The sequence below is a fragment of the Saccharothrix sp. DSM 118769 genome, assembly GCF_052936295.1.
Map to the genome: position 1 here is coordinate 3,651,801 of NZ_CP193627.1, position 111,158 is coordinate 3,762,958.

113 protein-coding genes and 1 pseudogene (1 of these 114 only partly in view) are annotated in these 111,158 nt (G+C 75.2%); 64 read left to right on the forward strand and 50 right to left on the reverse strand.

The genetic code is table 11. The annotated features are described in order from the left end of the window. Nucleotide 1 precedes the first annotated feature (1 nt). The 5 genes from ACRAKJ_RS15915 (at nt 2) to ACRAKJ_RS15935 (ending at nt 4,185) form a co-directional block, all read left to right on the forward strand. Nucleotides 2-703 (forward strand): hypothetical protein, encoded by a 702-nt coding sequence (locus ACRAKJ_RS15915; RefSeq protein ID WP_438923340.1) that lies wholly within the window; start codon nt 2-4, stop codon nt 701-703. A 32-nt stretch (nt 704-735) separates the two neighbouring features. Further along, the gene (locus ACRAKJ_RS15920; protein WP_438923339.1) at nt 736-1,644 is read left to right on the forward strand and encodes an Rv0361 family membrane protein; all 909 of its coding nucleotides are present in this window, start codon (nt 736-738) and stop codon (nt 1,642-1,644) included. A gap of 207 nt (nt 1,645-1,851) precedes the next feature. Next, nucleotides 1,852-2,940 carry an alpha-lytic protease prodomain-containing protein gene (locus ACRAKJ_RS15925; RefSeq protein ID WP_438923338.1) on the forward strand — a complete coding sequence of 363 codons (1,089 nt, stop codon included), beginning with the start codon at nt 1,852-1,854 and terminating at the stop codon, nt 2,938-2,940. Nucleotides 2,941-3,055: 115 nt separating this feature from the next. Continuing rightward, nucleotides 3,056-3,700, forward strand: coding sequence for an FCD domain-containing protein (locus ACRAKJ_RS15930; protein WP_438923337.1), 645 nt, complete (start codon nt 3,056-3,058; stop codon nt 3,698-3,700). Beyond that, on the forward strand, nt 3,697-4,185 hold the full coding sequence (locus ACRAKJ_RS15935; RefSeq protein WP_438923336.1) for an OsmC family protein: 489 nt from the start codon (nt 3,697-3,699) through the stop codon (nt 4,183-4,185). The genes ACRAKJ_RS15930 and ACRAKJ_RS15935 overlap by 4 nt, the downstream gene beginning before the upstream one ends. Nucleotides 4,186-4,266: 81 nt before the next feature. Here ACRAKJ_RS15935 and ACRAKJ_RS15940 read toward each other — a convergent pair whose 3' ends face one another. Continuing rightward, a complete protein-coding gene (locus ACRAKJ_RS15940) occupies nt 4,267-4,512 on the reverse strand; it encodes a three-helix bundle dimerization domain-containing protein (protein ID WP_438923335.1) in 246 nt (81 codons plus the stop codon). Between the two features lie 206 nt (nt 4,513-4,718). Here ACRAKJ_RS15940 and ACRAKJ_RS15945 point away from each other — a divergent pair, with 206 nt between their 5' ends. Beyond that, nucleotides 4,719-6,179, forward strand: a complete 1,461-nt coding sequence (locus ACRAKJ_RS15945; protein ID WP_438923334.1) for a protein kinase domain-containing protein — start codon at nt 4,719-4,721, stop codon at nt 6,177-6,179. A gap of 31 nt (nt 6,180-6,210) precedes the next feature. Here ACRAKJ_RS15945 and ACRAKJ_RS15950 read toward each other — a convergent pair whose 3' ends face one another. The 3 genes from ACRAKJ_RS15950 to ACRAKJ_RS15960 form a co-directional block, all read right to left on the reverse strand. Then, on the reverse strand, nt 6,211-9,057 hold the full coding sequence (locus ACRAKJ_RS15950) for a BTAD domain-containing putative transcriptional regulator (protein ID WP_438923333.1): 2,847 nt from the start codon (nt 9,055-9,057) through the stop codon (nt 6,211-6,213). A 208-nt stretch (nt 9,058-9,265) separates the two neighbouring features. Beyond that, on the reverse strand, nt 9,266-11,185 hold the full coding sequence (locus ACRAKJ_RS15955) for a tachylectin-related carbohydrate-binding protein (protein ID WP_438923332.1): 1,920 nt from the start codon (nt 11,183-11,185) through the stop codon (nt 9,266-9,268). Between the two features lie 177 nt (nt 11,186-11,362). Then, the gene (locus tag ACRAKJ_RS15960) at nt 11,363-12,172 is read right to left on the reverse strand and encodes a YhjD/YihY/BrkB family envelope integrity protein (protein WP_438923331.1); all 810 of its coding nucleotides are present in this window, start codon (nt 12,170-12,172) and stop codon (nt 11,363-11,365) included. A 55-nt stretch (nt 12,173-12,227) separates the two neighbouring features. Between ACRAKJ_RS15960 and ACRAKJ_RS15965 the strand changes: the two genes are divergently transcribed. Beyond that, nucleotides 12,228-12,905 (forward strand): CDP-alcohol phosphatidyltransferase family protein, encoded by a 678-nt coding sequence (locus ACRAKJ_RS15965; protein WP_438923330.1) that lies wholly within the window; start codon nt 12,228-12,230, stop codon nt 12,903-12,905. Here the strand turns inward: ACRAKJ_RS15965 and ACRAKJ_RS15970 are convergent. The 3 genes from ACRAKJ_RS15970 to ACRAKJ_RS15980 are packed head-to-tail and all read right to left on the reverse strand — an operon-like array spanning nt 12,877 to nt 16,234. After that, a complete protein-coding gene (locus ACRAKJ_RS15970) occupies nt 12,877-14,337 on the reverse strand; it encodes a phytoene desaturase family protein (protein ID WP_438923329.1) in 1,461 nt (486 codons plus the stop codon). The two genes, ACRAKJ_RS15965 and ACRAKJ_RS15970, sit on opposite strands and share 29 nt — an antisense overlap. Next, entirely contained in the window at nt 14,337-15,455 is a 1,119-nt protein-coding gene (locus ACRAKJ_RS15975; protein WP_438923328.1) for a glycosyltransferase, read from the reverse strand. Before ACRAKJ_RS15975 ends, ACRAKJ_RS15970 begins: the two co-directional genes overlap by 1 nt. Further along, nucleotides 15,452-16,234 (reverse strand): carotenoid biosynthesis protein, encoded by a 783-nt coding sequence (locus tag ACRAKJ_RS15980; protein WP_438923327.1) that lies wholly within the window; start codon nt 16,232-16,234, stop codon nt 15,452-15,454. Before ACRAKJ_RS15980 ends, ACRAKJ_RS15975 begins: the two co-directional genes overlap by 4 nt. 254 nt (nt 16,235-16,488) lie before the next feature. On the opposite strand from ACRAKJ_RS15980, the gene ACRAKJ_RS15985 reads away from it, so the two are divergent. Further along, nucleotides 16,489-18,066: an FAD-dependent oxidoreductase gene (locus tag ACRAKJ_RS15985; RefSeq protein WP_438923326.1), complete on the forward strand. Its 1,578-nt coding sequence runs from the start codon at nt 16,489-16,491 to the stop codon at nt 18,064-18,066. Nucleotides 18,067-18,105: 39 nt separating this feature from the next. Here the strand turns inward: ACRAKJ_RS15985 and ACRAKJ_RS15990 are convergent, their stop codons facing one another. After that, entirely contained in the window at nt 18,106-19,254 is a 1,149-nt protein-coding gene (locus tag ACRAKJ_RS15990) for a family 43 glycosylhydrolase (RefSeq protein ID WP_438923325.1), read from the reverse strand. Nucleotides 19,255-19,503: 249 nt separating this feature from the next. On the opposite strand from ACRAKJ_RS15990, the gene ACRAKJ_RS15995 reads away from it, so the two are divergent. The 3 genes from ACRAKJ_RS15995 to ACRAKJ_RS16005 all read left to right on the forward strand — a co-directional run bounded on the left by ACRAKJ_RS15995 (nt 19,504) and on the right by ACRAKJ_RS16005 (nt 21,990). Beyond that, the gene (locus ACRAKJ_RS15995; RefSeq protein ID WP_438923324.1) at nt 19,504-19,755 is read left to right on the forward strand and encodes a type B 50S ribosomal protein L31; all 252 of its coding nucleotides are present in this window, start codon (nt 19,504-19,506) and stop codon (nt 19,753-19,755) included. A gap of 1 nt (nt 19,756) precedes the next feature. Further along, nucleotides 19,757-19,918: a 50S ribosomal protein L32 gene (rpmF, locus tag ACRAKJ_RS16000; protein WP_438923323.1), complete on the forward strand. Its 162-nt coding sequence runs from the start codon at nt 19,757-19,759 to the stop codon at nt 19,916-19,918. A 209-nt stretch (nt 19,919-20,127) separates the two neighbouring features. Then, the gene (locus ACRAKJ_RS16005) at nt 20,128-21,990 is read left to right on the forward strand and encodes a hypothetical protein (RefSeq protein ID WP_438923322.1); all 1,863 of its coding nucleotides are present in this window, start codon (nt 20,128-20,130) and stop codon (nt 21,988-21,990) included. 96 nt (nt 21,991-22,086) lie between these two features. Here ACRAKJ_RS16005 and ACRAKJ_RS16010 read toward each other — a convergent pair whose 3' ends face one another. Then, on the reverse strand, nt 22,087-22,650 hold the full coding sequence (locus ACRAKJ_RS16010) for a TetR family transcriptional regulator (RefSeq protein WP_438923321.1): 564 nt from the start codon (nt 22,648-22,650) through the stop codon (nt 22,087-22,089). An 86-nt stretch (nt 22,651-22,736) separates the two neighbouring features. Here ACRAKJ_RS16010 and ACRAKJ_RS16015 point away from each other — a divergent pair, with 86 nt between their 5' ends. Further along, nucleotides 22,737-23,648, forward strand: a complete 912-nt coding sequence (locus ACRAKJ_RS16015) for an SDR family oxidoreductase (protein ID WP_438923320.1) — start codon at nt 22,737-22,739, stop codon at nt 23,646-23,648. A 103-nt stretch (nt 23,649-23,751) separates the two neighbouring features. Here ACRAKJ_RS16015 and ACRAKJ_RS16020 read toward each other — a convergent pair whose 3' ends face one another. Both ACRAKJ_RS16020 and ACRAKJ_RS16025 read right to left on the reverse strand, forming a co-directional pair. Beyond that, nucleotides 23,752-24,624 (reverse strand): hypothetical protein, encoded by an 873-nt coding sequence (locus ACRAKJ_RS16020; RefSeq protein WP_438923319.1) that lies wholly within the window; start codon nt 24,622-24,624, stop codon nt 23,752-23,754. After that, complete coding sequence (locus ACRAKJ_RS16025) at nt 24,621-24,953, reverse strand: MerR family transcriptional regulator (protein WP_438923318.1); 333 nt, start codon at nt 24,951-24,953, stop codon at nt 24,621-24,623. Before ACRAKJ_RS16025 ends, ACRAKJ_RS16020 begins: the two co-directional genes overlap by 4 nt. Before the next feature lie 479 nt (nt 24,954-25,432). On the opposite strand from ACRAKJ_RS16025, the gene ACRAKJ_RS16030 reads away from it, so the two are divergent. Next, a complete protein-coding gene (locus tag ACRAKJ_RS16030) occupies nt 25,433-25,861 on the forward strand; it encodes a DUF1232 domain-containing protein (RefSeq protein WP_438923317.1) in 429 nt (142 codons plus the stop codon). 8 nt (nt 25,862-25,869) lie between these two features. Here the strand turns inward: ACRAKJ_RS16030 and ACRAKJ_RS16035 are convergent, their stop codons facing one another. Next, the gene (locus ACRAKJ_RS16035) at nt 25,870-27,039 is read right to left on the reverse strand and encodes an MFS transporter (RefSeq protein ID WP_438923316.1); all 1,170 of its coding nucleotides are present in this window, start codon (nt 27,037-27,039) and stop codon (nt 25,870-25,872) included. A 55-nt stretch (nt 27,040-27,094) separates the two neighbouring features. Here ACRAKJ_RS16035 and ACRAKJ_RS16040 point away from each other — a divergent pair, with 55 nt between their 5' ends. From ACRAKJ_RS16040 to ACRAKJ_RS16055, 4 genes are all read left to right on the forward strand, one after another. Further along, nucleotides 27,095-28,072, forward strand: a complete 978-nt coding sequence (locus ACRAKJ_RS16040; protein ID WP_438923315.1) for a substrate-binding domain-containing protein — start codon at nt 27,095-27,097, stop codon at nt 28,070-28,072. 232 nt (nt 28,073-28,304) lie between these two features. Beyond that, nucleotides 28,305-28,796 (forward strand): hypothetical protein, encoded by a 492-nt coding sequence (locus ACRAKJ_RS16045; protein WP_438923314.1) that lies wholly within the window; start codon nt 28,305-28,307, stop codon nt 28,794-28,796. A 45-nt stretch (nt 28,797-28,841) separates the two neighbouring features. Continuing rightward, complete coding sequence (locus ACRAKJ_RS16050) at nt 28,842-29,327, forward strand: SigE family RNA polymerase sigma factor (protein WP_438923313.1); 486 nt, start codon at nt 28,842-28,844, stop codon at nt 29,325-29,327. Nucleotides 29,328-29,460: 133 nt separating this feature from the next. Beyond that, nucleotides 29,461-31,449 carry an endo-1,4-beta-xylanase gene (locus ACRAKJ_RS16055; RefSeq protein WP_447009017.1) on the forward strand — a complete coding sequence of 663 codons (1,989 nt, stop codon included), beginning with the start codon at nt 29,461-29,463 and terminating at the stop codon, nt 31,447-31,449. A 41-nt stretch (nt 31,450-31,490) separates the two neighbouring features. Here the strand turns inward: ACRAKJ_RS16055 and ACRAKJ_RS16060 are convergent, their stop codons facing one another. Then, complete coding sequence (locus tag ACRAKJ_RS16060; protein ID WP_447009018.1) at nt 31,491-31,796, reverse strand: GNAT family N-acetyltransferase; 306 nt, start codon at nt 31,794-31,796, stop codon at nt 31,491-31,493. A 327-nt stretch (nt 31,797-32,123) separates the two neighbouring features. Here ACRAKJ_RS16060 and ACRAKJ_RS16065 point away from each other — a divergent pair, with 327 nt between their 5' ends. Both ACRAKJ_RS16065 and ACRAKJ_RS16070 read left to right on the forward strand, forming a co-directional pair. Beyond that, nucleotides 32,124-32,399, forward strand: a complete 276-nt coding sequence (locus ACRAKJ_RS16065; RefSeq protein ID WP_447009019.1) for a GlsB/YeaQ/YmgE family stress response membrane protein — start codon at nt 32,124-32,126, stop codon at nt 32,397-32,399. Between the two features lie 85 nt (nt 32,400-32,484). Continuing rightward, a complete protein-coding gene (locus tag ACRAKJ_RS16070) occupies nt 32,485-33,678 on the forward strand; it encodes a hypothetical protein (protein ID WP_447009020.1) in 1,194 nt (397 codons plus the stop codon). A gap of 7 nt (nt 33,679-33,685) precedes the next feature. On the opposite strand, the gene ACRAKJ_RS16075 is transcribed toward ACRAKJ_RS16070, so the two are convergent. After that, nucleotides 33,686-34,765 carry a Gfo/Idh/MocA family oxidoreductase gene (locus tag ACRAKJ_RS16075; protein ID WP_438926377.1) on the reverse strand — a complete coding sequence of 360 codons (1,080 nt, stop codon included), beginning with the start codon at nt 34,763-34,765 and terminating at the stop codon, nt 33,686-33,688. A 64-nt stretch (nt 34,766-34,829) separates the two neighbouring features. On the opposite strand from ACRAKJ_RS16075, the gene ACRAKJ_RS16080 reads away from it, so the two are divergent. The 3 genes from ACRAKJ_RS16080 (at nt 34,830) to ACRAKJ_RS16090 (ending at nt 36,860) form a co-directional block, all read left to right on the forward strand. Beyond that, nucleotides 34,830-35,441 (forward strand): TetR family transcriptional regulator, encoded by a 612-nt coding sequence (locus ACRAKJ_RS16080; RefSeq protein WP_438926376.1) that lies wholly within the window; start codon nt 34,830-34,832, stop codon nt 35,439-35,441. Next, entirely contained in the window at nt 35,438-36,550 is a 1,113-nt protein-coding gene (locus ACRAKJ_RS16085; protein WP_438926375.1) for a magnesium and cobalt transport protein CorA, read from the forward strand. Before ACRAKJ_RS16080 ends, ACRAKJ_RS16085 begins: the two co-directional genes overlap by 4 nt. Before the next feature lie 148 nt (nt 36,551-36,698). Beyond that, the gene (locus ACRAKJ_RS16090; protein ID WP_438926374.1) at nt 36,699-36,860 is read left to right on the forward strand and encodes a hypothetical protein; all 162 of its coding nucleotides are present in this window, start codon (nt 36,699-36,701) and stop codon (nt 36,858-36,860) included. Between the two features lie 82 nt (nt 36,861-36,942). Here ACRAKJ_RS16090 and ACRAKJ_RS16095 read toward each other — a convergent pair whose 3' ends face one another. Together ACRAKJ_RS16095 and ACRAKJ_RS16100 are read right to left on the reverse strand one after the other, a co-directional pair. Further along, nucleotides 36,943-37,449, reverse strand: coding sequence for a DUF1360 domain-containing protein (locus tag ACRAKJ_RS16095; protein WP_438926373.1), 507 nt, complete (start codon nt 37,447-37,449; stop codon nt 36,943-36,945). A gap of 38 nt (nt 37,450-37,487) precedes the next feature. Continuing rightward, entirely contained in the window at nt 37,488-37,817 is a 330-nt protein-coding gene (locus tag ACRAKJ_RS16100) for a hypothetical protein (RefSeq protein ID WP_438926372.1), read from the reverse strand. Between the two features lie 190 nt (nt 37,818-38,007). On the opposite strand from ACRAKJ_RS16100, the gene ACRAKJ_RS16105 reads away from it, so the two are divergent. From ACRAKJ_RS16105 to ACRAKJ_RS16120, 4 genes are all read left to right on the forward strand, one after another. Continuing rightward, a complete protein-coding gene (locus tag ACRAKJ_RS16105; RefSeq protein WP_438926371.1) occupies nt 38,008-38,217 on the forward strand; it encodes a hypothetical protein in 210 nt (69 codons plus the stop codon). A gap of 70 nt (nt 38,218-38,287) precedes the next feature. After that, complete coding sequence (mmuM, locus tag ACRAKJ_RS16110) at nt 38,288-39,166, forward strand: homocysteine S-methyltransferase (protein ID WP_438926380.1); 879 nt, start codon at nt 38,288-38,290, stop codon at nt 39,164-39,166. A gap of 117 nt (nt 39,167-39,283) precedes the next feature. Beyond that, nucleotides 39,284-39,571 carry a WhiB family transcriptional regulator gene (locus ACRAKJ_RS16115; protein ID WP_438926370.1) on the forward strand — a complete coding sequence of 96 codons (288 nt, stop codon included), beginning with the start codon at nt 39,284-39,286 and terminating at the stop codon, nt 39,569-39,571. A gap of 118 nt (nt 39,572-39,689) precedes the next feature. Continuing rightward, a complete protein-coding gene (locus ACRAKJ_RS16120; protein WP_438926369.1) occupies nt 39,690-40,592 on the forward strand; it encodes a MerR family transcriptional regulator in 903 nt (300 codons plus the stop codon). A gap of 73 nt (nt 40,593-40,665) precedes the next feature. Here ACRAKJ_RS16120 and ACRAKJ_RS16125 read toward each other — a convergent pair whose 3' ends face one another. Then, nucleotides 40,666-41,958, reverse strand: a complete 1,293-nt coding sequence (locus tag ACRAKJ_RS16125) for a cation:proton antiporter domain-containing protein (RefSeq protein WP_438926368.1) — start codon at nt 41,956-41,958, stop codon at nt 40,666-40,668. A 101-nt stretch (nt 41,959-42,059) separates the two neighbouring features. Between ACRAKJ_RS16125 and ACRAKJ_RS16130 the strand changes: the two genes are divergently transcribed. Next, the gene (locus ACRAKJ_RS16130) at nt 42,060-42,938 is read left to right on the forward strand and encodes a methyltransferase domain-containing protein (RefSeq protein WP_438926367.1); all 879 of its coding nucleotides are present in this window, start codon (nt 42,060-42,062) and stop codon (nt 42,936-42,938) included. Here the strand turns inward: ACRAKJ_RS16130 and ACRAKJ_RS16135 are convergent. Next, nucleotides 42,905-44,062, reverse strand: coding sequence for a glutamate--cysteine ligase (locus ACRAKJ_RS16135; protein ID WP_438926366.1), 1,158 nt, complete (start codon nt 44,060-44,062; stop codon nt 42,905-42,907). The genes ACRAKJ_RS16130 and ACRAKJ_RS16135 overlap by 34 nt on opposite strands. A gap of 237 nt (nt 44,063-44,299) precedes the next feature. Between ACRAKJ_RS16135 and ACRAKJ_RS16140 the strand changes: the two genes are divergently transcribed. Beyond that, nucleotides 44,300-44,764 (forward strand): hypothetical protein, encoded by a 465-nt coding sequence (locus ACRAKJ_RS16140; protein WP_438926379.1) that lies wholly within the window; start codon nt 44,300-44,302, stop codon nt 44,762-44,764. An 89-nt stretch (nt 44,765-44,853) separates the two neighbouring features. Then, nucleotides 44,854-45,120, forward strand: a complete 267-nt coding sequence (locus ACRAKJ_RS16145; protein WP_447009021.1) for a hypothetical protein — start codon at nt 44,854-44,856, stop codon at nt 45,118-45,120. Between the two features lie 57 nt (nt 45,121-45,177). Here ACRAKJ_RS16145 and ACRAKJ_RS16150 read toward each other — a convergent pair whose 3' ends face one another. After that, nucleotides 45,178-46,350, reverse strand: a complete 1,173-nt coding sequence (locus tag ACRAKJ_RS16150; protein ID WP_447009022.1) for an amidohydrolase — start codon at nt 46,348-46,350, stop codon at nt 45,178-45,180. 232 nt (nt 46,351-46,582) lie between these two features. Between ACRAKJ_RS16150 and ACRAKJ_RS16155 the strand changes: the two genes are divergently transcribed. The 3 genes from ACRAKJ_RS16155 to ACRAKJ_RS16165 all read left to right on the forward strand — a co-directional run bounded on the left by ACRAKJ_RS16155 (nt 46,583) and on the right by ACRAKJ_RS16165 (nt 49,879). Then, on the forward strand, nt 46,583-47,410 hold the full coding sequence (locus ACRAKJ_RS16155; protein ID WP_438926005.1) for a DUF2267 domain-containing protein: 828 nt from the start codon (nt 46,583-46,585) through the stop codon (nt 47,408-47,410). Between the two features lie 113 nt (nt 47,411-47,523). Next, nucleotides 47,524-48,831 carry an alpha-amylase family glycosyl hydrolase gene (locus ACRAKJ_RS16160; RefSeq protein ID WP_438926006.1) on the forward strand — a complete coding sequence of 436 codons (1,308 nt, stop codon included), beginning with the start codon at nt 47,524-47,526 and terminating at the stop codon, nt 48,829-48,831. A 157-nt stretch (nt 48,832-48,988) separates the two neighbouring features. Then, nucleotides 48,989-49,879, forward strand: coding sequence for a DUF6801 domain-containing protein (locus ACRAKJ_RS16165; protein ID WP_438926007.1), 891 nt, complete (start codon nt 48,989-48,991; stop codon nt 49,877-49,879). A 49-nt stretch (nt 49,880-49,928) separates the two neighbouring features. On the opposite strand, the gene ACRAKJ_RS16170 is transcribed toward ACRAKJ_RS16165, so the two are convergent. Next, nucleotides 49,929-50,210, reverse strand: coding sequence for a metal-sensitive transcriptional regulator (locus ACRAKJ_RS16170; protein WP_438926008.1), 282 nt, complete (start codon nt 50,208-50,210; stop codon nt 49,929-49,931). Nucleotides 50,211-50,454: 244 nt separating this feature from the next. Here ACRAKJ_RS16170 and ACRAKJ_RS16175 point away from each other — a divergent pair, with 244 nt between their 5' ends. The 3 genes from ACRAKJ_RS16175 to ACRAKJ_RS16185 all read left to right on the forward strand — a co-directional run bounded on the left by ACRAKJ_RS16175 (nt 50,455) and on the right by ACRAKJ_RS16185 (nt 54,643). Continuing rightward, nucleotides 50,455-51,399, forward strand: a complete 945-nt coding sequence (locus ACRAKJ_RS16175; RefSeq protein ID WP_438926009.1) for a hypothetical protein — start codon at nt 50,455-50,457, stop codon at nt 51,397-51,399. After that, nucleotides 51,392-53,674 carry a heavy metal translocating P-type ATPase gene (locus ACRAKJ_RS16180; RefSeq protein WP_438926010.1) on the forward strand — a complete coding sequence of 761 codons (2,283 nt, stop codon included), beginning with the start codon at nt 51,392-51,394 and terminating at the stop codon, nt 53,672-53,674. The genes ACRAKJ_RS16175 and ACRAKJ_RS16180 overlap by 8 nt, the downstream gene beginning before the upstream one ends. Before the next feature lie 345 nt (nt 53,675-54,019). Continuing rightward, the gene (locus ACRAKJ_RS16185) at nt 54,020-54,643 is read left to right on the forward strand and encodes a DUF4132 domain-containing protein (protein ID WP_438926011.1); all 624 of its coding nucleotides are present in this window, start codon (nt 54,020-54,022) and stop codon (nt 54,641-54,643) included. Between the two features lie 40 nt (nt 54,644-54,683). Here the strand turns inward: ACRAKJ_RS16185 and ACRAKJ_RS16190 are convergent, their stop codons facing one another. Next, nucleotides 54,684-54,920, reverse strand: coding sequence for a zinc-ribbon domain-containing protein (locus ACRAKJ_RS16190; protein ID WP_438926012.1), 237 nt, complete (start codon nt 54,918-54,920; stop codon nt 54,684-54,686). An 89-nt stretch (nt 54,921-55,009) separates the two neighbouring features. Here ACRAKJ_RS16190 and ACRAKJ_RS16195 point away from each other — a divergent pair, with 89 nt between their 5' ends. Next, on the forward strand, nt 55,010-56,011 hold the full coding sequence (locus tag ACRAKJ_RS16195; RefSeq protein WP_438926013.1) for a methyltransferase: 1,002 nt from the start codon (nt 55,010-55,012) through the stop codon (nt 56,009-56,011). Nucleotides 56,012-56,061: 50 nt separating this feature from the next. Here the strand turns inward: ACRAKJ_RS16195 and ACRAKJ_RS16200 are convergent, their stop codons facing one another. Then, nucleotides 56,062-56,472, reverse strand: a complete 411-nt coding sequence (locus tag ACRAKJ_RS16200) for a substrate-binding domain-containing protein (RefSeq protein ID WP_438926019.1) — start codon at nt 56,470-56,472, stop codon at nt 56,062-56,064. A gap of 86 nt (nt 56,473-56,558) precedes the next feature. On the opposite strand from ACRAKJ_RS16200, the gene ACRAKJ_RS16205 reads away from it, so the two are divergent. The 5 genes from ACRAKJ_RS16205 (at nt 56,559) to ACRAKJ_RS16225 (ending at nt 61,400) form a co-directional block, all read left to right on the forward strand. Further along, a complete protein-coding gene (locus ACRAKJ_RS16205; protein ID WP_438926014.1) occupies nt 56,559-58,337 on the forward strand; it encodes a galactose-binding domain-containing protein in 1,779 nt (592 codons plus the stop codon). Nucleotides 58,338-58,398: 61 nt separating this feature from the next. Beyond that, a complete protein-coding gene (locus ACRAKJ_RS16210) occupies nt 58,399-58,749 on the forward strand; it encodes a PRC-barrel domain-containing protein (RefSeq protein ID WP_438926015.1) in 351 nt (116 codons plus the stop codon). Beyond that, entirely contained in the window at nt 58,746-59,300 is a 555-nt protein-coding gene (locus ACRAKJ_RS16215) for an HD domain-containing protein (protein ID WP_438926016.1), read from the forward strand. Before ACRAKJ_RS16210 ends, ACRAKJ_RS16215 begins: the two co-directional genes overlap by 4 nt. Further along, nucleotides 59,297-59,815, forward strand: a complete 519-nt coding sequence (locus ACRAKJ_RS16220; RefSeq protein ID WP_438926017.1) for a hypothetical protein — start codon at nt 59,297-59,299, stop codon at nt 59,813-59,815. The genes ACRAKJ_RS16215 and ACRAKJ_RS16220 overlap by 4 nt, the downstream gene beginning before the upstream one ends. Nucleotides 59,816-60,182: 367 nt before the next feature. Then, entirely contained in the window at nt 60,183-61,400 is a 1,218-nt protein-coding gene (locus ACRAKJ_RS16225) for a cytochrome P450 (RefSeq protein ID WP_447009023.1), read from the forward strand. Between the two features lie 136 nt (nt 61,401-61,536). Here ACRAKJ_RS16225 and ACRAKJ_RS16230 read toward each other — a convergent pair whose 3' ends face one another. The 5 genes from ACRAKJ_RS16230 to ACRAKJ_RS16250 all read right to left on the reverse strand — a co-directional run bounded on the left by ACRAKJ_RS16230 (nt 61,537) and on the right by ACRAKJ_RS16250 (nt 66,079). Continuing rightward, nucleotides 61,537-62,730 (reverse strand): cytochrome P450, encoded by a 1,194-nt coding sequence (locus tag ACRAKJ_RS16230; RefSeq protein ID WP_438926862.1) that lies wholly within the window; start codon nt 62,728-62,730, stop codon nt 61,537-61,539. Nucleotides 62,731-62,810: 80 nt separating this feature from the next. Continuing rightward, nucleotides 62,811-63,419: an ATP/GTP-binding protein gene (locus tag ACRAKJ_RS16235; protein ID WP_438926861.1), complete on the reverse strand. Its 609-nt coding sequence runs from the start codon at nt 63,417-63,419 to the stop codon at nt 62,811-62,813. Continuing rightward, nucleotides 63,400-63,756 carry a DUF742 domain-containing protein gene (locus ACRAKJ_RS16240; protein ID WP_438926860.1) on the reverse strand — a complete coding sequence of 119 codons (357 nt, stop codon included), beginning with the start codon at nt 63,754-63,756 and terminating at the stop codon, nt 63,400-63,402. Before ACRAKJ_RS16240 ends, ACRAKJ_RS16235 begins: the two co-directional genes overlap by 20 nt. After that, entirely contained in the window at nt 63,753-64,172 is a 420-nt protein-coding gene (locus ACRAKJ_RS16245; RefSeq protein WP_438926859.1) for a roadblock/LC7 domain-containing protein, read from the reverse strand. The genes ACRAKJ_RS16240 and ACRAKJ_RS16245 overlap by 4 nt, the downstream gene beginning before the upstream one ends. A gap of 116 nt (nt 64,173-64,288) precedes the next feature. Further along, a complete protein-coding gene (locus ACRAKJ_RS16250; RefSeq protein ID WP_438926858.1) occupies nt 64,289-66,079 on the reverse strand; it encodes an ATP-binding protein in 1,791 nt (596 codons plus the stop codon). Between the two features lie 583 nt (nt 66,080-66,662). Here ACRAKJ_RS16250 and argG point away from each other — a divergent pair. Then, nucleotides 66,663-68,108 carry an argininosuccinate synthase gene (argG, locus tag ACRAKJ_RS16255; RefSeq protein ID WP_447009024.1) on the forward strand — a complete coding sequence of 482 codons (1,446 nt, stop codon included), beginning with the start codon at nt 66,663-66,665 and terminating at the stop codon, nt 68,106-68,108. Nucleotides 68,109-68,208: 100 nt separating this feature from the next. Here argG and ACRAKJ_RS16260 read toward each other — a convergent pair whose 3' ends face one another. From ACRAKJ_RS16260 to ACRAKJ_RS16270, 3 genes are read right to left on the reverse strand one after another with little or no spacing between them, the layout of a single operon-like run. Continuing rightward, entirely contained in the window at nt 68,209-68,541 is a 333-nt protein-coding gene (locus ACRAKJ_RS16260) for an STAS domain-containing protein (RefSeq protein WP_447009025.1), read from the reverse strand. Next, the gene (locus tag ACRAKJ_RS16265) at nt 68,529-69,776 is read right to left on the reverse strand and encodes a PP2C family protein-serine/threonine phosphatase (RefSeq protein WP_447009026.1); all 1,248 of its coding nucleotides are present in this window, start codon (nt 69,774-69,776) and stop codon (nt 68,529-68,531) included. Before ACRAKJ_RS16265 ends, ACRAKJ_RS16260 begins: the two co-directional genes overlap by 13 nt. 20 nt (nt 69,777-69,796) lie before the next feature. Continuing rightward, nucleotides 69,797-70,588 (reverse strand): alpha/beta fold hydrolase, encoded by a 792-nt coding sequence (locus ACRAKJ_RS16270; protein ID WP_447009027.1) that lies wholly within the window; start codon nt 70,586-70,588, stop codon nt 69,797-69,799. A gap of 162 nt (nt 70,589-70,750) precedes the next feature. On the opposite strand from ACRAKJ_RS16270, the gene ACRAKJ_RS16275 reads away from it, so the two are divergent. Beyond that, nucleotides 70,751-71,359, forward strand: coding sequence for a GDSL-type esterase/lipase family protein (locus tag ACRAKJ_RS16275; protein WP_438926941.1), 609 nt, complete (start codon nt 70,751-70,753; stop codon nt 71,357-71,359). Nucleotides 71,360-71,406: 47 nt separating this feature from the next. Beyond that, on the forward strand, nt 71,407-72,366 hold the full coding sequence (locus ACRAKJ_RS16280) for an LLM class flavin-dependent oxidoreductase (RefSeq protein ID WP_438926940.1): 960 nt from the start codon (nt 71,407-71,409) through the stop codon (nt 72,364-72,366). 31 nt (nt 72,367-72,397) lie between these two features. Here the strand turns inward: ACRAKJ_RS16280 and ACRAKJ_RS16285 are convergent, their stop codons facing one another. From ACRAKJ_RS16285 to ACRAKJ_RS16295, 3 genes are all read right to left on the reverse strand, one after another. Further along, the gene (locus ACRAKJ_RS16285; RefSeq protein WP_438926939.1) at nt 72,398-72,754 is read right to left on the reverse strand and encodes an anti-sigma factor antagonist; all 357 of its coding nucleotides are present in this window, start codon (nt 72,752-72,754) and stop codon (nt 72,398-72,400) included. Further along, entirely contained in the window at nt 72,751-73,935 is a 1,185-nt protein-coding gene (locus ACRAKJ_RS16290) for a SpoIIE family protein phosphatase (protein ID WP_438926938.1), read from the reverse strand. Before ACRAKJ_RS16290 ends, ACRAKJ_RS16285 begins: the two co-directional genes overlap by 4 nt. 169 nt (nt 73,936-74,104) lie before the next feature. After that, nucleotides 74,105-74,728 (reverse strand): TetR family transcriptional regulator, encoded by a 624-nt coding sequence (locus ACRAKJ_RS16295; protein WP_438926937.1) that lies wholly within the window; start codon nt 74,726-74,728, stop codon nt 74,105-74,107. Between the two features lie 97 nt (nt 74,729-74,825). Here ACRAKJ_RS16295 and ACRAKJ_RS16300 point away from each other — a divergent pair, with 97 nt between their 5' ends. Beyond that, a complete protein-coding gene (locus ACRAKJ_RS16300) occupies nt 74,826-75,386 on the forward strand; it encodes an NAD(P)H-dependent oxidoreductase (RefSeq protein WP_447009028.1) in 561 nt (186 codons plus the stop codon). A gap of 394 nt (nt 75,387-75,780) precedes the next feature. Here ACRAKJ_RS16300 and ACRAKJ_RS16305 read toward each other — a convergent pair whose 3' ends face one another. Then, nucleotides 75,781-76,722: a hypothetical protein gene (locus tag ACRAKJ_RS16305; RefSeq protein WP_438923018.1), complete on the reverse strand. Its 942-nt coding sequence runs from the start codon at nt 76,720-76,722 to the stop codon at nt 75,781-75,783. Between the two features lie 137 nt (nt 76,723-76,859). Between ACRAKJ_RS16305 and ACRAKJ_RS16310 the strand changes: the two genes are divergently transcribed. The 6 genes from ACRAKJ_RS16310 (at nt 76,860) to ACRAKJ_RS16335 (ending at nt 81,646) form a co-directional block, all read left to right on the forward strand. Continuing rightward, nucleotides 76,860-77,519, forward strand: a complete 660-nt coding sequence (locus tag ACRAKJ_RS16310) for a TetR family transcriptional regulator (protein ID WP_438923019.1) — start codon at nt 76,860-76,862, stop codon at nt 77,517-77,519. Nucleotides 77,520-77,621: 102 nt separating this feature from the next. Beyond that, nucleotides 77,622-78,263: a TetR family transcriptional regulator gene (locus tag ACRAKJ_RS16315; protein ID WP_438923020.1), complete on the forward strand. Its 642-nt coding sequence runs from the start codon at nt 77,622-77,624 to the stop codon at nt 78,261-78,263. A gap of 28 nt (nt 78,264-78,291) precedes the next feature. After that, nucleotides 78,292-78,492 (forward strand): ferredoxin, encoded by a 201-nt coding sequence (locus ACRAKJ_RS16320; protein ID WP_316037595.1) that lies wholly within the window; start codon nt 78,292-78,294, stop codon nt 78,490-78,492. Continuing rightward, entirely contained in the window at nt 78,489-79,709 is a 1,221-nt protein-coding gene (locus ACRAKJ_RS16325) for an FAD-dependent oxidoreductase (protein ID WP_438923021.1), read from the forward strand. The genes ACRAKJ_RS16320 and ACRAKJ_RS16325 overlap by 4 nt, the downstream gene beginning before the upstream one ends. 58 nt (nt 79,710-79,767) lie before the next feature. Continuing rightward, on the forward strand, nt 79,768-80,976 hold the full coding sequence (locus ACRAKJ_RS16330) for a cytochrome P450 (protein ID WP_438923022.1): 1,209 nt from the start codon (nt 79,768-79,770) through the stop codon (nt 80,974-80,976). Nucleotides 80,977-81,034: 58 nt separating this feature from the next. Then, nucleotides 81,035-81,646 (forward strand): TetR family transcriptional regulator, encoded by a 612-nt coding sequence (locus ACRAKJ_RS16335; protein WP_438923023.1) that lies wholly within the window; start codon nt 81,035-81,037, stop codon nt 81,644-81,646. Nucleotides 81,647-81,692: 46 nt separating this feature from the next. Here ACRAKJ_RS16335 and ACRAKJ_RS16340 read toward each other — a convergent pair whose 3' ends face one another. The 3 genes from ACRAKJ_RS16340 to wrbA all read right to left on the reverse strand — a co-directional run bounded on the left by ACRAKJ_RS16340 (nt 81,693) and on the right by wrbA (nt 85,310). Further along, entirely contained in the window at nt 81,693-82,457 is a 765-nt protein-coding gene (locus ACRAKJ_RS16340; RefSeq protein WP_438923024.1) for a glucose 1-dehydrogenase, read from the reverse strand. 113 nt (nt 82,458-82,570) lie between these two features. Further along, complete coding sequence (locus ACRAKJ_RS16345; protein WP_438923025.1) at nt 82,571-84,595, reverse strand: cellulose binding domain-containing protein; 2,025 nt, start codon at nt 84,593-84,595, stop codon at nt 82,571-82,573. 97 nt (nt 84,596-84,692) lie between these two features. Next, on the reverse strand, nt 84,693-85,310 hold the full coding sequence (wrbA, locus tag ACRAKJ_RS16350) for an NAD(P)H:quinone oxidoreductase (protein ID WP_438923026.1): 618 nt from the start codon (nt 85,308-85,310) through the stop codon (nt 84,693-84,695). 314 nt (nt 85,311-85,624) lie between these two features. Between wrbA and ACRAKJ_RS16355 the strand changes: the two genes are divergently transcribed. The 5 genes from ACRAKJ_RS16355 (at nt 85,625) to ACRAKJ_RS16375 (ending at nt 88,845) form a co-directional block, all read left to right on the forward strand. After that, nucleotides 85,625-85,780, forward strand: coding sequence for a hypothetical protein (locus ACRAKJ_RS16355; RefSeq protein WP_438923027.1), 156 nt, complete (start codon nt 85,625-85,627; stop codon nt 85,778-85,780). 43 nt (nt 85,781-85,823) lie between these two features. Further along, a complete protein-coding gene (locus ACRAKJ_RS16360) occupies nt 85,824-86,117 on the forward strand; it encodes a hypothetical protein (RefSeq protein WP_438923028.1) in 294 nt (97 codons plus the stop codon). Between the two features lie 124 nt (nt 86,118-86,241). Continuing rightward, nucleotides 86,242-86,655 (forward strand): PASTA domain-containing protein, encoded by a 414-nt coding sequence (locus ACRAKJ_RS16365; RefSeq protein WP_438923029.1) that lies wholly within the window; start codon nt 86,242-86,244, stop codon nt 86,653-86,655. Between the two features lie 99 nt (nt 86,656-86,754). After that, nucleotides 86,755-87,738 carry a nucleotide disphospho-sugar-binding domain-containing protein gene (locus tag ACRAKJ_RS16370; protein ID WP_438923030.1) on the forward strand — a complete coding sequence of 328 codons (984 nt, stop codon included), beginning with the start codon at nt 86,755-86,757 and terminating at the stop codon, nt 87,736-87,738. Nucleotides 87,739-87,828: 90 nt separating this feature from the next. After that, on the forward strand, nt 87,829-88,845 hold the full coding sequence (locus tag ACRAKJ_RS16375; RefSeq protein WP_438923031.1) for an FAD-dependent oxidoreductase: 1,017 nt from the start codon (nt 87,829-87,831) through the stop codon (nt 88,843-88,845). Nucleotides 88,846-88,872: 27 nt separating this feature from the next. Here ACRAKJ_RS16375 and ACRAKJ_RS16380 read toward each other — a convergent pair whose 3' ends face one another. From ACRAKJ_RS16380 to lexA, 3 genes are read right to left on the reverse strand one after another with little or no spacing between them, the layout of a single operon-like run. Then, complete coding sequence (locus ACRAKJ_RS16380) at nt 88,873-90,999, reverse strand: tetratricopeptide repeat protein (protein WP_438923060.1); 2,127 nt, start codon at nt 90,997-90,999, stop codon at nt 88,873-88,875. A gap of 51 nt (nt 91,000-91,050) precedes the next feature. Next, complete coding sequence (locus ACRAKJ_RS16385; protein ID WP_438923032.1) at nt 91,051-91,485, reverse strand: VOC family protein; 435 nt, start codon at nt 91,483-91,485, stop codon at nt 91,051-91,053. A 42-nt stretch (nt 91,486-91,527) separates the two neighbouring features. Further along, a complete protein-coding gene (gene lexA, locus ACRAKJ_RS16390; RefSeq protein ID WP_438923033.1) occupies nt 91,528-92,187 on the reverse strand; it encodes a transcriptional repressor LexA in 660 nt (219 codons plus the stop codon). 278 nt (nt 92,188-92,465) lie between these two features. On the opposite strand from lexA, the gene ACRAKJ_RS16395 reads away from it, so the two are divergent. Continuing rightward, entirely contained in the window at nt 92,466-94,481 is a 2,016-nt protein-coding gene (locus ACRAKJ_RS16395) for a family 43 glycosylhydrolase (protein ID WP_438923034.1), read from the forward strand. A gap of 78 nt (nt 94,482-94,559) precedes the next feature. After that, entirely contained in the window at nt 94,560-95,915 is a 1,356-nt protein-coding gene (locus ACRAKJ_RS16400) for a serine hydrolase (RefSeq protein ID WP_438923035.1), read from the forward strand. 13 nt (nt 95,916-95,928) lie between these two features. On the opposite strand, the gene ACRAKJ_RS16405 is transcribed toward ACRAKJ_RS16400, so the two are convergent. The 9 genes from ACRAKJ_RS16405 to ACRAKJ_RS16445 all read right to left on the reverse strand — a co-directional run bounded on the left by ACRAKJ_RS16405 (nt 95,929) and on the right by ACRAKJ_RS16445 (nt 104,103). Continuing rightward, complete coding sequence (locus tag ACRAKJ_RS16405) at nt 95,929-96,330, reverse strand: ATP-binding protein (protein WP_438923036.1); 402 nt, start codon at nt 96,328-96,330, stop codon at nt 95,929-95,931. Between the two features lie 39 nt (nt 96,331-96,369). Next, nucleotides 96,370-96,753, reverse strand: a complete 384-nt coding sequence (locus tag ACRAKJ_RS16410) for an anti-sigma factor antagonist (protein WP_438923061.1) — start codon at nt 96,751-96,753, stop codon at nt 96,370-96,372. Next, nucleotides 96,753-97,595, reverse strand: a complete 843-nt coding sequence (locus ACRAKJ_RS16415; RefSeq protein WP_438923037.1) for a DUF4184 family protein — start codon at nt 97,593-97,595, stop codon at nt 96,753-96,755. The genes ACRAKJ_RS16410 and ACRAKJ_RS16415 overlap by 1 nt, the downstream gene beginning before the upstream one ends. A 100-nt stretch (nt 97,596-97,695) precedes the next feature. Further along, nucleotides 97,696-99,291: a DHA2 family efflux MFS transporter permease subunit gene (locus tag ACRAKJ_RS16420; RefSeq protein ID WP_438923038.1), complete on the reverse strand. Its 1,596-nt coding sequence runs from the start codon at nt 99,289-99,291 to the stop codon at nt 97,696-97,698. A 165-nt stretch (nt 99,292-99,456) separates the two neighbouring features. Continuing rightward, nucleotides 99,457-99,885 (reverse strand): MarR family transcriptional regulator, encoded by a 429-nt coding sequence (locus ACRAKJ_RS16425; protein ID WP_438923039.1) that lies wholly within the window; start codon nt 99,883-99,885, stop codon nt 99,457-99,459. Between the two features lie 87 nt (nt 99,886-99,972). Next, nucleotides 99,973-100,893 carry an AEC family transporter gene (locus ACRAKJ_RS16430; RefSeq protein WP_438923040.1) on the reverse strand — a complete coding sequence of 307 codons (921 nt, stop codon included), beginning with the start codon at nt 100,891-100,893 and terminating at the stop codon, nt 99,973-99,975. A 19-nt stretch (nt 100,894-100,912) separates the two neighbouring features. Then, complete coding sequence (locus ACRAKJ_RS16435; protein WP_438923041.1) at nt 100,913-102,049, reverse strand: L-talarate/galactarate dehydratase; 1,137 nt, start codon at nt 102,047-102,049, stop codon at nt 100,913-100,915. 60 nt (nt 102,050-102,109) lie between these two features. Beyond that, on the reverse strand, nt 102,110-103,024 hold the full coding sequence (gene kdgD / locus ACRAKJ_RS16440; RefSeq protein WP_438923042.1) for a 5-dehydro-4-deoxyglucarate dehydratase: 915 nt from the start codon (nt 103,022-103,024) through the stop codon (nt 102,110-102,112). A 170-nt stretch (nt 103,025-103,194) separates the two neighbouring features. Further along, nucleotides 103,195-104,103 (reverse strand): LysR substrate-binding domain-containing protein, encoded by a 909-nt coding sequence (locus ACRAKJ_RS16445; RefSeq protein WP_438923043.1) that lies wholly within the window; start codon nt 104,101-104,103, stop codon nt 103,195-103,197. Nucleotides 104,104-104,239: 136 nt separating this feature from the next. Here ACRAKJ_RS16445 and ACRAKJ_RS16450 point away from each other — a divergent pair, with 136 nt between their 5' ends. The 4 genes from ACRAKJ_RS16450 to ACRAKJ_RS16465 all read left to right on the forward strand — a co-directional run bounded on the left by ACRAKJ_RS16450 (nt 104,240) and on the right by ACRAKJ_RS16465 (nt 108,459). Beyond that, nucleotides 104,240-105,277, forward strand: coding sequence for a substrate-binding domain-containing protein (locus ACRAKJ_RS16450; RefSeq protein ID WP_438923044.1), 1,038 nt, complete (start codon nt 104,240-104,242; stop codon nt 105,275-105,277). A gap of 193 nt (nt 105,278-105,470) precedes the next feature. Then, nucleotides 105,471-106,865: a glycosyl hydrolase gene (locus ACRAKJ_RS16455; protein ID WP_438923045.1), complete on the forward strand. Its 1,395-nt coding sequence runs from the start codon at nt 105,471-105,473 to the stop codon at nt 106,863-106,865. A gap of 80 nt (nt 106,866-106,945) precedes the next feature. After that, on the forward strand, nt 106,946-107,689 hold the full coding sequence (locus ACRAKJ_RS16460) for an MBL fold metallo-hydrolase (protein ID WP_438923046.1): 744 nt from the start codon (nt 106,946-106,948) through the stop codon (nt 107,687-107,689). A 50-nt stretch (nt 107,690-107,739) separates the two neighbouring features. After that, a complete protein-coding gene (locus ACRAKJ_RS16465) occupies nt 107,740-108,459 on the forward strand; it encodes a GNAT family N-acetyltransferase (protein ID WP_438923047.1) in 720 nt (239 codons plus the stop codon). Nucleotides 108,460-108,731: 272 nt separating this feature from the next. Here the strand turns inward: ACRAKJ_RS16465 and ACRAKJ_RS16470 are convergent. Further along, a pseudogene (locus tag ACRAKJ_RS16470) lies at nt 108,732-109,196 on the reverse strand (SAM-dependent methyltransferase); the annotation flags it as partial. Between the two features lie 122 nt (nt 109,197-109,318). Between ACRAKJ_RS16470 and ACRAKJ_RS16475 the strand changes: the two are divergent. Beyond that, nucleotides 109,319-110,137: a methyltransferase domain-containing protein gene (locus ACRAKJ_RS16475; RefSeq protein ID WP_438923048.1), complete on the forward strand. Its 819-nt coding sequence runs from the start codon at nt 109,319-109,321 to the stop codon at nt 110,135-110,137. Between the two features lie 150 nt (nt 110,138-110,287). Beyond that, nucleotides 110,288-111,158, forward strand: the 5' portion of a protein-coding gene (locus ACRAKJ_RS16480) for a diiron oxygenase (RefSeq protein ID WP_438923049.1). Its footprint extends 47 nt past the window's final position; only the first 871 of its 918 coding nucleotides appear in the window; it begins with the start codon at nt 110,288-110,290; the stop codon falls past the right edge of the window.

Genomic DNA, 111,158 nt, shown 5'->3' on the forward strand with positions numbered 1-111,158 from the left:
CATGACGGACTTCGACCTGGCGAGGATCGTCGCCGACGTCGCCGGGAGCAACCCCGCCGCGCTCGTCCGGCCGGGGTCCCCGGAGGCCGCGGCGGTGCCGCCGAGGTGGCGGGCCGTCGCCTCGGGTACCGACGCGGCCGCCCGGTGCTCGGCGGCGCTGGCCCTGTGGAACCAGGACTTCCTCGACCTGCTGCCGAGCTTCGCCGCGGTGTTCCGCGAACGGCTGGCGGACGTCCGCGCGTGCCGGCTGCGCGACGACTGGGTCCTGCTCTACCTCGCCCGCGACGCGGTCGACCCGCACGTCGTCGTGTGGATCGGCTGGGACCCGGCGGCCGGCGGCGACGCGCGACCGGAGTTCTGGGACAGCCTCCCGGAGCCCGCGCGGCGGTTCCTGACGGACGTGCACGCGGGCTTCACGGGGCCGGACTGGGAGTCGCACGGCCTCGTCGGACCGGCGCGGATGACGACGTTCGCGGAGTGGTTCGACCTCGACGAGGAGGCCGTCGAGGACTGGGACGAGGACGCCGAGGTCGCGGCGGGGCGGATGGCGGTCGTCACCACCAACGGCTCGACGCTGTACTACTGCGTCTCCCCGGACGTCCCGCCCGGCCGGGTCGTCCTCGTGCACGAGGACGACGTCGACGCGGAGCCGGAGTTCGGCGAGGCGCTGGACCAGTTGATGAGCCGGCGGTTCTCGGCCTGAGGCCGGGGCGTCGGGCACGTGGAAGGGGAGACGTGGCACAACCACCGTTGGAACCGGCCGGGGAGGCGGGGGACACCGGGAAGGCCGAGGAGGTCGGAGGGGCCGGGGGGTTCGTCGACCCCGACCCGACGCCGCCCGCCGGTCTGCCCATCGCGCCGCCCGACGCGGTGCCGCCCGCCGCAGTGCAGGCCGACGCAGTGCAGGCCGACGCAGTGCAGGCCGACGCAGTGCAGGCCGACGCAGTGCAGGCCGACGCGGTGCCGCCCGTCGCGGTGCCGCCCGGTGCTGTCCAGCCCGCTGTTGTCCAGCCCGCTGTTGTCCCGCCCGGGGGCTTCGCGCAACCGGGGTTCGACCAACCGGGTTTCCCACCGCACGGTTTCCCGCAGGACCCCGGCTACCCGCAGCACCCCGGGTATCCGCAGCAACCTGGCTACCCGCCACACCCCGGCTACCCCTCGCACCCCGGGTACCCGCCGCCCCCGGAGCAGGCTCGCCCGGACCCGGCCCGCCGCAAGCGCCGCCGCGTCGTCCTCGCCGTGGCCGCGGCCGTCGTGCTCCTCGTGGCCGCCGGCGTGCTGTTCTTCGTCCTGCCCGACCGCGACGAGCGCGAGGTCGAGCGGGTGGCCGACGAGTTCGTGACCGCCGTCGACGGGGCGGACCAGGCCGCGGTGGCGGCCCTGCTCTGCGAGGAGGAGGCGGCCGGGCTCGCCCCGGACGACGAGGAGCCGGCGGGGTCGCCGGAGGACGCGCCGTCCACGCCGGCCGGACCGGGGTTCGCCCGCGACATCACCGGTGTGCGGGTCGTCGAGGACGTCGCCGAGGTCCGCGTCACCCGTCCCGACCAGGAGCCGTTCTCGCTGTACCTGCGCCGCGAGCAGGGTGCCTGGAAGGTCTGCGCCCCGGCCGAGGGCCGGTTCCGCGAGGTGGCCGGACCCTCCTGAGGCGAACGCACGCGGTGCCGCCGGCCGGTGGGGCGATCGGGTGTCGCCGTCATCCGGTTGCCGCACCCGGCCCACGGCTGGTAGCCACCCGGCGTCGCGGCACGCCGCCGGAGTGCCGCAATAGCCGCTTCCGGGCCGCACGAGGGCTGCCGTAGCGTCGGTCGACAGGTGCACCGCCGTCCGTCACCCCTGCTCTTGGAGGCGTTCGTGTCCCGTCGTCCCCTGCACGCCCTCATCGCCTGTGCCGGCGCTGCCGCCACGGCCCTCGCCCTGACCACACCCGCCGCGGCTGCTCCATCCACATTGGACTTATCGGTCGAACCCGCCGCCCTCGCGGAGGTGCAGCGGACGCTCGGCGAGCGGTTGGGCGACGCGTACGCCAACTCCTGGCTGGACCCCGACGGCAAGCTGGTCGTGGGCATCACCGACGCTTCCCGCGCGGCGGAGGTGCGCGCCGCCGGCGCGGTCGCGAGGACGGTGTCCCGCAGCGCCGCCGAACTCGACTCGGTGAAGTCCACGTTGGACAAGAAGGCCGAGGGCGTACCGGACTCGGTGACCGGCTGGTACGTCGACGTGGTGGCCAACGAGGTCGTCGTGTCCGTGCTCGGCGACGACGCGGCCGGCCTCGCCTGGGCCCGCTCGACCGGCGGCTCCGCCGTGCGCGTGGACCGGGTGACCGAGGCGCCGCGCCCGATGTGGAACATCATCGGCGGGCAGGCCCTCTACTTCGGCGGCGGGCGCTGCTCGGTCGGGTTCAACGCCCGCAACTCCGCGGGCGCCCGGTTCGTGATCACCGCCGGCCACTGCACCGAGCTGGGCGGCTCGGTCTCCGGCACGGGCGGCGCGATCGGCTCGGTGGTCACCACCTCCTTCCCCGGCAACGACTACGGCACCGTCCGGGTCACCAGCTCCAGCGCCGTCTCCACCGCGCTGGTGGACCGCTGGTCCAGCGGCAGCGACGTCACCGTCGCGGGTTCCTCGGTCACCCCGGTGGGCGGCGGGATCTGCCGTTCCGGTTCCACCACCGGCTGGCGCTGCGGCAGCGTGCAGGCGACGAACCAGACCGTGAACTACGGCGGCGGCGACATCGTCTCCGGCCTGACCCGCACCAACGCGTGCGCCGAGCCCGGCGACTCGGGCGGCTCGGTCGTCAGCAACCCCGGTTCGGGCACCCGCGTGCAGGCCCAGGGGCTGACCTCGGGCGGTTCCGGCAACTGCTCGTCCGGCGGCACGACGTTCTTCCAGCCCATCAACGAGGTGCTGTCGGCCACCGGCCTGGCGCTGGTCACCGGCTGACCGGTCGCGCGCCCTCCCGGTCGTCCGCTCCCCGCGCGGGGGCGGGCGACCGGCGCGTGCAAGGGGGTCGACACCGCCCGCATCCTTTGTATACATTGCATGCAGAGGAGGTCGGGTGAAGACGGTCTACGACGAGCTGCGCGACCTGATCGTGCTCGGCGACTACCCGGCCGGGCAGCCGGTCGGCGAGCTGGAGCTGTGCGAACGGCTCGGCGTCAGCCGCACGCCGGTGCGCGAGGCGCTGCGGCGCCTGGAGGGCGACGGCCTGGTCCGCGCCGCGCGCCGGGGCGTGACCGTGGTCGAGCTGGGCGGCAAGGCGCTGCGCGACGCCTACCTCGTGCGCGCCTCGCTGGAGGCGCTGACCGCCGAGCTGGCCGCGCGCCGCCACCGGGCGGGGGAGCTGTCCCCGGCCTCGCTCGGCCGGCTCGTCGAGCACGCCGACTTGGCCGACCGGGCGACGCGGCAGGGCGACCTCGTCGCCGGCGTGCGGCACAACCGGGCGTTCCACCGGTGCGTGGCGGTGCTCGCCGACAACCCGCCGGCGCTGGAGGTCCTGGACCGGACCTGGGACCAGATCGTGGTCTCGACCCGCGCGTCGCTGACCGCGCCGGCCAGGCCCGCGCTGGTGGACGACGAGCACCGGCGGTTGATCGCGGCCATCACCGCGGGCGACCCCGACGCGGCGGCGACCCACGCCCGCGAGCACGTCCTGTCCACCGCGGACGTCCTGACCGGCAGAAGGGGAGAGGAGCCGGCGTGAACGGCGAGCACCACTACGAGGTCACCGTGCGCTGGACCGGCAACACCGGTCCCGGCACCGCCCGCTACCGCGACTACGGCCGCGACCACGACGTGCTCGCCGCCGGCAAGCCGCCGCTGAGGGCCAGCGCCGACCCGGCGTTCCGCGGCACGCCCGACCGCTGGAACCCGGAGGAGCTGCTGCTGGCCTCCCTCTCGCAGTGCCACATGCTCACCTACCTCGCGCTGTGCGCCCGCAACGGCGTGGTCGTCACCGGGTACGCGGACTCGGCGAGCGGGGTCATGCGGGAGGAACCGGGCGACAGCGGCCGGTTCACCGAGGTCGTGCTGCGGCCCGAGGTGGTCGTCGCCGACCCCGGCACGGTCGACGCGGCGCGCTCGCTGCACGAGGCGGCGCACCGCGCGTGCTTCATCGCGAACTCGGTCAACTTCCCGGTCCGGCACGAGCCGGTGGTGTCGCACGACGCGCGTGCCGTCACGGGCTGAGCGGGCTGGGCGAGCTGAGCGGGCTGGGCGAGCCGGGCCGTCGCGGGCCGGGCGGGCCCGAGCGGGGTGGGGCGTCGGCGGTCAGCGGCCCGCCCGCAACCGCTGCTGCGCGGCCCGCGCCGCCAGGATCGGCAGGAAGTTCCGCACCCGCGCGTGCCGCGCGAGCCGTTCGTAGGCGTCGGTGACGGCCCGGCGGACGACGTCGTAGCCCACCCGCCCCGACAACCGCCGCGTCAGCTCTTGGGCGGCCTGGTCCAACTGGACCTCGACCCGGGCGTGCAGCCCGCTGGGATCGCGCACCTCGTGCCCCGACAGCTTGTCCGCCATGACGACCTCCGGTTCGTGGGACCGCACCGGGATCGGCCATTGTGGTTAACCGGCGGTGCACACCGATCAAATTCCCGGTTAACGACTGTGCCGCGGCCGGCGACCCGACGCCCGACCTGGGATTCGACCACGACAACCGCCCCGTCCTGTCGAGACGGTCGGGCGGGCTCGCGTTTGCGCGGGCGTCGGCGGGGGCACACGGTGGTGTGCACATCCCAGGTCCGGAGGAAGCGACGGCGGCGCCGACCGCCGGCGGGGAACTGCTGGCCGGCCGGTACAGGTTGGGCGAGGCGGTGGGGGTCGGCGGCATGGCCGAGGTCCACCGCGGTTGGGACGTGCTGCTGCGGCGCCACGTCGCGATCAAGGTGTTCCGCCCCAACGACGACCTCGACGCGGCGCGGCGGTTCGACAACGAGGTGCGCACGCTCGCCAACCTCTCCCACCCCGGCCTGGTCCGCGTCTACGACGCCGGCACCGACGGGCGCGTGCCGTTCGTCGTGCTGCACCTGGTCGAGGGGCAGACGCTGCGCGACCTCGTCGCGCGCGGACCGCTGCCGGTCGACGCGGTGCGGCGGCTGGGCGCGCGGCTGGCCTGCGCGCTCGCCTACGTGCACGACCAGGGCGTGGTGCACCGCGACGTCAAGCCGTCGAACATCCTGCTCGACGAGGACGACGAGCCCTACCTCGCGGACTTCGGGCTGGCCCACCTGACCGGCACGACCCGGTTCACCCGCGACGACCAGATGATCGGCACCGCCGCCTACCTGGCCCCGGAGCAGGTGCTCGGCGCCGACGTGGGCCACGCCGCCGACGTCTACGCCCTCGGGCTGGTCCTGCTCGAATGCCTCACCGGGAAGCGCGAGTACCCGGGCAGCGAGGTCGAGACGGCCGTCGCGCGCCTGCACCGGTCGCCGGTGCTCCCGGCGGACCTGCCCGACGACCTGACCGCGCTGCTGGGTGCGATGACCGCCACGGCCGCCGACCAGCGCCCCACCGCCGAGGACTGCGCCCGCGCGCTGCACGCCGACGAGCTGCCCGTGCGGCCGGTCGGACCGCGCGCCGCGCCCCTCCTGCCCCCGCCCGTTGAGCACACGCTCGCCGAGCACACACCCGCCGAGCGCATCGCCGCCGAGGACGTGGCGGTCGGGCGCGCGGCGAGCGCGGCCGAGCAGACGATGCCGGCGGTCACCGTGCGGCGGGTGCCCAAGGGCAAGCTGCTCGCCACGGCCGCGTCGCTGGTGGGCGCGTTCGCCATCACGTGGGCCGTGCTGCCGGGCGCCCAGCCCGCCACCTCGACCCCGACGGACGCGGGCACCGGGAGCACCGCCACCACCCAGGCCGGCACGCCCGCGCCGGAACCCGCCGTGCACTCCCTCGTCGGCGGGGACGCCGACGCCGGTCCGGACGCGGTGATCGCCCCCACCTCCGGGGCGCAGGAGCCCTCCGCGCCGCCGAGCACGACCAGCGCCCCGCCGCAGCCGACCACCAGCGGCGCGGTCCCGTCCGGCGAGCCGGTGCCCTCCACGGAGCAGTCGCTCCCCGCGGAACCGCCGGTGACCTCCGACGTTCCCCAGCCGACCTCGGGCGCGCCGGAGCCGAGCGTCCCGCCCACCGAGGAGTCCGAGGTGGCGGACGTCCCCGAGCCGCCCACCGACACCATGCCCTGACCCGGCGCCTGGCACCCGGCACCGCCACCCGTCATCCGTCGCCTTGTCGCCGGCGGGGCCCGGCGGTGGCGCGGTCGAGGTCGTCGAGCTGCCGCCGGACGCGTTCGGCGTCGGCGTCGCGGCCCAGCCGGCGGTACAGCTCCAACGCCTCCCGCCACACCGCACGGGCCTGCTCGTGCTGACCCAGGGCGGCGTGGGGGTGGCCCAGCCGGTCGAGGATCGTGGCCGCCTGGGTGGTGCTGCCCAGGGTGCGCAGCAGCACGAGCGCCTGCCGGTAGTGGTGGGTCGCCTGGTGGTGCCGGCCGGTGTCGTGCGCGATGAACCCGAGGCTGTCCAGGGTGTTCGCCTCGCACTCGGGGCTCGGGTGGAGCCGGTGCAGGGTGAGGGCGGCCTCGCAGTGGTCGCGGGCGGCGTCGTAGTCGCCCAGGCGGGCGGAGTGCCAGCCCACCGCGTTGAGCGCGACGGCCTCCCGCACCGGCTGGTCGAGGGTGCGGTAGAGGTCCAGGGCGTGACGGGCGTGCTCCAGGGCCCGCCGGTCGTCACCCCGCCGCTCCCAGGCGGTGGAGAGGGCGTGGTGGGTGTGGGCCTGCTGGGAGGGGTCGCGGTGGTGCTCGGCCAGGGCGAGCGCCCGGTGCAGGTGCTCGACCGCCTCCTCGTGCTGCCCCAGCTCGGCGTGGGCGTGGCCGAGGAGCCGGTGGGCGAGGACGCGCGCACCGTGGTCGGGCAGGTGGGCGGCGGCGTCCACGGCGGTGCGCCACGCGGTCAGCGCGTCGTGGCGGTGCCCGCGCCGCTGCTGGAAGGTGTGCAGGGTCCACGCCAGGTGCCACGCGGCCCGGTGGCGCTGGTGCTCGGCCGCCGTGCGCTGGGCGGCCAGCAGGTGCGGGCGGTGGGTGTCCAGCCAGGCCAGCGCCGCCAGGCGGTCCGGCAGCGGGTGGGGGTGGGCGCCGGGGACGGGCGGGTCGAGCCGGATCGGCGTGCGGTTGGGGCTCAGGAGGCGGTCGGCGGCGTGGGCGGTGTGCCGGTAGAAGTCGACCACCCGCTCCAGCGCCGCCTGCCGCACGGGTTCCGGGAGGTGGTCGTGGGCGGTGGCGGCGGCGTAGGCGCGGACCAGGTCGTGCAGGGCGTACCGGCCGCCCGGCGCGTGGGTCGCGAGGGAGGCGTCGACCAGCGCGTGCAGCGCGGTGCGGGTGTCGCGCGGGGACAGGCCGATGAGGCTCGCGGCGGCGGGCAGGTCGACGTCCGGGCCGGGTGCGGTGCCGAGCAGGGCGAAGGCGGTGCGGTGCCGGTCGGCGAGGTGGCGCAGCGACCAGGACAGGACGGCGGGCAGGCTGGTGTCGGGGTCGTCGGAGTCCAGTGCGTCGAGGCCGAGTTCGCGCAGGTCGGTGACGGTGTCGTGGAGCAGGTCGGGGGTGCCGCGGACGCGGGCCGCGATCAGGCCGAGGGCGAGAGGGAACCCGCCGCACAGCGCGATCAGTTCGGTGACGGCCCGGTTGGCGGCGGTGGTGCGGGTGGTGCCGAGTGCGGAGTGGAGCAGGGTGCGGGCGTCGGTGTCGGTGAGGACGTCGAGGTGGAGGGGGTGGGCCCCGTGGCGGGCGGGGAGGGCGGGGAGCCGGTTGCGGCTGGTGATCAGGACGGTGCAGGAGTGGCCGCCGGGCAGGAGCGGGGTGACCTGGTCGGCGGTGGCGGCGTTGTCGAGGAGGATGAGCATCCGCCTGCCGGTGGTGTGGGTGCGGTAGAGGGCGGCGCGGGCGTCGAGGTCGTGGGGGTGGTGGTCGCGGTCGACGCCGAGGGCGGCGAGGAAGTCGCCGAGTACGCCGGCGGCCTGCTTGGGTGTGTCGGGGCTGAAGCCGCGCAGGTCGGCGGTGAGTTGTCCGTCGGGGAAGCGGTGGGGCTCGCGGTTGGCCCAGGCGAGCGCGAGCCAGGTCTTGCCGATGCCGCCGGTGCCGCTGATCACGGCGATCGTCGCCGCGCCGGTGCCCCCGGGCGGCGGGTCCGGGTGGACGAGGACGCGGTCGAGTTCGGCCAGCTCGGCCGCGCGGCCGGTGAACGGCCCGGGTGCGGCCGGCAGCTGGAGCGGCACCGGAGGTCCGCCCGGCGTCACCGGGGGCATGGCCGGCGCCACCGCGGCCGCGGGCAGCGCGGGGTCGGCGTTCAGGACGCTCCGGTGCAGCTCCTGGAGCGCGGGGCCCGGGTCGGTGCCCAGGTCCCCGGCCAACCGCTCCCGCAGGTGCCGGTAGTGCGCCAGCGCGTCGGCGGTGCGGCCGGCCTGGTGCAGGGCCAGCACGTACTGGCCGGCGACCCGCTCGTCCAACGGGTGCTCGGCCGTGCGCGCGGCCAGCTCGGCCACCAGGTCCGGGCCCTGGCCCAGCCGCAGCCGCGCGTCGGCCAGGTCGTGCCGAGCGGCCAGCCGCTCCCGCTCCAGCACGTCCCGCTCGGCCTCGGCCCACTCGCCGCCCAGACCGGCCAGGGCCTCGCCGCGCCACAGCTCCAGCGCCTCCGCGCACGCCCGTGCGGTCGCCGGGACGTCCCCGGCCCGCGACCGGTCGCGGGCCTCGGCGCACAGCTGCCGGAACCGGTGCAGGTCGACCGCCGCCTCGTCGGCCACCAGCACGTAACCGCCCGACCGCTGCCTGATCGCCACCCCGGCCGCGGGTTCCAGCGCCTGGCGCAGGCGGGAGATGTAGCTGCGCAGCGTGGACCGGGCCCGCGGCGCGGCGGCCGGACCCCACACCCGCTCGACGAGCCGGTCCACCGGCACCACCCGGCCGGCGTCCACCGCCAAGGCGGCCAGCACGCACCGCTGCCGCGCGGGCCCCAACCCCACGCGGTGCCCGTCGACGCGCGCGACCACCTCACCCAGCAGGCGCAACACCACCACGGCGGCCCCCCGGCCTCGACGTCACCCTGCCTCAGCTATATCGCGCTGACCAGCGCGCTTCACGGCATTCCGAGGGTGGTTCACACCAACGGCCGCCCGTTTCGGCGGTCACGCCCCACGGACGGGTGCAGCGCACCCACGGCGCGTTGAGCGGGGTGTGGCAGCGGTCGCCGGCTGACGGGTGGCCGGCGACCGCTGCCGCCACCTATCAGCCGGCGGACGTGCCGCGGAACGCGGTCGGGGCATCCCCGGTCGGGACGGCCCCGGCCGGGGCGTGGACCGTCGCGATCAGGCCCTGCGGGGTGCGCCAGGTGAAGATCGGGCTCCCGTCCGGCAGGACCGCGCCGCCGGGGTCGGTGGCCGTGTCCTCGAAGTAGCGCACCGCCCAGTCGCCGAAACCGCCCGCCGGTGCCAACTGGCCGGCCTGGTGCACGAAGCCGTCCGTGCCCCGGACCGCCAGCTCCACCAGCCCGCCGCCCCGGACGACCGCGGCGGGCGGACCGGCCGCGACGAAGTCGCCCAGCGACGCCCACGTGCCCGGGAACGCGCCCGCCACCTCGCGCTGGGTGTCGACCGTGCCGTCCGACCGCCGGACGAACACCTGGAGGTCGCCGTTGGCGTGCACCACGGCCGCGGGCGTGCCCACCGCGTCCGGGCCGACCGCCCGCCACGCCCCGAGCACCCCGCCGGTGACGGTCGCGGCGCGCACGCCGCCGTCCGGGAAGCGCGCCACGACCTCGTCCTCCGCGCCGTTCGCGACCACGGTGAACTCCGCGGTGGGGCCGGTGCCGAGGGGGAACCAGGTCGAGTGGGTCCGGCGGTGCAGGGTGCCGGCGGCGTCCACCGCGTAGGCGGTCAGCGAGCCGTCCGGCTGCCGGACCAGGACCGGGTCGCTCACCATCCAGCCGCCCTGGTCGACCAGGGGCGTCGTCGACCACGCGCCGGCCCCGGTCTTGCCCCGGTAGGACGCGTCGTCCGAGCTGTTGGCCAGCACCTCGAACCTGCCGTCGGAGCGCACGCCCGCGCCCGGCCGGCCGGTGAAGCCGTGGTGCTCCGGGAACGTGTGGTAGTCGATGATCACGAAGTCGCCCGCGTTGCGCTGCCGCGCGGCGGTCAGGCCGCCCGCCGCGTTGACGTAGAAGTACGACAGGTGCCCGTCGGGGCCGACGACCGGCGTGATCGGCGCTTCCCGGCGGACCGGCACGGACGGGCGGGTCGGCGTCGGCAGGCCGGTGAGCCGGCAGCTGTCCGCGTTGGCCGTCACGTCCAGCTCGCCGTAGAACCCGGTGCCCACCTTGGTGCCGACGTTGACGGCCCAGTGGTCGCCCTCCTCGTACCAGCGGTACCACATCAGCTCGCCGCCGTTGTTCGCGCGCGAGGCGTAGAGGACGTCACCGCCGGGGGAGAAGATCCGGTTGTAGACCCCCCAGGCCCGGCCGACCTGCTGGGCGTGCTTGACGAACCGGTTGGACGCGGCGTGCCACCGGTACCGGAAGAGCAGGCCGTCGGGCTTGCGGGCGTACAGCACGCCGTCACCGGCGGCCACCACGAGGTCGTACTGGCCCCAGCCGGTGTCGATGACCTTGCCGTTCCGGGTGTCGGGCGTCCAGTCGCCGGTGGCGTCGTCGCCCTGCCAGATCCGCACCTTCAGCGACCCGTCGGCGGCGATCTCGTACAGCCTGCCCTTCTCGTCGACGGTCACCTTGTTGCGGTGCTCGGCCTGGGAGTAGCGGCTCCAGCCGGTGCCCACCACGCGGTTGGCCGTGCCGTTGAACATCTCCCAGGCCGTGCCGGTCCAGTGGTAGCGGCGCAGGTCGCCGGTGGCGTTGTCCACCATCAGGTACACCACGCCGCCGGGGCCGGCCACGGTGCGCCCGATGTGCCAGCCGCGCCCGACCGCGTTCACCTTCGCGCCCCAGCTGGTGACGCCGGTCTCGGGTTCGTTGTGCGCGTAGTGCCACAGGTCGCCGTTCGGCTGCACGCCGACGACCAGCGCGGCCGAATGGCAGGTGAGCGTCGCCGCGGCCGACGCCGGGTGCGTGGGCACGGCCGCCAACGATGTGGCGAGCAGCGCGGACAGGGCCAGGCCGAGGCCGTTCCTGGGCAGGGTCGAACCGCTTCTCCGCATGACTGCTTCCCCCCGGTGCGAGTGATCGTCCTGTTGCGGAAAGTACCTGCCGCGCAGGGGGGTCGGAGGGCTTTTGCGACGGGCTCCGGCTCGACACCCCGGTCGTGCTGAACTTCCCGTACTCCCCGCCGCTGCCCCCGGCAACACCTGCACCTTCCAGTACTGACCCGCCCGCTCTCAGCGCGCGCGGTGGACGGCGTGCGCGCTGAGCAGCACCCGGTAGGCGAGCAGCAGGATGATGTGCAGCAGGTACAGCCACAGCCCCAGGGCGCCCACCGCGCCCACCGCGCGCAGGCCCGCGAAGGGGAACGCCCAGTCGACCGGGATGGCCAGGAACAGCAGGAAGCCGTGCAGGAAACCGGTCAGCACCGCACCCGTGCAGAAGCCGCCCACGACGGCGAACGCGCGCGGCAGCAGGTTCGGGCCGGTCGCCAGGAACACCAGGCACAGCGCCACCGACAGCACGACCCAGTCGACGTGGAACGACACCGCGACGCCCCGCACCGCCGACCACCCGCCCGCCAGGTAGTCGGGCGCGACCGACGGCGCGACCGCCAGCGGGGCGGCCAGCAGCAGCGGCGCGACGACGAGCACCGGCAGGAAGCCGATCCGGCCCAGCCAGCCGGTCTTCGCGCCGGACGGCTCGCCCGCGATCTGGAGCAGGCCGCGGCGCAGCCCCTCGCCGTAGAGGCTCGCGGGCAGCAGGGTCGACAGCAGCACGGGCCAGGACGCGCCCAGGGCGGCGTCGGTCAGCGCGCGCAGCGCGGGCCCGGGGTCCTGCGCGTCCGGCAGGGCGTCACCCAGCAGCCGCGCGCCGTCGGTGACCAGGTCGGGTCCGAACAGGACGGCCGCGCCGCGCAGCGCCAGCAGCAGCACCGGCACCACGGCCAGCGCGGCGAAGAAGGAGATCCCGGCCGCCCACAGCGCGAGGTCGCGCCCCCGCAGCGCGGTCAGCGCGTGGCGCAGCACCGCACGGGCTGTTCGCATGGCCGCGTGTACCCCGTGACCGGCGCGCGCACACCGCCCGCCATACGGTGGTGCGGTGGACGAGGTGCGTGGTTGGTCACGGTTGCACGGGCACGACGTGTCCGGCAACAGGTTGGCGGTGGGCTGGATCAGGATCGTCCACCTGCTGGCGCGGCGGGTGCACCGGGTGTCGCCGGACGCGCTGTCGGCCGCGGGCGTGGTGGCGGCGGTGGCGGCGGTGGGCGTGGCGGCGGCGGGCGGCCGGTGGGCGCTGCTCGCGTGCGCGCTGGTGGTGCTGTCGGGCCTGCTCGACGGGGTGGACGGCGCGGTGGCCCTGCGCACGGGCCGGGCGCGGCCCCTCGGCGCGGTGGTGGACGCGGTGGCCGACCGGGTCGCCGACGTGTGCCTGGTGGTGCTGCTGGTCGTGCTGGGCGGCCCGGGGTGGCTCGCGGCGGCGGTGGGCGCGTCGGTGTTCCTGCACGAGTACGCCCGCGCCCGTGCCCAGGGCGTCGGGATGACCGGCGCGGGCGCCGTCACGGTGGCCGAACGCCCGACGCGGGTGGTCGTCGCGGCGGTGGCCTGCCTGGGCGCGGGGGTGTGGCCCGGCGGCACGCCGTGGGTCGGCTGGTCCTGGGGCGCGGTGTGCCTGGCGCTGTGGGCGGCGGTGGCCGCGGTCGGCGGGGCGCACCTGGTGGTCGCGCTGCGGCGCGGCCTGCGCGGCCGGGTCATGCCGGACCTATCAGCTCCGCGGTGATCCTGGCGGACATCGCCACCAGCGGCAGCCCGCCGCCGGGGTGGGCGGAGCCGCCGACCAGGTAGAGGCCCGGCACGGGGCTGCGGTTGGCCGGGCGCAGCAGCGCGGCGCGCGCGCCGTTGGAGGACGAGCCGTACAGCGCGCCGCCGACCGAGCCGGTGTCGCGCTCCCAGTCGGCCGGGGTGCGCACCTCGCGCCACAGCAGGCGGTCGCGCACGTCGTGGCCGCGTTCGGCGAGCACGTCCAGCACGCGGTCGGCGTAGCGGTCGGCCAGACCCGGCTCGGTCCAGTCCACCTGGCCCTGGCGCGGCGCGTTGACCAGGACGAACCACGCCTCGTGGCCGGCGGGAGCGACGGCCGGGTCGTCCGGGGCGCACACGTACACCGTCGGGTCGGGCACCGGGCGCGGGTCGCGGCCGAACAGGGCGTCGAACTCGGCGTCGTAGTCGGCCGGGAACAGCACGCGGTGGTGGTACGGGCGCGGCGAGCGGCCCCGCAGGGCCAGCAGCAGGACGAAACCCGACAGGGACGGCACCGCGCGGGCCAGCGCGCGGCGCGGGGCGCGGGCGCGGCGGTCGGTGAGCAGCTCCTCGTAGAGGTGGCGGGCGTCGGCGTCGGACACGACCAGGTCGGCGGGCACGGTCGTGCCGTCCGCCAGGACCACCCCGCCGCCCGCCGGGCGGACCTGCGTGACGCGGGCGCCGAACGCGAAGTCCACGCCGAGCTTCCCGCAGTGCTCGAACAGCGCGTCGCCGAGCCGGCGCAGGCCGCCGCGCACGTACCAGCCGCCGTGCCGCTGCTCGACGTACGGGACCACGGTCATCAGGCCGGGCAGGCGGCGCGGGTCCGAGCCGCTGTAGGTGGCGTAGCGGTCGAGCAGCATCCGCGCCCGCGGGTCGGACAGCCGCCGGCCCGCGGTGCGCAGCGTCCGCCACGGCGCCAGCGCCCACAGGTCGCGCACGCTCGCCGAGCGCCGCACCAGGTCGCCCACCCCGTTCAGCGGGCGTTGCAGCACCGACTCGCCCACCAGGTCCCACAGGCGGGCGGCGTCGGCCATCAGCTCCGCCCACTCCCGCCCGGTGCCGCCGCCCAGCGCCTCCTCCAGCGCCCCGGGCACCGCCGCCGCGTCGTGCGGCACGTCCACCTCGGACCCGTCGGCGAAGCGGTAGTGGCAGGTGGGGTGCACCGGCACCACGTCCACCGCGTCGTCGAGGTCGCCCCCGGTCTCGGCGAACAGGTCGCGGTAGACCTGCGGCAGGGTCAGCAGCGACGGGCCGGTGTCGAAGGTGAACCCGTCGCGGCGCAGCTCGCCGAGCTTGCCGCCGTGCGTGCCGGACTGCTCCAGCACGGTCACGTCGTGCCCGGTGGCGGCCAGCCGCGCGGCGGCGGCCAACCCGCCCATCCCCGCGCCGACCACGACGACGCGCGCCATCAGCGGCTCCCGTGCAGCGGTCGGTTCTTCCAGGTCAGCGTGCCCGCGCGGCGCGCACGCCAGGACCGCGCCAGCAGCCGCAGCAGCGCGCCCACCGACACCGGGTGGGCCAGCGCGTCCGGCCACGCCCGGCCGCCGGTGCGCCGGGCCGCCACGACCCGGCCAGCCACGGCCGCGGCGTACCCCAGCAGGCCCACCCGCGAACCGGCCAGCGCGGCCACCGGCGGCAGCACGAACAACCAGCCCAGCAGGGCGGCGAGCAGCACCGCGGCGGCGGGGGTGCCGGTGGCCGCCCACAGCGACTTCTCGTACCCGGCGGCCACCTCCGACCAGCCCCGGTACATCCGGCACTCGGCCACCGCGCTCCCGTCGGCCACCGCGCCGCGCCCGCCCGACCGCTTCACCGCCCGCATGAGCGCGATGTCGTCCAGCACGGCGTCGGCGACGGCCTCGAACCCGCCGCAGCGCCGCAGCGCCCCGGCGTCGACCACGAAGAACTGGCCGTTCGCCGCGCACAGCGACTCGCGCGGCGACCGCTCCGCCAGCCGCAGCGGCAGGAACACCAGCCACGACCACTGGAGCAGCGGCTGCACCAGGCGGGTCGCCGCGTCGTCGGCCAACTGGCGGGGGAACGGCGACACGGCGTCCAACCCCGCCGACCGCAGCAGGCCCACGGCGGCGGCCACGGCGTGCGGGGCGAGCACCACGTCGGCGTCCACGAGCACCAGCACCCGCCCGCGCGCCTCGGCGGCGAGCCGCGCGCACGCGGCCGGCTTGCCGGGCAGGCCGTCCGGGGGAGGGGAGCCGGTGATCAGCCGCACCCCGGGGTCGCCCGCCGCGACCGCGCGCACCACGTCGGCGGTCCCGTCGGTCGAGCCGTCGTCGCAGACCAGGACCTCCAGGTCCGGCACACCCCGCTGGGCCAGCAGCGACCGCAGCGCCGGCGCGATGCGGTGGGCCTCGTCGCGGGCCGGCACCAGCACCGACACCGGCTCCGCGCACGGCGGCGGGTCGGCGGGCGGCGTGCGGACCAGGCGCGCGTTGACCAGGGCGTGCGCGGTGCCCAGCGCGGCCGCCACCGACCCGCTCGCGACCAGCGCCCCCAGCACCCGCCTCACCGGTGGGCCCGCCACAGCGCGACGGCGAACGGCACCGCGACCAGCCCCATCAGCAGCCCGCCGACCAGCGACGAGCCGGGCCGGTCGAAGAACGCCGCGTGCGCCCACACCGACGACCCGAAGGTCCACAGGTAGAGCACGGGCGCGGGACCGCGGCGCAGGTCCACGCCGGTGTCGCCGAGCAGGGCGTGCAGCGCGCCGGTGATCAGCACGGCCACCAGCAGCCACCCCGCGAAGTTCGTCAGCGGCACGCCCGCCACGCCGGGCAGCGCGGGCGTCGGGTCCGCCCACGTCCAGTGGCCCGCGTCGACCATCTGCGGGTCCAGGAACACGTCCCACGACGCCAGCGCCCACCCGGCGACCGGCACCACCGCCCACCCGCGCCCGAGCACGCGCCCGACCAGCACCGCGGGCCAGGCCATCATGATCCACGCCAGGGGCACGAGCAGCGGGACGCCCAGCACCTGCACGCCCAGCGACCCGGTGTAGGCGTACTCGCCGAACGGGAACCCGGTGCGCACCCCCACCGCCTCGGCGAGCAGCCCGCCGCCCCCGGCCACCGCGATCAGCACCCCGGCGGCGCGCGGACCGAGCCGCGAGGCCGCGTCGAGCACCGAGGCCAGGCAGAACAGCACGACCGAGAGCACCGTGGTGGTCAGGCGGTCGGCGGGGTCGGTCATCGAGTAGACGATCTGGGCGAGCACGACGCCGCCACCGAGCAACCAGGCGGCGACCGCGGGCGCGTGGACGGGAACGCGGGGGGCCGCACGCGTCGACATGCGGAAAACCCTAACGGCGCTCACCCGATCGGGCTGGATGAGCGATCGGCGACCCGGGCGCGGTGAGCGCGATCACCTCGCCGGGCGTGACGCACGGCCGACACCCGTTCGCGCTCGCCCCGCCGCTCGGCCGCCCGTCGGGACCGACACCCGTTCCTGCCCGCCGCCCGTCGGGACCGACACCCGTTCGCGCTCGCCCCGCCCGCCCGCCGCCCATCAGGCGGAGGAGCGCGGGCGGTGCCAGGATCGCCTGCATGAGCGCGTTCCCCGGCCCGCCCCTGTTCCTGCTCACCGGCCGGGAGGCCCCGCCGACCGCCCGCGACCGCCGCGCGCACCTGCTGCCCGGCCGACCCGGTCGGGCGCGGGCGGGGGGCGGGCACGTGCCGCGCGTCGCCGTCGTCGGCGGCGGCATCGCCGGGGTGGCGGCGGCGGTGGCGTTGGCCGAGCGCGGCGTGCGGGTGGTGCTGCACGAGCGGCACGACGGGCTCGGCGGCCGGGTGCGGGGGTGGACGACCCCCACCGGCGAGGCGATGACGCGCGGCTTCCACGCGTTCTTCCGGCAGTACTACAACCTGCGCGCGCTGCTGCGCCGCGTCGACCCCGACCTGTCCCGGCTGCGCCCGGTGGCCGACTACCCGCTGCTGCACGCCAACGGCACGCGCGAGAGCTTCGCCCGGCTGCCGCTGACACCGCCGTGGAACGTGGCCGGGTTCGTGCTGCGCAGCGAGACGTTCAGCCTGCGCGACCTGGCGCGGATGGACACCCGGGCCGCCACGGCGCTGTTCGACGTGTCGCTGCCGCGCACCTACGCCGAGCTGGACCACGTGGACGCCGACGCGTTCCTGCGCGGCATCCGGTTCCCCGACGCGGCCCGGCACCTGGCGTTCGAGGTGTTCTCCCGCAGCTTCTTCGCCCACCCGTCGGCGCTGTCGGCCGCCGAGCTGGTCGCCATGTTCCACATCTACTTCCTCGGCTCCAGCGAGGGCCTGCTGTTCGACGTGCCGCGCGACGACTACCCGACCGCGATCTGGGAGCCGATGCGCGACCACCTGGCCTCCCTGGGCGCGGAGGTGCGCACCGGCAGCGCCGTGGACCGGGTGGACCGCCGCGCCGACGGCTACCGGGTGTCGGCCGGCGGGCGCGCGGAGGACGTGGACGCCCTCGTGCTCGCCACCGACGTCACCGGCCTGCGCGCGCTGGTGGCCGCCTCGCCGGACCTGGGCACCGAGGCGTGGCGGGCGCGGGTGGCCGACCTGCGCACCACCCCGCCGTTCCTGGTGAGCAGGCTGTGGCTGGACCGGCCCGCGCGACCGGACCGCGCCCCGTTCCTCGGCACCAGCGGCTTCGGGCGGCTGGACAACGTCAGCGTGCTCGACCACTTCGAGGACGGCGCCCGCGCCTACCGCGACCGCACCGGCGGCTCGGTGGTGGAGCTGCACGCCTACGCCCTGGACGAGGGCTGCGACCAGGACGAGGTCGTGGCCACGCTGGTCCGCGAGATGGAGGCGGTCTACCCGGAGCTGACCGGGGCGCGCGCCCGGCAGGAGGAGCACGTCCTCGCCGCCGACTGCCCGCTGTTCGCGCCCGGCTCGTTCACCGCCCGCCCCACCGTGACGACCCCCGACCCGACGTTGGTCGTGGCCGGCGACCTGGCCCGCGTCGACCTGCCGGTCGCCCTGATGGAACGCGCCGCCACCACCGGGTTCCTCGCCGCCAACGCCCTGCTCGGGCGCTGGGACCTGCGCGGCCACGACCTGTGGACGGTGCCCAACCGGGGCCGGTCCGCCCTGCTGCGCCGCGCCGCCCACCGGGCCCGCGCCGCCGCCGGGTGAGGCCGGCGCGGACCCGGTGGGCGTGCTGAACCGGGGAGGTCACTCGAAGAACTTCAGGCCCCACCCCGTGTCCGAGGTCGCGCCGGGCACGTTGGCGCGGCGGTAGGTCGTGTTGCCCCACCACGCGAACGTGCCGGTGTACCAGTGGCGGTTGGCCCACGTGTACGGCGTGCCCTTCGGCACCGCGTGGTACACCATCGGGAACCTCGGCCCGGCCGGCGGACTGGTCGCGATGTCCCCGTCGAGCAGCACGAACGTGTGGTGGCCGGGACCGTTGGCGTAGAGCGTCGGGTCCCAGCCGGACATCATGGTGGCGCGGTTGGAGCCGAAGAGGCAGCCGTTGGACTTGTACCAGTCCCACACGTGCGTGGGGTCGCCGCCGGCGCGCAGGCGCAGGTCCGCCAGGCAGTACTGCTCGCTCCAGCTGCCGTTGGCCGAGTAGACGACGTGCAGCTGGCCGTTGGGGTCCTTGACGACCTCGGGCGCTTCGTTGATGAACGGGTTGCCGACGACCCGCTCCCACGGTTCGCGGGGCTGCGAGATGACGTACCGGGCCCCGGTCGCGGTGAACGGGTCGGACATGCGGGCGATGTAGAGGTTCTGCTCGACGTTGGTGGTGCCCGCCCACCCGGACCAGACGAACCAGCGCTGGCCGTTGAAGACGAACATCGTGCCGTCGATGGCCCACCGGTCGTCGGGCAGGGCGACCTTGCGCTCCGCCGAGTAGCCGCTGTCGGGCGAGGTCGAGCTGATCGCGTACATGCGGTGCGCCGCGTCGTCGCCCGCCGAGAAGTGGATGTAGTACCGGCCGCCGTCGCGGACGATCTCCGGCGCCCAGACCGACCCCATGCCCCGGGTGTCCGTCCACACCTGGCGGGCGGGCGCGCCGGCCAGGCCGTCCGGCGACGACGCCTGGCGGACCTGGATGCCGTTCCCGGCCGCCTGCACCGAGATGTAGGTGCCGCCGACGCGGATCACGCTCGGGTCGGCGGCGCGCAGGCCGGTCTGCCCCAGCGCTCCGGGCGCGCCCGGCGGTTCGGCCCCCGCCGGTTCCCCGCCCGCGGCCCCCGCCGCCTGGCCGAGCACGAGGAGCGCGGCGAGCGCCGCCCCCGTGACCGCCGCGAGGCGGGGGAACCTCCTCGGTGTTCCGGTCGGTGGTGTGCCGCTGCCGCGGGTGAGGTGGCGCATGGGGACTCCTTCGGACGCAGGGACCGCACTTCACGGCCGTGCGACCTCCGGCGGCTGAGGGCACGACGGTTCGTCTGGCGCGCCGAACATAACACCGCTCAACGCAATCGCTCAACAACGCTCAGCAACACAACGAGAACACCGGAAGGGCGTCCGGAGTAGACGGAAGGCCGAGCCCGCTTCGCAATGACAATCGTTTCCGTTAGTCTGGTGCGGCCGAGCCGACCGGCTCGACGGGACGGAGGAGACGTGAAGCAGGGCATCCACCCGGACTACCACCCGGTGGTCTTCCAGGACCAGTCGACGGGCAAGGCGTTCCTGACCAGGTCCACGGCCACGTCGTCCAGGACCGTCGAGTGGGAGGACGGCAACACCTACCCGCTGATCACGGTCGACGTCACGTCGGACTCCCACCCGTTCTGGACGGGCAACCAGCGGGTCGTGGACACCGCCGGCCGGGTGGAGAAGTTCAACCGCCGCTACGGGAAGAGGGACCGCTGACATGGCCGTGCCGAAGCGGAAGACGTCGCGCAGCAACACCCGCCACCGCCGCTCGCAGTGGAAGGCCGAGGTCCCCGACCTGGTCCCGGTCACCACGCTCGACGGGCGCAGGCTCACCGTGCCCCGGCGGCTGGTGGCCGCCTACCGGCGGGGCCTGCTCTGACCCCGCGCCCCGGTCGGTCCGCCACCACCGCGCGGACCGACCGGGGGCAGGCCGGGCGCGGCCGGTGAAACCCGGGTCGGACAGGCATGGATTTCGGGCGGTCGGCGGAGTAGAAATAGCCAACCCCTCCGTCGCCGCTTGATCACCACCGGGCCGGTGAGAGCGCTCTCTCGACTCGGTGGTCGGGCGGTCCTACCCTCAGCAGAGGCATGTCAATGACGATCATGCGCCACTCCAGGCGTGGTCCGGGCAGGGCGTTCGCGCTCGGCCTCGCCCTCGCCACGGCCGCTGTGACGATCGCACCCGCCGCGTCCGCCGACCCGCCCCGGCGCGGCACGCAGGACCTCGGCGCGAACGTCACGGTGTTCGACCCGAGCATGCCGGTCGCCGAGATCCAGGCGAAGCTCGACGCCACGCACGCCGCCCAGGTCGACAACGAGATGGGCACCCAGCGGTACGCCTACCTGTTCAAGCCCGGCCAGTACGGCACCGCCGAGCAGCCGCTCCAGATCAAGGTCGGCTACTACACCGAGATCGCGGGCCTCGGCGCCTCGCCCACCGACGTCGTCATCAACGGCAAGGTCGAGGTCTACAACCGCTGCCTGGCCGACAACGGCACGGGCAACTGCATCGCCCTCGTCAACTTCTGGCGCACGCTGTCCAACCTGACGGTCAACGTCAACGCGGCCGGCCAGGACGGCTGCCGCTCCACGACGAACTTCTGGGCCGTGTCGCAGGCCGTGTCGGTGCGCCGGCTCAACGTCACCAACGGCTCGCTGTCCCTGATGGACTACTGCACCGCGGGCCCGCAGTACGCCAGCGGCGGGTTCATCGCCGACTCGCGGCTGCCCGCCGTCACCAACGGCTCGCAGCAGCAGTGGTTGACCCGCGACAGCGAGGTCGCCGGCTGGTCCAACGGCGTGTGGAACCAGGTGTTCTCCGGCGTCGTGGGCGCCCCGGACGACGCCGCGTTCCCGAACCCGCCCTACACCACGCTCGACACCACCCCGGTGAGCCGCGAAAAGCCTTACCTGTTCGTGGACGCCAAGGGCAAGTACAACGTCCGCGTCCCCGCGGCGCGCAAGAACACCAGCGGCGTCTCGTGGGCCAACGGCACCACGCCCGGCCGCACGATCCCGCTGAGCGACTTCTATGTGGCCAAGCCGGGCGACTCGGTGCGCGAGATCAACACCGCGCTCCTGCTCGGCAAGCACCTGCTGCTGACCCCCGGCGTCTACGACGTCGCGCGCAGCATCGAGGTCCGGCGCCCCGACACCGTCGTCCTCGGCATCGGGCACGCCACGCTCACCGCCGTGAACGGCGCGGTCCCGCTGGACGTCGCGGGCGTGCCGGGCGTCGTCGTCGCCGGTGTCACGGTCGATGCCGGGACGGAGCTGTCCCCGGTCCTGCTGCGGGTCGGCAAGCGGCACGGCCTCAACTGGAGTTCACCGAACAACCCGACCACGCTGTCCGACGTGTACTTCCGCGTCGGCGGGCCGCACGTCGGCCGGACCGACACCGCGCTGGAGGTCAACAGCGACCACGTGCTCATCGACCACACCTGGGTGTGGCGCGCGGACCACGGCGTCGAGGGCTTCACCGACACGCAGCGCTGGAACACCAACACCGGCCGCACGGGCGTCGTGGTCAACGGCGACGACGTGACCGCGACCGGCCTGTTCGTCGAGCACTTCCAGCGGCACAACACCGTCTGGAACGGCGAGCGCGGCACCGTCGTGCTCTACCAGAACGAGCTGCCCTACGACCCGCCGACGCAGGCCGACTGGATGAAGGGCGACGTCGAGGGCTGGGCCGGCTACAAGGTCGGCGACCGCGTGCGCACGCACACCCTGCACGGCGGCGGCGTCTACGTGTTCAACCAGAACAACCCGTCCATCCACACCGAGAACGGTTTCGAGGTGCCGGAGCGGCCGGGCGTGAAGCTGCACCACATCATGACCGTCAACCTCGCCGCGGGCACGATCGACCACGTCGTCAACGGCGTGGGCGAGGCGGCCGACACCACGAAGATCGGCGTCCCGGTCTACGTCGCGGAGTACCCGCTGCCGTAGTCGCACGCCCCCGCGCGGGCGGTGCCCGACCCACCCGGTCGGGCACCGCCCGCGTTCGCGTGGACGGGGTCGTCCGGCGCGTCACCGGCCGCGCGGTCAGCGCGCGGTCAGGGCGTCGAGGCGGTCGGCGGTGTCCCGGACCAGGAGCACCAGGTCCTGCTCGTTGCCGGGGGCGACCCAGCGGTCGAAGGCGACGCGGAACACGGCGATGCCCGTTTCGGCGACCAGGTCCGCGGTGACGGGGTCGAGGCCGCGTTCGCGCAGCGCGCCGGCCAGCGCGCCGGCCAGCGAGGCCAGCTTGATCAGCTCGCGTTCGCGCAGCTCGGCGTTCGCGGTGATGACGGCGTGGCGTCGGCGGGCGTGCTCGTGGCGTTCCCGGAGCACGGCGCAGGCCGCTTCCAGCGCCTTGGTCACCGCCTCCACCGGGGGCGTCGCCCCGGGGGTGTCGGCGATGGCGGCCACCAGGGCGTCCCGCAGCGCCGTGCTGCCGGCGAACAGCACCTCGCGCTTGTCGGCGAAGTGCCGGAAGAACGTCCGCTCGGTCAGGCCGGCCCGCTTGGCGATCTCGGCCACGGTGGTCTGCTCGTACCCGTGCTCGCCGTAGAGGTCCAGGGCGGCCTGTTCGAGTCGGCCCCGCGCGTTCGGCTCCCAGCGGCCCATGCGCCGATCCTAACTGATGACAGCGACTGTCATCGCAGTGCTACGGTGATGACAGCAACTGACATCACGGTTCCCGGAGGATCACCATGCGCGTGTTCGTCACCGGTGCGAGCGGCTGGATCGGCTCCGCCGTCGTCCCCGAGCTGATCGACGCCGGTCACGAGGTCGTCGGGCTCGCCCGCTCGGACTCGTCGGCGGCGGCGCTGACCGCGGCCGGCGCGGAGGTGCGCCGCGGCTCGCTGGAGGACCTCGACAGCCTGCGCGCCGGCGCGGCCGAGTCGGACGGCGTCGTCCACCTGGCCTTCATCCACGACTTCTCGGCCTACGAGGAGTCCGGTCGCGTCGACCTGCGCGCCATCGAGGCGTTCGGCGCGGAGCTGGCGGGCAGCGACCGACCGCTGGTCATCGCCTCCGGCCTGATCGGCCTCGCGACCGGCCGCGTCGGGACCGAGCACGACCGGCCGGCCGAGGACGGACCGGGCGCGGTGCGGGCCGTCAGCGCGCGTGCGGCGCTCGCCCTCGCCGAACGCGGGGTGCGGTCGTCGGTGGTGCGCCTCGCCCCGACCGTCCACGGCGACGGCGACCCCGGCTTCCTCGCCGCGCTGATCGGCACCGCCCGCGACCGGGGCGCGTCCGGTTACGTCGGCGACGGCGCGAACCGCTGGCCCGCCGTGCACCGGTTCGACGCGGCCCGCCTGTTCCGCCTCGCGCTGGAGTCGGCCCCGGCCGGGTCCGTGCTGCACGGCGCGGCCGAGGAGGGCGTGCCGGTCCGCGAGATCGCCGAGGTGATCGGTCGGCACCTGGACCTGCCGGTCGTGCCGGTCGCCCCGGAGCGGGCCGCCGAGCACTTCGGGTGGCTGGGCGCGTTCCTCGCCGCCGACGCACCGGCGGCGAGCGAGCTGACCCGCGAGCTGGTCGGCTGGCGGCCCACGCGGCCGTCGCTCCTGGACGACCTCGACCAGGGGCACTACTTCCGGCCGCGCGGACCGGCCGCCTGACCTGCGGCTGCCCGGCCTGCGGCTGTCCGACCTGAGGTGGCCTGACCGTCGGTGCTCGTGCCGGCACGAGCACCGGCGGCGGCGGTGCCGGCACGGCCGCGCATCAGGCCGGGACCAGCGCCGGTCCGGAAGCCTGTTCGGGGATGCGCGGGGGTTGCGGCCCGGCCGGTTCCAGGAGGGCGTCGGCGTCGGCGAGGAGCCGCTGGGCCTCGCGCAGGCCGTCGGCGATGCGGGCCCGCCGGTCGCGCAGCTCGTCCACCCGCCGCCGGGCCTCGGTGACGACGCGGTCGGCGTGCTCGGTCGCCTCGCGGACGATCCGCTCGGCCCGCTCGCGGGCGGCGGCCTCCTGGGCGGCCAGCGCCGCCGCGGCCTCGGCCCGGCGGGCGCGCATCGCGGTCTCGAAGTCCTCCTGCACCCTGGCGCGCAGCGCCTCCGCCCGCTCGTCGAGCGAACGGCGGCGGCGTTCGGCCTCGCGGGTCGTCGCGGCGATCCGCTCGTGCGCCTGGCGCATCACGGCCTCGTGCTCGGCCTCCAGCTCGCGGCGGCGCGCGTCGAGGTCCGCGACCAGGCGCTCCGAGCGCTCGCGCAGCCTCGCGGCGGCCCGTTCGGCGGTCGCCCAGTGCTGCTCGGCGGTGGCCCGCGCGCGCTCGGTGATCTCGGCGGCCTCCTCGTGCGCCAGGTCGACCAGGCGCCGCAGGCGTTCGGTGAGCGCGGCCGGGTCGACCGGCGTGCGGCACAGGCGGTCCAGGCGCTCGCGCAGCGCGTGCGCCTCCGACCTGGCGCGCTCCAGCTCGCGGGCCAGGTCGTCGGCCCGGGCCGCCGCCGCGTCGCGGTCCACCGCGAGCAACCGCAGGTCGGCCTCCACCCCCTCCACGTAGTGCCGCACCTGCCCCGGGTCGTACCCCCGCCACACCACGTCGAAGTCGGTCCGCAGCGGGACCAGTTCCGGTTCCGGGCGGGTGTCCACCGCCGTCACGACAACTCCCCTCCGGTCTCGTGCGCGGTCCGCAACCGGCCGCGCAGGTCGGCGATCTCGGCACGCGCGGCGGTCAGCGCGTCCTCCAGGTCGAGGATGCGCGTGGTCGCCGCGAGCGAGTGGCCCTCGTCGAACAGCGCCCGCACCCGCACCACCAGTTCCAGCTGGCGGCGGCTGTAGCGCCGGTGCCCGCCACCGGAGCGCACCGGCCGCACCAGCTCGGCGGTGTCCAGGCTGCGCAGGAACGCCTGCCGCACGCCGAGCAGCCCCGCGGCTTGCCCGATCGTGTAAGTCGGGAAGTCCAGGTCGTCCAGTTCGCGCAGCGCCACGGCGGGCCCTTCATCGGGTGCTTGACAGAACCTCCAGTCGTGCCTATAAGAAATATACATCGGTCAACAACCCTGGTGGACGTGGCCCGGAGTGATCGACGTGAACGGAACCGCAGTGCGCGCAACGGCTTTCGCCGACCTGGTCCTCAGCGACCCGGACTGGCTCGACGCCGAGTTCGCCGCCATCGTGGACGCCGCGTTCGGCGCCACCCCGGAGCCGCCGTTCACCCGACGAGGCCCGTCCGGGAGCCCCGGCGCCCCGGACCCGCCCGCACCACCGCGCCTGCGCCCCCTCCCGGTGCCGCACCGGGTCCACCCGCACCAGCGCTCGCCCCCGGCCCCGCCGCGACACCCCTCCGGTCGATGCGCGGGGGGCGTCCGGTCCCGGTCCGGGCGACCCCTCGTCGGCCGAGGCGCGGCAACCCCCGCTCGCGCGGCCGGGTGGCACACTGCCCCCGCGTCGGGCGGAGGGAGCAGCGGTGACGGGTTCGGTCTGGTGGGACGTCGTGGTCGGCGTCGGGGTGAGTGCGGTCGTGGTGTGGTTGGCCCTGGTCGTGGTGCTCGTGGTGGTGCGCCCGAGGGGCGCGCTGCTGCGCGAGGCGCTGCGGCTGCTGCCCGACCTGCTGCGGCTGGTGCGGCGGCTCGCGGCCGACCGGACCCTGCCGCGCGGGGTGCGGGTGCGGGTGGCGCTGCTGCTGGTCTACCTGGCGTCGCCGATCGACCTCGTGCCGGACTTCATCCCCGTCCTCGGGTACGCCGACGACGCGATCGTCGTCGCCGCGGTGCTGCGCGGTGTCGTGCGCCGGGCCGGGCCGGACGTCGTGCGCGGGCACTGGCCCGGCACCGACGACGGCTTCGCCGCGCTGGCCCGCCTCACCGGTCTCGACCGGGGGACCGAGCCGTCCTGAGCGGACGGTCAACGCGGCCGGCGCAGGACCGGCACCAGGGCCAGGGCGGGCACGAGCAGGAGGGGCACCACCAGCAGCGCGCGCAGGACGCCGACGTGCTGCCCGAGCAGGCCGACCACCGGCGGGCCGGCGAGGAACGCGGTGTAGCCGATGAGCGCCACCACGCTCACCCGGGCCGCGGCCCGCTCCGGGTCGTCGGCGGCGGCGCTCAGGCCGACCGGGAAGCCCAGGGACGTGCCCAGGCCCCACAGCGCCACGCCGAGCACGGCCGGGACCGGTGAACCGCCCAGCACCGCGAGGGCGGCGCCCGCCGCGGCGCACGACATCGTGCCCAGCAGCACCGGCACGCGCCCCCAGCGGTCCAGCGCGGCGGGACCGAGGAGGCGGCCCAGGGTCATCGCCGTCACGAACACGCCGAACACCACCGCGCCCACCGCCGGGGTGACCGCGTGGCCGTCGACGAACGCCACCGCGAGCCAGTCGTTCGCGGTGCCCTCGGTGAACGCGAGCACCAGCACCAGCAGGCCGATCAGCAGGGTGCGCGGGTCCCGCCAGGCGGCCAGGACACCGCTGCCGCCGCGCCGCGCGTCGCCGCCGTAGCGGAAGGAGCGCGCGGCCACGACCGTGCCGGCCAGGGTCGCGACGGCCGCGCCCACGAGGTGCGCGGTCACCGGCAGCGCGACCGACGCGGCGAGCGCGGCGGTGCCGGCGGCGGCGATCGTGCCCAGGCTCCACGCGCCGTGGAAGCGGGGCACCACCGTGCGCCCGAGCACCCGTTCGACGGCCACCGCCTCCACGTTCATCGCCACGTTGCACACGCCCGAGCCGTAGCCCAGCGCGAACAGCCCCGCGGCCGTGGCCGCCGCCGACGGCCACGTGCCGACCGCGACCCCGATCAGCACCAGCGCCGCCGCCAGCACCGCCGTCGACCAGCGCACCGCGCGCCGCACCCCGAGGCGGTGGGCGACCGCGCCGGCGGTGAGCATCGCGGACACCGACCCGGCGGACATCGCCAGCAGCAGGAACCCCAGCCCGCGCGCGTCCAGGCCCAGCGCGTCGCGCGCGGCGGGCACCCGGGCGAACCACGTGGCCAGGGCGAACCCGTTGAGGCCGAAGACGGCGGTGACGGCGGTGGTGGCGGTGCGGGCCTGCCGCACGTCGACCGTGGAGGTGCTCACCCCGTGACCCCACGCCTGCAAGCGCTTCCACCGCAAGGGCCGGCAGACTGGGCGCGTGGTGGGGAAGGCGCGGCTGGAGGACGTGGCACGGCTCGCCGGCGTGTCCGCGGCCACCGCGTCACGGGTGCTCAGCGGACGGGGCCCGGCCTCGGAGGCGGCGCGGCGCGGGGTCGCGGAGGCCGCGCGCGAACTCGGCTACGTGCCCGACGCGGCGGCGCGCGCCCTGGCCACCGGGGGCGGCACGCGCATCGCGGTGGCCGTCGGCGGGCAGGACGCGCGCGTGCTGCACGACCCGTACGCGGCCAGGGTGCTCGCCGCCGTCGCCGGGGTCGCCGCCGCCCGCGAGGTCGGGGTGTCGCTGCACTGGGCGCCGCTGCGCGACCCGGGCGCGGTGGCGCGGCTGGCCGAGCGGCGGGGCGTCGGCGGGGTCGTCCTGGTCAACCCCACGGAGGCCGCGCTGGCGGCGCTGCCGAGGTCGGCGCGCGGGCGGGTCGCGGCCATCGGCGTCGGTTCGCGGGACGTGCCGGCGTTCGACGTCGACAACGGCGCGGGCGCCACCCGCGTGGTCGAGCACCTGGTGACCGGCGGCCGGCGGCGGGTGGCGATGGTGACGGGCCCGGCGTGGCTGCCCTGCACGCGCCGCGCCCTCGACGCCTACCGCCGCGCGGTGGGGGAGGCGGGCCTGCCGGTCCGCGCCGTGCCGGGCGACTTCACGGCCGCGCGCGGCGAGGCGGCGGCGGGGGAGGTGCTGGCCCGCTGGCCGGACACCGACGCGGTGTTCGCGCTGGGCGACCTGACCGCCCTGGGCGCGCTGGGCGCGCTGCGCCGCGCGGGCGTGGACGTGCCGGGGGACGTGGCGGTCGCCGGGTTCGACGACATCGCGTTCGCCGCCCTGAGCCGCCCCGGGCTGACCACGGCCACCAACCCGGTCGAGGAGGTCGCGGCCGGCGCGGCGACGGCGGTCCTGGACCGGCGCGCACCCCGCCCGCTCACCCTCCACCCCTCGACCCTGGTGGTCCGGGACAGCGCCTGAGCGCACGGGGCGGCCCGGGACGACGCCGCCCGGACGAGGGCACCCCTCCGTCTACTGTGGACTAAACCGGTTGCGCGGACCGGTGCTCGGCGCGGTGGGCGGCCCGTTGACCCGGTCCAGCGGTCCGTCGGCGCCCCGGGGTGATCACCCGGGCCGATCACCTCTGCCGAACTTCCGGTGCCTCCGGGACTTCCGCCGCCCCCCGGCCGCGCGGCGGCTATAGCGTTCGGTCATGGAGTCCGCCGTCCAGTTCATGACCGCCTCGTCCGCCTCCCCGCGCCCGCCCGTGCCCCCCTCGGCGGAGCGGGGTCGCCCGTCGTGCCACTGGTGCGGGTTGAGGACCGACTGGGGGTGGCCCGCCGGGCACCCGGCCGCGCCCGCGATGACCGGGGACGTCCTCGCCCACCGGTTCTGCGCCGACCCGGCCAACCGCAGGTTCGACGCGGACGCGCCCGGCGACCCGGTCGTCGTGCGGCGCGCCCGCCTGGCGTTCGCCCTGCGGGGGGCGGGGCCGCGCGGGTGGCGGTGGTTCGAGCTGGGCAGCGACGAGCAGCGCACGACGGTCGCGCACCTGCGCTCGATGCTCCGGCTGGGTGCGCCCGTCACGGCCGCCGACGTGGTGACCGCGGCCACCGGGCCGCTGACCCGCCGGCTGTACCGGGAGCGGGTGCGCCGATGGGCGCGCCTCCCGCTGCCGAGCGCCCCCGCCCGCGGAGCGCTGTGACGAGGACCACGGGGACGCGGGGGGCGCCTCCCGTCAACCAGGTGCGTGACGGACGGTGAGTTCGAGGAGTACGCCCGCGCGGACGGCCCGCTGCTGCGGCGCGGCGCGTACCGGTTGTGCGGGGACCGGCACCGCGCGGACGACCTGGCGCAGACCGCGCTGCTGAAGGTGCACCACGTGCGGTCGAGGTTGGGGCCGGACGTGCGGGTGCACGCCTACGCCCGCAGGGTGCTGCTGCACGTGGTGGTCGACGAGGCGCGCCGCGCCGGGCGGCGGCGGGAGACCGCCGTGGCCGAGGTGCCCGCGGTCGCCGACCGGTCCCCGGACACCGACGCGGTCCTGGACGTCCGCGCCGCCCTCGTCCGCCTGCCGCCCCGGCAGCGGGCCGTCGTCGTGCTGCGCTACTGCCACGACCTCAGCCTCGCCGACACGGCACGTGCCCTCGGCTGCACCGAGGGCACGGTCAAGAGCCAGGCGGCGAAGGGGCTGGCCGCGTTGCGGGCCCTGCTGTCGCCGTCGCCCGCCGCCTGAGCGGCGCCCGTCGAACGCGCCGTTCGACTGTTTGGGCTGAACGGCGGCCGGCCGAGGTGCGGGTGGGGTTCCTATAGTCCGGGCAGTCGGTCTGGGAGCGCTCCCAGACCTGGTGACGGAAGAGGGACCCTCGATGAGGAGAGTTCTCGCCGGACTGCTCGCGACCGCCTCGCTGGCGGGCGGGCTCGTGGCGGTGGCGCACGCGGGTGCCGAGACGGCGCCCCGACCCGTGGTCTCGCGGCAGGCGGACGACCCGGTGGTCGTCGTCTCCAGCACCTTCGAGGACGGCACCGCGCAGGGCTGGGCCCCGCGCGGGGGCGAGGCGCTGGCGGTGAGCACGGCCGTCGCGCACGGCGGCACGCGGAGCCTCGCCGTCACCGGGCGCACCCAGAACTGGGAGGGGCCCGTGCGCGACCTGCTCGACGTCGTGGACAAGGGCACCCGCTACGACCTGTCGGTGTGGGTGCGGCTGGCGGCCGGTGAGGCGGCCACCGGGGCGCGCCTGTCCGTCGAGCGCCGCACCGGCGGCACCCCGTCCTACGACCAGGTCGTGGGCACGACGGACGTCACCGCCGACGGCTGGGTCAACCTGAAGGGCTCCTACACGCTCGCGGCCGACGTCGAGTTCCTCGTCGCGTACGTCGAGACGACCAGCGCCGCGGCGGCGTTCCACGTCGACGACTTCGCGCTGTCCCACACGCCGCTGCCGCCGGTCCAGACCGACATCCCGGCGGTGAAGGACGTGCTGGCCGACCACTTCGCGGTGGGCGCGGCCGTCGAGCCCGCGCAGCTGCTGGGCAACCACGGTCAGCTGCTGGCCAGGCACTTCAACTCCATCACCCCCGGCAACCAGCTCAAGTGGGACGCCACCGAGCCCACCGAGGGCGCCTTCCGCTTCGCCGACGCCGACGCGCTCGTGACCTGGGCGAAGGCCAACGGCGCGGCCGTGCGCGGGCACACGCTCGTGTGGCACCAGCAGACCCCGGCGTGGGTGTTCGAGGACGCGTCCGGCGCGGAGATGACCGCCACCCCGGAGAACAAGGCACTGCTGCTCGCCCGGCTGGAGGCGCACGTCCGGGGCGTGGTGACCCACTTCGGCGACGACGTCCCGGTCTGGGACGTGGTGAACGAGGTCGTCGACGAGAACCAGGCCGACGGCCTGCGCCGCAGCCGCTGGTTCGAGATCACCGGGCTGGACTACGTCCGCACCGCGTTCCGGGTGGCCCGCGAGGTCGCGCCCACCGCGCGGCTGGTGATCAACGACTACAACACCACCGTGCCGGCCAAGCGGGACAAGCTGCACGCCCTGGTCGCGCAGCTGCGGGCGGAGGGCGTGCCGGTCGACGCGGTCGGCCACCAGATGCACGTCAACGTGCAGTGGCCCTCGGTCGCCGAGACCGAGGAGGCGATCGCGAAGTTCGCCCTGCTCGGCGTGGACCAGCAGATCACCGAGATGGACATCTCGATCTACACCGACAACGGCCAGTCCTACCCGACGCCGCCCGCCGACGTCCTGCGCGCCCAGGCGTACCGCTACCGCGACCTGTTCGAGGTCTACCAGCGGCACTCGGCGTCCATCAGCTCGGTCACCCTGTGGGGCCTGGCGGACGACAACACGTGGCTCGACGCGTTCCCGGTGACCCGCAAGGACCACCCGCTGCTGTTCGACACCCGGTTGCAGGCCAAGGACGCCTACTGGGGCGTGGTGGACCCGAGCCGCATCGGCGGAGGCACCACGACCACCACGACCACGACCACGACCACGACCACGACGACGACGACGACGACCGACGTGCCGCCCCCGCCCGTGTGCGTGATCAACTACGACCTGGTCGGCCAGTGGCAGGGCGGCTTCCAGGGCTCGGTGCGCATCGTCAACCGGGGCGCGCCCACCACGTCGTGGACGCTGGCCTGGTCGTTCCCGGACGGCCAGCGCATCACCCAGCTGTGGGGCGGCAAGCACACCCAGGACGGCGCGAACGTCACCGTGCGCAACGAGTCGTGGAACGGCGCGCTCCCGTCCGGCGGCTCGACCACCCTGGGCTTCCTCGGCTCGTGGACCGGCCGCAACGCCAGGCCCGCGACGTTCAGCCTCAACGGGGTGGTCTGCCAACCCGCGTAGGTCGGTGCGCCGCGCCCCGAGGGGCGCGGCGCACCCCCTCGTCAGTCGACGGCGGTGGTCCGCGGCGCGCTGTAGACGACGTCCGCGTACTCCCGGTGCCGCTGGATCCACCCCGAGATGAACGGGCACAGCGGGAGCACCCGCAGCTCCCACGCCCGGGCCTGGTCCAGCCCCGCCCGCGCCAGCGCGCTGCCCACGCCGCGCCCCTCGAACGCGGGGTCCACCTCCGTGTGCGTGAACACGATCAGCTCGGGCGTGCGGATGTAGACCGCCTTCCCGGCGACCACCCCGTCCACCACGGCGGCGAAGTGCTTCTCGTCGGGCACGTCGTGCACCTCGATGGTCATGCGGGTCCTCTCCTGGTCCGGTGGCCGCAACCCTACAAAGCGGCTCCCGGCCGCCACCACGACCCCTCCGCCGGTCGAACCCCGAATACCTTGCCCCAGCCGGGGAACAACCCCTCCGAACGGCGCTCCACAGAGGACCGGACGGCCGATCGCGGGCTGATCGGGCGAATCGGTCACGCCGTCCCGGCAAACGCGTCGTCGCCGAATCGTGAACCCGGAACGTTCACAGCGCGTGACAGGTGTGGCCGCGATCAAGATCGGGCATCCACCCCTCGACTGGAGCCGGCGGCGACGCGCCGGCCGGCGGAAGGGAAGGAAGAGGTTTCCATGGGCATTCTGGGCTGGATCGTGCTGGGTCTCATCGCGGGGGCCATCGCCAAGGCGGTCATGCCGGGTCGTGACCCGGGCGGCATCGTCATCACGATGGTCATCGGCGTGGTGGGGGCCATCATCGGCGGGTTCGTCGGCCAGGCGATCTTCGGTACCGGGCTCGGCAGCTTCTTCGACCTGAGCACCTGGCTGCTGGCGATCCTGGGCGCGCTGATCGTCCTGGGCATCTACCACGTGGTCACGAGCCGCGGCCACCGCCGCGCTCACCACTGACCGTCCCGATCGGACACCGAAGTGCGGCGCCCCGTCACGGGGCGCCGCACTTCTGCGTGCGCCCACCTCGGTTACCGTGGCGCGCATGAAGGTCGTGCTGCTGGGCGAGTACCGCGCGGAGAGGTTGGTGGCGCCGTTGCGCGCCGCCGGTGCGGAGGTCGTGGTCCTGGGTGGACCGGACCTCGGCCCGTGGTTCGGCGACGACGTGCCCGTCGGCCACCTACCCGTCGAGCCGACCGACGAGGCCGTGGCCGACCTGCTGCGCCACTGGGCGCCCGACCTGGCCGTGCCGAACGTCCGGTCGCCGGGCCAGGAGCAGCACCTGCCGGTCTACGCGCGGCTCGGCGGCCCGCGCCTCCCGGTGCACCCGCCCGCGTTCGCCGACCTGGCCACCGACAAGGTCGCCTTCCACCGCACCGCGGTGGAGCGCGGCTGGCCCGTGCCGCACGGCGCGGTGTGCGGCACGCCGGCCGAGCTCCTCGCCGCGCCGGTCGCGCTGCCGGCCGTGGTGAAGGAGGCGCGCAGCGAGTCGTACGCGGGCAGGTACTTCGTCACCGACCGCGACCACCTGCGGCGGTTGTCCGCCGAACTGGTCTACCCGGTGCTCGTGCAGCGAGCCGTGACCGGTGAGGAGTTCGCGGTCGAGCTGCTCACCACGCCGGGCGGCACGACGACGTGGCCGGTCGCGTCCCTGGGCACCCTGGACAGCGCCTGCGCGCCGGGCGGCCGGGTCCGGGTGGAACCGGCCACCCTGCCGCCCGCCGCGGCCGACGCGCTCGCCGGTCTCGTCGCCGACGTCGTCAAGGCGTACCGCCCGCACGGCCCCTGGCAGCTGGACCTCGCCGTGGCCGACGACGGCGGGCTGGTCGTGTTCGAGCTGAACGCCCGATTCGGCGGCCTGTCGAACATGAGCTGGCTCAGCACCGGCACGGACCCGCACGCCACCCACGTGGACGCGGTCCTGGGCCGTCCGCTGCCCGAACCGGAGGTCCGGCGGGTCGCGGTCGAGCTGCCCGTCCGCAACGACGTCGACCTGCCGCCGCCCCCGCCGGGCGTGGAGCTGCACGCCTTCGTCGCCGGCCCCACCAACCCCACGCCGACCTTCGCCGGGTTCTACCGGGCGGTCGTGGCGGTGGACCCGGCCCGCGCCGCCGAGGCCCGCGCGTGGGTCGCCGGGCTGCCCCTGGACCTGACCACGCCGGCCGCGGTGCTCGCCCAGCTCGACCGCGGCCTGCGGGCGCTGCGGCGCCGAACCGCCCGGAGGGCCGAGTCGGGGTGACCGCCCGCTACCGGTCGACCACCACGCGCGTCCCGGTGTCCGACGAGCGCTGCACGGCGTCGAGCACCCGGTGGTGGCGCAGGGCGTCGTGGAAGCTCGGCGTGGCCGGGCGGCCCTCGGCGACCGCGGCGGCCACCTCGCGGTAGAGCGCGGCGATGTGCTCGACGCGCCCCGACGCGCCCAGGTGGTCGGGCAGGGCGAGGCGGGTATCGCCGTCGGCGGTGCGCAGCGTGACGTCCCACGCCGTCCAGTGGGCGTACGCGCCCTGGTCGACGCCGACGACCGCCAGGGTGCCCGCGGTGCCGACGACCCTGGCGGAGAACCGGTCGGGGCCCGGCAGGAAGCCGCCCGGCAGGCTGATCGACAGGACCGCGCCGCCGCCGAGGCGGCCGATCAGCGCGACCTGGCCGGGGGAGGAGTTGGCGACCCGCTCGCCGGTGCCGCGCACCTCGACCTCGGGGTGCCGGTTCACCACGAGAGCGGACACCTCGGTGGGGGAGCCGACCAGGCGGTCGAGCGTGCCCAGGGTGTGACCGCCCATGATGGTGAGCAGGGTGCCGCCGGCCGCCGGGTCGGTGCTCCACACCAGGTCCGGCCAGGTCTCGGGCCCGCCGAACGGATCGCCGGGCGCGACGACGTGCACCGACTCGACGCGCCCGACGCGGCCCTCGGCGAGCAGGTCGGCCAGGTGGACCGCCCACGGCGCGTGGTAGCCCTGGAGGGTCACCGCGTGCACGACCCCCGCGTCCTCGGCGGCCCGGGTCAGGTCGGCGGCCTCGTCGACGTCCACCCCCAGCGGCCACTCCGACAGCACGTGCTTGCCCGCCGCCAGCGCGGTCCGCACCACCTCGGCGTGCCGGTCCACCCGCACCGAGACGACGACCAGGTCGACCTCCGGGTGCTCGGCCAGCGCCCGCGCGTCGGAGAACGCGTGCTCCACGCCGAACGCCGCACCGGCCCGCGCCGCGCTCTCCGGCCTCGACGTCGCCACGGCGGTCAGCCGCAGCCCGGCCGCGCCCACGGCGGGCACGTGCGACCCGGCCGCCCACCCGCCGTCCGGGCTCGCGCCCACGATCCCGACCCTCATGGTTCCCCCCTGGTTGTGTACCGACTGGTATAGAATCTAGCCGACGACGAGGAGGTGGTCGACGGTGCCCGGTGGACGCCCGCGCGGGTTCGACCTCGACACCGCCCTGGACCGGGCGCTGGAGCTGTTCTGGCGCAACGGCTACGACGGCACGTCGGTCGCCGACCTGACCGCCGCCCTGGGCATCGCCAAGCCCAGCCTGTACGCCGCGTTCGGCTCGAAGGAGCTGCTCCTGGCCCGGGTGCTCCAGCGGTACGTCGACGGACCGGGCGCCGCGACCGGGCGCGCGGTCGCCGAACCGACCGCGCACGCCGTGGCCACGAGCCTGGTGGAGGCGGCGATCGCGCTGACGGCGGGGGAGGGGACGCCGCGCGGCTGCCTGTCCGTGAAGTGCGCGCAGGCCCACGACGACGCCGCCCGGGCGCTCGCCGAACGCCACCGCTCGGCCGCCGAACTCGCCCTGCGCGTCCGGTTGGAGGCCGCGCGCCGGGAGGGGGACCTGCCCGCCGACGAGGACCCCGCCGACCTCGCCCGGTTCCTCGTCACGCTCACCGACGGCATCGCCGTGCGGGCCGCCGGCGGTGAGGCCGCCGACGAGCTTCGCCGCACCGCCGCCGTGGCGCTGCGGGCCTGGCCCGCGGCCCGTCCGCCCGGTGCGGCAAGATCGGGCGCATGACCGCACCGCCGCGCAACCCCGTGGTGGCCTGCGGGGTCTACGTCGACGGTGCCCGGCAGCCCGGGCACCCGACCCCCGCCGCCGCCGTCGCCGAGGTCCGCGCCCGGGCCGGCGGGTTCGCCTGGATCGGGCTGTTCGAACCCGGTGACGACGACATCCGCGACGTGGCCGACGCCCTCGGCCTGCACGAGCTGGCCGTCGAGGACGCCGTGCACGCCCACCAGCGCCCCAAGCTGGAGCGCTACCCCGAGCACCTGTTCGTGGTCCTCAAGACGGTCCGGTACGTCGAGCACGAGTCGCCGAGCACGGCCAACGAGATCGTCGAGTCCGGCGAGATCATGGTCTTCCTCGGCCGGGACTACGTCGTCACCGTCCGCCACGGCCGCCACTCCGGCCTGCACGACGTGCGCGAGCAGCTGGAGCGGGAACCGGAGCGCCTGGTCGGCCCGGCGGCCGTCCTGCACGCCGTCGCGGACCGGGTCGTGGACGGCTACCTGGAGGTCGTCGAGGCGTTCCAGGGCGACCTGGACCTGCTGGAGACCCTCGTGTTCGCGCCCCGCGACGCGCTCGGCGTCGAGCAGGTCTACCTGGTCAAGCGGGAGCTGCTGGAGCTGCGGCGCGCCGTCATGCCGCTGGTCGGACCCCTGCGGGCGCTCAGCGACGGGACGTGCGCGCCGTTCGTGCCCGAGTCGGAGCGCTCCTACTTCCGCGACGTCGAGGACCACCACGCGCGCGTCGCCGAGCGGGTCACCGGGTTCGAGGAGCTGCTGACCACGCTGGTCGACGCGACCCTGGCGAAGGTGTCGCTGCGGCAGAACAACGACATGCGCAAGATCTCCGCGTGGGCCGCGATCATCGCCGTGCCGACGATGGTGTTCGGGGCGTACGGCATGAACTTCGACCGGATGCCCGAGCTGCGCTGGACCTACGGCTACCCGCTGGTGCTGGCCGGGGTGCTGGGCGCGTGCGCGGTGCTCTACCGCCTGTTCAAGCGCTTCCGCTGGCTCTACGACGCCCCGAGCCGCCCCGCGCCCCTCGCGCGCCCGACGTTCTGGGTGATGCTGTTCCTGCTGACCTGGCTGGCGGCCGTGGTGTTCTCGATCGAGTAGCCGTGCCGGGGGAGCGCCCGGCGGGGCACGGCTGTCCACAGAGGACTATGTCGCGTTTTCACCCGGATGTGTGACGGTAGCCCCGATTGGGTATGTCCCCGGCAACAGCGCACGCAGCGCGCACGGACAGCAGAGAACGGGAGCTGACATGCCCTGGGTCGAACGGCACCGCCGACGTGCCCCGAACAGCTGGTTCCGCACCACGACCGTCCGCCGCCACTACCGCAAGCCCGCCGGGCTTCCCGTCGTGGTCATCGCCGTCGCCGCGGTCGTGGTCCTGCTGGTCGTCGTGCTCATCGTGCTCTTCTAGCGCGCGCAGGCGTTCGGCGGGCCGCGGTGGGCAGTGCGCCACCGCGGCCCTGTCGCGTCACGGGGGTGTTCAGCGGTCCTGCTCAGTGCTCCTGGGCGTCCAGGCGGTGCACGGCCAGGTGCAGCACGTCCGCCCCCGCGATCGCGGTCAGCGCGGTGGCCGCCAACCGGGTCGCCCTGGGCGCGAACACCAGGCCGCCGACCAGCACGCCGGCGATCCAGACGCCCGAGCAGAACGGGCACGTCACCAGTTCGCCCACCGCGTGGCGGACGCCGTCCCCGCGCACGGACTCGGTCACCTCGGCGTTGCCCGCGGGTTCCTCGAAACGGGTGAACGGGGCGCGCAGCGCGCTGGTCACCGCGGCCTTGGTGGCGAGCCGGCTGGCCTTGTAGGTCGCCACCGACACCAGCGCCACGTCACCGAGCGAGTACCCCGCGGGCAGGCGCACGCCCAGGCGGCGGCCCACCGCGGTGGCGAGCCCGACGGCGCCGGCGAAGGTGCCCATCGCGGCCAGGTAGCCCTTGAGCGGCCGGTCCTGGCCCGCGGCGTACTCGGTCTGCGTCCGGCGGAAGGTGGCTGAGAGCGACATGGCCGAGGAGTTGCCCCGATCGGGCCGGTGAAACCCGGTCAGGGACGTCCCCGCGACGGCGTCTGCCCGGCGACCCCGTGGCGCAGCGGCGTGTTGTCGTCGGGGGAGTGGGCGGGCGACACGGGCTGCGTGCGCGGCGTGGACGAGGCGCCGGGGGCGTTGCGCTGGTCGCCGCCGGACGGTTGCGCGCCGTCGTCCAGCTCGGCCAACCGCGCGGTGAGCACCTCCGTCACGGGCGTCCGGTCGGCGTGCGCGCGTTCGTGCTCCAGCACGTCGGCCAGTTCGTCGCGCGAGAGCGAGCGCACGCGGTGCCGCAGGTCGCCCAGGGACAGCTGGTCGTAGTCCGGGATGGGGAGTTCGTGGCTCATGCCCGACGACTACCCGGCCGACCCCCCGGCAAACAGCCGTACCGGACCGCCCGCCCCGATCAGGTCACCGGGTCGTGGGGTGCCGCACACCCGGTCATCGGTGGGGCCCGCCGGGTTTGAAGGCGGCCTTCCCTTCCCACCCCCTTGCCGTGCGACTGCACGCCCGACCCAGCTGCGGAGGATCGTGACCATGAGCCAGGAGCAGGCGTGGAACGACGTGGTGGACCAGGAACGCCCGGTCGACCCGTACGCCGAGACCGAGGTCGCCGACGACGAGGAGGCGTCCGTGGGGCGCCCCGAGCGCCCCGACCCGGCCACCGCGACCGATCTGGAGGCCGACCCGGCCGACGTGGCCGACCAGCACCGGGTGGTGCCCCTGCCCGAGGACGACGAGTTCTGACTGCCAGGATGACCGCACGGCGCCGCGGCGCACCGGTGGGGAAGGGGTGCCCGTGCGGCTGACCGAGGCGATGGCGGACGGCGTGGTGGTGCTCGACGGCGGGCTGTCGACCGCCCTGGAGGCGGCCGGGCACGACCTGTCCGACGAGCTGTGGACCGCCGGGCTGCTCATCGGCGACCCGGACGCGGTCCGCGCCGCGCACGCCGCCTACCTCGACGCCGGCGCGCGGGTCGTCATCACCGCGAGCTACCAGGTGTCCTTCGAGGGCTTCGCCCGGCGCGGCCTGGGGCGGGCCGAGACCGCCGGGCTGCTGCGGCGCAGCGTGCGGCTGGCGCGCGAGGCGGTGGCCGAGGTCGACGGGCCCCGGTGGGTCGCGGCCTCGGTCGGCCCGTACGGCGCGGTGCTCGCCGACGGCTCGGAGTACCGGGGCCGCTACGGGCTGACCACGCGCGAGCTGGTCGCGTTCCACCGCCCGCGCGTCGAGGTGCTGGTCGACGCCGGGGCCGACGTGCTGGCCGTGGAGACGATCCCGGACCGGCAGGAGGTCGAGGCGCTCCTGGAGGTCGTGGCGGGGTCGGGCGTGCCGGTGTGGCTGTCGTGCAGCGCGCGCGGCACGTCCACCTGCGCCGGTCAGCCGCTGGACGCCGTGTTCGCCGACGCGGCGAGCGTGCCCGAGGTCGTCGCGGTGGGCGTGAACTGCTGCGACCCGCGCGACGTGGCGGCCGCGGTGGACCGGGCGGTCGCCGCCGGCCTGCCCGCCGTGGCCTACCCGAACAGCGGGGAGCGCTGGGACGCGCGGGCGCGGGCGTGGACCGGCGACCCCGCCGCCGGGGCCGGCCTGGCGCGGGAGTGGGTCGACGCCGGGGCCCGCCTGGTCGGCGGCTGCTGCCGCACGGGCCCGGCCGACATCGCCCGACTGGCCGACCACCTGCGCCCGGTGGCCCGCTGACCGACGCGGAACCACCCGATCGGGTGAAGTACGTTCCCTGCGCGTCGAGTTGCACCGATTTTGAATCGAAATTAGCCTGGACCACGTCACGATGAACCCCGGAAGGACGTGGTCGCCATGCCCGAGTTGTCGCGCCTACCCCGACCCGTCTCCGAGTCCTGGGACTGGCAGTTGAAGGGCCTGTGCCGGGGCATGGACAGCGCCCTGTTCTTCCACACCCCGAACGAGCGCGGCCAGGCGCGGGAGACCCGCGAAGCGCGCGCCAAGGAGGTGTGCAACCGGTGCCCGGTGATGCGGCAGTGCCGCGAGCACGCCCTGGCCGTCGAGGAGACCTACGGCATCTGGGGCGGTCTCGGCGAGAGCGAGCTGCGCGGCATCATCGCCGGCCGGCACAAGCGGGCGTGACCGGCCCGCGCGGACCCCGACCCGTCCACTGAGGACGCCGGGCGGGTCGTGCCGGTGTCCGGTTCGCGCCCGTGCGCGGGTACCTCGGTCGGAGGGTGATGGCAGGGCGGGGCGGTTGATGGCGGGGCAGGGCGGTGCGGTGCCGGGCGCCGCGTGGACGCCGGGCGCGGTGGCCCGGATGCTGGGCATCTCGCCGACGACGCTGCGCACCTGGGACCGCCGCTACGGCCTCGGCCCGTCCTCCCGCACGGGCGGCAACCACCGCCGCTACACGCCCGAGGACGTCGAGCGCCTGCGCCGCGTGGTGGCGCACATCGCCCGGGGCCTGGCGCCCGCCGCCGCGGCCGCGGTCGTGACGAGCGAACCCCCGCCACCGGTCGAGCACGCGGGCGACGGGATCGCCCCGGCGTCGGCCCGGTCCGCGCGGAGCGGTTTCCTGCGCGCCGCCCACCGGCTCGACGAGCCGCTGATGCGGGAGGCGGCGGTCGGCCTGATCGCCGAGCACGGCGTCGTCGCCGCCTGGCAGCACGTCCTCACGCCGGTGCTGGTCGAACTGGGCCGCCGGGCCGCCGTGCGCGGCCGGGGCGTCGAGGTCGAGCACCTGGCCAGCGCCGCGATCCTGCACGCCCTGCGCGGCGTGCCGTTCCCGGACGGGCAGGACAGGCTGGCGGCGCTGCTCGCGTGCGGGCCCGACGAGCAGCACGTGCTGCCGCTGGAGGCGCTGGGCGCGGCCCTGTCCGAACGGGGCTCGACGTGGCGCAACCTCGGCGCGCGCGTGCCCGCCGTGGCGCTGCTGGACGCGGTGGACAAGCTGCGGCCCGCCGCCGTCGTGGTCTGGGCGCACCACGAGGAGGTCGCGGTCCGGGTGCCGCTGGCCGAGCTGGTCGAGCGCTTCGACGCGGTGGTCGCCGTCGCGGGGGCCGGGTGGGGTCCGGTCGTCACACCGGCCCTGGTCGTCCGGCCCACGTCGGTCGAGGAGGCCGTCCGGGTCGTGCTCCGGGCCACCGGTCGCGCCGGCTGAGACCCGTCGCGCGGCGGCCGGGAACGCCCCGTCGCGCGGCCGGTCGGGACCCGTCACAAGACCGCTGGGCCCGTCACACGTGCGTGCGGGGCGCCTTGTCGGGATCGCCGTGCCGCTTGCGCGCGGTGCGCGCCCGGACCCGGTCCAGGGTCGCCATCACCGGCGTCGCCGACACGCCGTGCACCACGACCGACCCCACCACGACCAGCGCCGCCACCCGCCACAGGGCGTCCACCTCGGCGAACCCGCCCTCCTGCACGGCGTAGGCGATGTAGAACAGCGAACCGACCCCGCGCACGCCGAACACCGCGATGACGGTCCGCTCGCGCGGTCCCGTGCCGCCGCCCAGCAGGCCGAGCAACCCGGCCACCGGGCGCACCACGAACAACGCCGCCGCCGCCACCAGCACCTCGGCCCACGTCGTGCCCGCCAGCAGCCCGGTCGCCACCGCGCCGCCCAGCAGGAACACCACCGCCACGGTCAGCATCCGCTCGACCTGCTCGACGTACTGGTGCAGCACGTGGTGGTAGTCCGACCGGCGCTCGGCCGACCGGATCGCGCACGCGCACACGAACACCGCCACGAACCCGTAGCCCTCGGCCAGCTCGGTCACCCCGTACGCCAGGAACGTCGCCGCCAGCGCCACGAACCCCTCGGCGTGCTCGGCCAACCGGAAGTCCGCCGACGGCGCGGCGAAGAACAGCTTGCCCAGCAGCCACCCGGTGAGCGCGCCGATGCCCACGCCCGCCGCCAGCCGCCACAGCACGTCCACCGCCAGCCAGTGCGGCAGCCACTCGCCGGGCGCGGCGCCGACCAGGCTGATCGCCACCGCCGCGTAGGTGAACGGGAACGCGAGGCCGTCGTTCAGCCCGGCCTCGGAGGTCAGCGCGAACCGCGCCTCGTCCTCGTCGGACTCCGGGTGCTCCGCGGGTTCGCCGACCTGGACCTCGCCGGCCAGCACCGGGTCCGTCGGCGCGAGCGCCGCGCCCAGCAGCACCGACGCCGCCACGCCCAACCCGAGCACGGCCCAGCCCAGCACGCCCACCGCGAGCATCGACAGCGGCATCGTGATGCCCAGCAGCCGCCACGTCGTCGCCCACCGCCGCCGGCCCACCGGCCGGTTGAGCGCGAGGCCCGCGCCCATCAACGACACGATCACGCACAGCTCGGTGAGGTGCGTGGCGACCGCGCCGTGCGCGACGGGGTCGGGGTCGGGCAGCGGCCCGATCACGCCGAACGCCAACGCGCCCGCGGCGAGGAACACCATCGGCATCGACACCGGGGCGCGGGCCAACAACCTCGGCAGCAGCGCCGCCGCCAGCGTCGCCACCCCCGCTCCCGCGTACAGGACCGGACCTGGCTCCACGAACGGCCCCTTCCGACGGTGACCGGCACGGACTACCCGCCACCGACCTGCCGAAACCCGCCGGTGCCGTTAAGGTTCCGTGACCGGGAGGGAAGTGCGCAGTGCCCGAGGACCGCCCCATCGCAGACTCCTACAACGACAACAACCCGCTCTTCCACGTCCTGCGGCACGTGGGCTGGGGCGACCTGGTCAACGTCGGCTGGTACACCGCGCCGACCCTGCCGCTGCTGCTCGGCGGGCTGGGGTGGTTCCAGCGCAGGCTGGTGCGCCGCTCGCTGTCCCTGCTGGACGCCCGGCCCGGCCACCGCGTGCTCGACGCGTGCTGCGGGCGCGGCCTGTCCACCGCCCTGCTCGGGCGGCGGGGCTGCGACGCGCTGGGCGTGGACGTCCAACCGGAACAGGTCGCGGAGGCGCGGCGGCGGTTCGGCGACGCCCGGAACACCCGCTTCGAGGTGGCCGACGTGACGGCCCTGCCGGTGGCCGACGCCTCGTTCGACCGCGTCCACTGCCTGGAGGCCGCCTTCCACCTCGGCCCCGAGGGGCGGCGGGCGTTCCTCGCCGAGTCCCACCGGGTGCTGCGGCCGGGCGGGCGGCTGGTGCTGGTCGACTTCACCTGGCGCGGCCCGGACCCCGGCACGATCGCCGAGGTCGACCCGCACCGCGTGGTCCGCACCGCCTGGTCGTTCGCCGAGGTCGAGCCGCTGGAGCGCTACCGGGTGCGGGCGCGGGAGGCCGGGTTCACCGTCCGCGCGGTGCACGACTGGACGCCGCACGTCCTGGGCCTGCCGCTGCGCCTGGTCGGCCCCGCGCTGCGCCTGGGCACCACCGCGGCCGGTCGCCGGGCGCTCCGCCTGCGCTGGCCGGGGCTGCGCGAGCTGACCGACGAGGACTGGCGGCGCGTGACCGGGCACGTGCGCGCGCACGTGCCGTTCGCCGCCGCGTGCCGCTACTCGGCCCTGGTGCTGGACAAACCCGCCTGACCGGCCACCGCCCACGTCTCCGCACCCGCCACCGTGTCGGCCGCCACCTGGTCCAGCACGTCGGACAACCGGCCCGCGCGGGCGTGCGCGCTGCGCTGCCTGGCCGCGCCGCCGCCGTGCCGGTCCAGCTCGGCGAGCCCGTCGCGCACCACGGCGAGGTCGTCGGCGTCGAGGTGGTCGCGCACGCGGTGCACGAGGCGGTCCAGCACCAGGCGCGCGGGGACCAGGCGCTCGGACGGCACGTCCAGGCACAGGCCCGCGACCCCGTCCCGGGCGGCCCGCCAGGAGGCGACGCGCAGCAGCTCGGTCGGCACGCGCGGGGCCGCGAGACCGCGGGCGACGTCGGCCAGCGCCGCCGTGACGAGCCCCCGCACCAGGCCGGCCAGCAGCACCGCCTCGTCGGCGGTGGCGGCGACGTCGGCCACCCGGACCTCCACCGTCGGCAGGTGCGCGGACGGGCGGACGTCCCAGTAGACCATCCGCCGGTCGTACGCGGCCCCCGAGTCCACCAGCAGGTCGCAGGTGGCCCCGTAGTGCTCCGCCGACTCGAAGTAGGGCGGCGGACCGGCCGCGGGCCAGCGCGACCAGACGACCGTGCGCCAGCTCTCGTACCCGGTGTCGCGCCCGCCCGCGAACGGCGAGTTCGCGGTGACCGTCCCGAGCACCGGCAGCCACGGCCGCAGGTGGTTGCACACCTGCACGGCGGTCTCCCGGTCCGGGACGGCGACGTGCACGTGGCAGCCGCAGATCGACTGCTCGCGCGCCATCAGCCGGTAGTCCTCGACGAGGTGCCGGTAGCGGTCGCCGCCGGAGGTACGCACCTCCGGACCGCCCACCGGCGGCACACCGGTGGCCAGCAGCCGGCACCCCAGGTCCCGGGCCGCCTCGGCGGCCACCAGACGCAGCCCGCGCAGCTGCCTGCCCACGTCGGCCAGGCTGCGGCACACCGCCGTCTTGGCCTCCACCTGCGCGCGGGCCAGCTCCACGTCGAGGTCCACCCCGAACCGCCGCCGGGTCGCGGCCACGACCTCCGCGCCCAGCGGGGCCGGCTCCCCGGTGCGGGCGTCGACCAGCAGGAACTCCTCCTCGACGCCCAGCGTCGGCGGCGACTGCGGCACATCCACGGCGGCCTCCGGGGTTCGACGGGCCGGACTGTCGACATTCCCGCCACGCGGCAGGCGAAACGCGGCAGGTGGAACACCGTCCCGAGTGGACCCGGCCGGTGTGCCCGATCGACCCCGACTAGTCGGCGCGGCGCGGGGTAGACCACCACGACGACGACAGGCGGAGGTGGAGCGGTGGGCGTGGTCAAGCACGCGGTGCGGGAGGGGCTGGTGGCGGGCGCGGTCGGCACGGCCGTGATGACGGTCGGTGAGAAGCTGGAGCAGCGGATCACCGGGCGGCCCGACTCGCACGTGCCCGCCCGGGTCCTGGAACGGCTGCTGGGGCTGCGCGAACCGCCCGGCGGGCGGTCGCGCGCGGTCAACCTGACCATGCACTTCGGGCAGGGCGCGCTGGTCGGCGTGGTGCGGTCGCTGATGGCGAACGCGGGGATGCGCGGTCCGGTGGCCTCGGCGCTGTTCGCCGCCGTGCGGCTGAGCAACGACCAGCTCCTGGAGAACGCCACCGGCGTCGGCGCGCCGCCGCAGACCTGGCCGCGCCGCGAACTGGCGGTGGACCTGCTGCACAAGTCGGTCTACGCCGTCGTCACCGGCCTGGTCGCCGACGCGCTGGCCGCGCGCCGCGGGCCGGGACCGGGGCAGCGGCACGCCGCGCTCCGACCCGGCCGCCGGTCGGACGTCGGCCCGCTGCCGCGCGGCCGGTGACCACCCGCCTGACCGGATCGAGCCCTGCCCGGACCTGAACCCTGACCGGATCGAGCCCTGCCGGATCGACCGACGACGAGGAGAACCGCATGACCGACCAGGAGGACCCCATGACCACCGACGAGGGCACCGGGGGCACCCGCCACGTCCGGATGCCGGTGCCGCCGGGCGGCGACGCCGACCGCCACCCGGGCAGCCCCGACCTGGGCGACCCGGACCCCGACGCGGACGCCGACGACCCGGCGACCAGCAGCGGCCACCCGCACTCGGGCCGCCGCCACCGCGTCGACGGGGACGAGGGCCTGCCGGGCGAGTCGGCGCGGGAAGGCGCGGTGAGCCCGCCCGGGGACCGCTGACCGCCCGGGTTCGTCGCCGCCCCCCGGTGGGGCGGCGACCCGCCCGACCGCGCCGCGTCACGCCCGGCGGAACGCCTCCCACGCCTCGGCCACCACGTCGGGCCGGCCGAGCAGGTCGACGGCGGTGTGCGCGAGTGCCCCGGCGGCGGCCAGCATCACGTCCAGGCCGTGCTCGCTCGCGGCGGCCTCGGCGAACTCCGGCGTGTGGTCCGACGTGTCCGGGTCCACGATCGCCACGAACGGGTGGATGGCGGGCACGACGGCGCTGACGTTGCCGATGTCCGAGGAACCGAGGAACACGCCGGGCGTCGGCTCGGTGAGGGTCGTGCCCGCCTCGGCCAGGTGCCGCGCGAACAGCCCCGACAGCACCGGGTTGTCCTTGAAGTGGGCGTACGGCGCGCGCACCCGCTCGACCTCGGCCCGGGTGCCGGTGGCCAGCGCGGTGCCCCGCACCAGTTCCGCCACCTGCCCGGCCAGCACCTCCAGCCCGTCGGTGGTCAGCGCGCGCAGGCCGAACCGGGCCTCCGCCAGGTCCGGCACGATGTTGGTGGCCTCGCCGCCGCGCGTGATGATGCCCTGCACGTGCGCGCCGGTGGGCAGCCGGGGCCGCAGCGCGCCCAGCGTGGTGAAGACCTGGATCAGGGCGGCCAGCGCGTCCACGCCCTCGGTCGGGTTGCCGGTGGGGTGCGCGGCCCGCCCGTGCAGGGTGACCCGCAGTTCGAGCTGCGCGGTCAGCGGGGCCCACGTCCAGCCGTGCGCGCCGGGGTGGAACATCAGCGCCGCGTCCACGCTGTCGAACACGCCCGCCTCGACCTCCAGGACCTTGCCGCCGCCGCCCTCCTCGGCCGGGGTGCCGACGGCCAGCAGCGTGCCGGGCAGGTCGTCCAGCACCCGGCGCACGGCCAGCGCCGCGCCCAGGCCGGCGGCGGCGATCAGGTTGTGCCCGCAGGCGTGCCCCAGGCCGGGCAGCGCGTCGTACTCCAGCAGCAGCGCCACGCGCGGCCCGTCGCCGGTGCCCGCGCGGGCGACGAACGCGGTGCCCATCCCGGCCACGCCCCGGTCCACCTCGAACCCGTCCGCCGCCAGCTCGGCGGTCAACCGGTCGGCCGCCCGGTGCTCGGCGAACGCGGTCTCCGGGTCCCGGTGCAGCGCCAGGGCCACCTCCCGCACCCGCCCGCGCACCGCCGCCAGCCCCGCTCCCACCCGCTCGTGGCACCGTTCCACGTCCATGGTCACCAGGTACCCGGGCGGTGGTCCGCCAAGCGTCGCGCCAGGTCGGGGCGGGGGTCACCCGAAGGGGGAGCCGCCGTTTTCGCGGTACCCCGCCGGGTAGCCGGACGCGACGAGGCCACGTGCGACGACAGCCGGCACGACGACAGCCGGCACGACGAGAGTCCCGGGAGGTTCCCATGAACGCGACGACCACCGAGGACACCCTGCGCGCGCCGCGGGGGGCCGGGTCGTGAACCGCTACGAGGACCTCGTGGCGGGCGTGCGCACCAGGGCCGCGCTGTCCGACCCGGAGGAGGCGCGGGCCGCGATCACGGCCACGATCGGCACGCTGTCGCACTGCCTGTCCGACGACGAGCGCGACCGGCTGGCCAGGTCCCTGCCGGCCGTCGTCGCGGGGGCCGCCGCGGAAGCCGCGCCGACCGTCGTGCCGGACCCGGCCTCCGCCGCCGCCGAGGTGGGCCGCCGCGTCGGCGGGACGGCCGAACGGGGCCGGTACCTGACCCGGGCGGTGCTGGCCGCGCTGTCCGCCGCCGTGCCGGACGCGGCGGCGCTGCTGCGCGACCGCCTGCCGGAGGACTTCGACGAGCTGTTCGCCGCACCGGGCGCACCGGGCGGACCAGGTGCACCGGGCGGATCGCCTGCCCCGCCCGGCACGCCGGAGCCCGGTCACCCGGACCTGCCCGGCGCGGGCCGCGCGAACCCGGTCACCGCGCCGGGGAGCGGCGGTCCGGACGTGCCCGGCGAGCCCGAGGCCGCCCCGCCGGCGGTGCTGTCCGCCGACGAGGTGACCGCGGCCCTGCGCGGCCTGCCCGCGTGGCAGGGCGACCGCCGCCGCCTGCGCCGGGCCGTCGAGCTGCCCACCGACCACATCCCCGCGCTGTGCAAGCGGATCAAGCTCCTGGCGAGCGACCGGGGCAGGCACGTCGGCACCGGCCGCCAGGGAAACGTCGTCACGTTCACCCTGTTCACCAACGCCGTCGGCGCGGTCACCGCGGCGGACGTCGCGATGGCCCGGCGCATCGACGAGGAGATCGACCGGCTCGGCTCGGTCAACTGACGCCGCCACCGCACGCGGCGGGGACAGGACGAAGATCACCCGGCGCGGGAAGGCGGCGGTCCGCCGGAGGCCGCAGGATGGTCGGGGTGCCGTGTCGACGCGAAGGAGGAGCCGTGCCCGGTTGGGTGGCCGACGCGATCTGGTGGCAGGTGTACCCGCTGGGCTTCGTGGACGCCGAACGCGCCGCGGTCGACGAGGTCCACCACCGGCTGCCCCGGCTGGAGCGCTGGCTGGACCACCTGCTGGAGCTGGGCTGCAACGGCCTGGCCCTCGGCCCCGTCTTCGCGTCGAGCACGCACGGCTACGACACCGTCGACCACTTCCGGGTCGACCCGCGCCTCGGCGACGACGCGGACTTCGACGCCCTCGTCGCCGCCGCGCGCTCGCGCGGCGTCCGGGTGCTGCTCGACGGCGTCTTCAACCACGTCGGCCGGCAGCACCCCGCGTTCCGGGCGCTCGCCGCGCAGGGACCGGACGCCCCCACGGCGGACTGGTTCCGGCTGCACTGGCCCGAGCGCTGGACGCCCGGCGCCGAACCGTCCGCCGACGTCTTCGAGGGCCACGACATCCTCGTCGAGCTGGACCACTCCAGCGACGCCGTCGCCGACCTGGTGACCCGGGTGATGCTCCACTGGCTCGACCGCGGCGTGGACGGGTGGCGCCTCGACGCCGCCTACGCCGTGCCGCCCGGCTTCTGGGCCCGGGTGCTGCCCGCCGTGCGCGCCGCCCACCCCGACGCCTACTTCGTCGGCGAGGTCATCCACGGCGACTACGCGCGCACCGTGGCCGAGGGCGGGCTGGACGCGGTCACCCAGTACGAGCTGTGGCAGGCCGTCTGGCACGGCATCGAGGAGCGCAACCTCTTCGAGCTGGCGTGGTCGTTGAAGCGGCACGCGGTGTTCCTGGAGTCGTTCGTGCCCTGGACGTTCGTCGGCAACCACGACGTGACCCGGATCGCCAGCAGGCTCTCCGACCAGCGCCACCTCCCGCACGCCCTCGTCGTGCTGTTCACGCTGGGCGGCACGCCGGCGGTCTGGGCGGGTGACGAGCACGCGTTCCGCGGCGTCAAGGCGGACCGGGTCGGCGGCGACGACGCCGTCCGCCAGCCCTTCCCGCCGGACCCGTCGCAGCTGTCCCCGCTGGGGCTGCCGACCTTCCACCTGCACCAGGAGCTGATCGGCCTGCGCCGCAGGCACCGCTGGCTGCACGCCGCGGCCCCGGAGCAGGTGCACGTCGCCAACGAGCAGCTCGTCTACGCCGTGGCCGGCGGCGGCGAACGGCTCCTCGTCGCGCTGAACCTGGCCGACACCCCGTCCCGGGTCCCGGCGCCGGGGGTGCGCGACGTGCTCGCCGGGGCGGCCGACGCGGGCCGGGACGAGGTCGCGCTCCCGCCCCACGGCTGGGCCGTGCTGGCCGGCTGACCACCGGGCCGGCCGGCCACGCCCGCGGGCCGTCCGGCCCTTCCCCAGGCCCACGTCGTGCTGCCGCCGGCGGCCCAGCCCTTGCGGCATCAGGACGTCGCGGCGCGGCGGCCCGTGCCGATATCGTCGACGTCGGCCCGACGAAGGGGAGAAGTCCTTGCGGCAGAACCGGAAGACCACCAGAGCCCTGGTCCGCTTACTCGCCCTGGGGCTGCTCGACTCCGGCGCGCTGGTCGGGGCCGGGGGAGCGGCGACCGCGTCACCCGCGGCACTGGACCTGGACTACACGTGCGCCACGTCGCTCGGGCCGGACGTGCCGGTGCGCGCCCGCGTCACGATCGGCCTGCCCGACGAGGTGTTCGACCGCCCCGGCACCATCGGCTACGTGGACTCGGCGTTCCTCGACGCCGACGTCGAGCTGTCCGCCGCCGGCGTCGCGGGCGCGGCGCGCGTGCGCGTCGACGGCGACAGCACGGCCACCCTGGGCGCCACCTTCACGGTCCCGGGCGGGACGCAGACCTCCCGCGCGACGCTGACCTTCGCGCCCACCACCGTCACCGGGCCGGGCGACGTGCTGCGCGCCGCGGGCGGTTTCCCCGTGATGTCCTTCTACCGGGCCGGCGACCACGCCGTCCACCTCGACGACCTCACCCTGTCCCTGCGTGCCGAGCGCCCCGACGGCACCGCCCTCGGCACGGTCACCGCGACCTGCGCGCACGACCCGGCGCAGGACGACGTGGTCGGCACGCTGCGGTCGGAGAACATCATCATCGAGCGCCCCGTGCGCCCGTCCCAGTTGGCGCTCACGGCGACGACGCCCACGAGCGCGACCCTGACCTGGTACGCGAGCCCGTGGTGGTTCGACACGTGGGGCTACGAGGTGCACCTGGACGGCGCGCAGGTCGCCTTCGTGACCGAGCGGCGGGCCACGCTCACCGGCCTGGCCCCGGACAGCCAGCACCGCGTCAAGATCGTCACCCGGGACGTCCACGGCTTCCCCTCGGCGAAGAGCCAGGGCCTGGTCTTCGCCACCCCGCCCGTCCGCTGAGGCGGTCGACCACCACCTGACCGGGTCGGCCCCGCCGGGGGCGACCCGGTCAGGAGCGCACGAGCCGGCCGATGGCGGCGCTCGCCTCGGCGATCTTCGCGTCCGCGGCGGTGCCGCCCTCGGCGACCGCCTCGGCGACGCAGTGCTTGAGGTGCTCGTCGAGCAGGCCGAGGGACACGGCCTGGAGCGCCTTGGTCGCGGCGGAGATCTGGGTGAGCACGTCGATGCAGTACTCGTCGTCCTCCACCATCCGCTGCAAGCCCCGGACCTGGCCCTCGATGCGGCGCAACCGCTTCAGGTGGTCGTCGCGGCGGTGTGCGTAACCGGGCATGGCGAGTCCTCTCATCGTCCCTGCACGCCGGGGGTGCGCGGGTTCCGGTCGCCTGCCCCGGGCCCGCGGCCGGGGTGGGCCGGGTGCCGCGGCGGGGCGCCGTCCACGTGATTGATACCCTACCAGGGTAGGGGAGCCGTCCGGCTTGACCTGCATACCCCCTGGGGGTATAAATCAGGTGCTTGCGGCACTGTGCCGACGCGGAGCGCGGTTCCGGGCTCCGCCACTCGTACGAGGACCTGACATGAACACAGCAGCGAAGCTCTCCGCCTACGGCGCGGCGCTCGTCCTGGTCGCCGGTGGCGCCTGGGCCGCCGGGAGCGCTGTCGGTCCCCTCGCCGTCGAGACCGCCCCCGGTGGTCACGACGGCACGTCCGGCGCCGAGGGCGCCGGTCACGGGGACGACCACAGCGGCGCCGTCGCGGGAGCCGAGCAGGACCAGCCCGCCGGGTTGGCGTCGTCGCGGGGCGGTTACACCCTCACGCCCGTCGACACGACGCTGACCGCCGGGACCACCGACACCTTCTCGTTCCGGGTCACCGGCCCCGACGGGGCCGCCGTGACCGCCTTCGACGTCGAGCACGAGGAGCGCATGCACCTGGTCGCCGTGCGCCGGGACACCTCCGGGTACCGGCACGTGCACCCCCGGATGGCCCCCGACGGCACGTGGACGGCCGAGCTGCCCGTGGCCGGCGCGGGGTCGTACCGCCTGTTCGCGGACTTCACGCCCACCGGCGGCGAAGGGACCACCCTCGGGGTGGACGTGCCCGCGGCCGGCGTGTTCGAGCCCCGGCGGTACGAGCCCTCGCGCGTCGCGCGGGTCGACGGCTACGAGGTGCGCCTGGACGGCGACCTGGAGCCCGGCGAGGCGTCCGCGGTCCGGCTCACCGTGAGCAGGGACGGCGCGCCCGTCACCGACCTCCAGCCCTACCTGGGCGCCTACGGGCACCTGGTGGCGCTGCGCCAGGGCGACCTCGCCTACCTGCACGTCCACCCCGGGGGCACGCCGGGCGACGGGCGGACGGCCCCCGGTCCGCAGGTCGAGTTCGTGGCCGAGGTGCCCTCGGCGGGCGGCTACCGGCTGTTCCTGGACTTCCGGCACGGCGACGTCGTGCGCACCGCCGAGTTCACCGTCACCGCCGGGGTACCCGAGGGGCACGCGGAAGAGGAGGGCCACGGTCATGGCTGACACGCAGCTCGAACTCGCCATCACGGGCATGACCTGCGCGTCGTGCGCGAACCGGATCGAGCGCAAGCTCAACAAGCTCGACGGCGTGACCGCGTCGGTGAACTACGCCACCGAGAAGGCCCACGTCACCTTCCCCGAGGACGTCGACCCGAGGGTGCTGGTCGAGCAGGTCGAGGCCGCCGGGTACCGGGCGGCGCTGCCGGTCGTCGAGGCCGAGCGGGCCGAGGCCGCCGAGGAGGACCCGACCCGGTCGCTGCGGCAGCGGGTGACCGTCTCGGCGGTGCTGGCCCTGCCGGTGGTCGTGCTGGCGATGGTGCCCGCCTGGCAGTTCACCCACTGGCAGTGGATCTCGCTGACGTTGGCCGCGCCGGTGCTGGTGTGGGGTGCGTGGCCGTTCCACCGGGCGGCGTGGGTGAACCTGCGGCACGGCGCGGCGACCATGGACACCCTGGTGTCGATGGGCACGCTCGCGGCGTTCGGCTGGTCGCTGTACGCGCTGCTGTGGGGCACCGCCGGCACGCCGGGCATGACGCACCCGTTCGAGCTGACCGTGCAGCGCACGGACGGCGCGGGCGCGATCTACCTGGAGGTGGCCGCGGGCGTGACGGTGTTCATCCTCGCGGGCCGCTACTTCGAGGCGCGGTCCAAGCGGACCGCCGGGGCCGCCCTGCGGGCGTTGCTGGAGCTGGGCGCGAAGGACGTCGCCGTGCTGCGCGGGGGCCGCGAGGTCCGGGTGCCGATCGCCGAGCTGTCGGTGGGCGACCGGTTCGTGGTGCGGCCGGGGGAGAAGATCGCCACCGACGGCGTCGTGGACGAGGGCGGCTCGGCGGTCGACGCGAGCACGCTGACCGGCGAGTCGGTGCCGGTCGAGGTCGGTCCCGGCGACGCCGTGGTCGGTGCGACGGTCAACGCCGGCGGTCGCCTGGTCGTGCGGGCCACGCGGGTCGGTTCGGACACGCAGCTGGCGCGGATGGCGAAGCTGGTCGAGGACGCGCAGAGCGGCAAGGCCGAGGCCCAGCGCCTGGCCGACCGCATCTCCGGCGTGTTCGTGCCCGTGGTCATCGCGCTGGCGGTGGGCACGCTCGGCTTCTGGCTGGGCGCGGGCGGCGGGGTGTCGGCCGCGTTCACGGCCGCGGTGGCGGTGCTGATCATCGCCTGCCCGTGCGCGCTGGGCCTGGCCACGCCGACCGCGCTGCTCGTCGGCACGGGCCGGGGCGCGCAGCTGGGCATCCTGATCAAGGGGCCGGAGGTGCTGGAGAACACCCGGCGGGTGGACACCGTCGTGCTGGACAAGACCGGCACCGTCACCACCGGCCGGATGAGCCTGGTCGCCGTGCACACCGCCGCCGGCGTCGACGCCGACGAGGTGCTGCGCCTGGCCGGGGCCCTGGAGCACGCCTCCGAGCACCCCATCGCCAAGGCCGTCGCCACCGGCGCGGTCGAACGAGTGGGCGACCTGCCGCCGGTGGCGGACTTCCGCAACCACGAGGGCGTGGGCGTGCAGGGCGTGGTGGAGGGGCACGCGGTGATCGTGGGCCGGGAACGGCTGCTGGCCGAGTGGGCCGTCCACCTCGACGACGAGCTGGCCGAGGCCAAGCGCGCCGCCGAGGCGCTGGGGCGCACCGCCGTGCTGGTCGCCCGCAACGGCCGGGCGCAGGCCGTCCTCTCGGTCGCCGACACCGTCAAGCCCACCTCCGCCGAGGCCGTCCGGCGGCTGCGCGGACTGGGCCTGACCCCGGTGCTGCTCACCGGCGACAACGAGGCCGCCGCGCGCGCCGTGGCCGCCGAGGTCGGCATCGACGAGGTCATCGCCGAGGTCATGCCCGAGGAGAAGGTCGACGTCATCGCCCGCCTCCAGGGCGAGGGCAAGGTCGTGGCGATGGTCGGCGACGGCGTCAACGACGCCGCCGCCCTGGCCAAGGCCGACCTGGGCCTCGCGATGGGCACCGGCACCGACGCGGCCATCGAGGCGAGCGACCTGACCCTCGTGCGCGGCGACCTGATGGCCGCCGTGGACGCGATCAGGCTGTCCCGCCGGACCCTGGCCACCATCAAGGGCAACCTGTTCTGGGCGTTCGCCTACAACGCCGCCGCCCTGCCGCTGGCCGTCGCGGGCCTGCTCAACCCGATGATCGCCGGTGCCGCCATGGCGTTCTCCAGCGTCTTCGTGGTGGGCAACAGCCTGCGCCTGCGCGGGTTCCGCGGTACCGCGCCCGCCGACCCGGCGGTCGGGCCCGCGGTCGGGGCGCGGAAGGTCCCCGCCACCGTCGCCTGACCCCGCCACCCCGGGGCGGACCGTCGTCGCCCCGGGGTGGACGGTCGGCGGGGCCGGCGGACGTGCCGCCGGACACCGGGTGCGAACGACCGACAGCGCCCGGTGCCGCCGTGGCCCGGGTTGCGCGCGTGGTCAGCGGTCCGGCGCCCGCCAAGACGTGTTCTCCCCGGCGGCGGCGCTGGTCCGCAACCCGCACCCCCGCCGGGACCGCGGGTGGACCCTGCGCACGAGACCCGCGGGCACCGCGGCCGACGCGGCGGAGGTCGTCGAGCGGCACCGGCGGGTGGTCGAGGGGTTCCTGCGGCGGGAGGGCACCGACCCCTCGGTGGCCGAGGCCGCCGCGCGGTGGTTCGACGGCGACGGCGGGGTGCTGAGGGCCGCCGCCGTCACCGCCGTGCTCGGCGGGCAGCCGGGCTCGCCGGTCTCACCGACGCGTCCGCCGCGCCCGGCTGGCCGGGTACCGCCGCCGACCAGGTCGACCGGCTGGAACGCGCGATGGTCACCGGCCGCGCTTGGACCCGCGCCGAGTTCGAGGCCCACCTGTTCGGCCACCCGCTGCTCGTCGCCGAGGACCGCACGTTCGCCGACGTCCACGACGACCCGTTCACGCCGCCCGACGACGCCGAGATCCGCGTCGCCCACCCGCTGCACCCGGGCGACACCCTGCCCGCGCCGACCGTGCTGCGCCTGGTGAACCGCGGGTGGCGACGCCTCGCGCCCCAGGACGGCGGTGTGGATTGGGCCTGGCCAAGCCGCTGCCCGGCGGGCGGCACGTCGTCGTGGACCTCGACCCCGGCCTCGTCGTCGGCGACCTCGCGGCCCTGGGCGACCAGACCCTGCGCCACGTCCGGGTGGCCGGGGGCGCGGCCGGGCCGCACCCCCGGTGGCGACCGCGCCGTCCCGTTCGGCGACCTGGACCCGGTGTCCTACGGCGAACTGGTCGCCGACCTGGAGGTGCCGGCGCGGTAGGCCGGTCCGCGGCAGGGGGTGGTGTTCGCGGGGGCGGCGCTCAGCTCCGCACCGCGGCGAGCCGCCCCGCCTGCTCCTTGGTGACCCGGTTCGCCGCGCCGCAGTACGTGCACTGCGTGCTGTACCGGCTGCGCACCGGGAACAGGGGCACGAAGAACAGCGTGAACTTCGTGACCGACCGGTGCACGGCGTGCGCCGCCTGCTGCCCGCACCGGGGGCACAGCAGCGCCACCATCGCCAGGACGAAGACCTTGGTGCGGAAACCGAAGATCACCATGCAGTCGCACTCCCGTCGCGTTCACCCTCCTCCCAGGATCGCACAGGGCCGGCGCTTCTTCCGTTGACGCAGCCGGCACCGTGGTCGGCGTGGAACGCGACGAGGACGACGTGAGCACCCTCCGCCGCCTGACCGGGCTGGCCACGCCGATGGCGCTGCGGGTGGCGGCGACGCTGGGGCTGCCGGACCGGCTCGACGGCGCCGGCGCCGCCGTCGAGGACCTCGCGGGCGACCTCGACGTCGACCGGCGCGGGCTCGACCTCCTGCTGGCGCACCTGGTGACCCTGGGGGTCGTCGAACGCGTCCCCGCCGGCTACCGGACGACCGCGTTCGGCGCGCACCTCCGCGCCGACGCCGACAACGGCCTGGTCGACCTGCTGAGCCTGGACGCGGCGGGCGGGCGGGCCGAGCTGGCGTTCGTCGAGCTCGCGCACAGCGTCCGCACCGGCCGGTCGGGCTACGCGCACCGCTTCGGGCAGGACTTCTGGGCCGACCTGGTCGCGGACCGGCGGCTGAGCGAGTCGTTCAACCGGCAGATGGCGCACCGGTTCCGCGACCAGGTCCCGCGGGTCGTCGCCGGGTTCGACTGGTCCCGGTTCGGCACCCTGGTCGACGTGGGCGGTGGTCGCGGCACCTTCCTCGCCGCGATCCTGGCCGCCAACCCCGGCGTCAGCGGCCACCTGGTCGACCTGGGGCCGACCGCCGCCGAGGCCCGCCGGGCGTTCGAGGAGCAGGGCCTGGGCGCGCGGACGCGGGTGACGGCGGGGAGCTTCTTCGACCCGCTCCCGGCGGGGGCGGACGCCTACCTGCTGTTCGACGTCCTGCACGACTGGGACGACGAGCAGGCCGACCGCGTCCTGGGCCGGTGCGCCGAGGCCGTGCGCCCGGGCGGGAGCGTCCTGGTGGTGGAGGCGGTCGCGGGCCGGTGGTCGAAGAGCGGGTTCGACCTGGCCATGCTGGTGATCTTCGGCGGGCGGGAGCGCCGGGTCGAGGAGTTCCGCGCGCTCGCCGCGCCGCACGGTCTGGTCCTCGCCGGCGTGGTCGACCTGACCGGGGAGCGCTGCCTGCTGGAGTTCCGGCGCGACGGCTGAGGACGACCGGGCCCGGTCAGCCGGTGGGCCCGGTCACCCGGTGGGCCCGGTCAGCCGGTGGACTCGCGCACGACCAGGCGGCAGGGGTGGCGGACCGCGCCGCCGGGGTGCTCGGCCGCCGGGGAGTCGAGGCGGTCCAGCAGCAGGCGGGCGGCGGTCGCGCCGAGGTGCTCCAGGTCCAGGTCCACCGTGGTGAGCGGCGGCCGGCAGTCCGCGGCGATCTCCTCCGAGTTGTCGTAGCCGACGACGGCGACGTCCTCGGGCACGCGCCTGCCGTGGTCGCGCAGGACGTCGGCGACCCCGGTGGCGATCTGGTCGTTGCCGCAGAACACGGCGTCCAGGTCCGGTGCGGTGGCCAGGAGGGTGCGGGCGGCGTGGCGGCCCCAGCGCTGCGACCACTCGCCGTGCAGGGGCGCACCGCCGGCGAGGCTCAGGCCGTGTTCGGACAGGACGGTCCGCAGGCCGCGACGGGTTCACGCCCGCGAACGGCGGCCTCGACCGGTCGGTCACCCTCGGCGCGGGCCGGTCGACCACCACCAAGGTCGTGATGGGCTTCGTCACCGACGAGATCCCCGAGTCGCGCACCGAGTACGACGCCTACCGCAACCGCACCCCGTCCGCCGCGTTCGCCACCCACGTGCGCGACCACAACCGCTGGTGGGTGGACAACGTCCCGTACGTCGACGTGCCCGACCCGGCGATCAAGAAGCACATCTTCTACCGCTGGTGGCTGATGCGCTTCAACCACCTCGACGTGGACATCCCCGGCCAGGACTTCCAGTTCCCGGTGTCCATCGAGGGCGTCACCGGCTACAACAACGCCATCGCGCTCACCCAGTCCATGCACATCGACGACCTGAAGTACCTGCGCGACCCGGTGCACTCCTACGGGCCGTGGCTGTCGGTGGGTCAGTCGTCGAAGGGCGGCCGGTTCGTGGACAACCCCGGCGACCCGGAGAACTGGTCGAACTCCTACACCCAGTACATCTCCGAGGCGGCCTGGCGCAGCTACCAGGTCCACGGCGGGCAGCGGGCGGTCGTCGGCAACCTGGCCCGCTACGCCGAGGGCGACGCCAAGGGGCAGTTGGCCACCTACGACACCAACGGCAACGGCGTCATCGAGTACGACTGGGGCGCGATGACCGGCAACGACGCCGACGCGGTGTCGTTCGACTGGCGCGCGGGCGACCTCGACCGGGCCGAGACCGCCTACGTGTGGAGCGGCGCGTCGGCTGCCCAGCAGGCGTACGCCCTGCTCGGCGACACCGCCAAGGCCGCCGAGATGCAGGCGCTGCGGCTGTTCGCCGACCCCGCCGAGTACCCGGTGTTCCCGTTCTACACGGCCAACCAGAAGGACAAGGCGGCGGCCGCGGCGGCCGGGCACCCCGGGTCCAACAACTTCTCCACCATCAACTCCACCGTGCAGTTCCGGCTGTACTCGTCGGTGCTGCGCAACTACCCCAACCAGTGGATGACCGCCGAGGACTACAAGAAGCTGCTCTGCTGGAACACCTGGGCGCAGTACGTCGGCGGCAACACCCAGTGGCCCGACGCCAACGAGTTCTGGGCGAACTGGAACCCGGGCAGCCGCACCATCGACTACCGGTCGTGGATCCACCACGACATCCTCGGCAGCGGCAACTGGACCGTGGTCGAGGACGTGGCCGGCCTGCGCCCGCGCACCGACGCCCGCGTCGAGCTGTCGCCCATCGACATCGGCTGGTCGCACTTCGCGGTGGAGAACCTGCGCTACCGGGGGCTCGACCTCGGCGTCGTGTGGGACGACCCCGCCGACGGCGTCACCCGCTACCCCGGCGTGCCGCAGGACGTGGTGCTCGGCAGTGCGCGGGCGATCGACGTGTTCGCCAAGGCCGGCGTCGACCTGACCTCGACCACGCCGAACCTGGCGCAGGGCGCGGCCGTCACCGCCTCCCGCACCGCGCCCGGCACGTCCACCGCCGCGGCCGTCGACGGCCTGCCCACCGACGAACCCCTGTGGGGCACGGCGGGCTCGCCGGACGCGACCGACTGGTACGAGCTGGACCTGCGCCAACCCCGGGCGGTGGACGAGCTGCGCCTGTACTTCCGCGACGACCGCGCCGCCAACCGGTACCGCGCCCCCGCCTCGTACACCGTCCAGTACTGGACGGGCGGCGCGTGGGCCGCCGCCGCGTCCCAGTCGAAGACCCCGACCACGCCGAGGGCCAACTACAACACCGTGCGCTTCACCCCGGTCACCGCGCAGCGGTGGCGCGTCCAGCTCACCCACGCGCCCGGCGCCAGGACCGCGTTGACCGAGGTCAAGGCGTACCGGCGCGGCACCTGAGCCGGGCCGGGCCGTCCCGACTGGTCTGCTTGGACCAGTCGGGACGGGGTACCCCCGCGGCATGTTCCCCGCTGAGAACCTCCGCGACTGGGTCGGCATGGACGTCGTCGACCCCGACGGCAAGACCATCGGTGACCTCGAAGCCGTGTACGTGGACACCAGGACGGACGTACCCAGCTTCCTTACCGTGCAGGTGGGCTTCATCGGCCGCCACCGCCTGGCGTTCGTGCCGGCCGCCGGTGTCACGGTCATGCCGAAGGCGCTGCGCGTCCGCTACCCGAAGGACCTGGTGAAGGACGCCCCGTCGATCGACACCGACGGCGAGCTGGTCGCCGCGGACGAGCCGAAGGTGTTCGCCCACTACCAACTGCCCTACGAGAGCGCGGGTGAGCGCCTCCTCGCTCGCCGGTGACCGCGGCGCACGACCTGGCCCGGAGCCTGGTGGGCGGGATGGCCGACCGCCGGCGGCACACCGCCGCGGTCGCGGCCAGGGCCGGTGAGCCGGCGGTCACCGTGCCGCCCGACGACCGGGACGTGCTGGTCTCGGCGGCGTGGCTGCACGACATCGGGTACGCCCCGGAGATCGCGGACACCGGGTTCCACCCGCTCGACGGCGCCCTCCACCTGGAGCGGCTCGGGTGGCCGCGGCGCGTCTGCGCCCTGGTCGCCCACCACTCCGGCGCCCGGCTGGTGGCCGACGTCCACGGCCTCGGCGGGCGGCTCGACCGCTTCCCGCACGAGGATGACGCCGTCTCCGACGCCCTCACCCACGCCGACCAGACCACCGACAGCCGGGGCCACCGCGTCACCGTCCCGGACCGCTTGGCCGACATGCTCGCCCGGCACGGGCCGGACTCGCCCAACGCGCGGGTCCACCACCTGCGCGGGCCGCTCCTGCCGGCCACCGGCGACCGGGTCGAGCGCCGGTTGGCGGCCGTCGCCGCGGGTACCGTCCCGCCATGACGCAGGTCTTCGTCCAACCCTCCTACGGCACGCCCGAGGCGCGCCGCTGCTGGGCGCTCACCCTGGACCGGCCCGTCCCGTTCGGCGACGCGGACGGGCCGCGCCCGCTCGACCCGGACGACCTCGCCCGGTTGGCCGCCGCCCACCCGGGCGGCACGGCGCGGTTCTGGGGCGCCACCGCCAAGCACGACCGGCGGATGGCCACCGTGGCGGCGGGTGACGTCGTCCTGCTCACCGGCCGCAAGCGGGTGCTGGCGGTCGGCGAGGTCGGCCACGCGTTCCACGACCCGGCGTTCGCCCGCCGCCTGTGGGACCCGCCGCCCGGCAAGTGCCTGTGGGTGAACGTCTACAGCCTGCGCGCCTACCGGACGACGGAGATCCCGTACGAGGCGGTGTGGGCGTTGCCGGGGTTCACGGTGGGCGACAACTTCATGGGCCTGCGCTTCCTCGACGAGCGCCGGGGCGCGGCGGTGCTGGGCCTGCTCGCCGAGGAGCCGACGGTGCGCGGAACGTGACCGACCCGCCGAGTAGAGGTGATCGGAACTGGGTACTGGTGGGTTGCCGGTAGCTGCGCAGCGGACGGTAGGGCCGCCCCCGGGTGGTCCGACCAGGTTCGACGCGGTGTCGTTGAACGAGCCAGCGCCCGTGCCGGTCTGGTGGTGCGGTGCGGGTCGACGTGAGCGGTGCTCCACGCCGATCCGCACCGCACCCTGCCCCGGCGCGGTCCCCGCATAGTCCCGGACGCCCCGGAAAGCAACCGCTTTCCGTGTGCATTTCGGTCCTTTATGGACTCGGCAGGCGTCCCACGTGCGGAGTCTGGACCCGGGCCAAGATCATCATTAGCCTCGGTGGGCACCCCGCACCCTGCCCACGGAGAGAGCCATGACCACGGCACGGGAATTACCGGACATCCTGTCCCCGGAGTTCGCCGCCGATCCCTACCCCGCCTACCGCGTGCTGCGCGAGCAGGCGCCGCTGCTGCACCACGAGGGCACGCGGAGCTGGATCGTCTCCCGCTACGAGGACGTCGAGCGCGCTTTCCGCGACCCGGTGTTCACCACCGACAACTACGACTGGCAGATCGCCCCCGTGCACGGGCGGACGATCCTCCAGATGAGCGGTCGTGAGCACTCGGTGCGCCGCGCGCTGGTGGCGCCCGCGTTCCGCGGCAGCGCGCTGGAGGAGAAGTTCCTGCCGGTCATCGAGCGCAACGCGCGCGAACTGGTGGACGCCTTCCGGCACGACGGCCGCGCCGACCTGGTCGGGCAGTTCGCCACGCACTTCCCGGTCAACGTCATCGTGGACATGCTCGGCCTGGACAAGTCCGACCACGCGAAGTTCCACCGCTGGTACACGGCGACCATCGCGTTCCTCGGCAACCTCAGCGGCGACGAGCGGGTGGCCGAGGCCGGTCACCGCACCCGCGAGGAGTTCGCCGAGTACATGATCCCGATCATCCGGCGGCGCCGGGAGAACCCCGGGGACGACCTGCTGTCCGCGCTCTGCCTGGCCGAGATCGACGGCACGCGCATGTCGGACGAGGACATCAAGGCGTTCTGCTCGCTGCTGCTCGCGGCGGGCGGGGAGACCACCGACAAGGCCATCGCGGCGATCTTCCGCAACCTGCTGGAGCACCCCGACCAGCTCGCCGCGGTGCGCGCGGACCGGTCGCTGGTGCCGCGGGCGTTCGCCGAGACGCTGCGCTACACGCCGCCCGTGCACATGATCATGCGCCAACCCGCGGAGGACGTGGAGCTGGGCGGGGGAGTGGTGCCCGCGGGCGCGACGGTGACGTGCCTGATCGGCGCGGCCAACCGCGACCCCGACCGCTACTCGCGGCCCGACGAGTTCGACCTGTTCCGCGACGACCTGAGCACCACCCACGCGTTCTCCGCGGCGGCGAACCACCTGGCGTTCGCGCTGGGCAGGCACTTCTGCGTCGGGGCGCTGCTCGCCAAGGCCGAGGTCGAGGTCGGGGTGAACATGCTGCTCGACGCCATGCCGGACGTCCGCCTCGCGGACGGCTACCGGGCGGGCGAGCAGGGCGTGTTCACCCGCGGCCCGGCCGAGCTGCCGGTCGTCTTCACCCCGGTGGCCTGACCCGCGCCCGTCGTGCCCCGGCCGGCTGCCGGGGCACGACGGGTGTGCGTGACGGGGAAAGCTCCGGTCAGCGGGGCCCGGCGAGCGGGCTCCGGCGGGTGGGGCTTCGGCGGGTGGGGCTCCGGTGAGCGGGGCTTCAGCGGGTGATGTACGCCGGGGTGAACTCCACCGGCAGCGACTCCAGGCCGCGCATCCACACCGACTGCCGCCACACCAGCTCGTCCACGCCCACCGACAGCACCACGTCCGGCAGCCGGTCCAGCAGCACCTCCACCGCCGCCTTCGCGATCACCTCGGCGATCTCGGGCGCCGGGAACGGGCAGCGGTGCTCGCCGTGGCTGAACGACATCTGCGCGTGGTTGCCCGACGGGCCCGAGTGCTGGTCCGGCCGCACCTGCGGGTCGGTGTTGGCCGCCGCCAGCCCCATGATCACCAGGTCGCCCGGCCGGATGCGCTGCCCGCCCAGCTGGGTCGCCTGGGTGGCCCAGCGGCCGATGAAGTTCTGCGTGGGCGTGTCCTCCCACAGCACCTCGTTGAGCGCCTGCCCCGCGCTGCGCCGCCCACCGGACAGCGTGACGGCGAACCGGTCGTCGGTGAGCATCAGCCGCAGCGTGTTGCCGATCCAGTTGGACGTCGGCTGCTGCGCGGCGGCCATGATGACCAGCAGGTCCTTGGTCAGCTCGTCCTCGTTGAGGCCCGCCGGGTGGGCCAGCATCCGCGACGGCACGTCGGGGCCGGGGATGATCGCCTTGCGGCGCACCAGCTCCTGCATCGCCGCCGCGACCCGCACGTAGGCGGGGATCGCGTCCTCCCCGCCGTCCAGGGACGTCTGGAGGTCGCGCACCAGCCTCGGGATGTCCGCGTCGGGCAGCCCGAACAGCTTCGCCACGACCAGCCCCGGCATCGGGTGCGCGAACTGCGCCATCAGGTCGGCCTGGCCGGACACCACGAACTGGTCGATCAGCCCGTCGGCCACGTCCTCGCAGCGCTGCCGCAGCTCGAACTGGTCGATCTCGCCCAGCGCGTCGCTGATCGCCCCGGACCGGCGGCGGTGCTCGGCCCCCTCGGCGAACATCACCGACGGCTGGTGGCCGACGTACGGCATGAGCGACCAGTCCGGCGGGATGCGGTCCCACTGGTTCCAGCGGCGCGAGTCGCGCGCGAACACCTGGTCGTTGGTCAGCACGTGGTGCAGCTCGCGGTAGCCGATCACGTACCAGGCGGGGATGCCGCCCTCCAGCACCACCGGCGCGACGGGGCCGTGCTCGCGCCGCAGCTGCCGGTACAGCTCGGCGGGCTTCTGCCGGAACAGCGGCCCCTCCAGCGCCACGACGGGCTTGGCGTGCGCGGGGCACCCCGGCGGCGGTGCCCCGTGCGGCGGCGTCGGCGCGGTGAGGTCGGTCGGGTGCGTCACGGCGTGGTCTCCCTGGCGGAGGACAAGGCGAAGAGGTGGTTGACCAGCGCGACCAGGACGGCCTTGCTGGAGTCGCGCCGGCGCGCGTCGCAGTCGACCAGGGGGACGTGGGACGGCAGGTCGAGGGCGTCGCGGAGCTGGTCGAGCGAGTGGCGGGGACCGCCGAAGTCGTTGCGCGCCACGATGAACGGCGTGCCGTGGTGCTCCAGCCGGTCGATGGCGTACCAGGAGTCCTCGACGCGCCGCGTGTCGACCAGCACGACCGCGCCGAGCGTCCCGGCGAACAGCTGGTCCCACAGGAACCAGAACCGCTCCTGACCGGGCGCGCCGAACAGGTAGAGGACCAGCTCGTCGTCGAGGCTGATGCGGCCGAAGTCGAACGCGACCGTCGTGGTGGTCTTGGACCGCACGGCGTCGTTGTCGTCCACCCCGATCCCCGCGCTGGTCATCGTCTCCTCGGTGGACAGCGGCCTGATCTCGCTGACCGAGCGGACCATCGTGGTCTTGCCCACGCCGAAACCGCCGACCACGACGATCTTGAGGCCGTGGTGGGCGGTGGCGCGCAGCGGTTCGCGCGCCGCCGTGTCAGAGGTTCTGGAGTCCAATGAGCACCTGCTTCAGCAGTTCCGGGGAGGGGAGTTCGTCCGGCGTCCGGCGGTTCATCGGGTGGCGGGCGGTCACCACGCCGGCGTCCAGCAGGTCGCACAGCAGGATCTTCACGACGCTGACCGGCAGACCGAGGTCCGACGACAGCTCCACGACGGCGGTCGGGCGGCGGCACGTGCGCAGGATGCGGACGTGCTCGGACTGCATGCCCGGCGACGGCTCGCTCTCGCTGACGATCAGCGTCACCAGGTCGACCGACCCGGCGTCGACCCGGCTGCGCCCGCCGGTGATGGTGTAGAGGCGGTCCGGGTCCTCGTCGTCGAGGCGCGGGCTCATGCCGGTCGCGGGCTGTACGGGGCCTGGCGCGGCGGTGTCGACAGGTAGTCGCCCAGCTGCTCGACCAGCTCGTTCATGTTGTGGCCGATGACGCCCGCGTCGGCGTCGTCCGCGGCGACCACGGCCAGGTGGGCGCCCTGCCCGGCCTCGACGATGAACAGCAGGCCGCCGTGGAACTCGGTCATCGACTGGCGCACGCCGCCCGTGCCGTCGCCGAACTCGACGGACGCGCCGTAGGCGAGGCTCTGCATCCCCGAGGAGATGGCGGCGAGCTGGTCGGCCTGGTCCACCGAGAGGCCGCTGGTGCGGCACAGCTTGAGGCCGTCCTTGGACAGCACCAGGGCGTGGCGGGAGCCGGGGGTCCTGTCGAGGAGGTTCTCCAGCAACCAGTCGAGGTCGCGGTCGGTGGTGTTCATCCGGGCTGTCGGGGCCGCGGTCCTGGGCCTGCGCTGCCAGGGTGCGTGGCCCCTGCCTCCAATCCTGTCGGGGTGGTGCGGGGTGCGGGGGAGGGGGCGCGTGGTCCTCGGTCGCCTCAGGACGGCCAGTGGGGCGCCTCGCCGCGCAGCGGTTCGACCTCGTCGTGCGGGCGGGTGACCGGCTCGCCGAAGCCGCCGACGCCGGGGGCGTGGCCGAGGTCGAGGTCGACGTGTCCGGTGTCGACGCGGTCCAGGTCGAGGCGGTCGGTGCCGAGGTGGTCGGTGCGGGGGTGGTCGCGGTCGCCCGGGTCGTGCTCGTCCGCCCCGAGCGCGCCGGCCAGGGAGCCCTCGTGCTGGAACGCGTCGTGCTGGGGGCCGCCGTGGGGCGCGTTGTTCTGGGGCGCGTTGTTCTGGGGAGCCGTGTTCTGGGGGGCGCTGTTGTGCGTCGGGCGGCTCTCCGGGCGGGTCGCGTTGCGGAACGCGCTGAACCGGCTGCCCGCGTCCGAGCGGGACGGCGCGGGTTCGACCGGGCGGCGCGGCGCGCCGGGGAACGTGGAGCCGAGCGTGCTGCCGCGGTGGCGGCGGGGCAGCACGACCTGCTCGTCGGGGGTGTCCTGCTCGGGCACGTCGTCGGAGGTGTCGGCGGGCTGCGCGGCGGGCTCCTGGGGTGCGGTGGTGTGCTGGGGCGCGGTGAGCCGGTCCGGGACGTGCTGGGTGGGCAGGCCCAGGGACTCCAGGGTCGCCAGCGCGGGCTCGAAGGCCGGCGCGCCGACCTCGGCGGGCGGGGCCGCGGAACGGCGCCGGCCGCCGCCGCCCTGCCGGGGCTCGGTGATCAGGGTGCGCGGGATCATCACGACGACGCCGGTGCCGCCGCGCGAGGACGGCCGGAACGACACGGTGAGGCCGTGCTTGCGGGCGAGCCTGCCGACGACGGCGAGGCCGAGCCGGGTCCCGGACAGGCCGGTCAGGTCCAGCGACTCGCCGGACACCAGCCGCTCGGCGCGGCGCAGCGCCAGGTCGCCCATGACCAGGCCGCCGTCCTCGATGGTGACGACGACGCCCGCCTGCACCTCCTCCACGTAGACGTGGACCTGCTCGGAGGGCGGGGAGAAGTTGCACGCGTTGTCGACCAGCTCGGCGAGTGCGTGCATCACGCCCTCCGCGGCGTAGCCGACGACGGCCGACGAGCTGGCGGAGTGCGTGCGCACGCGCTGGTAGGCGCTGACCCGGCCGACCGCGCCGCGCAGGATCGACTCCATGACGATCGGCTTGGTCCAGCGCCGGCCGGAGCGCGAGCCGGTGAGCACGGCGATGCTGTCCGCGAGGCGACCGGCCTGGGCGGTGCTGTGGTCGAGCTTGAGCAGGTCGCCGAGCACCTCCTCGCTGTGCCGCTCCTCCATCTCGCGCAGGTCGGCCAGCATGCTGGTGGCCAGGGCCTGCATCCGGCCGGCGGCGTTGCCGCACGCGGCCATCGCGGCGGACCGGGTGCGCTCGCCCCGGCCGACCTCCTCGGCGAGGGTGCGCAGCACGCGCTCGTGGTGGGGGTTGACCGGCAGTTCGACCTCGGTGAGCGCGGTCTGCGGGGCCGAGCCCGCGCGCAGCCGTTCGACGAGGGCGGGCGCGAGCCGGTCGGCCAGGTCGGCGGCCTCGGCGGCCACCAGGTCGGCGCGGTCGCGGAAGTGGTGCGCGACGGTCCGCTGGCGCACCGCGGCGGTCACGGCGACGACGAGCGCGAGCGCCGCCGCGCCGGCGCACCCGCCGACGAGGAGCCGCGCGTGCTCCGGTGCGGCGAGCACCGCCCACGCGACCAGGCCGCCTGCGACGACCAGCGTGCTCACCGCGGCGAGGACGGCGGGTCGCGCCGGAGGTCCCGTCGGGGAATCGCTGGACGGGGTGTGTGCTGACATCAATCAGGTCCTCGCGGGCGATCGGGGGACATGCGTGCGCGCTTTCGCGACGGTGTTCTACACCATTGCCGGCGGTGGGAAGAAATGCCCTGTTGTTTTCGGTCCTCGTCGGCCCGACCGGGTGATGATCGGCGGTCGTCGACTCCCGGGCCGCGCGGCGGGGTTAGCCTGCCGACCGCCGTCCGGACTGTCAAGACTCGGCAGGAACGTTCACCCGTGTGTACGCCGATCAGCGCAGTGGGCGAACAAAACCGCAGGTCAGAGGCTAAGTGAACGAATCCGGTAGCGAATGTGAGGAACGTACTGATTCGCTCTCCGTATTGGCGTTGCTCTGTTCGTGGTACAAGGTGCGGTGTTTGCGCTGATGGGAGCGTATTCGCGCATTTCGTGCAACTGGGCGGCGCGGGTCGGCGGCGAGACCGCATTTGCGCGGCGAAGGGGTGTCGCCCCGGGTTCGCCGACCGCGTCCGCCGCCGTGCCGGTCCGGTGCGCGGGTCGCGCCGGAGGAGGGGTGACCGGCCTGCTCAGGGACTTGCGGTACCCCGATTATGAATGATCATGCACCGTGGTGCATACTTCTACCGTGTCCAAGGTGCTGACTTCACTCCCCGCCGGCGAACGCGTCGGCATCGCCTTCTCCGGCGGTCTCGACACTTCGGTGGCGGTCGCGTGGATGCGTGAGAAGGGGGCGGTGCCGTGCACGTACACCGCCGACATCGGCCAGTACGACGAACCGGACATCGACTCGGTGCCCGGTCGCGCCGAGGCGTACGGCGCGGAACTGGCCCGCCTGGTCGACTGCCGCGCGGCGCTGGTGGAGGAAGGGCTGGCCGCGCTCGCGTGCGGCGCCTTCCACATCCGCTCCGGCGGTCGCACCTACTTCAACACAACCCCGCTCGGCCGGGCCGTGACCGGCACCATGCTGGTGCGCGCCATGCTCGACGACGACGTGCAGATCTGGGGCGACGGCTCCACCTACAAGGGCAACGACATCGAGCGGTTCTACCGCTACGGCCTGCTGGCGAACCCGTCGCTGCGGATCTACAAGCCGTGGCTGGACGCCGACTTCGTCCACGAGCTGGGCGGTCGCACCGAGATGTCCGAGTGGCTGCTGGCGCGCGACCTGCCGTACCGGGCCAGCACCGAGAAGGCGTACTCGACCGACGCGAACATCTGGGGCGCGACGCACGAGGCCAAGTCGCTGGAGCACCTCGACACCGGCATCGAGATCGTCGAGCCGATCATGGGCGTCAAGCACTGGGACCCGTCCGTCGAGATCTCCCCCGAGGACGTGACGATCGGCTTCGAGCAGGGCCGGCCGGTGTCCGTCAACGGCAAGGAGTTCGGCTCCCCCGTCGACCTGGTGCTGGAGGTCAACGCGGTCGGCGGCCGGCACGGCATGGGCATGTCCGACCAGATCGAGAACCGGGTCATCGAGGCCAAGAGCCGCGGCATCTACGAGGCGCCGGGCATGGCGCTGCTGCACGCCGCCTACGAGCGGCTGGTCAACGCGATCCACAACGAGGACACGCTGGCCGCCTACCACACCGAGGGCCGCAAGCTCGGCCGGCTGCTGTACGAGGGCCGCTGGCTGGACCCGCAGGCGCTGATGGTGCGCGAGTCCCTCCAGCGCTGGGTCGGCACGGCGGTCACCGGCGAGGTGACCCTGCGCCTGCGGCGCGGTGACGACTACTCCATCCTGGACACCACCGGCCCGGCGTTCAGCTACCACCCGGACAAGCTGTCCATGGAGCGCACCGAGGACTCCGCGTTCGGCCCGGTCGACCGCATCGGCCAGCTGACCATGCGCAACCTCGACATCGCCGACTCCCGCGCCAAGCTGGAGCAGTACGCCGTGCTGGGCCTGGTCGGCAGCAGGCAGTCGACGCTGATCAACACCTCGCAGGTGACCCCGACCAAGCTCATCGGCGCGATGCCCGAGGGCGGCGCCGAGGCCATCGCCTCCCGGGGCCGGGTCGCCGACGACGAGCTGCTCGACCACGCCGCCATGGAGGCGGGCACCGACTGACCCGCCGTCCCGACCCCCGGCGCGTGCGCCGCCCCTCCGCGGGCGGCGCACGCGCCTCGTCGTGCACGGGGGTCGCCCCGCGCGGAGCGCGGCCCGGGGGCTACCTGGCCCGCCGGTCCCGCTCCCCGTCGCGCGGCATCAGCACGTCGTCCAGGCCGGTGGTGCGCAGCATCCGCGTCAGGATCGCGGGCGGTGCGGTGAGGGTGAGCGCGGCGCCCGCGGCGGTGGCCCGCTCGTAGGCGGCGATGAAGGCGCTCAGGCCGCTGGAGTCGCAGAACACCAGGCCGTCCAGGGATACCACGACCCGGTCGCCCGGCAGCGGGTGCAGCCCCTCCAGCGCGTCGAGCACCCGCGGCGCGGTCTGGTGGTCCAGCTCGCCGACGAGGGCGAGCGTGTGCGTGCCGCCGGCACTGGTCAGGGTCACCTCGAGCACGGCGCCTCCGCGGGGGTCACGCCGATCGCGAGCACGGCGGTGTCGTCCGAGGGGGCCTCCGACCAGTCGGTCAGCAGGTCCACCAGCGAGTCGACCACGGCCTGCGCGCGCAGGCCCGCGTACTCGCCGACCGCCTCGGCCAGGCCCTCCTCCTCCAGCATCGTGCCGTCGGCCCGGCGTGCCTCGGTGAGGCCGTCGGAGTAGAGGACGAACACGTCACCGGGGCCCAGCCGCGCCGACGCGGTGGTGAACCGGGGGTCCTCCAGGGCGCCGACGAGCTGCCCGCCGGGGGTGTGCAGCGCCTCCACCTCGCCGGTCGTGCGGATGAGCAGCGCCGGCGGGTGGCCGCCGCCCGCGAGGGTGACGCCCACGCCGTCGCCGTCCGGTTCCAGCACGCCGAACAGGACCGTGCAGAACCTCGGCGCGTTCGGCAGGCGCTGCTGGCGCAGCACCGTGTTCAGGGTGGTCAGCACCGCGACCGGGTCGGTGTCGTGGACGGTGGCCGCGGCGCGCAGGGCGTAGCGGGTGAGCGAGGTCAGCACCGCCGCCTCGGGCCCCTTGCCGCACACGTCGCCGAGGAAGAACCCCCACCGGTCGCCGCCCAGCGGGAACAGGTCGTAGAAGTCGCCGCCCACCTGGTCGGTGGACGCGGCGTGGTAGTGCGCCGCCACGTCGAGGCCGTCGATCTCGGGCAGCGCGTCGGGCAGCAGGGTGCGCTGGAGGGTGCCGGTGAGGCGTTCCAGCCGTTCCCGCTCCCGCTCGGCCCTCCGCTTGGCCTCCAGCAGCTCCCGCTCGTACGCGCGCCGCTCGCGGGCGTCGAACGCGGTGATGCGCACCAGGAGCGGCTGGCCGTCGTCCGTCGTCTTCACGGTGGCGGTGACCAGCGCGGGCAACCGGCGGCCGTCCGCCGCCACCAGGTCCAGCGCCAGCTCGCGCGCCTCGCCGTGCATCCGCAGCATCGGCGCGTAGTGCGTCTCGTGGTACAGCCTGCCGCCCGCGGTCAGCAGGTCGGTGAAGCGCCTGGTCCCGACCAGCTCCTCGCGCCGGTAGCCGAGCCAGTCCAGCAGCGTGTCGTTGACCTTGGCGATCTCGCCGTCCAGCAGCGTCGACAGGTAGCCGCACGGCGCGTTGTCGTACAGGTCCTCGGCGCTGTCCTCCAGCAGCGAGGAGAACACCGCCTGCGCGTCGTCGGCCCGCTGCTCGCCGTCGTCACCCGGTTCCTCGGGCTCGTCCACCCGGGCCCCCGCCGCGCACATCACGGCCGCGCGCTCCCGGTCCCGGCCAGGAAGTCCCGGATCGCCCGGGTGGTCTGCTCCGGCGCGCTCAGGTTCGGGCAGTGCCCGGTCGCGTCGAGCACCACGAACTCGCTGCCCGGCACGGCGCGGTGCACGTACTCGCCGACGCCCCGGTCCGCGATGACGTCCTCGCGGCACTGGAGGACCAGCGTCGGCAGGGTCACCCGGGCCAGGTCGGCGCGGTTGTCCGACAGGAACGTCACGCGCGCGAACTGCCGCGCGATCTCCGGGTCGGTGCGGCAGAAGCTCTCCGTCAGCTCCCGGCCCAGCTCCGGGCGCTCCGGGTTGCCCATGATGGCCGGCGCCATCGCGGCCGACCAGCCCAGGTAGTTGCTGTCCAGGGAGTCCAGCAGCTCGTCGATGTCCTCGGCGGTGAACCCGCCGCGGTAGTCGCCGTCGTCCACGTAGCGCGGCGACGGCCCCACCAGCACCAGGGCGCCGAAGCGCGACGGGTCCCGGTTCGAGGCGAGGACGCCGATCATCGCGCTCACCGAGTGCCCGACGAACACCGCGTCGCGCAGGTCCAGCTCGTCGAGGACCTCCAGCACGTCGGTGGCGTAGCCGTCCAACGACGAGTAGCGCTCGGGTTGCCACGCCGACAGGTCGGAGTTCCCGGACCCCACGTGGTCGAACAGCACCACCCGGTGCTCGTCGGCGAAAGCGGGCGCCACCAGGCGCCACATGTTCTGGTCGCAGCCGAAGCCGTGCGAGAACACCAGCGGTCGACCGTCGTCGCGACCGGACACGGTCACGTGGTTCCTGCTCCGCACGTCCACCGCGGCAGTATCGCACCAGCGCCCGTGACGACCGCCGCAACCACCGTGACCGCGTGTCACGCCCGGGACCCGGCCCGCGCGGTATGAGATCGGCCTCACGCGGGAGCAGACGGGCGCGCCCGGGCGTTGTACCGGGTGATGAACGGACAACTCCGCTTCCGCGTCCTCGGGGACTCGCTCGCCGCCGGCGTCGGCTGCGAACGGCCCGAGCAGACCATCGGGCACCTGCTGGCAGGCGTCCTGCGCGAGGACGGGCACCCGGTCGACCTCGGCGTGCACGCCGTGTCCGGCGCGCGGTCGGCCGGGCTGGCCGCCCAGGTGCGCGCCGCCGTGCCGACCGGCGTGGACGTCGCGCTGATCGTGATCGGCGCGAACGACCTGACCTCGTTCACCCCGCCCGCCGTGGGAGCGGGGCTGCTGCACGACGCCGTCGCCGACCTGCGCCGCGCGGGCGGTCAGGTGGTGGTGGCCACCGCGCCGGACCTCAGCGTCGTCTCGCACGTGCCGCCCGCGTACCGGGCGTTCGTGTCGCAGGCCAGCGGCCTCTACGCCCGCGCCCAGGCCGACGCGGTGGTGCGCGCCGGCGGGGTGGTGGCCGACATCGGGTCCGTCCTGCACGGCCGCTTCGCCGCCGACCCGCGCCTGTTCTCGGCGGACCGCTTCCACCCCTCACCCGCCGGGTACGCGCTCATCGCCGACGCCCTCGCCCCGCACGTGCGCGCGGCGGCCGACCGGCGGGCCGCCTGAGCGGTCCCGGTTACGATCGAGGTCGGACCGCCGGAGGGGAGCTCGTCGTGGGTCGTGCCGGATCTGTCGGGATCATGCTGCCGCGCGACCTCGCGCCCGCGCGGGTGCTGCCGTACGCGCGCCGCGCCGACGAGCTCGGCTTCGACGAGCTGTGGGTGGTGGAGGACCTCGGGTTCCGCGGCGGCGTCGCCCAGGCCGCGGCCGTGCTGGCGACGACGTCCCGCATCAGGGTCGGCATCGGGCTGCTGCCCGCCGGGGCGCGCAACGCCGCCTTCGCCGCCATGGAGGTCGCGACGCTCGCCCAGCTGTTCCCCGGCCGGGTCGACATCGGGATCGGGCACGGGATGCCCGCGTGGATGCGGTCGGTGGGGGAGTGGCCGGCCAGTCCGCTGACCCTGCTGGAGGAGTACCTGCGCGCGGTGACCGCCCTGGTGCGCGGGGAGACCGCCGACCGCGGCGGGCACGTCGTCCTGGACCCGTCGGTCCGCCTGGAGCCGGCGTGCGTGCCGGACGTGCCGCCGCCCGTCCTCGCCGGGGTGCGCGGGCCGCGCTCGCTCGCCCTGTCCGGTCGGGTCGCCGACGGGACGGTCCTGGCCGAGCCGGTGACGCCCGAGTACGCGCGCGCGGCGCTGGGGCACATCGACGCGCGCCGCCCGCACCGCGTCGTGGCCTACAACTCGGCCGCCGTGCGCCCCGGGCGCGCCGAGGCCGTCGAGGCGGTCCGCCCCGGCCTGGCGTGGATCGGCGAACCCGACTGGGCGCCGCACATCGCCCCGCTGCCGTTCGCGGCGGAGTTCGCGGCGCTGCGCCGGGGGTGCGGGAGCCGCGAGGAGTTCGCGCGCCGCCTGCCCGAGGAGTGGGTGCGGCGGCTGTCGGTGACGGGCACCGCCGACGACGCCCGGGCGCGGCTGGCCGAGCTGTACGCGGCCGGCGTGGACAGCGTCGTGCTCATCCCCGCCGACCCCGACCCCGACGAGGCCCTGGAGCGGTTGGCCGGCGTCCTCTGACCCCGCGCGACCGGCCCGCCCCGGCGGGCCGTCAGGACAGCGGCGGGAGCAGGGCGGTCGTGGCCTCCTCGACCGTGGCGTGCGCCGGGAACACCGGGAGCAGGCCGACGACGCGCAGCAGCCTGGTGATGTGCGGCGGCGTGCCGGCCAGGACCAGGGAGCACCCGGCCGCGGCGGCGCGCCTGCGGGCGGCGATCAGGGCCGACACGCCGCTGGAGTCGCAGAAGGCGACGGCGGTCAGGTCGACCACGACGCGGTCGCCGCGGCGCAGGACGAGGGCGTCCACGGCGTCGTGGAGGCGGGTGGTGGTGTCGATGTCCAGCTCGCCGACCAGGGTGAGCACGTGGCAGCCGCCGAGGTCGCGGGTGGTGACGCGCAGGCCGTTCACGACGGTCCCGCCGCACCGGGGACGCCGATGGCCAGCACGGCGGCGTCGTCCTCCAGGCCCTCGCCGAAGTCGTCCAGCAGCCGGGTCACCGCGTCGATCACGCCGCGGGCGGAGCAGGGGGCCAGGGACGTGGCGAAGTCGAGCAGCGCGTCCTCCTCGTAGCGGTCGTGGGCGGCGCCCGTGCGGGCCTCCGTCAGGCCGTCGGTGTAGAGCAGCAGGGTGTCGCCGGGACCGAGGTGCGCGGTCGTGGTGACGATGTTGGCGTGCGGCAGGATGCCGATCAGCTGGCCGTCGGGGGTGCGCAGGTAGTCGGCGGCGCCCTCGGCGCGCAGCAGCAGGGTGGGCGGGTGGCCGCCGCTGGCCAGCGTCACCGCGTACCCGTCGGCGTCGGGCGTGAGCACGCCGAAGACCACCGTGCAGAAACGCGGTTGGTCGCCGCTGAACTCCTGGTTGAGCACGGTGTTGAGGTTGTCGAGCACGGCGGCGGGGTCGGGGTCGTAGACCGCCGCGGCGCGCAGGGTGTAGCGGGTCAGCGACGTGACCGCCGCCGCCTCCGCGCCCTTGCCGCACACGTCGCCCAGGAAGAACCCCCACCGCTCCCCGGACAGCGGGAACAGGTCGTAGAAGTCGCCGCCGACCTCGTCGGGGCTCGCGTGGTGGTAGTGGGCGGCGACCTCCGTGCCGCGCGGCGGCGTGAGCACCGGCGGCAGCAGGGTGCGCTGGAGCGTGGTGGCCAGCCGCTGCGCCCGGTCGCGCGCCTCGTCGGCGGCCTTGCCGGCGCGCAGCAGCTCCCGCTCGTAAGCGCGGCGCTCGCGGGCGTCGAACACGGTCATCCGGATCAGCTGCGGCTGCCCGTCCACGTCGTCCTTGACCGTGGCGGTCAGCAGCACCGGCAACCGGTCGCCGCCGGCCGTCACCAGTTCCACCGCGATGCCGTTGACCTCGCCGTGCATGCTCAGCAGCGGCGCGATGTGCGTCTCGTGGTAGATCCGGCCGCCGACCGAGAGCAGCTCGGCGAACCGCCGGCCGAGCAGGTCCTCGCGGGCGTGGCCCAGCCAGCCCAGCAGGGTCGTGTTCACCCTGGCGATCCGCCCGTCCGGCAGGGTCGCCAGGTGCCCGCACGGCGCGTTCTCGTAGAGGTCTTCGGCGCTGACCCCGGGCAGCGCGGCGAACTCGGTCATCACCTCGGCGGGGGGACGACCGCGCCGGGCGGCGCCGGGTGGCGAACGGCGTGCGGGGGGAGCATGGTCCAACCTTCCCAGAACCGGTCCGCCGCCGCACGCCGGTCGGGTGCCCGGCGATCGACGGGCGATCGACGGGCGATCGCCGGGCCGGACCGGCGGCCCGGGGTCAGCGGGCGGTGACGCGGGTGACCAGGTCGGCCCAGGCGGCCTCCACGCGGTGCGGGCTCATGCCGAGCTGCCCGGTGAGGTGCTGGACCAGGGTGACGTCCAGGGACGCCAGCAGGGTGTGGGCGAGCACCTCCGCGTCGGCGTCCCCGGCGACCTGGCGCAGCAGGCTCGCCAGGTGGGTGATCCGGAGGCGGCGGGCGGGGACGGTGAACCGGCGTTCCGGCGGTGGGTCGGCGGCCAGGTAGAGGTCGAGGTGGTCGCGCTCGTGGCGCAGCACGGCGGGGCCGAAGGCGAGCAGGCGCGTCACGGGGTCGGCGTCGGGGCCCAGTGGTGGCGGGCCGGTGAGGAACGCCTCCTGGAGGCGTTCCTCCTGGTGGTCCAGCAGGGCCAGCAGGAGGCCGTTGCGGTCGCCGAAGCGGCGGGACACGGTGCCCTTGCCGACCGAGGCCGCGGCGGCGACGGCCTCCATGGTCAGGTTCGCCGCGCCGTGCTCGGCCGCCAGGCGGGCCGCGGCCTCCAGCAGGCGCGCCCGGTTGCGCACCGCGTCGGCGCGCAGCCTCGGCGCCCCGTGCACCGGGATCAGGGGGAGTGCGCGGTCCCCCGGCGCTGTGGCCTCGCTCACCCCGGGAGCCTATCCGGAAGATAACCGGACCGTGTCCCGTTTACCGTGGTGCGCCGCACGGCGCACTGACCACCAGCACCCACCCCGGGAGTACCCGATGGCCGTCCGCATCCTCGCCCTCGTCGGCAGCCTCCGCGCCGCGTCGCACAACCGCCAGCTCGCCGAGACCGCCGTGCGCCTCGCGCCCGAGGGCGTCGAGGTGGAGCTGTACGAGGGCCTGGCCTCGGTGCCCTTCTACAACGAGGACATCGACGTCGAGGGCTCCCTGCCGGAGGCCGCGGCGGACCTGCGCCGGGCCACCGCCGAGGCCGACGCGCTGCTGCTGTTCTCGCCGGAGTACAACGGCACGATCCCGGCCGTGCTGAAGAACGCCATCGACTGGCTGTCGCGCCCCTACGGCGCGGGCGCGCTGTCGGGCAAGCCGGTGGCCGTCGTCGGCACCGCGTTCGGCCAGTACGGCGGCGTGTGGGCGCAGGACGAGGCGCGCAAGGCGGTCGGCATCGCCGGCGCCGCCGTCGCCGACGACCTGACCCTCTCCGTCCCGGCCTCGGTCACCCGCTTCGCCGACACCCACCCGGCCGACGACGCCGAGGTCGCCACCCGCGTCGTCGAGGTCGTCCAGGGCCTGGCCACCCGCGCCGCCGGCGCCTCGGTCTGAGGACCCGCGCGGGCGCGTCCCCGCGACCCGGGGACGCGCCCGCGCGGCCGACCGGTCGTGCCGCCGACCGGGCTCACCGCACCCGCGACGTCGTGGCGCTACCAGGCGCCCGCCCCGTGGCGCACGGCTACCGCGTGCTCGTGGACCGCCGGGCCCGCGACGTGCGCGCCGTCCACGAAGGACCGGACCTGCGCGGGGCGACGCTCGTCGGCGGTTCGACGGTCGGCAACACGATCCAAGCGCGTGCCGCGCGGTACGGCGCTGTTCGTGGCGGGCGCGGAGCCCGAGTTCCGGCCCGTCCCCCACGCCACCGCGGTCTTGCTCGCACCGCACGGGTCGGCGGCCGTGGTCGACCGGGCCGGTCACGTGACGAACGTCGGGCAGCCGAACGCGTTCAACCGGGGTCTGCCGCACTTCCCGGCCCGTCGACCGCCCGCTTCGCGCCTTTCGTGAGCAGCGAGGACACCACCAGCACCATCAGCACCGCGCCCACCGGCGACGCGAAGAGGGGGAGCGGTGAGACCTCGGACGAGATCCAGTCCGACATGGCCAGGCCCAACGCGCTGACGAGCACGATCCCGAACGCCCACCCGCGCAGCACCGCCGCACCGCGCACCGCCGGCACGGCGACGACGGCCAGCACGGGCACGGCCACGCCGCAGGACAGCGCCAGCGTTCCCGCCACCCGCCACGGCAGCGGCGCGCCGGACAAGGCCCACAGCACCCACAACTCCGGCCCGAACCACAGCGCCGCACCCGCGCCCGCCGCCACGGCGAGGCCCGGTCGACGTCCCGCACCGCCCGTGCACGCCCGCGCCGCCGCCACGAGCGCCGCCGCGCCCGCGCCCGCGACCACCACGACCAGGGCCACGCTAATCTCGTCGGCCCAGTCGAACGCCCCCGCGAGCGCCAGCACCGGGACCAGCAGCGACAGCCACAGCGAGGACTGCCCGGCGAACGAGTCCCGCCGCCACGCCTGGTGTCGCCGCCCCACCAGGTCCCACCCCGTGTGGAGCAGGTTGACGGCGAGGTAGCCGACCACCAGCAGCACCACGATGTTGCCCCACAACGGCAGCACGCCGCCGAACAGCGACCTCAACGTGGACTTGGGGTTCAACCCCGAGGACAGGAGCAAAGCGCCCAGCAGCACGAGCGGTGCCAGCAGGCCGAGCCCGGCCACCACCACCACGCCCCCGGCCAGGGCCAGCGACGGGTCGCGGTGGGTCGGCACGGGGTAGTGGAAGTGCACGTCCCCCACCGACGCGCCCTGCACGACGTTGCCGTGCACAGTGCCGGGAATGGTGTTGTAGGACGTGGGTCGTTCCGGTCCGGACACGGGGCCCTCCCCTCGTTACCTGTCGGCAGGGTAGGAGCGGACATCCCCTACCCGGGGCGGGAACGGGGCAGGGGTCGCCCGGGTGGCGCAGTCGCGATGTCCCTCGGGGCAGGCGCACGGCCTGTACGGTGGTGCGCGTGGTGACGGAGGTGGGCAGGACCCCGAGGGCCGAGCAGGTCGGCGCGACGCGGCAGCAGATCCTCACCACGGCGGAGCGGTTGTTCGCCGAGCAGGGGTTGTACGCGGTGTCCAACCGGCAGATCAGCGCCGCCGCCGGGCAGGGCAACAACGCGGCCGTCGGCTACCACTTCGGCACCAAGGCCGACCTCGTGCGCGCCGTCGTGCGGCGGCACACCGAGCCGATCGAGGCGCTGCGCCGGGCGATGGTCGAGGACGTCGCCGGGTCCGACGACTTGCGCGACTGGGTGAACTGCCTGGTGCGCCCGGTGACCGCGCACCTGGCCTCGCTGGGCGACCCCACCTGGTTCGCGCGGTTCGGCGCGCAGGTGACGACCGACCCCGCGTTCCGGTCGATCATGGACGAGGAGTCGCTGGCCGAACCGTCGCTGCGCCGGGTGCTCGACCGGCTGCGCGCGTGCCTGCCCGACGTGCCCGACTCCGTGCGGACCGATCGCGCGCACATGGTCCGTCACCTGATCGTGCAAGTCTGCGCCGAACGGGAACGCGCCCTCGCCGAGGGCTCCGACACGCCCAGGCGCACCTGGGACGAGACCGCGACCGGCCTGGTCGACGCGATCACCGGGCTGTGGACGGCGCCGTCGACCGCGTCCCGCTGACGCGCTCGCTCCGCAGCCGATCCGTCACAGCGCGTTGCGCCGGACCGCGTCGCCGTGCTTAAGTCAGTCGATTGACTCAACAGGCGACGGCGGTGGGGTGCGGTGGTGACCACGGGCAACCGGGCGGCGGAGACGCGGGAGCTGATCCTGGCGGCGGCCGAGCGGCTGTTCGCCGAGCACGGCGTCTACGCGGTGTCCAACCGGCAGGTCGGCGAGGCCGCCGGGCAGGGCAACAACTTCGCCGTCGGCTACCACTTCGGCACCAAGGCCGACCTGGTGCGCGCCATCGTGCGCCGGCACGCCGAGCCGATGGAACGGGTGCGCGAGCGGATGCTCGCCGAGGTCGCGCACAGCCGCGACCCGCGCGACTGGGTGGCCTGCCTGGTGCGCCCGTACACCGAGCACCTGGCCTCGCTGGGCGACCCCACCTGGTTCGCGCGGTTCAGCGCGCAGGTGATGACCGACCCCGGCCTGCGGCAGATCACGGTCGACGAGGCGCTGTCCACCGAACCGATGCGGCGGATCGTCGAGGGGCTCAACCGCTGCCTGCCGACCCTGCCGCTGCCGGTGCACCTGGAGCGCGGCGCGATGGCCCGCAACCTCATCACCCACACGCTGGCCGAGCGCGAGGCGGCGGCGGCCGGGTCGCCCGCCCTGAAGTCCGACTGGGACGACACGACCACCGGGCTCGTCGACGCGATCGTCGGCCTGTTGCTCGCGCCGGTCACCCCGACCGGCGCGTGAGCGCGCGAACAACGGAGGAGCACAGCAGATGAAGGTCACCGTGGACGAGGACAAGTGCTGCGGCGCGGGCTCGTGCGTCCTGGCGGCGCCGGACGTGTTCGACCAGCGCGACGAGGACGGCGTCGTGGTGCTGCTCGACGCCGAACCGGCCGAGCACCTGCACGCGGCGGTGCGCGAGGCCGCGGGCGTGTGCCCGGCGGCGGCGATCGCGCTGGGCGAGGGGGCGTGACCCCACCACCCGACGTCCTGGTCGTCGGCGCCTCCGCCGCCGGTCTCTCGACGGCGGAGGCGTTGCGGCGCAAGGGCTACACCGGCGGGATCACCCTGCTGGGCGACGAGCCGCACCCGCCCTACGACCGGCCGCCGCTGTCCAAGCAGGTGCTGGCCGGCACGTGGGAGCCCGAACGCGCGCGGCTGCGCGGGCAGGACCTGCTCGACGGGCTCGGTGCGACGTTCCTGCTGGGCGACCCGGCGGTGTCGCTCGACCCGGTGGCGCGCGAGGTCCGCACCGCGTCCGGGGCCGTGCTGCGGGCCGGCGCCGTGGTGCTGGCGACCGGCGTGCGGCCCAGGGTGCTGCCCGACCAGGCCGGGGTGGCCGGGGTGCACGTGCTGCGCACCCTGGACGACGCCCTGGCGCTGCGGGCCGCGCTGCTCGCCGGCGGGCGGCTGGTCGTCGTCGGCGACGGCGTGCTCGGCGCGGAGGTCGCCGCCACCGCGCGCGGCCTGGGCCTGGACGTCACGCTGGCCGGCCCGCAGCGCGCGCCGCTGGAGGCCCAGCTCGGCCCGCTGGTGTCGGGCGTGCTCGCCGACGTGCACCGCGAGCGCGGCGTGCGGCTGCGCCTCGGGGCGGCCGTGCTCGGCCTGGAGTCGCGGGACGGGCGGGTCACCGGCGTGCGGCTGGACACCGGCGACGTGCTGCCCGCCGACCTGGTCGTGGTGGCCCTCGGCGCGGTCCCCAACACGGGGTGGCTGGCCGACAGCGGCCTCGTGCTGGACAACGGCGTGGTGTGCGACGCGCGGTGCCGCGCCGCCGACGGCGTCTACGCGGTGGGCGACGTGGCCCGCTGGCACCACGAGGGACTGGGCGGCCCGCTCCGGCTGGAGAACCGCACGAACGCCACCGAGCAGGCCACGGCGGTGGCCGACGACGTCCTGGGCGCGGGACGCCCCTACGCCCCGGTGCCGTACTTCTGGACCGACCAGTTCGACGCCCGGCTCCAGGTCCACGGCGTGCTCACGCCCGGCGCGACGGTGTCCGTCGTGGACGGTGACGTGGCCGCGCGCCGGTTCGTCGCCCTCTACGAGCGCGGCGGCGAGGCCGTCGGCGTCCTCGGCTGGAACATGCCCAAGCAGGCCCGGCAGCTGCGGCAGCGGCTCCTCGGGCAGCTGCGCGACTTCACCGGCTCGCACGTGACCGCCGGCGAGGTCGAGAAGGCCGACTTCTGACCCCCGCCACTCCCGTCACTTTCTGGCCCCCGCCACCAGGTCCCCCGGAAGGACAGCGATGACGAGCACGACGGACCCCGTCGAGGCACCCGAGTACCCCATGCCCCGGGCCGAGGGGTGCCCCTTCGACCCGCCGCCCGAGCTGCGGGCGTTGCAGGAGCGCGGACCCATGACCCGCGTGCGGCTGTGGGACGGCAGCACGCCGTGGCTGGTCACCCGCTTCGCCGAGCAGCGAGCGGTGCTCGCCGACCCGCGGGTGAGCGCCGACATGACCCACCCGACGTACCCGCGCCAGGCCCCGGGCCCCGGCGGGACGCTGAGCTTCATCGGCATGGACGACCCCGAGCACGCCCGGCTGCGGCGGATGGTCGGCGCCGCGTTCGCGGTGAAGAAGGTCGAGGCCATGCGGCCGATGGTGCAGAGGATCGTCGACGACGCGCTGGACGCGATGCTCGCCGGGCCGAACCCGACCGACCTGGTGGAGGCGTTCGCGCTGCCGGTGCCGTCGCTGGTGATCTGCGAGCTGCTCGACGTGCCCTACGCCGATCACGACTTCTTCCAGCGCAACAGCAGGACCATCATCAACCGCGGCTCCACCCCGGAGGAGCGGGCGGAGGCCATGGGCGAGCTGGGCCGGTACCTCGGCGGCCTGGTCGCCGCGAAGGTGGAGCACCCCGGCGACGACCTGCTGTCCCGCCTCGGCGAGAAGGTCGGGTCGGGCGACCTGACGGTGCCCGAGGCCACCCAGATGGCCGTGCTGCTGCTCATCGCGGGGCACGAGACGACCGCCAACATGATCGCCCTGAGCACGTTGCTGCTGCTGCGCCACCCCGACCAGCTGGCGCTGCTGCGCGACTCCGACGACCCGACCACGGCCACCCGCGCGGTGGAGGAGCTGCTGCGCTACCTCAACATCACGCACGGCGGGCGCCGCCGGTTCGCGCGGGAGGACATGGAGGTCGCCGGCTGCCCGGTCAAGGCGGGCGAGGGCTTCGTGCTGCCCAACGAGATCGCCAACCGCGACCCGGAGGCGTTCCCGGACCCCGACCGCCTCGACATCACCCGCCAGGCCCGCCACCACGTGGCGTTCGGGTTCGGCGTGCACCAGTGCCTCGGGCAGCCGCTGGCCCGGCTGGAGCTGGAGGTCGTCTACCGCACGCTGTACCGGCGCGTGCCGGACCTGCGGCTGGCCGCCGACTTCGAGGACGTCCCGTTCAAGCACGACGGGTTCGTCTACGGGGTGTACGAGCTGCCCGTCGCCTGGTGAGCGCCCCCCGGCACGCCGCGTCGCGGGGGCGCGGCGTGCCGACCAGTAGGCTGACCTGGTGCGGAGCGGTGCGCGGACGGGGCGTCCGCCGTTGAGCGAGGGGCGCCGGGCGCAGGTGCGGCTGGAGATCGCCCGCGCCGCCGTGCGCCTGTTCACCGAGAAGGGCGTGGCCGCCACGTCCGTCGAGGACATCGCCGCCGCCGCGGGCATCTCGCCGCGCACGTTCTGGCGCTACTGCACGTCCAAGGAGAACTGCGTCCGGCCGCTGCTCACCGCGGCGACCGACGTGCTGGCCTCCGCCCTGGCGTCGTGGCGGCCGGGGCAGGACGTGGACGCCGTCGTGGCCGAGGTGACCGGCGCCGCGCGCGAGCCGCTCGGCGACGTGCCGACCACGCTGGGCCTGGTGCGGCTGGCGCGGACCGACCCGGGCCTGCGCGGCGTGTGGTTGCAGGCGCACGACGACGCCGAGGCCGCCTTCGCCGCCGCGCTCGCCCGGTCGACCGGCTCGTCGCCCGACGACCTGCACGTGGCGGTGGGCGCGGCGATGGTCAACGCGGCCCTGCGCGCCGCCGTCGAGCACCACGCCCGGCGTGCCGGGGACGACGACGCGGACGGCCTGCTGCGGACCGTCCGCGAGGCGCTGCGGACCGCGGTGCGCGCGTTCGGCTAGACCGCGGCCCACCCGTCGCGGCTGGACCGCGGCCCACGAGTCGTGGCTAGACCGCGGCCCACCCGTTGTCGACCGGCAGGACCACGCCGTTGACGTTGCTCGCCGCGTCCGAGGCGAGGAACACGATCGCCGCGGCCTGCTCCTCGGCCTCCGACACGCGGCCGTAGTTGGCGGTGTAGGGCGCGAGGGCCGCCGGGCCGTGGCCGGGGGCGGGCGGGGCCGAGAGGATGGCCGTGCGGGTCGCGCCGGGCGCGATGGCGTTCGTGCGGATGCCGTGGGCGCGGTACATGACGGCCAGCGACTTGGTCAGGCCGACCACGCCGTGCTTGGAGGCGGTGTAGGCGGTGCCCGCCGCGCTGCCGCGCAGGGCGGCCTCGGACGCGGTGTTGACGATCGCGCCCTTGCCCCTGGCCAGCATGTGCGGCACGACGGCCCGGCTGAGCAGGAACGGCGCGGTCAGGTTGACCCGGACGACCCGCTCCCACTCGGCGTCGGTGACGTCGGCCGCGGCGGTCATCGAGTCCATCACCCCGGCGTTGTTGACCAGCACGTCCACCCCGCCGAACTCCTCGACGGCGGTCGCCACGACCCGGTCGACCACGTCCTGCTCGGCCAGGTCGCCCACCACCGCCACCGCGGTCCCGCCGGTCGAGGTGATCTCCTCGACCACCGCCCCCGCCCGTGCCCCGTCCAGGTCCGCGACCACCACGCGGGCGCCCTCGGCGGCGAACCGCACCGCCGCCGCCCGCCCGATGCCGGACCCGGCCCCGGTGACGATCACGCTGCTGCCGCCCAACCCGCTGTCGCCCATGTCGCGCTCCGTTCCCCTCGCCCGATGGGGCGGTCGCCCTCCACCCACTTTATGGCATGGCGTGCCAGAAAGTGGGTGGAGGGTGGGCGGCGTCGCACGCCGTCGGGGTCGGCTCAGCGCGTGGTGCAGGTCCGGCCGTTGAGCGTGAACACCGCCGGCGGGGTGTTCGGGCCCTGGTAGGCGCCGACGAAACCGGTGTTCACCGTGGCCCCCGGTGCCAGCACCTGGTCCGAGCGGACGCGCACCGCCGTGCCCGTCTGCTCCCACGTGGCGTTCCACCCGCTGCCCACCTGCTGCCACGGCGTCGGCCAGTCGAAGGCGAGGGTCCAGCCGTGCAGCGCCTCGTCGTCGGTGTTGGTGACGTCCACGCTGCCGACGAAGCCGTTGCCCCAGTTCGCGGTGTCGGTCAGGGTGACCGCGCACTCCGCCGCGGTGGGCGTGGACGTGGTGAAGGTCAGCGGCGGCGAGGCCCACGAGACCCGCCCGGCGCCGTCGCGGGCGACCAGGTTGACCGTGTAGCGGGTGCCGGGGGACAGGTTGCGCGCGGTGAACGAGCCGCCCGTCGTCTCGCCCCACTGCTCGGTCGCCGCGCCGCGCTGCCGGTGCACCTCGTACTTGACGCCCGGCGCGGGCGCGGGCCAGGTGAGGGTGGCCGTGCGGTCGGTGACCGCGCCGACCGCCGGGCGGTCGGGCGACGCCGGACCCGCGACCGGCGCCGACGGGCGCAGGACGAGCGTGGTCAGCGAGTGCGGCGGGAGGGTCACCGAACCGGCCTCGCCGGTCGACGTGGTGATGCCCGCGTCGCCGTTGGCGAACGACAGCACCTCCGCCCGCGCGGCGGGCGCGTACCCGGCGTAGTCCAGGGTGACCGGCTTGGCCGCCGCCGGGTCCTGGTTGACCAGCAGCACGGCCAGGCCGCCGTCGGGGCGCCGGGCCGCGTGCGCCCGCACCAGCGGGTCGGACGCCGCCGCCGCGACGAACCGGTCCCCGGGGCGGACGAACCGCGAGGTCATGGCCAGCCCGTGGTACGGCGCGAACGGCGTGTTCAGCGCCGGCTGGCACACCGCGCCGTCGGCGGTGCAGTTGCCGCTGGAGAGCAGGCCGAAGTCGTCGAAGTCGGTCTGCCCGCCGATGGTGGAGACGGTGCCGATGCCGTTGTGCACGTTCCACCAGTCCACCGTGAACGCGCCGTGCGCCAGCAGGGACGCGTAGGCGTCGGCCGCGAACAGCGCGCCGGGCTGGGTGTTGCGGCCGTACGAGGTGTTCACCTCGGTCAGCGCGATGCCCAGCTCCTTGCCCGCGTACCGGGCGACCTGCCCGCGCGTCGAGCGCAGCACCTCCGGCACCCGGTCGGTCTTGGTCAGCACCTCGGCCCCGGTCGCGCCGGTGGGGTACCAGTGCAGCACGACGAAGTCGACCTCCGGCCCCGCGGTCGACAGCACCACCTGGTTCCAGGTGCCCGCGTCGCCCGCCGCCACGATGCCGTCCGGCCAGTCGCCGGGCGTGGTGAGCACCGCGCCCACCCGGATCGTCGGGTCGACCGCCTTCATCGCCCGCGCGTACTCCACGACCAGCGCCGCGTACTGGGCCGGGCTCTTGTCCGGGTGGTCGTCGGCCTCCCACCGGGAGCCGTAGTGCCCGTTGCCGTACAGCTCGTTGCCGATCTCCCAGTGCTTCACGCCGTAGCCCTTGGTGACGTTGGCGTAGCGCACCCACTCGGCCGCCTCGGCGGGCGTGCCGGTGCCGTAGTTGGCCGTCACCACCGCCTGCGCCCCGGCCCGCCGCACGCCCGCCATGAACGCGTCGAAGTCGGTGTTCGGCGCGACGTACCCGCCGGGCGCGGTGTGGTCGCGCCAGTGGTAGATGTCCGAGTAGGACCCGCCGGGGTAGCGCATCGCGCCCACCCCGGCGTCCTCCAGCAGGTCGGCGACCTCGGGCGTGCCGAGCTGGGCGTCCCAGATCGCGTGGTTCACCCCGATCGCGGCGTCGTCGACGCCCTCCAGCCCGGCCCGCGCGTTGACCGCGACGCGGACGCCGGGGTCGTCCTGCGCCCGCACGGCCGGCGCGGCGAGGACGGCCGGCGCGGCGAGGGACGCGGCGGCCAGGGCGAGGACGAGCAGGGTGGCGCGCGGTCTCATGGTGGTGTGTCCTCTGCGACGACGATGTCAGGGAGCGCTCCCAGGCTGATCGCGCGCCGTCCGGGTTGTCAATCACCACCTTCGGGACGGCCGCCGGTCACGCCGACGCGAGACCCGCCTTGAGCGCGCGGGCCAGGCGCACCGCGCGGCGGACCTGGAACGACACGGCGTCCAGCTCGACCTGCCCGGGCGGCGTCCGGCCGTTGTCGGACACGTGGCTGGAGCCGTAGGGGTTGCCCGCCTGGAACTGGATCGGGTCGGCGTAACCGGGCGGCACGATGACGCAGCCCCAGTGGTAGAAGGTGTTGTTGAGGGCGGTGATGGTGGTCTCCTGGCCGCCGTGCGCGGTGGCCGCCGAGGTGAACGACGTCGCCACCTTGTCGACCAGCTTGCCCGCCGCCCACAGCGGCCCCGTGGTGTCCAGGAACTGCTTGAGCTGCGCCGCGGGCATCCCGAACCGGGTGGGCGCGCCGAAGACCAGCAGGTCGGCCCACTCCAGGTCGGCCAACTCCGCCTCGGGCAGGTCCTGCGTCTGCCGGGCGTGGGCGGCCCACCCCTCGTTGCTGGCGATCGCCTCCTCCGGCGCGAGTTCCCGCACCTTCCGCAACCGCACCTCCGACCCCGCCTCCTCGGCGGCCCGCGCCGCGGCCTGCGCCATGGCGTGCACGCTGCCGGTGGCGGAGTAGTAGACGACGGCGGTCCTCAGGTCTGACATCGGCTCTCCAGGTGTGCGGGTGGCGTGGATCGGCCGAGGCGTACCCGCTGGACGCCGGAACTCACCTCCGACCGCCCGATCGTGGGGCCGCGCGACCGCCCGGACCGGTCGACCCGGCCGGCGGCCGGACTCGTCGAACAGCTGCGCCTGCGCCAGTGCCGTCCGCGTGCCCCTCGACAGCACGGAACCGTCGCAGCGCACCGTGCCCGACGCGGCCGTGACCGGCTTGAGGTACTTCACCCGGAGATCCAGCCCCGCCCCTCTCTCCCGGGCCGGGCGCGGTTCCACCTCCACCAACCGGAAGGACGTCGACCGTGCCCCGCGAGATCCCCGCCGACGACCAGGCGGACATCGACCAGGCGAAGGCCGACCGTGACGCCCTGGCGAAGAGCAGCGCCGCCGACAAGGCATCGGCGGCGCTGTACGACCTCGTGCTGAAGGCCGTGGAGCGCGGCGACGCCGAGGGCTGACCGGCCCACCCCGACCGAGTTCGCCGGGGCGGTGCGCGAGGCCGTGGACGAGGAGCGTGCCGCCGGCCACGAGGAGTCGAACATCGACGTGCAGCTCCACCCGGAGGCGACCCACGAGGTGCTCGACGCCATGCGGCCGATCATCGCGCAGGTGCGCGAGCAGGCCCGGGACGACTGGCCGCCGATCGGCTGCACCGCGCCGGAGGCGTGGATCAGCTACTACCGGCTCGTCGGCCGCCTGCTGCCCGACGCCGTGCTCCCGCCGGTGCGGCCGCAGTGGCTGCCCGGCACCGCGGTGCCCGACCCGGGGCCGGCAGAGGACGTCACGACCAACTGACGCATGACGAGGCCCCCGTGCCCGCCCGGAGAGGGCAGGCACGGGGGCCTTGTTGCGTACATGCGGAGTAACGCACAACCGAGAGGTTGCGACATCCAGTCGAACGCACCCCAGGAGGAGTTCCGTGAAGATCCGCTTAGTCGCGCTGGCCGCGCTGGCCGCGCTGGCCGCTGCCGCGCTGACCGGCTGTTCTGCCCCGTCGCCCGCAGCCCAGAGCGCGGCACCGGCACCGGCACCGGCGTCCGAGACGGCCCCCGTCCAGGCCACGACCACGCCGCCCGCCGCCACGACAGCCGCGCAGGCCCCGGCCGCGAAGACGTGCACCGTGCCCCAGGTGGTCGGCATGGTCCACCAGACGGCGCAGGACACCATGCAGGCCGCGGGCCTGTTCATGCTCCGCGAGGAGGACGCGACCGGCCAGGGCCGCGTGCTGGTGGTGGACCGGAACTGGACCACCACCGCGCAGAGCGTCCCGGCCGGCCAGGAGGTCGACTGCTCGACCGAGATCCTGCTGTCGGCCAAGAAGACCGGCGAGTAGACGACGAAGGCCCCCGCGCTCCCGTTAGACCACGCCGCGCCGCCGTCGGATCGGGCCGGCGGGCACGGGGCGGGGAGGACGGCGCGGTAGGTTCCGGCGATGCGCGTGCTGTTCGCCGGTCTCGCCTCGGTCGGCCACACCTACCCGTCCATCCCGCTCGCCGTCGCCGCACGGGAGGCCGGGCACGAGGTGCACTGGGCCGCCGGCGACGCGGTGCACGCGGTGCTGGCCGCTCAAGGGCTGCGGCCCTTCCGCCCGGCGGACTCCTTCTACGAGGTGTACGCCGAGGACCTCGAACCGGAGCTGGCCCGGTTGCGACCCGACCTCGTCGTGCACGGGTGGGGCGTGCCGGGTGCGGCCGTCGCCGCGCACCGGGCCGGGGTGCCGAGCCTGTGGCACGGGTTCGGCCGCCTGTTCCCCGAGGGCATCGGCCTCGTCCGGCCCGCCGACGCCGTCCCCGGCCTGCCGCACGTCGACATCTGCCCGCCCTCGTTGCAGGACCGGGACTTCCTCGCCACCGAGGAGCGCGTCGCGCTGCGCCCGGTGCCGCACGCCGAACCGGGTGAGCTGCCCGCCCGCCGGGGCTCCCGCCCGCTGGTCTACCTCACGTTCGGCACCGCGTTCGGCGCCCCGGAACCGCTCGCCGACGCCGCCCGCGGCCTCGCGACCCTGGGCCTGGACGTCGTCGTCGCCACCGGCAACGTGCCCCCGGACCGGCTCGGCGACCTGCCGCCCCGGGTCACCGCCCGCGCCCGCGTGCCGCAGGCCGACCTACTGCCGCACGTCGACGTGGTGGTGCACCACGGCGGCAGCGGCACGACCCTGGGCGCGCTCGCGGTCGGCGTGCCGCAACTGCTGCTGCCGCAGGGGGCGGACCAGTTCGCCAACGCCGACGCCGTCGTCGCCTCGGGGGCCGGGCTGCTGCTGCCGCCGGGGGAGCGGGGCGCGGACGCCGTCGCCGACCTCGCCCTCACGCTGCTGGCCGACCGGTCGCACCGCGACGCCGCGCGGGTCCTGGCCGGCGAGATCGCGGCCATGCCGTCACCCGCCGAGGTCGCGCGCAGGCTGCCCGAGTTCGCCTGACCCCGCCCGGTCGACGAGTTGCCATATCGGCAACGAAGATTGCCGATCCCGCGCACCTGCCCGCATCGTGGTCGGCAGGAGGTGGTCGACGTGACCGGACAGGTGCTCGACAGGTACGACGTGGTGGTGGTCGGCGGCGGGGCCGCGGGGCTGAACGGGGCGCTGATGCTCGCCCGCGCCCGGCGGTCCGTGCTGGTGGTGGACGCGGGCTCGCCGCGCAACGCCCCGGCCGACGCGGTGCACGGGTTGCTGGCCCGGGAAGGGGTGTCGCCGGCCGAACTGCTGGAGCGCGGTCGGGCGGAGGTGCGCGGCTACGGCGGGCACGTGGTCGCGGGCGAGGTGGGCGCGGCGGTCCGGGAGGGCGACGGGTTCGCGGTGGAGGTCGGCGGTCGCGTGGTCCGGGCGCGTCGCCTGCTGGTGGCGACCGGGCTGGTCGACGAGCTGCCGGACGTGCCGGGGCTGCGCGAGCGGTGGGGCCGCGACGTCGTGCACTGCCCGTACTGCCACGGGTGGGAGGTCCGCGACCGGGCCATCGGCGTGCTGGCCACCGGTCCGATGTCGGTGCACCAGGCGCTGCTGTTCCGGCAGTGGAGCGCCGACGTCGTCCTGTTCGCGCACACCGGGCCCGCGCCGACCGACGAGCAGGCGGAGCAGCTGGCCGCGCGGGGCGTGCGGGTGGTGCCCGGCGAGGTGGCGTCCCTGGAGGTCGTCGACGACCGGATCACCGGCCTGCGGCTCGCGGACGGCGGGGTCGTCGCCCGCGACACCGTCGCCGTGGCCAGTCGGATGGTCGCCCGCGCCGGTGTCCTGGAGGCGCTCGGCCTGCGGCCCGTGCCGCACCCGTCCGGGATGGGCGAGCACGTCGCGGTCGACGCGACCGGCCGCACCGAGGTGCCCGGCGTGTGGGCCGCGGGCAACGTCGCCGACCTCGCGGCCCAGGTCGGCGCGGCGGCGGCGGCCGGTGCCGCGGCCGGCGCGCAGGTCAACGCGGACCTGGTCGCCGAGGACACCCGCCGGGCGGTCGACGCCTACCGGGACCCGTTCTCGGCCGAGGCCGAGGCGCGGGTGGCCGAGCTGGTGGCGGGCAACCGGCGGCACGGCCTGTGAACCCCGGCACGTGAGCCGGCGCGCGGCTCAGCCGTCGCCCAGCAGCTCCCGGACGCGGGTGGCGTCGTCGTGGCGCTCCTGCTGCCGGTACAGCTCCAGCGCCCGGTCCCACAGGCCGCGGGCCTCGTCGAGGCGGCCCAGGGCGGCGTACGGGTGGCCCAGGTTCTCCAGCGCGTCGGCGGACAGGCACGTGTTGCCCAGGTCGCGGTACAGGTCGAGCGCCCGCAGGTAGTGCTCGACGGCCCGCTCGTGGTGGCCGCTGTGGTGGTCGAGGTAGCCCAGGCTGACCAGCACGGCCGCCTCGCCGTCCGGGTTCGGGTGCCGGTCGTACAGGTCGAGGGCGGCCAGGCAGTGCGCGCGGCCCGCGTCGTGGTCGCCGAGCCGGGCGGCGTGCCAGCCCAGCTGGTTGAGCGCGTCGGCCTCCCAGACCGGTTGGTCGAGGACGCGGAACAGCTCCAGCGCCCACCCGGCGTGCTCCAGGGCGTGCGTCCACTCGTTGCGCTGCCGCCAGGCCCACGACAGCATCCGGTGGGTGTGCGCCCGCTCGACGGGGTCGCGGTGGTGCTCGGCCAGGGCGAGCGCGCGGTGCAGGTGGCGGACGGCCTCGTCGTGCTGCCCCAGGTGCGCGAGGCCGCGGCCGAGGAACCGGTTGGCCCGGGTGCGGGTCGTCGGGTCGACGGCGGCCCGCAGCGCGACGCGCCACGTCGTGACGCGGTCGCGCAGGTGCCCGCGCCGACCGTGGAAGGCGTCCAGCGACCACGCCACCAGCCAGGCCACCCGGTGGTGGCCGGCGGCCACGGCGGTCTGCTGCGCGGCCAGCAGGTTGGCGTGCTCGACGTCCAGCCAGGCCAGCGCCGACGCGGTGTCCTCGTGCGGGGTGCCCTGCGTGCCCGGCGCGGGCGGCTCGGCCACGACGGGCAGGCGGTGGGGCGCGATGATCCGGTCGGCGGCGAGGGCGGTGTGGACGAGGTGGTCGAGCGCCCGCCGCACCGCCGCGTCCCGCTCGTCGGCCGGGACGTCCTCGTCGGCCACGGTCGCGGCGCAGGCGCGCACCAGGTCGTGCATCGCGTACCGGCCGCGCGGGTCCTGGTCCAGCAACGACGCCTCCACCAGGCCGCCCAGCACGCGCCTGGTCCGCGCCGGGGTCAGCCCCGTCAGGCTCGCCGCGACGGGCAGGCCGGTGTCGAAACCCGGTGCGACGCCCAGCAGGCCGAACACCCGCCGCTGCTCGGCGGGCAGGGCGCGGTAGGACCAGGACAGCACCGTGGGCAGGCTCGCGGCGGGGTCGTCGTCGTCCAGGGCGTCGAGCCCGATCTCCCGCAGCTCGGCGGCGAGCCGCGCCAGCGGCACGTGGGGGTGGGTGTGGGCGCGCCCGGCGACCAGCCCGAGGGCGAGGGCGAAGCCGCGGCAGTGGTCCACCAGCTCCGCCGCCGCGTCCGGTTCGGCCGCGACCCGCGCCGCGCCGAGCCAGTCGGTCAGCAGCACGTGGCCGTCGCCGGTGGTCAGCGGGTCCAGCCGCACGTGGTGGGCGCCGTACCGGCTGATCAGGGAGGTCAGCACGCGGCGGCAGGTGACCAGCACGGTGCACGTCCTCCCGCCCGGTAACAGCGAGACGACCTGCTCGGCGGTCGCGGCGTTGTCCAGCACGACCAGCACCCGCCGGTCCGCGACCAGGCTGCGGTACAGCGCCGCCTGGGCGTGCAGGTCCGCCGGGATGTCGCCGGGTTCCACGCCCAGGGCGTCGAGGAAGCCCCGCACGGCCACCGCCGTCTCCATCGGCTCGCCGTCCGGGCCGAAGCCCCGCAGGTCGACGAACAGCTGCCCGTCCGGGAACAGGTCGAGGTGCCGGTGCGCCCAGTGCACCGCGAGCCACGTCTTGCCCATGCCGCCGGGACCGGCCAGCGCGACGACCTGCGCGGCCCCGCCCGGGGCGGTCACCGCCTCGGTCAGCCGGGCCGACTCGGCAGCGCGCCCGACGAAGCGCGCGGGTGCGAGCGGCAGCTGCCGCGGCGTGGGCGGCCGTCGACCGGCCGGGTGGACGTGCACGTCGCCGCCGATCGACCCCGCCTGCACCACCGACCCGACCACGCCGACGACCTCGTTCCGCGTCGTCGGCGGGACCGCGTCGAGCGGTCCCGGGCCGTGCTCGCGCATGGACACCGCCCCATCGCACCGGAAGGTCACCAGCCTAGGGCGTGCCGCCCCTCAGTCGAGGCAGAACTCGTTGCCCTCGACGTCCCGCATCACGAGGCACGACTCGTTGTCCTCGTCGGCGAGCAGCAGCCGCACGCGCACCGCGCCGAGCGCGACCAGCCGCGCGCACTCGGCCTCCAGCGCGGCGCGGCGCTCCTCGCCCAGGAGCCCGGTGCCGACCCGCACGTCGAGGTGCAGCCGGTTCTTGACGGCCTTGCCCTCGGGGACGCGCTGGAAGAACAGCCGCGGCCCCGCGCCCGAGGGGTCGACGCAGGCGAACGCCGAACCGCGCTTCGCGGGCGGCAGGGAGTGGTCGAAGTCGCTCCACGCGGCGAACCCCTTCGGCGGCGGGGGGACGACGTACCCCAGCGCCTCGCACCAGAAGCGGGCGACGCGCTCGGGTTCCGCGCAGTCGAAGGTGACCTGGAACTGCCTGACCGTGGGCATCGGTCCACCGTAGTGGTGCGCGCCGCCCGCCGGGACCCGGCCTCAGACGCTGCGCAGCACCGACACGACCGCGCCCAGCACCACGGCCTCGTCGCCGTCGATCACCGGGTAGGCCGGGTTGCGCGGCTCCAGCAGGACGTGGCCGCCGCGCCGCCGGTAGACCTTCACTGTGGCCTCGCCGTCGATCATCGCGGCGACGATCTGGCCCGAGTGGGCCTCCTCCTGGCGGCGCACCACGACGATGTCGCCGTCGCAGATGGCCGCGTCCACCATCGAGTCGCCGCGCACCCGCAGGCCGAAGACGGTGCCGCGCCCGGTCAGCTCGCGCGGCAGGTTCAGCACGTCGTCCACGTGCTCCTCGGCCGTGATCGGCGCGCCCGCGGCGATGTCGCCGACCACCGGCACCGGCACCGAGTCGGCCGCCGCGCGCTCGGCGGACGGGTCGCGCAGGAACGCGCGCACGTCGATCGGGCGGGACATGCTGGTGCTGCGGCGCAGGAAACCCCTGTCCTCCAGGGCAGCCAGGTGCTTCGACACCGACGACGACGAGCGCAGGCCGACCGCCTCACCGATCTCGCGGGTGCTCGGCGAGTAGCCGTGCCGGACCACCCAGTCCCGGATCACGACCAGGATGCGCTGCTGGCGCTCCGGCAGGACCGAGGCGTCCAGGTGGTCGAACTCGTCGAAGTCGTAGGCGGTCACCCGGTGGATCATAGGCGCGACCCGCGTCCGGGTGTCACCGAGGGTGATCGGGCCGGGAGCGGCGTGCACAACCGACCAGAAGTACGCAGAAACGCACTGGTACCGAGAATGAGCTGCGGCGAGCCGGGCCGGGACGGGCGCGGTTCCCGGGAACGGCCGGGACGACATCGTTGGAACGACACGGTTTCACCCTTGCGGGACCGTGTCGCGCCCGGCACCCTCAGGGTGAGGATGTTCGTTTCTGTTGGAGCCTGTTCGCCCTGCTGGAGCTGCCAACGATGACCGCTCTCCCGACCGCGCCCACCCGCCTCGCCGCCCGGGTCCTCGCCGCCCTGCTCGTGTGCGGCGTCCCCGCGGTGCTCCCGACACCCGCCACCGCAGCGCCCGCCACCGCGACGACCACCACCGCAGCGGCCGTCCCCGCGACGACCGCCACCGCGACGACCTTTCCCGGGGCGGCCGTCCCCGACCACGCCACGGCCGAGTCGGGCAACCCGTTCGTCGACGGGTGGTACGCCGACCCGGACGTCGCCGTCTACGACGGCCGGTACTGGGTCTTCCCGACGACCTCCGCGCCCTACGCCGAGCAGACCCACCTCGACGCGTTCTCCTCCACCGACCTCGTCCGCTGGACCAAGCACCCCGACGTGCTGACCACGGCGGACGTGCCGTGGGCCGAGTACGCGGTGTGGGCGCCCGCCCCGGTCGAGCGCGACGGCAGGTACTTCCTCTACTTCGCCGCCAACGACATCCAGAACGACTCCGAGACGGGCGGCATCGGCGTGGCCGTCGCCGACCGCCCCGAGGGCCCCTACCGGGACGCCCTCGGCAGGCCCCTGGTCGACGCGTTCCACAACGGCGCGCAGCCCATCGACCAGGACGTCTTCATCGACGACGACGGTCAGGCGTACATGTACTACGGCGGTTGGGGCCACGCGAACGTGGTCAAGCTCAACCGCGACATGGTCAGCCTCGGCACGTTCGCCGACGGCACCACCTTCAAGGAGATCACGCCGTCCGGCTACGTCGAGGGCGCGCAGATGTTCAAGCGCGGCGGCCGGTACTACCTGATGTGGTCCGAGGGCGGCTGGACCGGCCCGGACTACTCGGTGTCGTACGCCATCGCCGACTCGCCGACCGGGCCGTTCGCCAAGCTGGACGAGGTGCTGGCGCAGGACCCGGCGGTCGCCCGCGGCTCGGGGCACAACTCGGTGCTCACCGTGCCGGGCACCGACATCCGGTACGTCGTCTACCACCGCAGGCCGCTCGGGGAGACCGACGGCAACCACCGCCAACTCGCCTACGACCGCCTGCACTTCAACGCCGACGGCACGATCCGCCGCGTCGCCATGGAGGTCCACGACGACTTCGCCGACGGCAACGCGCTGGGCTGGAGGACGTTCGGCGGCACGTGGTCGGCGACCGGCGGCCGGTTCCGGGCGGGCAGCTCGCCGGGCGGAAAAGCGTTGCTGGACACCGACTTCAGCGACTTCACCCAGGACACCGAGGTCACGATCACCTCGGGCGGCGGTGACGCGGGCGTCGCGTTCCGGGTGACCGGGGAGGGCGTGGGCGCCGACGCCTACCGCGGCTACTACGCGGGCATCAGCGCGGCGGGCCGGGTCGTCCTCGGCCGGGCCGACGGCACCTGGACCCCGCTGGCGTCCGCGCCCGTCACCGTGGTGCCCGGCAAGGCGCACCGCCTGCGGGTGACGGCCGCCGGCGCGTCGATCCGGGTGTACGTGGACGACCTGGCCACCCCCAGGATCAGCGTCACCGACGCCACCCACCGCACCGGTGCGAACGGCGTGCGGGTGTTCAACGCCGAAGCCTCCTTCGACAACCTCGTCGTCGACCACCTCACCGGCGCCGGCGCGAACCTCGCGCTCGGCAGGCCCGCCACCGGCACGCCGTCGTGCGGCGCGTCGGAAGGGCCGGAGAAGGCGGTCAACGGCGGCGTCGGCGGTGGCAACGCGGACAAGTTCTGCTCGTCGGTGGCCGGCGCGAAGCTCCAGGTGGACCTCGGTGCGACCCGGGCGATCGGCCGGTTCGAGGTCGACCACGCCCAAGCGGGCGGCGAACCGGCCTCCTTCACCACCAGGGCGTTCACCCTCTCGGTGTCCGACGACGGCGTGCGGTGGACCCGGGTGGTCGACATCGCCGGCAACACCGCCGCCACCACCGTGCACCCGGTCGCCGGGGTGTCGGGCCGCCACGTGCGCCTCGACGTCCTGGTGCCCACCCAGACCGCGGAGGTGGCCGCCCGCGTCTACGAGCTGCGCGCGTACGGCTGACCGCGACTCCACCCCGGGGTGACCCGGTGATCGGTACCTTGCGTACAGCGGCGATCGTCGAGGCACCCCGGGGGAGTCATGGACGTCGAGCACTGGCGGGAGCGGTTGGCGGAGCTGTGCGCGGAGCACCGCGTGCCCGGCGCGTCGTTGGCGGTCCTGGTGGACGACGAGGTGCACGAGTGCGCCACCGGCGTGCTGAACCTGCGCACCGGCGTGCGGGCGACGACCGACTCGCTGTTCCAGGTCGGGTCGATCACCAAGGTCTACACCGCGACGCTGGTCCTCCAGCTGGTCGCGGAGGGCAGGCTGGACCTCGACGAGCCGGTGGTCTCGGTGCTGCCGGGGTTCGCCGTCGCCGACCCGGTGACGACCGCGGCCGTCACGCCCCGGCACCTGCTCACCCACACCAGCGGCATCGACGGGGACTTCTTCCGCGACACCGGGCGCGGCGACGACTGCCTGGCCGAGTACGTCGCGGCCTGCGCGGCGCTCGGGTGGACCCACCCGCCGGGCGCGACCATGTCCTACTGCAACAGCGGGTACTCGGTGCTCGGCCGGATCGTCGAGGTGCTGACGGGCGGCACGTGGGACGCGGCGCTGCGGGACCGGCTGCTCGCCCCGCTGGGCGCGCACGCCACGACGACGCTGCCCGAGGACGCCCTGCGGTTCCGCACGGCGATCGGGCACCTCGGCGAGGCGGGGGAGGAGCAGGTGCCCGCGCCGGTCTGGGGCCTCACCCGGGCCGCGGGGCCCGCCGGCACGATCTGCGCCACCGCGGCGGACGTCCTGCGCTTCGCCCGCCTGCACCTGGACGACGGCGTCGCGCCCGACGGCACGCGGGTGCTGCCCGCCGGGCACGCGGCGGTGATGCGCGAACCCCAGGTGCGCGTGCCCGACCCGTGGTCGGGCACGCACTGGGGCCTCGGGTGGATCGTCTACGACTGGGCGGGCGGTCCCGCGGTCGGCCACGACGGCGCGACGATCGGGCAGCGGGCGTACCTGCGGGTCGTGCCGGACGCGCGGGTGGCGGTCGTGCTGCTCACCAACGGCGGCGTGCCCGCCGCGGTGCAGCAGTCGTTGTTCGCCGAGCTGCTGGGCGAGCTGGCCGGGGTCGACGTGCCCCGCTTCGCGCCGCCCGACGAACCGCCGGTGGTGGACGTCGCGCGGCACGTCGGCACGTACTCGCGGCTGGGCTACGAGGTCCGGGTCACCGACGGCGGCGGAGTCCTGCACCTGCGCGCGGAGAACACGAGCGAGCTGGCCCACCTGACCCGGGACGTCGAGCTGGACCTCGTCCCGGTGGCCGACGGCGTGTTCGCCGGGCGGGCCGCCGAGTCCGAGCCGTGGGTGCCCGCGGTGTTCTACGAACTGCCCGACGGCACGCCGTACCTGCACTTCGGGCTGCGCGCCGCGCCCCGGTCGCCCACCGCCTGACCCGCGCCGGCGGTCAGGCGTCCTCGCGGGCCAGCACGGCCCACACCGTCTTGCCCCGGTCCCGCCAGGTCACGCCCCAGTCGACGCACAGCGTCTGGACCATGCGCAGGCCGTTGCCGCGCGTCGCGCCCAGCCGCGAGTGCCCGAGCACGGGCCGGTCCGGCGACTCGTCGTCGACCTCGACCCGGACCGAGTCCGCGTCGCCGGTCAACCGCACCTCCAGCGCGCGCAGGCCGTGGTCGTAGGCGTTGCTCACCAGCTCGGTGACGACCAGCAGCAGGTCGCCGACCTTGTCCTCGTCCAGCCCGTCGACGAAGGCGGCTGCCTTCCGCCTGATGTCGGACAGGGCCGGCGCCACCCCGTCCAGGGCGATCACCAGCGGGTCCGACACCGGCAGGGCGCGCGGGTCACCCACCTGACCGCCGCCCGACGAGCCCGGTGCCGACCGCGCCGGTCACGCCGACCCCGCCCCGCGCGACGCCGCCCGGACCGCGTCCTCGACCTCGTCGTGCAGGGGGAGCAGCGTCGACATCGCGGTCAGCTCCAGCGTGCGGCGGACGTTCCGGCTGGCCACCACGTGCACCCGCCGCCCCGACTCCACGCCGCGCCGGCGCAGCTGGGCCAGGGCCGCCAGCCCGGACGACGCGAAGAACGTCACCCCGGACAGGTCGAGCACGAGCGCCGCCGCCGCGCCGTCCAGCGCCTCGACGGCCCGGTCGCGCAGGTCGTCGCTGTTGGACATGTCGATCTCGCCGCTCAGGCGCAGCACCACCACGCCGTCACCGGTCCCGTCGTCGTCCGCCGATGACCGGGAGTTCGCCTCGCTCACACCGCACATCATGCAGTGCGGTCCGGTCGCGCACCAGACAGCGGGTCGGGACGCCCACCCTCGGTAACCCTTAGGCGGCGCCCACCGCTCCGGTCCCGCGGAACCGGGGCGGGCGGCGCGGCAGCGGGACCGCGCGCCACCAGGCGGGCGGCCCGGCGCCACAGCCCGTACAGCGCGAGGCCGCACGCCGCGCCCGTGGTGACCGTGATCGACACGCCGACCAGCACGTCCTCCACCGCGGACCCCTCGGTGGCGACGCCCGCGAAGACCGCCGTGGACAGCACCACGGCGGCGCGGGGGAGCAGGGGGCGGGCCGGCGGGGCGAGGCGGGCGGGGACCGGTCGCCGGGGCAGCGCGGAGAGCCGCCGCAGGCACCAGACCGCCACCACCAGCCCGCCGACCGCGGTGCTGCCCCACTGGCCCCACTGGTGCAGGGGCTGGGACCCCACCACCGCGTTCAGCCCGGGGAGCAGGGCGACGGCCCACCCGGTCGCGTGCGTGAAACCGTCCCAGAACAGGTGCGTCAGGGTGCCCAGCACCGCCGAGCCGACCAGGGCGACCCCGAAGCGCGGCGCGGGCAGGTGCGCCAGGCGCGACCGCACCGCGTCCGGGGCCAGGGCCAGCGCCGGTTCGAACAGCAGCACCCGGTAGACCGCCAGGGCCACCAGGGCGATCGGCAGGTCCACCAGGACCACGCCCCACCACGTGTGGGTGTACTCGACCCCGGCCGGGCGCAGCAGCACGAAGAACGGCAGGTCGGGCGCCACGGACCCGGCCACCAGCGCCGACGGGACGAAGGGGGAGCGGACCAGCGGGAGGACGGCCGCGACGTGCGACCCGGTGAACGGCATGGCCGCATTCGACCAGGTCGCCCGCCGGCGCGGGCACGCCGTCACGGGTCCTGCGCGGAACCCGCCGGGCAGGTGCACGACGCGGCCGACCCTCCGGTGGTCAGTGCACGGCGGGCACCCCGGCACCGCTGTTGCCGCCCCGGCGCACGATCGTCGCGGACAGCACCGCGCCGACCAGGCACAGGCCGCCGGTGACCAGCGCGGCGACGTGCATGCCGGAGACGAACGCCTGCGCCGCGCCCTCCCGGACCGCGGCCTGCACCTCCGCCGTGACGCCCGGCAGCACCGGGGTCACGCCCATCGCGACCGCGTCGCCCGCCTCGCCCAGCCCGTCGGCGAGGGCGGCGGGCACCCCGGCGGACAGGAAGGAGTCGTGCAGGGTGGACCCGACCCGGCTGCCCAGCACCGACACCAGCACGGCCGTGCCGAGCGCGCCGCCGACCTGGAGCGCGGTGGCCTGGAGACCGCCGGCGACGCCGCCGTCCCGCACCGGGGCGTTGCCCACGATCGCCTCCGACGACGCGGCCATCACCATGCCCACGCCGAGGCCCAGGGCCAGGAAGCACGGCCACATCGTCGCGTAGCCGGAGTGGACGCCGAGGCCCAGCAGGCCGAACGACGCGCCCGCCTGGAGCACCATGCCCAGGGTGAGCGTCAGGCGCGGGCCGTACCGGTCGGTCAGCGCCGCGCCGAGCGGGCTGGCGACCATCGACGCGAGGCTCAGCGGCAGGGTGAGCACACCGGCCTCGACGGGGCCGTGCCCGCGCACGTTCTGGAGGTACAGCATGAGGAAGAAGATCGAGCCCAGCAGCACGAAGAAGTTCACCGCGGTGACCGCGGTGGCCACGCTCAACGACGGGTTGCGGAACAGGCGCATCGGCAGCAGCGGGTGCGCCGTCCGGTTCTCGACCACGACGAACGCGGCCAGCAGCGCCACGCCGAGCACCAGCAGGCCGATGGTCCTCGGCGAGGCCCAGCCCCAGCTCTCGCTCTGCACGACCGGGTAGACGATCGCGATCATGCCCAGTGCGAGCAGCGCCAGGCCGGGGAGGTCGAACCGGTGGTGCCCCGTGCCGTCCTTGCTCTCCGGCAGCACCAGCAGGCCGACGACGAGCCCGACCACGCCGATCGGGGCGTTGATCAGGAACACCGACTCCCAGTTCACGTGCTCCACGAGCAGGCCGCCGACGATCGGGCCGGCCGCGGTGGACACCGACGAGACGGCGGCCCAGATGCCGACCGCCGCGCCGAACTTCCGCGGCGGGAAGACCGCGCGCAGCAGGCCCAGGGTGTTCGGCATCATCAGCGCGCCGCCGAGCCCCTGCACCGCGCGGAAGACGATGACGCCCGCGGTGGAGCCGACCACGGCGATGGCCACCGAGGCGAGCGTGAACAGGACCAGGCCGGCCAGGAAGAACGTGCGGCGGCCGAACCGGTCGCCGAGCTTGCCGCCCAGGATCAGCGCGGCGGCCAGCGCCAGCAGGTAGGAGTTGGTCACCCACTGGAGCTCGGCCAGCGAGGCGTTCAGGTCCTGCCCGATGTAGGGGTTGGCGATGGCGACCACGCTGCCGTCGAGGCCGACCATGAAGAGGCCGAACGCGACGGCGACCAGGGTCCACCACGGGTTGTTGCGCGGGCCGGGTCGTTCGCGTGCCGCCTCCGGTCGGGCGTCGGCCAGGACGGGTGTGTCGTGCACGGGTGTTCCCTCTCGAACGTGGTTCTCAACGGTGTGACCGGACCGCTCGGGCGAGCGCGCCGGTCAGGGCAGGGCAAGGCCCGGGTCAGGGCCCAGGACAGGACAGGGCCCGAGTCAGGACAGGGCCCGGGGCAGGGCAGGGTGCCGGTCAGGACGGGGCGCGGGTCAGGACAGGGCGTCGAGCAGCGCGGCCAGGGCGGGCAGCGCCCGCAGGACGGTGTCGGCCTGCGCCGGGTCCATCCGCCGCAGCCCCTCGGCCAGGACGTCGCCCATGGCGGCGTCGGCCTCGCCGATCCGGGTCCGCGCCTCGTCGGTGACGTGCAGGTGCGCGATCCGGCGGTCCTGCTCGTCCTGGACGCGGGTCAGCATCCCGGCCTCCACGAGCTGGGAGACGAGCGTGCTCACGTTGGTGGGCTGCATGAGCAGGACGTCCGCCGCCTGGCGGACCGTGATCCCCTCGCGCGCCCCGACCAGGCGCAGCAGCGCGAGCTGGTTCTCCGGCGGCTTGGGGTGCGGGAAGTCCCGCGACATCCGCCGGTCGACCACGCGGTGCAGGTCGTTCAGGACGACGGCGAACTCGGTGCTGTCGGTCACCGGGACAGAGTACCTATAAAACGATAGCTATTGACCTATAGCTAGCCGGTGACCTGTGCCACGCGCGGTGACCGGGGGCCGGGGCCCTCACGCACCCAGCATGAGGGCGACCCCCACCAGGACCGGGACGGACAGGACCGTGCTGATCAGGATCACGTCCCGGGCCAGCTCGCTGCCGCGGTCGTAGGTCGTGGCGTAGACGAACACGTTCTGCGCGGTGGGCAGGGCGGAGGTGACGGTGACCGCCAGCAGGGCCGCGTCGTCCAGCCGGAGCACCCAGCGGCCCAGCGCCCAGGCCGCCGCCGGCTGCACCACCGCCTTCAGCGCGACGGCCAGCCACACCTGCCCGGCGGCCTCGCCCGACGCCGGGCGCGGCGCGCCGTGCAGGCTCGTGCCGTAGGCCAGCAGGGCGGCGGGCACGGCGAGCCCGGCCAGCAGCTCCACCGGCCGCAGCACGAGGGCGGGCAGTTCCCAGCCGGTCCCCGCGAGCGCCAGCCCGGCGGCGCAGCCGAGCACCACGGGCGTGCGCAGCGGCTGGGTCAGCAGCCGCAGCGGCGAAACCCGGCCGTGCGACGAGGCCAGCACGGTGAGCCCCACCGGGGCCAGCACCAGCACCTGGAACAGCAGCACCGGCGCCACGATCGACGCGTCGCCGAGCACGTACACCGCGATGGCCACGCCGAGGTTGCCCGCGTTGACGTAGGACGTGGCCAGCGCCCCGGTGGCCAGCTCGGCGGCGGGCACCCGCCACCGCCACCACCCGATCACCGCGTAGAGCAGCCCGCACAGCACCGCGCTGCCCGCCGTGGCCACCAGGGTCGGCGAGAACAGCGCGGACGGGTCGGCGTCGGCGAGCGTGAGCAGCAGCAGCGCGGGCGTCGCGACGTAGAACGACAGCCGGGACAGCACCCCGGCCGCGCCCTCGCCCAGGACGCCGGTGCGGGCGGTGAGCCACCCGACCGCGATGACCGCCACCAGGGCCGCGAAACCGCCCAGCACGGCGTTCACGCCGCGACCACCCGCACCGTCACCTGGGCAGCTCCGCGGTGACGCGGTCGACGGTCCAGGCGCGGGCCCGCTCACTGAGCGTGATGCCCAGGCCGGGGCGGTCGGACAGGTGCATCCGGCCGCCGCTGATCTCCAGGCGCTCGTCGAACAGCGGGTGCAGCCAGTCGAAGTGCTCCACCCACGGCTCCAGCGGGTAGGCGGCGGCCAGGTGCACGTGGATCTCCATCGCGAAGTGCGGCGCGAGCTGGATGCCGCGGTGCTCGGCGAGCGCGGCGAGCTTGAGGAACTGGGTGATGCCGCCGATGCGCGGCGCGTCGGGCTGGAGGACGTCCACCGAGCCCTGCCGGATCAGCTCGTAGTGCTCGGCGACGCTGGTGAGCATCTCGCCGGTGGCGATGGCGGTGTCCAGCGACCGGGCCAGCCGGGCGTGGCCCTCGGCGTCGTAGGCGTCGAGCGGCTCCTCGATCCACACCAGGTCGAACTCCTCCAGCGCCCGGCCCACGCGCATCGCCGTGGGCCGGTCCCACTGCTGGTTGGCGTCGACCATCAGCGGCACGCCGTCGCCGACGTGCTCGCGGACGGCGGCGACCCGGCGCAGGTCCTCCGCCCGGTCGGGGTGGCCGACCTTGATCTTGACACCGCCGACGCCGGACCCCAGCGCGCGGGTGGCGTTGTCCTTGAGCCGCTCGACCGGCTCGTGCAGGAAGCCGCCGGAGGTGTCGTAGCAGCGCACCGAGTCGCGGTGCGCGCCCAGCAGCTTGGCCAGCGGCAGGCCCGCCCGCTTGGCCTTGAGGTCCCACAGCGCCACGTCGATCGCGGCCAGCGCCTGGGTGGCCGCGCCGCTGCGGCCCACCGACGCGCCCGCCCACACCAGCTTCGTCCACAGCCGGCCGATGTCGCTGGGGTCCTCGCCGATCAGGTCGGGCGCGACCTCGCGGGCGTGCGCGAACTGCGCCGGCCCGCCCGCGCGCTTGGAGTAGGAGAACCCGACGCCCTCCAACCCGGCCTCGGTGCGGATCTCGGCGAACAGGAGGGCGACCTCGGTCATCGGCCGCTGCCTGCCGGTGAGCACCTTGGCGTCGCTGATGCCCCGGGGCAGCGGGAGGGTCACCGAGGACAGGGTGACCGAGGTGATCCGGTCGAGCACGGCGGTCATGTCGCTCCTTCGCGGGAGGGGGCCGGGGTCAGCGGACGGGGTGCGGCGGGGTGCCGGCCACTACGCCACCTTCCGCACCAGTTCGGTCAGCTCGGCCAGCTCGTCGGCGGTGAGGTCGCTCAGCGGCGGGCGCACCCGGCCGCCGTCGCGGCCCACCGCGGTCAGCCCGGCCTTGACGATGGACACCGCGTAGCCGCGGGCGCGGTCGCGGACGTCGAGGTAGGGGATGACGAAGTCGTTGAGCATCCCGTAGACCGCCGTGCGGTCCTGGGCGCGGACGGCGGCGTAGAACTCCAGCGCGAACTCCGGCAGGAAGTTGAACAGCGCGGAGGAGTAGGTGCTCACGCCGAGCTGGAGCAGCGGCAGCGCGAAGGTCTCCGCCGTGGGCAGCCCGCCCACGTAGACCAGCCGGTCGCCGACCCTGGCGAAGGTGCGGGTCATCCGCTCGATGTCGCCGACGCCGTCCTTGAGGCCGATCAGGTTGGGGTTGCGGTCGGCGACCTCGGCCACGGTGGTGTCGGACAGCACGGCGTTGGCCCGGCTGTAGACGACCACGCCCAGGTCGGTGGCCCGGCACACGGTGGTGATGTGCTCGGCGAGCCCCCGCTGGCTCGCCTCGGTGAGGTACGGCGGGAACAGCAGCACGCCGGACGCGCCGGCCTCCTGGGCGGCCTTCGCCTGGGCCACCGCCACCGCGGTGGCGCCGGTCGCGGGCGCGACGACCGGCACCGCGCCGCCCACCTCGTCGACGGCGACCCGCACCACCCGGTCCACCTCGGCCTGGGTCAGCGAGAAGCCCTCGCCGGTGCCGCCCGCGGCGAACAGGCCGGCCACGTCGAACCCGGACTGCCAGGCCAGGTGCTCGCGGTAGCGGGCCTCGTCGAACTCCAGCGCGTCGTCGAAGTGGGTGACGGGGAAGGACAGCAGACCGGACTTGAGTCGGTCCGCGAGAACGTCGGGGGGCATCAGCGTCACGGCTACGGCGTCCTAGGGCCGGTGGGGCCGCCGCGCGTGGCGGCGCGCGGCGGTGGGGTCCCGATCACCGTAGGAACACGCCACGATGCCTGTCCAAGTGTTGTTTCGCATTGCTCAATACCTTGACGGCATCCACGGCGAGCGTCCATGGCGGGCCTTCGCGGCCGGCGTCACCTGACCGGCACGCCGTCTCCGAGCACGCCGTCCCCGAGCACGCCCAGCACCCGCCACAGCGCCGGGTTGGCCGACGCGCGCAGCCACAGCAGGTGCAGCTCCACCGGTTCGGGCACGGCGGTGGCCAGCCGCACGAACCCCACGCCCTCGATGGACAGCCGCGCCGCCGACTCCGGCACGAACGCGATGCCCCGGCCCGCCGCCACCAGCCACAGCATGGTGAGCACCTGGCTGACCACGTGCACGGTGTTCTCCGGCGCGATCGGCACCGCGCCGACCACGAGGTCGTAGAAGTAGCGCGCCCGGGTCGGCGAGTGCATGATCACCGGCTCCGAGCCCACGTCGGCCGCCGTCACCACCGGTCCCGCGCCGAGCAGCCGGTGGCCCTCGGGCGCCGCGATCAGCAGCGCCTCCCGGTGCAGCGGGCGCGAGCCGAACGCGGCGCGGTCGAACGGCGGCCGGCCCAGGCCCAGGTCGACCTCCTCGTTGAGCAGGCCGGCCACCTGCTCCCGGGTCGCCATCTCGGCCAGGTCCACGTCGAGGTCCGGCAGCTCGGCGGACAGCCGGTTGAGCAGCGCGCCCAGCACGCCGTACGTGGAGGCGGCGGTGAAGCCGACCCGGAGCAGGCCGCTGGAACCCGACGACACCCGCCGGGCCTGCTCGGGGGCGGCGTCGGCGAGCGCGAGCAGCCGCCGCGCCTGGGCCAGGAACACCCGGCCGGCGGCGGTGAGGGTCACCCGGCGGTTGTCCCGCACCAGCAGCTGCGCGCCGACCGCGCGTTCCAGCTTCTGGATCTGCCTGCTCAGCGGCGGCTGGGTCATCTTCAGGCGGACCGCTGCCCGGCCGAAGTGCAGCTCGTCGGCCACCGCGACGAACCCGCGCAGCTGCTCCAGCGTGAACGTCATACCCCGAAGGTATCAATGCGCGCCGCTCCGGCCTCGGGCGAGCATGGCCCGGTACCGCCGGACCACGCACCCGACCTGCGGCCGACACCTACTAAAACGGTACAGTAATGTCGTCCGCGCTGGTAGGTTGCCGAATGTGGAACGGGTCGGTGCGGCGGGCGGGGAGCGCAAGGCGACGATCAAGGACGTCGCCGCGCTGGCCGGCGTGTCCCCGTCTGCGGTGACGATCGCGCTGCACGACAAGCCCGGCGTGTCGGCCTCGACGCGCGAGCGCATCCTGGAGGCCGCGCGGGAGCTGGGGTGGCGGCCCAACCTGGCCGCGTCCTCGCTGGCCGGCCGCGCGGTGCACACCGTGGGCCTGGTCATCGCGCGCCCCGCGCGGATGCTCGGGCTGGAGCCGTTCTACATGGAGTTCATCTCCGGCATCGAGAGCGTGCTGGGCCGCCGCTCGTGCTCGCTGCTGCTGAGGCTGGTGGAGGGCGACGAGGAGGTCGAGGTCCACCGCGAGTGGTGGCAGGGCGGGCGGGTCAACGGCTGCATCCTGGTCGACCTGCGCGTGGACGACCCGAGGGTCGCGGCGCTGGCGGGGATCGGGCTGCCCGCCGTCGTCGTGGGGCACCCGAGCCTGGCCGGGCCGTTCACCTCGGTGTGGACCGACGACGCCGCCGCCGTCGCGGAGGCCGTGCGCTACCTGGCCGCGCTGGGGCACCGGCGCGTCGCGCGGGTCAGCGGGCCGGTCGAGCTGGGGCACAGCGCCATCCGCACGCGGGCGTTCACCGAGGTGTCGCGGGAGCTGGGCCTGGACGCGCGCACCGTCGTGGCCGACTTCTCCGCCGACCAGGGCAGCCGGGCGTGCCGGAACCTGCTGCTGGCGGCCGACCGGCCCACCGCGATCGTGTTCGACAACGACGTCATGGCCGTCGCGGCGCTGGGCGTGGCGGCGGAGTTCGGCCTGTCCGTGCCCGGTGACCTGTCGCTGCTGGCGTGGGACGACTCGCAGCTGTGCCAGCTGACCCGCCCGACGCTGTCGGCGATGCGGCACGACGTGTTCTCGTTCGGCGCGCAGGCCGCCGGGACGCTGTTCGACGTGATGGCCGGCGTGACGCCCCCGGTCCACCGCGCGCACGTGCCGAGCCTCGTCCCCCGGGGCTCCACCGCGCCGCCGCGCCGGTGACCGCTCCCGGCCGCGACCGGTACTAGTGCGTTTTAGTTCCTCGTCTTGACACTGTGATCCGGGGCACTTAACTTCGTGTTGTCCAGACCTATCCGGTCTGTTCTCCCACCGGAAATCCCTGTTCGGCGGTGCGCACCGCTCCGGTAGAACGCTCCACCTCCCCCTGCGTGGAGTCCGATCCAGAGGAGAGCACGTGCACTCCATACCGAAACGCGCCCTGGCCGTCCTGACCACCCTGCTGACCGCGCTCGGCCTCGCGGTCGCGGCGACGCCGCAGACCTCGGCGTTCCCGGCCTCGTCCCGCCAGGCGGTGCTCGACCACCTGGCGTCCATCACCGGCCGCGCCGTCGTCTCCGGCCAGCACAACAAGGAGCCCGCGAGCCTGCCCGGCCAGTACACGCAGCAGGTCAAGGACATCACCGGCCAGTACCCCGGCCTGTGGGGCGGCGACCTGATGTTCCGCGCCGAGGACGTGGCGAACCGGCAGCGCGTCGTCGACCAGGCCAAGACCGAGTGGGCCAACGGGTCGCTGGTCACCCTCACCTGGCACGTGTGCACGCCCACCGGCGGCAGCACCTGCGAGTTCGACGGCGGCGTCAAGACGCAGATCTCGGCCGAGCAGTTCAGGCAGGTCGTCACCGACGGCACCGCGCTCAACACCGCGTGGAAGCGCCGCCTGGACGAGGTCGTGCCCTACCTCCAGCAGCTCAAGGCCGCAGGCGTGCCGGTGCTGTTCCGCCCGCTGCACGAGATGAACGAGTCGTGGAACTGGTGGGGCAACCGGCCCGGCCCCGACGGCGGCGCGCGGCTGTACCGGATCACCCGCGACCACCTGGTCGGCAAGGGCCTGGACAACCTGATCTGGGTGTGGAACGTGCAGGACAACCCGGCCGGCGGCTGGGCGTCCTACTACCCGGGCGCGCAGTACGTGGACGTGGTGTCGCTGGACGTCTGGTACAAGCCCCACCCCAGCCAGGCCGACTACCAGCAGGTCCAGGCCATCGCGGCCGGCAAGCCCATCGCGGTCGCCGAGATGGGCAAGGTGCCGAACGCGTCCCTGCTGGACACCCAGACCCGCTGGTCGTACTTCATGCTCTGGTCGGAGCAGCTGCGCGGCGACAACACCAACGCCGAGATCCAGGCGGCCTACTTCCACCCGCGCGTCCTCAACCAGGGCGAGTTCACCGTCCCCGGCGGCACCGCGCCCGCCCCGCGCGGCGGACCGATCACCGGCGTGGGCGGCAAGTGCGTGGACGTCGCCGGCGCGGCCACCGCCAACGGCACCGCCGTGCAGCTGTGGGACTGCAACGGCACGGCGGCGCAGACGTGGACCGCGTCCGGCGCGGTGCGCGCCCTCGGCAAGTGCCTGGACGTCGCCGGCCAGGGCACGGCCAACGGCACGCCCGTGCAGCTGTGGGACTGCAACGGCTCCGGCGCGCAGCAGTGGCAGGTCCAGGGTGGACAGCTGCGCAACCCGCAGTCCGGCCGCTGCCTCGACGCGCCCGGCGGGAGCACCGCCAACGGCACGCGGCTCCAGGTCTGGGACTGCAACGCCAACACCTGGCAGCGGTGGACCGTCCCGGCCTGATCCGGTGGGGGCGGCCGGGCACCCGGCCGCCCCCACCCGGCACCCCGCGGCCCGGTGATCGCCGCACTAGGCTCGCGGCCGTGGAGCTGACCCGGATCGACGACCACGTGCACGTGGCCACCGGCACGAACGTGAACTGGGCCCTGGTCGACGACGGCTCGTCGCTCACCCTGGTGGACGCCGGGTACCCCCGCGACCTCGGGGCGCTGCTGGCCTCGATCGAGGCCGTGGGACGACGGCCGGAGGACGTGACCGCCGTCGTGCTCACGCACGCCCACCTCGACCACATGGGCGGCATCCCGGCGGTGGTCGCCCGGTGCGGTGCGCCGGTGATGACGGGCGCGGAGGAGGCGCGGCACGCCCGGCGCGAGTACCTGGAGCAGATCACGCCGGTGCAGATGCTGCGGCAGTGCACGCGGGTCGCCGGCGTGCGGTGGGTCGCGGACACGGTGCGCGCCGTGGGCCTGGCGAACCTGAAGATGAAGGTGGACGACGTGGTCGCGGTCGAGCCGGGCGTGCCGCTGGACGTGCCGGGCGGGCTGGTGGCCGTGCCCACGCCCGGTCACACGCGGGGCCACACGGCGTACCTGATGCCGTCCACCGGCGTGCTGTTCAGCGGGGACACCCTGGTCACCGGCCACCCGATCTCCCGGCTCGGCACGGGCGCGCAGAAGCTGCCCGCGGTGTTCAACGAGTCGGAGGAGGGGGTGGAGCGCGCCGTCGCCGGCCTGCGCGACCTGCCCGCCGACACCCTGGTCCCCGGTCACGGCCGGCACGTCCAGGCGCCCGTCGCCACCCTGGTGGACCGGGCCCTGAACCGCTGACCCCCGGGGGTGGCGCGCGCGGCACCGGCACGTCGTGCGTCAATGGGACCATGATCCCGGACGACCCGGCCCCGGACGGCCTGATCGAGGACGGCCCGAACGCGGGACCATGGCTGCGCACCGAGCGGCTCGAACTGCGCCGGTGGGCGCCGGAGCACCGGGAGGGGCTGCGCGCGCTCGCCGCGCTGCCCGAGGTCGTGCGGTACGTCGGCGACGGGACGCCCTGGGACGACGCGACCGTGAGCACCAAGCACCAGTCCGCCCTGGAGCACTGGCGGCGGTGCGGGTACGGGTGGTTGTCGATGCACGACCGGTCGGGCGCGGCGGTCGGGCTCGTCTCGGTGAACGAGCGGTCGTCGGGGGAGTCGGGCGTCGGCGTGCCCGCGGTGGAGCTCGGCTACTGGGTCGCGCCCGCCGCCTGGGGGTGCGGGTACGCCTCCGAGGCCACCCGGGCGGTCGTGGCCGAGGTGTTCGCCCGGGGGTTCGCCGAGCGCCTCGTCGCCCGGCACCTCGACGCCAACACCGCGTCCGGCCGGCTGCTGGAGAAGCTCGGGTTCGTGCGGCACCACGTGGTCGACGGGCTGGTCTACTCGGTCCTGGAGGGCCCAGCGCCGCCCGGCCCCGCGCCGGGCGAACCTGCGCCGGGCGAACCTGCGCCGGGCGAACCTGCGCCGGGCGACCCCGCGCCGGCCGACCCTGCTCCAGCCGACCCCGCGCCGGGCGGCGTGGGCCGCAGTACCAGCACGACGAAGCCCAGCACGCCCCGGTAGCCGCCGAGCCAGTCCTCCCGGTGCGCGGCCGACACCTCCAGCGCCTGCCGGTGGTCCGGGTCGTCGGGGTGGTCGAGCACCCACCGGGCGAGCGACCCGGTCCAGCTCCACTCGTACTCGTCCCACTCGGCGAGCGTGCTCACGTGCCCGTGCACGGGCGTCCAGCCGTCGGCCACGACGGACGCCGTGGTCGACGCCAGGTCGGTGAACGACTGCGGTCCCACCTCGATCAGCGCGCGCACCCGCGGTGACGGTTCGCTTTCCCAGAAGCAGTCGCCGAACACGACCACGCCGTCGGGCGCGAGGTGGCGGCGGGCGGCGGCGAGGGTGGGCGCCACCGCGCCGAACGCGTAGGCCGCGCCGACGCTGAGCACCACGTCGGCCGGGCGCGTCGAGCGGTAGGTCGTCACGTCGTGCCGGACGAGTTCCAACCGGTCCGCGACGCCGCTGCGGAGCGCCTCGGCGTGCGTTCGGTCGAACCCGGCGTCGGAGATGTCGACGCCCACGGCGGTGGCGGCGTCGTTCGCCTGGAGCGCGCGCAGCAGCCACGCCCCCTCGCCGCAGCCGAGGTCGAGCAGGTGGGCGTCGGGCCGGTGCACGGCCCGGTCGAGCAGGTCGGCGACGGTGACGTCGTCGAGCGGCGCGGAGATGGGGTGGTCGGCGTGCGCGAGTGCGCTGAGGGTCATTCGGTCCACCACAGGTGGGTAGCACGCGGGCACCACTCGCCGCGCCCGCATTTCCCGGGGCGCGGGGTCGCACGAACGGGGAATGCCGGCCCGCGCGGCGTTGGCCCGCCCGACCCGGGGGTACGCGTGGTCCGACGGCCCGCCGTCCCCCGCCCGCAGAACGGAGCAGCAGCATGTCCCAGACCGCGCAGCGCCCGGCGACCGCGGCGACCAGGGCACCCGCGCGGCGCCCGGCGACCGCGCACATGGGCGAGGACGACCTGGACGCGGTGTTCGACGCCGACTACGAGCACTTCATGCGCCACTCCCACCCGCGCGGGTTCAACCGGGCCGAGGCGGACCTGGCGATGCGCGTGGCGGGCCTGCGGGCGGGCGCGTCCGTGCTGGACGCGGCCTGCGGCTACGGCCGGGTCGCGCGGGAGCTGGCCGCGCGCGGCGTGCGCGTGCACGGCGTCGACCGCAGCCCGACCCTGATCGCCTCGGCGCGCGCCGACGCGGCCCGGGACGGGACCGGGGCCACGTTCGAGGTGGCGGACCTGCGGCGGTTCGAGCCGGAACCGGAGCACGACGCGGCGCTGCTGTGGTTCACCAGCTTCGGCTACGGCGACGACGAGGACAGCCGCCTGGTGCTGCGCACCCTGTGCCGGTCGCTGCGCCCCGGCGGTCGCCTGCTCATCGACACCGTGCACCCGGTCCACGAGCACGCCAGGGCGGTGGCCGACAACCACCGGGTCGTCCTGCGCCGGGCCGGGGACGACCTGATGCTCGACGAGGTCTCCCTGGACGCCGCCGGCACCCGGATCACCGGCGCGCGGACCCTCGTGCGGGACGGGCGGACGCGCTCGTGCACGTGGTCGCTGCGGCTGGTGGGGCTCGCGGAGTACGAGCGGTGGCTGCGCGACGCCGGGTTCGCCGGGGTGGCGTTCCTGGGTCCGGACGGCGGCCCCGCCGACTGGGCGCACCAGCGCCTGCTGGTCCTCGCGCACGCGTAGGGGTGACGCCCGGCGCGTCCGCGCGCGGTGCCGGGTCCCGTCCCGGCCACCTCACCTGGAACTCCCGTGCCTGGTCCGAGGCCGATACTTGTGTGTTACCGTTGGTAACAGTAATCTCGGGTAACAGGCAATCAGTCATAGGGAGCCCTCATGACCAGCGTCGACACCCACGACCACGCGGACGCGGCCCGGCCCGACCGCCAGGCCGTCGCGCGCAGGTTGTTGGACTCGTCCGAGCAGCTCTCCTACGACCCCGTGCGCGAGGTCGACTGGGAGACGCCGCTCGACACCGACTACCACGGCGCCAGCCCGGAGTGGAGCACGCTGTACGGGACGTCCTACTGGGACGAGATGACCCCCGAGCAGCAGCGCGAGCTGACCCGCCAGGAGGCGGCGTCCGTGGCGAGCACCGGGATCTGGTTCGAGATGATCCTGCAGCAGATGGTGCTGCGGGACTTCTACGCCAAGGACCCGACCGACCCCGCGTTCCAGTGGGCGCTGACCGAGATCGCCGACGAGTGCCGGCACTCGATCATGTTCGCGCGCGGCGCGGCGAAGCTGCGCGCCCCCGCGTACCGGCCGCGCCGGGTGGTGGTCGAGCTGGGCCGGGCGTTCAAGACCCTCGCGTTCGGCGAGGCCGCCTACGCCGCCATCCTGGTCGCCGAAGAGGTCCTGGACGTCATGCAGCGCGACTGGATGCGCGACGAGCGGGTAGTGCCCTTCGTGCGCACCATCAACAACATCCACGTGGTCGAGGAGTCGCGGCACATGAAGTTCGCCCGCGAGGAGACCCGCGAGCGGCTCAGGGGCGCCGGGCGGCTGCGCAGGCAGGTCAACGCGCTCGTCGTGGCCGGCGCGTCGTACGCGATCGTCACCAGCATGGTGAGCGAGGAGGTCTACGCCAACGCCGGGCTGGACGCCGAGCGCGCCATCCGCGAGGCCAGGGCCAATGAGCACCACAAGGCGATGCTGCGGTCGAGCTGCGCCGGGCTGATGGAGTTCCTCGACTCCTGCGGGCTGC

Coding starts and splice junctions, on each gene's coding strand:
- ACRAKJ_RS15915 (WP_438923340.1), top strand. CDS start 2: ATGACGGACTTCGACCTGGCGAGGATCGTCGCCGACGTCGCCGGGAGC.
- ACRAKJ_RS15940 (WP_438923335.1), bottom strand. CDS start 4,512: ATGGCGGACAAGCTGTCGGGGCACGAGGTGCGCGATCCCAGCGGGCTG.
- ACRAKJ_RS15955 (WP_438923332.1), bottom strand. CDS start 11,185: ATGCGGAGAAGCGGTTCGACCCTGCCCAGGAACGGCCTCGGCCTGGCC.
- ACRAKJ_RS15960 (WP_438923331.1), bottom strand. CDS start 12,172: ATGCGAACAGCCCGTGCGGTGCTGCGCCACGCGCTGACCGCGCTGCGG.
- ACRAKJ_RS15970 (WP_438923329.1), bottom strand. CDS start 14,337: ATGGCGCGCGTCGTCGTGGTCGGCGCGGGGATGGGCGGGTTGGCCGCC.
- ACRAKJ_RS15980 (WP_438923327.1), bottom strand. CDS start 16,234: ATGTCGACGCGTGCGGCCCCCCGCGTTCCCGTCCACGCGCCCGCGGTC.
- ACRAKJ_RS15985 (WP_438923326.1), top strand. CDS start 16,489: ATGAGCGCGTTCCCCGGCCCGCCCCTGTTCCTGCTCACCGGCCGGGAG.
- ACRAKJ_RS15990 (WP_438923325.1), bottom strand. CDS start 19,254: ATGCGCCACCTCACCCGCGGCAGCGGCACACCACCGACCGGAACACCG.
- rpmF (WP_438923323.1), top strand. CDS start 19,757: ATGGCCGTGCCGAAGCGGAAGACGTCGCGCAGCAACACCCGCCACCGC.
- ACRAKJ_RS16005 (WP_438923322.1), top strand. CDS start 20,128: ATGTCAATGACGATCATGCGCCACTCCAGGCGTGGTCCGGGCAGGGCG.
- ACRAKJ_RS16010 (WP_438923321.1), bottom strand. CDS start 22,650: ATGGGCCGCTGGGAGCCGAACGCGCGGGGCCGACTCGAACAGGCCGCC.
- ACRAKJ_RS16015 (WP_438923320.1), top strand. CDS start 22,737: ATGCGCGTGTTCGTCACCGGTGCGAGCGGCTGGATCGGCTCCGCCGTC.
- ACRAKJ_RS16045 (WP_438923314.1), top strand. CDS start 28,305: ATGGAGTCCGCCGTCCAGTTCATGACCGCCTCGTCCGCCTCCCCGCGC.
- ACRAKJ_RS16055 (WP_447009017.1), top strand. CDS start 29,461: ATGAGGAGAGTTCTCGCCGGACTGCTCGCGACCGCCTCGCTGGCGGGC.
- ACRAKJ_RS16060 (WP_447009018.1), bottom strand. CDS start 31,796: ATGACCATCGAGGTGCACGACGTGCCCGACGAGAAGCACTTCGCCGCC.
- ACRAKJ_RS16065 (WP_447009019.1), top strand. CDS start 32,124: ATGGGCATTCTGGGCTGGATCGTGCTGGGTCTCATCGCGGGGGCCATC.
- ACRAKJ_RS16070 (WP_447009020.1), top strand. CDS start 32,485: ATGAAGGTCGTGCTGCTGGGCGAGTACCGCGCGGAGAGGTTGGTGGCG.
- ACRAKJ_RS16075 (WP_438926377.1), bottom strand. CDS start 34,765: ATGAGGGTCGGGATCGTGGGCGCGAGCCCGGACGGCGGGTGGGCGGCC.
- ACRAKJ_RS16085 (WP_438926375.1), top strand. CDS start 35,438: ATGACCGCACCGCCGCGCAACCCCGTGGTGGCCTGCGGGGTCTACGTC.
- ACRAKJ_RS16090 (WP_438926374.1), top strand. CDS start 36,699: ATGCCCTGGGTCGAACGGCACCGCCGACGTGCCCCGAACAGCTGGTTC.
- ACRAKJ_RS16095 (WP_438926373.1), bottom strand. CDS start 37,449: ATGTCGCTCTCAGCCACCTTCCGCCGGACGCAGACCGAGTACGCCGCG.
- ACRAKJ_RS16100 (WP_438926372.1), bottom strand. CDS start 37,817: ATGAGCCACGAACTCCCCATCCCGGACTACGACCAGCTGTCCCTGGGC.
- ACRAKJ_RS16105 (WP_438926371.1), top strand. CDS start 38,008: ATGAGCCAGGAGCAGGCGTGGAACGACGTGGTGGACCAGGAACGCCCG.
- mmuM (WP_438926380.1), top strand. CDS start 38,288: ATGGCGGACGGCGTGGTGGTGCTCGACGGCGGGCTGTCGACCGCCCTG.
- ACRAKJ_RS16115 (WP_438926370.1), top strand. CDS start 39,284: ATGCCCGAGTTGTCGCGCCTACCCCGACCCGTCTCCGAGTCCTGGGAC.
- ACRAKJ_RS16120 (WP_438926369.1), top strand. CDS start 39,690: ATGGCGGGGCAGGGCGGTGCGGTGCCGGGCGCCGCGTGGACGCCGGGC.
- ACRAKJ_RS16140 (WP_438926379.1), top strand. CDS start 44,300: ATGACGGTCGGTGAGAAGCTGGAGCAGCGGATCACCGGGCGGCCCGAC.
- ACRAKJ_RS16145 (WP_447009021.1), top strand. CDS start 44,854: ATGACCGACCAGGAGGACCCCATGACCACCGACGAGGGCACCGGGGGC.
- ACRAKJ_RS16150 (WP_447009022.1), bottom strand. CDS start 46,350: ATGGACGTGGAACGGTGCCACGAGCGGGTGGGAGCGGGGCTGGCGGCG.
- ACRAKJ_RS16170 (WP_438926008.1), bottom strand. CDS start 50,210: ATGCCCGGTTACGCACACCGCCGCGACGACCACCTGAAGCGGTTGCGC.
- ACRAKJ_RS16175 (WP_438926009.1), top strand. CDS start 50,455: ATGAACACAGCAGCGAAGCTCTCCGCCTACGGCGCGGCGCTCGTCCTG.
- ACRAKJ_RS16180 (WP_438926010.1), top strand. CDS start 51,392: ATGGCTGACACGCAGCTCGAACTCGCCATCACGGGCATGACCTGCGCG.
- ACRAKJ_RS16190 (WP_438926012.1), bottom strand. CDS start 54,920: ATGGTGATCTTCGGTTTCCGCACCAAGGTCTTCGTCCTGGCGATGGTG.
- ACRAKJ_RS16205 (WP_438926014.1), top strand. CDS start 56,559: ATGGGCTTCGTCACCGACGAGATCCCCGAGTCGCGCACCGAGTACGAC.
- ACRAKJ_RS16210 (WP_438926015.1), top strand. CDS start 58,399: ATGTTCCCCGCTGAGAACCTCCGCGACTGGGTCGGCATGGACGTCGTC.
- ACRAKJ_RS16220 (WP_438926017.1), top strand. CDS start 59,297: ATGACGCAGGTCTTCGTCCAACCCTCCTACGGCACGCCCGAGGCGCGC.
- ACRAKJ_RS16225 (WP_447009023.1), top strand. CDS start 60,183: ATGACCACGGCACGGGAATTACCGGACATCCTGTCCCCGGAGTTCGCC.
- ACRAKJ_RS16240 (WP_438926860.1), bottom strand. CDS start 63,756: ATGAGCCCGCGCCTCGACGACGAGGACCCGGACCGCCTCTACACCATC.
- ACRAKJ_RS16245 (WP_438926859.1), bottom strand. CDS start 64,172: ATGAACACCACCGACCGCGACCTCGACTGGTTGCTGGAGAACCTCCTC.
- ACRAKJ_RS16250 (WP_438926858.1), bottom strand. CDS start 66,079: ATGTCAGCACACACCCCGTCCAGCGATTCCCCGACGGGACCTCCGGCG.
- ACRAKJ_RS16275 (WP_438926941.1), top strand. CDS start 70,751: ATGAACGGACAACTCCGCTTCCGCGTCCTCGGGGACTCGCTCGCCGCC.
- ACRAKJ_RS16290 (WP_438926938.1), bottom strand. CDS start 73,935: ATGACCGAGTTCGCCGCGCTGCCCGGGGTCAGCGCCGAAGACCTCTAC.
- ACRAKJ_RS16300 (WP_447009028.1), top strand. CDS start 74,826: ATGGCCGTCCGCATCCTCGCCCTCGTCGGCAGCCTCCGCGCCGCGTCG.
- ACRAKJ_RS16320 (WP_316037595.1), top strand. CDS start 78,292: ATGAAGGTCACCGTGGACGAGGACAAGTGCTGCGGCGCGGGCTCGTGC.
- ACRAKJ_RS16330 (WP_438923022.1), top strand. CDS start 79,768: ATGACGAGCACGACGGACCCCGTCGAGGCACCCGAGTACCCCATGCCC.
- ACRAKJ_RS16340 (WP_438923024.1), bottom strand. CDS start 82,457: ATGGGCGACAGCGGGTTGGGCGGCAGCAGCGTGATCGTCACCGGGGCC.
- ACRAKJ_RS16345 (WP_438923025.1), bottom strand. CDS start 84,595: ATGAGACCGCGCGCCACCCTGCTCGTCCTCGCCCTGGCCGCCGCGTCC.
- wrbA (WP_438923026.1), bottom strand. CDS start 85,310: ATGTCAGACCTGAGGACCGCCGTCGTCTACTACTCCGCCACCGGCAGC.
- ACRAKJ_RS16370 (WP_438923030.1), top strand. CDS start 86,755: ATGCGCGTGCTGTTCGCCGGTCTCGCCTCGGTCGGCCACACCTACCCG.
- ACRAKJ_RS16380 (WP_438923060.1), bottom strand. CDS start 90,999: ATGCGCGAGCACGGCCCGGGACCGCTCGACGCGGTCCCGCCGACGACG.
- ACRAKJ_RS16385 (WP_438923032.1), bottom strand. CDS start 91,485: ATGCCCACGGTCAGGCAGTTCCAGGTCACCTTCGACTGCGCGGAACCC.
- ACRAKJ_RS16395 (WP_438923034.1), top strand. CDS start 92,466: ATGACCGCTCTCCCGACCGCGCCCACCCGCCTCGCCGCCCGGGTCCTC.
- ACRAKJ_RS16400 (WP_438923035.1), top strand. CDS start 94,560: ATGGACGTCGAGCACTGGCGGGAGCGGTTGGCGGAGCTGTGCGCGGAG.
- ACRAKJ_RS16410 (WP_438923061.1), bottom strand. CDS start 96,753: ATGTGCGGTGTGAGCGAGGCGAACTCCCGGTCATCGGCGGACGACGAC.
- ACRAKJ_RS16415 (WP_438923037.1), bottom strand. CDS start 97,595: ATGCCGTTCACCGGGTCGCACGTCGCGGCCGTCCTCCCGCTGGTCCGC.
- ACRAKJ_RS16435 (WP_438923041.1), bottom strand. CDS start 102,049: ATGACCGCCGTGCTCGACCGGATCACCTCGGTCACCCTGTCCTCGGTG.
- ACRAKJ_RS16445 (WP_438923043.1), bottom strand. CDS start 104,103: ATGACGTTCACGCTGGAGCAGCTGCGCGGGTTCGTCGCGGTGGCCGAC.
- ACRAKJ_RS16465 (WP_438923047.1), top strand. CDS start 107,740: ATGATCCCGGACGACCCGGCCCCGGACGGCCTGATCGAGGACGGCCCG.
- ACRAKJ_RS16475 (WP_438923048.1), top strand. CDS start 109,319: ATGTCCCAGACCGCGCAGCGCCCGGCGACCGCGGCGACCAGGGCACCC.